Annotated in this window: 109 protein-coding genes and 1 pseudogene (1 of these 110 running past the window's edge); 39 read left to right on the top strand and 71 right to left on the bottom strand. The window is 61.4% G+C overall.

Annotation, left to right across the window (positions count from 1 at the left end; all coding sequences use genetic code 11):
• The 5 genes from RCCGE510_RS01655 to era all read left to right on the top strand — a co-directional run.
• Positions 1-486: the 3' portion of a DUF2062 domain-containing protein gene (locus tag RCCGE510_RS01655; protein WP_007626523.1), read on the top strand. The gene continues 105 nt to the left of window position 1, outside the view; 486 of the gene's 591 nt are visible here — the last part of the coding sequence; its start codon lies beyond the left edge, outside the window; the stop codon is at positions 484-486.
• Between the two features lie 38 nt (positions 487-524).
• Entirely contained in the window at positions 525-929 is a 405-nt protein-coding gene (gene acpS / locus RCCGE510_RS01650; RefSeq protein ID WP_007626522.1) for a holo-ACP synthase, read from the top strand.
• 236 nt (positions 930-1,165) lie between these two features.
• Positions 1,166-1,909 carry a signal peptidase I gene (gene lepB / locus RCCGE510_RS01645; protein WP_007626521.1) on the top strand — a complete coding sequence of 248 codons (744 nt, stop codon included), beginning with the start codon at positions 1,166-1,168 and terminating at the stop codon, positions 1,907-1,909.
• Positions 1,906-2,625: a ribonuclease III gene (rnc, locus tag RCCGE510_RS01640; protein ID WP_007626514.1), complete on the top strand. Its 720-nt coding sequence runs from the start codon at positions 1,906-1,908 to the stop codon at positions 2,623-2,625. The genes lepB and rnc overlap by 4 nt, the downstream gene beginning before the upstream one ends.
• A gap of 8 nt (positions 2,626-2,633) precedes the next feature.
• A complete protein-coding gene (gene era, locus RCCGE510_RS01635) occupies positions 2,634-3,572 on the top strand; it encodes a GTPase Era (RefSeq protein WP_007626512.1) in 939 nt (312 codons plus the stop codon).
• Between the two features lie 47 nt (positions 3,573-3,619).
• Here era and RCCGE510_RS35930 read toward each other — a convergent pair whose 3' ends face one another.
• Positions 3,620-3,754 carry a hypothetical protein gene (locus tag RCCGE510_RS35930; RefSeq protein ID WP_276310624.1) on the bottom strand — a complete coding sequence of 45 codons (135 nt, stop codon included), beginning with the start codon at positions 3,752-3,754 and terminating at the stop codon, positions 3,620-3,622.
• On the opposite strand from RCCGE510_RS35930, the gene RCCGE510_RS01630 reads away from it, so the two are divergent.
• From RCCGE510_RS01630 to RCCGE510_RS01615, 4 genes are all read left to right on the top strand, one after another.
• A complete protein-coding gene (locus tag RCCGE510_RS01630) occupies positions 3,723-4,475 on the top strand; it encodes a Crp/Fnr family transcriptional regulator (RefSeq protein ID WP_007626511.1) in 753 nt (250 codons plus the stop codon). The genes RCCGE510_RS35930 and RCCGE510_RS01630 overlap by 32 nt on opposite strands.
• Positions 4,476-4,697: 222 nt before the next feature.
• Positions 4,698-5,168: a response regulator gene (locus RCCGE510_RS01625; protein ID WP_037077484.1), complete on the top strand. Its 471-nt coding sequence runs from the start codon at positions 4,698-4,700 to the stop codon at positions 5,166-5,168.
• Between the two features lie 88 nt (positions 5,169-5,256).
• Positions 5,257-6,021 (top strand): DNA repair protein RecO, encoded by a 765-nt coding sequence (gene recO / locus RCCGE510_RS01620; protein ID WP_007626509.1) that lies wholly within the window; start codon positions 5,257-5,259, stop codon positions 6,019-6,021.
• Positions 6,022-6,130: 109 nt separating this feature from the next.
• A complete protein-coding gene (locus tag RCCGE510_RS01615; RefSeq protein WP_007626508.1) occupies positions 6,131-7,126 on the top strand; it encodes an aldo/keto reductase in 996 nt (331 codons plus the stop codon).
• A 40-nt stretch (positions 7,127-7,166) separates the two neighbouring features.
• Here the strand turns inward: RCCGE510_RS01615 and RCCGE510_RS01610 are convergent, their stop codons facing one another.
• The 3 genes from RCCGE510_RS01610 to RCCGE510_RS01600 all read right to left on the bottom strand — a co-directional run bounded on the left by RCCGE510_RS01610 (position 7,167) and on the right by RCCGE510_RS01600 (position 10,723).
• Complete coding sequence (locus RCCGE510_RS01610; protein ID WP_007626507.1) at positions 7,167-8,024, bottom strand: MOSC domain-containing protein; 858 nt, start codon at positions 8,022-8,024, stop codon at positions 7,167-7,169.
• A gap of 9 nt (positions 8,025-8,033) precedes the next feature.
• Positions 8,034-8,678, bottom strand: a complete 645-nt coding sequence (locus RCCGE510_RS01605; protein ID WP_007626506.1) for an HD domain-containing protein — start codon at positions 8,676-8,678, stop codon at positions 8,034-8,036.
• A 149-nt stretch (positions 8,679-8,827) separates the two neighbouring features.
• Positions 8,828-10,723 (bottom strand): EAL domain-containing protein, encoded by a 1,896-nt coding sequence (locus RCCGE510_RS01600; RefSeq protein WP_007626505.1) that lies wholly within the window; start codon positions 10,721-10,723, stop codon positions 8,828-8,830.
• Between the two features lie 424 nt (positions 10,724-11,147).
• On the opposite strand from RCCGE510_RS01600, the gene RCCGE510_RS01595 reads away from it, so the two are divergent.
• Positions 11,148-11,501, top strand: coding sequence for a hypothetical protein (locus tag RCCGE510_RS01595; RefSeq protein ID WP_192815264.1), 354 nt, complete (start codon positions 11,148-11,150; stop codon positions 11,499-11,501).
• Between the two features lie 317 nt (positions 11,502-11,818).
• On the top strand, positions 11,819-12,334 hold the full coding sequence (locus tag RCCGE510_RS01590) for a superoxide dismutase family protein (protein WP_037077459.1): 516 nt from the start codon (positions 11,819-11,821) through the stop codon (positions 12,332-12,334).
• A 77-nt stretch (positions 12,335-12,411) separates the two neighbouring features.
• On the opposite strand, the gene RCCGE510_RS01585 is transcribed toward RCCGE510_RS01590, so the two are convergent.
• The 8 genes from RCCGE510_RS01585 to RCCGE510_RS01550 form a co-directional block, all read right to left on the bottom strand.
• Positions 12,412-13,299: a mechanosensitive ion channel domain-containing protein gene (locus RCCGE510_RS01585; protein ID WP_007626502.1), complete on the bottom strand. Its 888-nt coding sequence runs from the start codon at positions 13,297-13,299 to the stop codon at positions 12,412-12,414.
• Positions 13,300-13,353: 54 nt separating this feature from the next.
• The gene (locus RCCGE510_RS01580; RefSeq protein ID WP_007626500.1) at positions 13,354-13,884 is read right to left on the bottom strand and encodes a tyrosine phosphatase family protein; all 531 of its coding nucleotides are present in this window, start codon (positions 13,882-13,884) and stop codon (positions 13,354-13,356) included.
• Positions 13,881-14,489, bottom strand: coding sequence for an HD family hydrolase (locus RCCGE510_RS01575; RefSeq protein ID WP_007626498.1), 609 nt, complete (start codon positions 14,487-14,489; stop codon positions 13,881-13,883). The genes RCCGE510_RS01580 and RCCGE510_RS01575 overlap by 4 nt, the downstream gene beginning before the upstream one ends.
• Complete coding sequence (locus RCCGE510_RS01570; protein ID WP_007626496.1) at positions 14,486-15,340, bottom strand: folate-binding protein YgfZ; 855 nt, start codon at positions 15,338-15,340, stop codon at positions 14,486-14,488. The genes RCCGE510_RS01575 and RCCGE510_RS01570 overlap by 4 nt, the downstream gene beginning before the upstream one ends.
• A gap of 100 nt (positions 15,341-15,440) precedes the next feature.
• Entirely contained in the window at positions 15,441-16,187 is a 747-nt protein-coding gene (locus RCCGE510_RS01565; protein WP_007626495.1) for a hypothetical protein, read from the bottom strand.
• 18 nt (positions 16,188-16,205) lie between these two features.
• Entirely contained in the window at positions 16,206-16,463 is a 258-nt protein-coding gene (locus RCCGE510_RS01560; RefSeq protein WP_003574226.1) for a hypothetical protein, read from the bottom strand.
• 103 nt (positions 16,464-16,566) lie between these two features.
• Positions 16,567-17,013 (bottom strand): TIGR02301 family protein, encoded by a 447-nt coding sequence (locus RCCGE510_RS01555; RefSeq protein ID WP_192815263.1) that lies wholly within the window; start codon positions 17,011-17,013, stop codon positions 16,567-16,569.
• Positions 17,014-17,084: 71 nt separating this feature from the next.
• A complete protein-coding gene (locus RCCGE510_RS01550) occupies positions 17,085-17,510 on the bottom strand; it encodes an NUDIX domain-containing protein (protein WP_007626493.1) in 426 nt (141 codons plus the stop codon).
• Positions 17,511-17,638: 128 nt separating this feature from the next.
• Here RCCGE510_RS01550 and RCCGE510_RS01545 point away from each other — a divergent pair, with 128 nt between their 5' ends.
• Both RCCGE510_RS01545 and RCCGE510_RS01540 read left to right on the top strand, forming a co-directional pair.
• Positions 17,639-17,959, top strand: coding sequence for a YnfA family protein (locus RCCGE510_RS01545; RefSeq protein WP_007626492.1), 321 nt, complete (start codon positions 17,639-17,641; stop codon positions 17,957-17,959).
• A gap of 41 nt (positions 17,960-18,000) precedes the next feature.
• The gene (locus tag RCCGE510_RS01540; RefSeq protein WP_007626491.1) at positions 18,001-18,765 is read left to right on the top strand and encodes an SOS response-associated peptidase; all 765 of its coding nucleotides are present in this window, start codon (positions 18,001-18,003) and stop codon (positions 18,763-18,765) included.
• 260 nt (positions 18,766-19,025) lie between these two features.
• Here RCCGE510_RS01540 and RCCGE510_RS35065 read toward each other — a convergent pair whose 3' ends face one another.
• The 5 genes and pseudogenes from RCCGE510_RS35065 to RCCGE510_RS01520 all read right to left on the bottom strand — a co-directional run bounded on the left by RCCGE510_RS35065 (position 19,026) and on the right by RCCGE510_RS01520 (position 25,305).
• A complete protein-coding gene (locus tag RCCGE510_RS35065; protein ID WP_007626489.1) occupies positions 19,026-19,172 on the bottom strand; it encodes a hypothetical protein in 147 nt (48 codons plus the stop codon).
• A gap of 282 nt (positions 19,173-19,454) precedes the next feature.
• Positions 19,455-20,300 (bottom strand): CDP-diacylglycerol--serine O-phosphatidyltransferase, encoded by an 846-nt coding sequence (gene pssA, locus RCCGE510_RS01535; RefSeq protein WP_007626486.1) that lies wholly within the window; start codon positions 20,298-20,300, stop codon positions 19,455-19,457.
• 56 nt (positions 20,301-20,356) lie between these two features.
• A pseudogene (locus RCCGE510_RS01530) lies at positions 20,357-21,070 on the bottom strand (phosphatidylserine decarboxylase); the annotation flags it as partial.
• Between the two features lie 119 nt (positions 21,071-21,189).
• Positions 21,190-23,067, bottom strand: a complete 1,878-nt coding sequence (locus RCCGE510_RS01525) for an ABC transporter ATP-binding protein/permease (RefSeq protein WP_007626482.1) — start codon at positions 23,065-23,067, stop codon at positions 21,190-21,192.
• 210 nt (positions 23,068-23,277) lie between these two features.
• Positions 23,278-25,305 (bottom strand): Ig-like domain-containing protein, encoded by a 2,028-nt coding sequence (locus RCCGE510_RS01520; protein ID WP_037077455.1) that lies wholly within the window; start codon positions 25,303-25,305, stop codon positions 23,278-23,280.
• Positions 25,306-25,459: 154 nt separating this feature from the next.
• Between RCCGE510_RS01520 and RCCGE510_RS01515 the strand changes: the two genes are divergently transcribed.
• Positions 25,460-26,083 (top strand): TIGR00730 family Rossman fold protein, encoded by a 624-nt coding sequence (locus tag RCCGE510_RS01515; protein WP_007626478.1) that lies wholly within the window; start codon positions 25,460-25,462, stop codon positions 26,081-26,083.
• Positions 26,084-26,105: 22 nt separating this feature from the next.
• On the opposite strand, the gene rarD is transcribed toward RCCGE510_RS01515, so the two are convergent.
• The 8 genes from rarD to cysS form a co-directional block, all read right to left on the bottom strand.
• Positions 26,106-27,020, bottom strand: a complete 915-nt coding sequence (rarD, locus tag RCCGE510_RS01510; RefSeq protein ID WP_007626476.1) for an EamA family transporter RarD — start codon at positions 27,018-27,020, stop codon at positions 26,106-26,108.
• Positions 27,021-27,182: 162 nt separating this feature from the next.
• Complete coding sequence (gene cimA, locus RCCGE510_RS01505) at positions 27,183-28,796, bottom strand: citramalate synthase (RefSeq protein ID WP_007626474.1); 1,614 nt, start codon at positions 28,794-28,796, stop codon at positions 27,183-27,185.
• A gap of 180 nt (positions 28,797-28,976) precedes the next feature.
• A complete protein-coding gene (pip, locus tag RCCGE510_RS01500) occupies positions 28,977-29,939 on the bottom strand; it encodes a prolyl aminopeptidase (RefSeq protein WP_007626472.1) in 963 nt (320 codons plus the stop codon).
• Entirely contained in the window at positions 29,936-30,412 is a 477-nt protein-coding gene (locus tag RCCGE510_RS01495; protein WP_007626471.1) for a GFA family protein, read from the bottom strand. Before RCCGE510_RS01495 ends, pip begins: the two co-directional genes overlap by 4 nt.
• Positions 30,409-30,897 (bottom strand): GFA family protein, encoded by a 489-nt coding sequence (locus tag RCCGE510_RS01490; protein ID WP_007626469.1) that lies wholly within the window; start codon positions 30,895-30,897, stop codon positions 30,409-30,411. Before RCCGE510_RS01490 ends, RCCGE510_RS01495 begins: the two co-directional genes overlap by 4 nt.
• Entirely contained in the window at positions 30,894-31,370 is a 477-nt protein-coding gene (locus tag RCCGE510_RS01485) for a GFA family protein (RefSeq protein ID WP_007626467.1), read from the bottom strand. The genes RCCGE510_RS01490 and RCCGE510_RS01485 overlap by 4 nt, the downstream gene beginning before the upstream one ends.
• Positions 31,367-31,735: a DUF559 domain-containing protein gene (locus RCCGE510_RS01480; protein ID WP_081525664.1), complete on the bottom strand. Its 369-nt coding sequence runs from the start codon at positions 31,733-31,735 to the stop codon at positions 31,367-31,369. Before RCCGE510_RS01480 ends, RCCGE510_RS01485 begins: the two co-directional genes overlap by 4 nt.
• A 247-nt stretch (positions 31,736-31,982) precedes the next feature.
• Entirely contained in the window at positions 31,983-33,374 is a 1,392-nt protein-coding gene (gene cysS / locus RCCGE510_RS01475) for a cysteine--tRNA ligase (protein ID WP_007626463.1), read from the bottom strand.
• Between the two features lie 287 nt (positions 33,375-33,661).
• Between cysS and RCCGE510_RS01470 the strand changes: the two genes are divergently transcribed.
• Positions 33,662-34,411: a GH25 family lysozyme gene (locus RCCGE510_RS01470; RefSeq protein ID WP_007626460.1), complete on the top strand. Its 750-nt coding sequence runs from the start codon at positions 33,662-33,664 to the stop codon at positions 34,409-34,411.
• 2 nt (positions 34,412-34,413) lie between these two features.
• Here the strand turns inward: RCCGE510_RS01470 and RCCGE510_RS01465 are convergent, their stop codons facing one another.
• The 4 genes from RCCGE510_RS01465 to radA all read right to left on the bottom strand — a co-directional run bounded on the left by RCCGE510_RS01465 (position 34,414) and on the right by radA (position 38,981).
• Positions 34,414-35,154 (bottom strand): SDR family NAD(P)-dependent oxidoreductase, encoded by a 741-nt coding sequence (locus RCCGE510_RS01465; protein WP_007626459.1) that lies wholly within the window; start codon positions 35,152-35,154, stop codon positions 34,414-34,416.
• Positions 35,155-35,231: 77 nt separating this feature from the next.
• Positions 35,232-36,722 carry an amidophosphoribosyltransferase gene (gene purF, locus RCCGE510_RS01460; protein ID WP_007626457.1) on the bottom strand — a complete coding sequence of 497 codons (1,491 nt, stop codon included), beginning with the start codon at positions 36,720-36,722 and terminating at the stop codon, positions 35,232-35,234.
• A gap of 150 nt (positions 36,723-36,872) precedes the next feature.
• Positions 36,873-37,490 carry a CvpA family protein gene (locus tag RCCGE510_RS01455; RefSeq protein ID WP_007626455.1) on the bottom strand — a complete coding sequence of 206 codons (618 nt, stop codon included), beginning with the start codon at positions 37,488-37,490 and terminating at the stop codon, positions 36,873-36,875.
• A 90-nt stretch (positions 37,491-37,580) separates the two neighbouring features.
• A complete protein-coding gene (gene radA, locus RCCGE510_RS01450) occupies positions 37,581-38,981 on the bottom strand; it encodes a DNA repair protein RadA (protein ID WP_007626454.1) in 1,401 nt (466 codons plus the stop codon).
• Positions 38,982-39,146: 165 nt separating this feature from the next.
• Here radA and RCCGE510_RS01445 point away from each other — a divergent pair, with 165 nt between their 5' ends.
• Positions 39,147-39,782 (top strand): LysE family translocator, encoded by a 636-nt coding sequence (locus RCCGE510_RS01445; RefSeq protein WP_007626448.1) that lies wholly within the window; start codon positions 39,147-39,149, stop codon positions 39,780-39,782.
• A gap of 9 nt (positions 39,783-39,791) precedes the next feature.
• On the opposite strand, the gene alr is transcribed toward RCCGE510_RS01445, so the two are convergent.
• Together alr and RCCGE510_RS01435 are read right to left on the bottom strand one after the other, a co-directional pair.
• Positions 39,792-40,955 carry an alanine racemase gene (gene alr / locus RCCGE510_RS01440; RefSeq protein WP_037077481.1) on the bottom strand — a complete coding sequence of 388 codons (1,164 nt, stop codon included), beginning with the start codon at positions 40,953-40,955 and terminating at the stop codon, positions 39,792-39,794.
• A 102-nt stretch (positions 40,956-41,057) separates the two neighbouring features.
• Positions 41,058-42,554 (bottom strand): replicative DNA helicase, encoded by a 1,497-nt coding sequence (locus RCCGE510_RS01435; protein WP_007626444.1) that lies wholly within the window; start codon positions 42,552-42,554, stop codon positions 41,058-41,060.
• A gap of 335 nt (positions 42,555-42,889) precedes the next feature.
• Between RCCGE510_RS01435 and RCCGE510_RS01430 the strand changes: the two genes are divergently transcribed.
• From RCCGE510_RS01430 to RCCGE510_RS01420, 3 genes are read left to right on the top strand one after another with little or no spacing between them, the layout of a single operon-like run.
• Positions 42,890-43,333: a MarR family winged helix-turn-helix transcriptional regulator gene (locus tag RCCGE510_RS01430; RefSeq protein ID WP_007626442.1), complete on the top strand. Its 444-nt coding sequence runs from the start codon at positions 42,890-42,892 to the stop codon at positions 43,331-43,333.
• A gap of 10 nt (positions 43,334-43,343) precedes the next feature.
• Positions 43,344-45,029 (top strand): MFS transporter, encoded by a 1,686-nt coding sequence (locus tag RCCGE510_RS01425; RefSeq protein WP_037077450.1) that lies wholly within the window; start codon positions 43,344-43,346, stop codon positions 45,027-45,029.
• Positions 45,030-45,052: 23 nt separating this feature from the next.
• The gene (locus RCCGE510_RS01420) at positions 45,053-46,117 is read left to right on the top strand and encodes an HlyD family secretion protein (RefSeq protein ID WP_007626440.1); all 1,065 of its coding nucleotides are present in this window, start codon (positions 45,053-45,055) and stop codon (positions 46,115-46,117) included.
• 49 nt (positions 46,118-46,166) lie between these two features.
• Here RCCGE510_RS01420 and rplI read toward each other — a convergent pair whose 3' ends face one another.
• The 5 genes from rplI to RCCGE510_RS01395 all read right to left on the bottom strand — a co-directional run bounded on the left by rplI (position 46,167) and on the right by RCCGE510_RS01395 (position 49,991).
• Positions 46,167-46,745, bottom strand: a complete 579-nt coding sequence (gene rplI / locus RCCGE510_RS01415; protein ID WP_007626439.1) for a 50S ribosomal protein L9 — start codon at positions 46,743-46,745, stop codon at positions 46,167-46,169.
• Between the two features lie 22 nt (positions 46,746-46,767).
• Positions 46,768-47,754, bottom strand: coding sequence for a DUF2232 domain-containing protein (locus tag RCCGE510_RS01410; RefSeq protein WP_007626438.1), 987 nt, complete (start codon positions 47,752-47,754; stop codon positions 46,768-46,770).
• A gap of 148 nt (positions 47,755-47,902) precedes the next feature.
• Positions 47,903-48,151 (bottom strand): 30S ribosomal protein S18, encoded by a 249-nt coding sequence (rpsR, locus tag RCCGE510_RS01405; protein ID WP_003547038.1) that lies wholly within the window; start codon positions 48,149-48,151, stop codon positions 47,903-47,905.
• Positions 48,152-48,165: 14 nt separating this feature from the next.
• Complete coding sequence (gene rpsF, locus RCCGE510_RS01400) at positions 48,166-48,633, bottom strand: 30S ribosomal protein S6 (RefSeq protein WP_007626433.1); 468 nt, start codon at positions 48,631-48,633, stop codon at positions 48,166-48,168.
• Between the two features lie 314 nt (positions 48,634-48,947).
• A complete protein-coding gene (locus RCCGE510_RS01395) occupies positions 48,948-49,991 on the bottom strand; it encodes an aldo/keto reductase (RefSeq protein ID WP_007626430.1) in 1,044 nt (347 codons plus the stop codon).
• Positions 49,992-50,205: 214 nt separating this feature from the next.
• On the opposite strand from RCCGE510_RS01395, the gene fabD reads away from it, so the two are divergent.
• The 7 genes from fabD to gmk all read left to right on the top strand — a co-directional run bounded on the left by fabD (position 50,206) and on the right by gmk (position 56,791).
• Positions 50,206-51,150, top strand: coding sequence for an ACP S-malonyltransferase (gene fabD / locus RCCGE510_RS01390; protein WP_007626428.1), 945 nt, complete (start codon positions 50,206-50,208; stop codon positions 51,148-51,150).
• Positions 51,151-51,188: 38 nt separating this feature from the next.
• Positions 51,189-51,926: a 3-oxoacyl-[acyl-carrier-protein] reductase gene (fabG, locus tag RCCGE510_RS01385; protein ID WP_007626426.1), complete on the top strand. Its 738-nt coding sequence runs from the start codon at positions 51,189-51,191 to the stop codon at positions 51,924-51,926.
• Between the two features lie 286 nt (positions 51,927-52,212).
• Positions 52,213-52,449 carry an acyl carrier protein gene (locus RCCGE510_RS01380; RefSeq protein ID WP_003547058.1) on the top strand — a complete coding sequence of 79 codons (237 nt, stop codon included), beginning with the start codon at positions 52,213-52,215 and terminating at the stop codon, positions 52,447-52,449.
• Positions 52,450-52,542: 93 nt separating this feature from the next.
• Positions 52,543-53,805: a beta-ketoacyl-ACP synthase II gene (fabF, locus tag RCCGE510_RS01375; RefSeq protein WP_007626418.1), complete on the top strand. Its 1,263-nt coding sequence runs from the start codon at positions 52,543-52,545 to the stop codon at positions 53,803-53,805.
• A gap of 175 nt (positions 53,806-53,980) precedes the next feature.
• Entirely contained in the window at positions 53,981-55,219 is a 1,239-nt protein-coding gene (mltG, locus tag RCCGE510_RS01370; protein ID WP_007626416.1) for an endolytic transglycosylase MltG, read from the top strand.
• An 18-nt stretch (positions 55,220-55,237) separates the two neighbouring features.
• A complete protein-coding gene (locus tag RCCGE510_RS01365) occupies positions 55,238-56,125 on the top strand; it encodes a YicC/YloC family endoribonuclease (protein ID WP_007626413.1) in 888 nt (295 codons plus the stop codon).
• A gap of 3 nt (positions 56,126-56,128) precedes the next feature.
• On the top strand, positions 56,129-56,791 hold the full coding sequence (gene gmk / locus RCCGE510_RS01360) for a guanylate kinase (RefSeq protein ID WP_007626411.1): 663 nt from the start codon (positions 56,129-56,131) through the stop codon (positions 56,789-56,791).
• A 31-nt stretch (positions 56,792-56,822) separates the two neighbouring features.
• On the opposite strand, the gene rsmA is transcribed toward gmk, so the two are convergent.
• From rsmA to RCCGE510_RS01325, 7 genes are all read right to left on the bottom strand, one after another.
• Positions 56,823-57,650, bottom strand: coding sequence for a 16S rRNA (adenine(1518)-N(6)/adenine(1519)-N(6))-dimethyltransferase RsmA (rsmA, locus tag RCCGE510_RS01355; protein WP_007626409.1), 828 nt, complete (start codon positions 57,648-57,650; stop codon positions 56,823-56,825).
• Positions 57,650-58,678, bottom strand: coding sequence for a 4-hydroxythreonine-4-phosphate dehydrogenase PdxA (gene pdxA, locus RCCGE510_RS01350; protein ID WP_007626407.1), 1,029 nt, complete (start codon positions 58,676-58,678; stop codon positions 57,650-57,652). Before pdxA ends, rsmA begins: the two co-directional genes overlap by 1 nt.
• Before the next feature lie 6 nt (positions 58,679-58,684).
• Positions 58,685-59,629: a peptidylprolyl isomerase gene (locus RCCGE510_RS01345; RefSeq protein WP_007626405.1), complete on the bottom strand. Its 945-nt coding sequence runs from the start codon at positions 59,627-59,629 to the stop codon at positions 58,685-58,687.
• A gap of 185 nt (positions 59,630-59,814) precedes the next feature.
• Complete coding sequence (locus RCCGE510_RS01340) at positions 59,815-62,142, bottom strand: LPS-assembly protein LptD (protein ID WP_007626404.1); 2,328 nt, start codon at positions 62,140-62,142, stop codon at positions 59,815-59,817.
• On the bottom strand, positions 62,142-63,230 hold the full coding sequence (gene lptG, locus RCCGE510_RS01335) for an LPS export ABC transporter permease LptG (protein WP_007626403.1): 1,089 nt from the start codon (positions 63,228-63,230) through the stop codon (positions 62,142-62,144). Before lptG ends, RCCGE510_RS01340 begins: the two co-directional genes overlap by 1 nt.
• The gene (gene lptF / locus RCCGE510_RS01330; protein WP_007626402.1) at positions 63,227-64,408 is read right to left on the bottom strand and encodes an LPS export ABC transporter permease LptF; all 1,182 of its coding nucleotides are present in this window, start codon (positions 64,406-64,408) and stop codon (positions 63,227-63,229) included. Before lptF ends, lptG begins: the two co-directional genes overlap by 4 nt.
• Positions 64,409-64,508: 100 nt before the next feature.
• Positions 64,509-65,282, bottom strand: a complete 774-nt coding sequence (locus tag RCCGE510_RS01325) for a phosphatase PAP2 family protein (RefSeq protein ID WP_007626401.1) — start codon at positions 65,280-65,282, stop codon at positions 64,509-64,511.
• A 144-nt stretch (positions 65,283-65,426) separates the two neighbouring features.
• Between RCCGE510_RS01325 and RCCGE510_RS01320 the strand changes: the two genes are divergently transcribed.
• A complete protein-coding gene (locus RCCGE510_RS01320) occupies positions 65,427-66,917 on the top strand; it encodes a leucyl aminopeptidase (RefSeq protein WP_007626400.1) in 1,491 nt (496 codons plus the stop codon).
• Entirely contained in the window at positions 66,917-67,366 is a 450-nt protein-coding gene (locus RCCGE510_RS01315) for a DNA polymerase III subunit chi (RefSeq protein WP_007626399.1), read from the top strand. Before RCCGE510_RS01320 ends, RCCGE510_RS01315 begins: the two co-directional genes overlap by 1 nt.
• Before the next feature lie 96 nt (positions 67,367-67,462).
• On the opposite strand, the gene RCCGE510_RS01310 is transcribed toward RCCGE510_RS01315, so the two are convergent.
• The 12 genes from RCCGE510_RS01310 to RCCGE510_RS01255 form a co-directional block, all read right to left on the bottom strand.
• Entirely contained in the window at positions 67,463-68,389 is a 927-nt protein-coding gene (locus tag RCCGE510_RS01310) for a Gfo/Idh/MocA family oxidoreductase (protein ID WP_007626398.1), read from the bottom strand.
• 113 nt (positions 68,390-68,502) lie between these two features.
• Entirely contained in the window at positions 68,503-70,545 is a 2,043-nt protein-coding gene (locus tag RCCGE510_RS01305; RefSeq protein WP_007626397.1) for a prolyl oligopeptidase family serine peptidase, read from the bottom strand.
• 81 nt (positions 70,546-70,626) lie between these two features.
• Positions 70,627-71,931, bottom strand: coding sequence for an LLM class flavin-dependent oxidoreductase (locus RCCGE510_RS01300; RefSeq protein ID WP_007626395.1), 1,305 nt, complete (start codon positions 71,929-71,931; stop codon positions 70,627-70,629).
• 14 nt (positions 71,932-71,945) lie between these two features.
• Positions 71,946-73,304 carry an MmgE/PrpD family protein gene (locus RCCGE510_RS01295; RefSeq protein ID WP_037077445.1) on the bottom strand — a complete coding sequence of 453 codons (1,359 nt, stop codon included), beginning with the start codon at positions 73,302-73,304 and terminating at the stop codon, positions 71,946-71,948.
• Between the two features lie 9 nt (positions 73,305-73,313).
• Positions 73,314-74,099: an amino acid ABC transporter ATP-binding protein gene (locus tag RCCGE510_RS01290; RefSeq protein WP_037077479.1), complete on the bottom strand. Its 786-nt coding sequence runs from the start codon at positions 74,097-74,099 to the stop codon at positions 73,314-73,316.
• Between the two features lie 4 nt (positions 74,100-74,103).
• A complete protein-coding gene (locus tag RCCGE510_RS01285) occupies positions 74,104-74,895 on the bottom strand; it encodes an amino acid ABC transporter permease (protein WP_007626387.1) in 792 nt (263 codons plus the stop codon).
• Positions 74,892-75,638, bottom strand: a complete 747-nt coding sequence (locus RCCGE510_RS01280) for an amino acid ABC transporter permease (protein WP_007626385.1) — start codon at positions 75,636-75,638, stop codon at positions 74,892-74,894. Before RCCGE510_RS01280 ends, RCCGE510_RS01285 begins: the two co-directional genes overlap by 4 nt.
• A 25-nt stretch (positions 75,639-75,663) precedes the next feature.
• Complete coding sequence (locus tag RCCGE510_RS01275) at positions 75,664-76,494, bottom strand: transporter substrate-binding domain-containing protein (RefSeq protein ID WP_037077443.1); 831 nt, start codon at positions 76,492-76,494, stop codon at positions 75,664-75,666.
• 336 nt (positions 76,495-76,830) lie between these two features.
• Positions 76,831-77,673, bottom strand: coding sequence for a polysaccharide deacetylase family protein (locus tag RCCGE510_RS01270; protein ID WP_007626379.1), 843 nt, complete (start codon positions 77,671-77,673; stop codon positions 76,831-76,833).
• A 178-nt stretch (positions 77,674-77,851) separates the two neighbouring features.
• Positions 77,852-79,735 carry an ABC-F family ATP-binding cassette domain-containing protein gene (locus RCCGE510_RS01265; RefSeq protein WP_007626377.1) on the bottom strand — a complete coding sequence of 628 codons (1,884 nt, stop codon included), beginning with the start codon at positions 79,733-79,735 and terminating at the stop codon, positions 77,852-77,854.
• A 108-nt stretch (positions 79,736-79,843) separates the two neighbouring features.
• Entirely contained in the window at positions 79,844-80,893 is a 1,050-nt protein-coding gene (locus tag RCCGE510_RS01260) for a GGDEF domain-containing protein (protein WP_007626375.1), read from the bottom strand.
• 202 nt (positions 80,894-81,095) lie between these two features.
• Positions 81,096-81,605: a DinB family protein gene (locus tag RCCGE510_RS01255; RefSeq protein WP_007626373.1), complete on the bottom strand. Its 510-nt coding sequence runs from the start codon at positions 81,603-81,605 to the stop codon at positions 81,096-81,098.
• 138 nt (positions 81,606-81,743) lie between these two features.
• Here RCCGE510_RS01255 and RCCGE510_RS01250 point away from each other — a divergent pair, with 138 nt between their 5' ends.
• Positions 81,744-82,433 carry a glutathione S-transferase family protein gene (locus RCCGE510_RS01250; RefSeq protein ID WP_007626371.1) on the top strand — a complete coding sequence of 230 codons (690 nt, stop codon included), beginning with the start codon at positions 81,744-81,746 and terminating at the stop codon, positions 82,431-82,433.
• Positions 82,434-82,523: 90 nt separating this feature from the next.
• On the opposite strand, the gene RCCGE510_RS01245 is transcribed toward RCCGE510_RS01250, so the two are convergent.
• Entirely contained in the window at positions 82,524-82,907 is a 384-nt protein-coding gene (locus tag RCCGE510_RS01245) for a hypothetical protein (RefSeq protein WP_007626370.1), read from the bottom strand.
• 485 nt (positions 82,908-83,392) lie between these two features.
• On the opposite strand from RCCGE510_RS01245, the gene ndk reads away from it, so the two are divergent.
• Positions 83,393-83,815: a nucleoside-diphosphate kinase gene (gene ndk / locus RCCGE510_RS01240; protein ID WP_007626369.1), complete on the top strand. Its 423-nt coding sequence runs from the start codon at positions 83,393-83,395 to the stop codon at positions 83,813-83,815.
• A 72-nt stretch (positions 83,816-83,887) separates the two neighbouring features.
• Here ndk and RCCGE510_RS01235 read toward each other — a convergent pair whose 3' ends face one another.
• Both RCCGE510_RS01235 and RCCGE510_RS01230 read right to left on the bottom strand, forming a co-directional pair.
• Entirely contained in the window at positions 83,888-84,391 is a 504-nt protein-coding gene (locus tag RCCGE510_RS01235; RefSeq protein WP_007626368.1) for a hypothetical protein, read from the bottom strand.
• A complete protein-coding gene (locus RCCGE510_RS01230; protein WP_007626367.1) occupies positions 84,370-84,936 on the bottom strand; it encodes a CGNR zinc finger domain-containing protein in 567 nt (188 codons plus the stop codon). Before RCCGE510_RS01230 ends, RCCGE510_RS01235 begins: the two co-directional genes overlap by 22 nt.
• Positions 84,937-85,001: 65 nt before the next feature.
• Here RCCGE510_RS01230 and RCCGE510_RS01225 point away from each other — a divergent pair, with 65 nt between their 5' ends.
• Positions 85,002-85,898: a branched-chain amino acid ABC transporter permease gene (locus RCCGE510_RS01225; protein ID WP_007626366.1), complete on the top strand. Its 897-nt coding sequence runs from the start codon at positions 85,002-85,004 to the stop codon at positions 85,896-85,898.
• A gap of 53 nt (positions 85,899-85,951) precedes the next feature.
• Here RCCGE510_RS01225 and RCCGE510_RS01220 read toward each other — a convergent pair whose 3' ends face one another.
• From RCCGE510_RS01220 to RCCGE510_RS01200, 5 genes are all read right to left on the bottom strand, one after another.
• Positions 85,952-86,413, bottom strand: coding sequence for a molybdenum cofactor biosynthesis protein MoaE (locus tag RCCGE510_RS01220; protein ID WP_007626364.1), 462 nt, complete (start codon positions 86,411-86,413; stop codon positions 85,952-85,954).
• Positions 86,414-86,676: 263 nt separating this feature from the next.
• A complete protein-coding gene (gene moaD, locus RCCGE510_RS01215; RefSeq protein WP_007626362.1) occupies positions 86,677-86,931 on the bottom strand; it encodes a molybdopterin converting factor subunit 1 in 255 nt (84 codons plus the stop codon).
• Complete coding sequence (gene pgsA / locus RCCGE510_RS01210) at positions 86,928-87,518, bottom strand: CDP-diacylglycerol--glycerol-3-phosphate 3-phosphatidyltransferase (RefSeq protein WP_007626357.1); 591 nt, start codon at positions 87,516-87,518, stop codon at positions 86,928-86,930. The genes moaD and pgsA overlap by 4 nt, the downstream gene beginning before the upstream one ends.
• A 209-nt stretch (positions 87,519-87,727) precedes the next feature.
• The gene (gene uvrC / locus RCCGE510_RS01205; protein ID WP_007626355.1) at positions 87,728-89,770 is read right to left on the bottom strand and encodes an excinuclease ABC subunit UvrC; all 2,043 of its coding nucleotides are present in this window, start codon (positions 89,768-89,770) and stop codon (positions 87,728-87,730) included.
• Positions 89,767-90,534 (bottom strand): SDR family oxidoreductase, encoded by a 768-nt coding sequence (locus RCCGE510_RS01200; RefSeq protein WP_007626353.1) that lies wholly within the window; start codon positions 90,532-90,534, stop codon positions 89,767-89,769. Before RCCGE510_RS01200 ends, uvrC begins: the two co-directional genes overlap by 4 nt.
• 365 nt (positions 90,535-90,899) lie before the next feature.
• On the opposite strand from RCCGE510_RS01200, the gene RCCGE510_RS01195 reads away from it, so the two are divergent.
• Positions 90,900-91,535 carry an outer membrane protein gene (locus RCCGE510_RS01195; protein ID WP_007626352.1) on the top strand — a complete coding sequence of 212 codons (636 nt, stop codon included), beginning with the start codon at positions 90,900-90,902 and terminating at the stop codon, positions 91,533-91,535.
• A gap of 102 nt (positions 91,536-91,637) precedes the next feature.
• Here the strand turns inward: RCCGE510_RS01195 and RCCGE510_RS01190 are convergent, their stop codons facing one another.
• Both RCCGE510_RS01190 and RCCGE510_RS01185 read right to left on the bottom strand, forming a co-directional pair.
• Complete coding sequence (locus RCCGE510_RS01190; protein WP_007626351.1) at positions 91,638-92,234, bottom strand: glutathione S-transferase; 597 nt, start codon at positions 92,232-92,234, stop codon at positions 91,638-91,640.
• 120 nt (positions 92,235-92,354) lie between these two features.
• Entirely contained in the window at positions 92,355-93,224 is an 870-nt protein-coding gene (locus RCCGE510_RS01185; protein ID WP_007626350.1) for a 23S rRNA (adenine(2030)-N(6))-methyltransferase RlmJ, read from the bottom strand.
• 16 nt (positions 93,225-93,240) lie between these two features.
• Here RCCGE510_RS01185 and RCCGE510_RS01180 point away from each other — a divergent pair, with 16 nt between their 5' ends.
• From RCCGE510_RS01180 to RCCGE510_RS01170, 3 genes are all read left to right on the top strand, one after another.
• Entirely contained in the window at positions 93,241-95,445 is a 2,205-nt protein-coding gene (locus RCCGE510_RS01180) for a molybdopterin oxidoreductase family protein (protein WP_037077439.1), read from the top strand.
• A complete protein-coding gene (locus tag RCCGE510_RS01175) occupies positions 95,442-96,035 on the top strand; it encodes an NUDIX domain-containing protein (RefSeq protein WP_007626347.1) in 594 nt (197 codons plus the stop codon). The genes RCCGE510_RS01180 and RCCGE510_RS01175 overlap by 4 nt, the downstream gene beginning before the upstream one ends.
• 177 nt (positions 96,036-96,212) lie before the next feature.
• A complete protein-coding gene (locus RCCGE510_RS01170; RefSeq protein ID WP_007626346.1) occupies positions 96,213-97,382 on the top strand; it encodes an alpha-D-ribose 1-methylphosphonate 5-triphosphate diphosphatase in 1,170 nt (389 codons plus the stop codon).
• A gap of 14 nt (positions 97,383-97,396) precedes the next feature.
• On the opposite strand, the gene purN is transcribed toward RCCGE510_RS01170, so the two are convergent.
• Entirely contained in the window at positions 97,397-98,068 is a 672-nt protein-coding gene (gene purN, locus RCCGE510_RS01165; protein WP_007626345.1) for a phosphoribosylglycinamide formyltransferase, read from the bottom strand.
• Positions 98,065-99,138 (bottom strand): phosphoribosylformylglycinamidine cyclo-ligase, encoded by a 1,074-nt coding sequence (gene purM, locus RCCGE510_RS01160; protein WP_007626344.1) that lies wholly within the window; start codon positions 99,136-99,138, stop codon positions 98,065-98,067. The genes purN and purM overlap by 4 nt, the downstream gene beginning before the upstream one ends.
• A gap of 245 nt (positions 99,139-99,383) precedes the next feature.
• Between purM and RCCGE510_RS01155 the strand changes: the two genes are divergently transcribed.
• The 4 genes from RCCGE510_RS01155 (at position 99,384) to ppx (ending at position 105,014) form a co-directional block, all read left to right on the top strand.
• Positions 99,384-100,508, top strand: a complete 1,125-nt coding sequence (locus RCCGE510_RS01155; RefSeq protein WP_007626343.1) for an AI-2E family transporter — start codon at positions 99,384-99,386, stop codon at positions 100,506-100,508.
• Positions 100,501-101,214, top strand: a complete 714-nt coding sequence (gene hdaA / locus RCCGE510_RS01150) for a DnaA regulatory inactivator HdaA (protein WP_007626342.1) — start codon at positions 100,501-100,503, stop codon at positions 101,212-101,214. Before RCCGE510_RS01155 ends, hdaA begins: the two co-directional genes overlap by 8 nt.
• Before the next feature lie 62 nt (positions 101,215-101,276).
• Positions 101,277-103,481, top strand: coding sequence for an RNA degradosome polyphosphate kinase (locus RCCGE510_RS01145; RefSeq protein ID WP_007626339.1), 2,205 nt, complete (start codon positions 101,277-101,279; stop codon positions 103,479-103,481).
• Between the two features lie 12 nt (positions 103,482-103,493).
• A complete protein-coding gene (gene ppx, locus RCCGE510_RS01140) occupies positions 103,494-105,014 on the top strand; it encodes an exopolyphosphatase (protein WP_007626338.1) in 1,521 nt (506 codons plus the stop codon).
• 290 nt (positions 105,015-105,304) lie between these two features.
• Here ppx and RCCGE510_RS01135 read toward each other — a convergent pair whose 3' ends face one another.
• The 4 genes from RCCGE510_RS01135 to RCCGE510_RS01120 form a co-directional block, all read right to left on the bottom strand.
• On the bottom strand, positions 105,305-106,663 hold the full coding sequence (locus tag RCCGE510_RS01135; RefSeq protein ID WP_007626337.1) for an esterase-like activity of phytase family protein: 1,359 nt from the start codon (positions 106,661-106,663) through the stop codon (positions 105,305-105,307).
• Positions 106,664-106,768: 105 nt separating this feature from the next.
• Entirely contained in the window at positions 106,769-107,830 is a 1,062-nt protein-coding gene (locus RCCGE510_RS01130) for an adenylate/guanylate cyclase domain-containing protein (protein ID WP_007626336.1), read from the bottom strand.
• A gap of 268 nt (positions 107,831-108,098) precedes the next feature.
• Positions 108,099-109,244, bottom strand: a complete 1,146-nt coding sequence (gene rnd / locus RCCGE510_RS01125) for a ribonuclease D (RefSeq protein WP_007626335.1) — start codon at positions 109,242-109,244, stop codon at positions 108,099-108,101.
• A gap of 128 nt (positions 109,245-109,372) precedes the next feature.
• Positions 109,373-110,764: a multicopper oxidase family protein gene (locus tag RCCGE510_RS01120; protein WP_007626333.1), complete on the bottom strand. Its 1,392-nt coding sequence runs from the start codon at positions 110,762-110,764 to the stop codon at positions 109,373-109,375.
• Between the last annotated feature and the right edge of the window lie 85 nt (positions 110,765-110,849).

The raw sequence follows: 110,849 nt of genomic DNA, 5'->3' as shown, positions 1-110,849 counted from the left end.
ATCCTGCGCCTGAGCGCTTCGCCGCATGCGGTTGCCGCCGGCGTCGCTGCGGGTGTCTTCGTCTCGTGGACGCCGTTCATCGGCGTGCATTTTGTCATGGCTTTTGTCATCACCTATTTCCTCTCCGGCAGTATGGTGGCCGCCGCCCTCGGCTGCGCGGCCTTCGGTAATCCGCTGACCTACCCCTTCATCTGGGGCATCACCTGGGAGATCGGGCATCTGCTGTTGAGCCGTGAGGATCATCTGGCCGGCCAGGCGGTTGATCTGGCCGCCCTCTTTCACAAGCTGAACTTCACCGAGCTGTGGAGACCGGTGCTGGAACCGATGCTGGTCGGCGCCATTCCGCCGGGGGTCGTTACCTCCGTTGCGCTCTATGCGCTGACGTTCTACACCGTGAAAGGTTTCCAGACGCGCCGCCACACACGGCTGTTGGAGCGGGCGCGTTTGCGCCTGGCCAGCCCGGCCGGCGACATGCCGAGCGTATGAGCCTGATCAAGAATGCTTAAACGACGGAAGGTTCCGGCATGATCATCGGCATTGGCAGCGATCTGATCGACATTCGTCGCGTCGAGAAATCCATCGAGCGTTTCGGCGAGCGCTTCACGCGTCGCTGCTTCACCGAGATCGAGCGCGCGCGTTCCGACCGCCGGGCAAATCGTGGCGCATCCTATGCTAAGCGTTTCGCCGCCAAGGAGGCCTGTTCCAAGGCGCTCGGCACCGGCATAGCCCAGGGGGTCTTCTGGAAAGACATGGGCGTCGTCAACTTGCCGAGCGGCAAGCCGACCATGGTTTTATCGGGTGCTGCCGCCTTGATCCTCGAATCGATGCTGCCCGCGGGCCACAGGCCCGCCATTCATTTGACAATAACGGATGATTATCCCTTGGCGCAGGCCTTCGTGATTATCGAGGCGTTGCCCGAGAGCCTCTGATCGCGACCTTGACGCGACCTCTCGTCGCTTTTGATGTTGTCGCCATTGCCGCAACCGACCGAAGTCGCTAGAACAGGATGATTTTAGGCCGATCGGCCTAGAATCTGAATCCTGTTCTAAATTAAAGAGTTAGAGCATGATGTCGTCCGAAAGCCGCGCACACTTTTCGGCATCATGCTCTAGAGAGAACGACAGAAGAATTGCGCCGCCGCGGCGTCTTGAAGGAATAAGACTGCGTGTCCGAAAAAGTCGAAACCAAGCCGAACGCCCTCTGGGAAAATATCAAAGTCATCATCCAGGCGCTGATTTTGGCGATGGTGATCCGAACGGTGCTGTTCCAGCCTTTTACCATTCCGTCCGGTTCGATGATGCCGACGCTGCTCGTCGGCGACTACATCTTCGTCAATAAGTTCGCTTACGGCTATTCGAAATATTCGCTGCCCTTCTCGCCCGACATTTTCAGCGGCCGCCTGTTCGGCACTGATCCGAAGCGTGGCGACATCGTCGTCTTCCGCTTCCCGCCTAACCCTGAGGTCGATTACATCAAGCGCTGCATCGGCCTGCCGGGCGACCATATTCAGGTGACCGACGGCGTACTCTACGTCAATGGTAAGCCGGTTCCGAAGGTGGCGGACGGTACCTTCACGTCGGATTACAAACTCGATCCGGGCGCCGATGTACCGGTCTTCCGCGAAACGCTCGACAGTGGCAAGACCTACGACACGCTCGATCAGTCTCCCGTGTCGCGTGGCGATAACACCCGTGAATTCATCGTGCCGGAAGGCCATTATTTCATGATGGGCGACAATCGCGACAACTCGCTCGACAGTCGTTTCGACGTCGGCTTCGTGCCTGCGGAAAATCTTGTCGGCCGCGCCAGCGTCATCTTCTTCTCGCTCGGCAACGACACCTCCTTCCGCGAAATCTGGAAGTGGCCGACGAACATGCGCTGGGACCGCCTCTTCAAGGTTGTTGAATGAGCAAGGCGCAGACGCTTTCTGCGGCGGACCGCGCAAAGCTTGAAGGCCTGATTGGTCACGACTTCGCCGAAAAGGAACGCCTGGATCGGGCGCTGACCCACGCCAGCGCCCGCACCGAAAAGGGCGGCAATTACGAACGGCTGGAATTCCTCGGCGACAGGGTTCTCGGGCTCTGCATCGCCGAGCTTCTGTTTCGCACTTTCGGCGCGGCGGCGGAAGGCGAGCTCTCAGTCCGCCTCAACCAGCTCGTCAGCGCCGAAACCTGCGCCGCGGTCGCCGACGAACTCAATCTTCACCTCTATATCCGCACCGGCGCCGATGTGAAGAAATTGACCGGCAAGCGGATGATGAACGTGCGCGCCGACGTCGTCGAAAGCCTGATCGCCGCGATCTATCTCGACGGCGGCCTCGAAGTTGCCCGCCGCTTCATACTGCGCTACTGGCAGGGTAGGGCGGTCAGGGCCGATGGCGCCAAGCGCGACGCCAAAACCGAGCTGCAGGAATGGTCGCACGCGAAATTCGGCGTCACGCCCAACTACCGGGTTGATGAACGCAGCGGACCGGATCATGATCCGCGTTTCAAGGTGACGGTGGAAGTTGCTGGCATAAAGTCGGAAACCGGCGTAGAGCGGTCGAAGCGTGCCGCCGAACAAGTTGCGGCGACGAAGATGCTTGAGCGCGAAGGCATTTGGCAGCAATCGCCTGCCGGAAACTGACGGGACTAATGACACAAGAAGATATCGCGGCCGAAGCTGCTGCAGAAACCAATCGTCCGACGCACTCGGGCTTCGTCGCGCTGATCGGGCCGACCAACGCCGGCAAGTCGACGCTGGTGAACCGCCTCGTCGGCGCCAAGGTATCGATCGTCAGCCATAAGGTGCAGACGACGCGCGCCATCGTCCGCGGCATCGCCATCCACGATAACGCCCAGATCGTCTTCATGGATACGCCCGGCATTTTCAAGCCGCGACGTCGGCTTGACCGCGCCATGGTGACCTCGGCCTGGGGCGGTGCGAGGGATGCCGATCTGATCGTGCTGCTGATCGACAGCGAGCGCGGCCTGCGCGGCGATGCCGAAGCCATCCTCGAAGGCCTCAAGGAAGTCCGGCAGCCCAAAATCCTGCTGCTCAACAAGATCGACCGCGTCAACCGTGAGGATCTGCTGGCACTCGCAGCCGCCGCCAACGAGAAGATCGCCTTCGAACGCACCTTCATGATATCGGCCGAAAACGGCTCCGGCTGCGACGATCTCATGGACTATCTGGCCGCCACGCTGCCGGAGGGGCCATGGTACTATCCCGAAGACCAGATCTCCGATCTGCCGATGCGTCAGCTCGCCGCCGAGATCACCCGCGAGAAGCTGTTTTTGCGGCTGCATCAGGAGCTTCCCTACGCCTCGCATGTCGAGACGGAAAAGTGGGAAGAGCGCAAGGACGGCTCGGTGCGGATCGAGCAGGTGATCTATCTCGAACGCGACAGCCAGAAGAAGATCGCGCTCGGCAAGGGTGGTGAAACCATCAAGGCGATCTCGACTGCGTCGCGCAAGGAATTGTCCGAGATCCTCGAGCAGCCGGTCCATCTTTTCCTGTTCGTCAAGGTTCGCGAGAATTGGGGTGATGATCCCGAGAGATTCCGCGAAATGGGTCTCGATTTTCCGAAATAAGCATGGCAAGGATTTCGTCGGCCGGACGCCAGCCCATTGTTTCCGCATTAAAAAATGGCCTCGCTCACGGAACAGATTTGTGGCTTGCGCATTGCTTGATGAACGGCGTGCCAACGATGGTGCGCCGGTTTTGCAACGGCAAGGGCAAACATGGTGACGTCGAGTTCGGTCAATTCTTTCAAGACCCCTTGCCAGCAATGTCCTTTGCGGCCCCTGCCGCATTTCAGGGAATTCAGCCGCGACGAGCTGGAATTTGTCTCGATCTTCAAGAGGGGTGAGCTTGCCGTCGATGCCGGCTCCACTATCCTTGTCGAGGGCGCACACAGCGCTCATCTCTTCACGGTGCTTTCCGGTTGGGGCTTTCGCTACAAGATGCTGGAGGATGGGCGCCGCCAGATTCTGAATTATATCATGCCGGGCGATCTGATTGGCCTGCAGGGAACGATCGCTGGCGAGATGCAGCATTCCGTCGAAGCGCTGTCGCCGGTTTCCCTTTGTGTCTTCGAGCGTGACAGGCTGATGACGCTCTATAACAAACACCCCTCGCTCGCCTTCGACATCACCTGGATCGCCGCGCGCGAGGAGCGTATTCTCGATGAACACCTGCTCAGCATAGGCCGCCGCACGGCGCTGGAAAGAGCAGCCTACCTGATCGCGTTCCTGTTTGAGCGTGGCCGGAAGCTTAATCTCTTCAAAGGCCGCAAATTCATCCCCATCACCCAGCAGCACATTGCCGATACGCTCGGCCTATCCATCGTCCACACCAATAAGACCTTGAAAAAGCTGGGAGAACGTCGGTTGATCCGCTGGCAGGAGCGCGGTTGCGAGCTGCTGAACGGCGATGAATTGATGGCCATTTCCGGTTGGGAAGGGCTCGGCGAGGGCAAACGCCCCTTCATCTAAAGCGTGTCGCGATCTTTCAGATTCGCTTGTCACGCTTTAGGTCTTTGTTTTTACGCATGTCTCTATCGCAAAACCGCAGCACACTTTTGCGAGACATGCTCTTAGCCCTTGGTCTTATGTCTTTTTTAAATGCGCATTAGCAGCTCGGAAAATAAGGTCGACCGTCGCCTTTCCTTCGATATTGATTCTTATCGACCGGGCACAAAAGTAGTTTATTCAGAAATGGTGGCGGAATTCACCGATAGCGTGCCATGCGGGGCACCGGAAGGCAATGATGTTGGCGAAATGGCCGGGGCGCTACGACAGGCGCCCGACGGGAGGCATGGGATCATGAGCGCAATCCGTGTTCTGGTTCTTGAAGACAGTCTGATCATCGCGATGGAGGCGGAGGATATGCTGCGCCTGGCCGGCGTCGAGAGTATCGATATCGTCGGCAGCGTGGAACAGGCGAGGGCTGCCATCGCTGCGGAGGCATATGATTTCGCCCTTCTCGACGTCAATCTCGGCGAGGGCATGAGCTTCGGATTTGCTCGTCATCTTCTCGATATCGGCATTCCCTTCGGCTTCGTCAGCGGTTATTCCGATACCGGCGATTTCCCGCCCGACTTGCAGCACATTCCGCTTTTGGTGAAGCCTTTCGACGAAACGGCGATGCGTGACTTCCTGCTGAGGCTTTTCCCGGCTGTCGCCTGACGCGGTCCATGACATGTCGCCCGAAAACCGCTCACACTTTTCGGCATCGTGCTCTAGGATGGATTTGTCAGCGTAAGGAATTCCTCCGATGCAGTGGCAGGACCATGCGATCATCCTGGGCGTCAAGCGCCACGGCGAGACGAGTGTCATCGCCGAGGTGATGACGCGTGATCGCGGCCGCCACCTGGGTCTGGTGCGCTCCGGCCGGTCGCGCGCCATGCAGCCGGTGCTGCAGGCGGGCAATGGCGTGGAGGTCCTCTGGCGCGCCCGGTTGGACGAACATCTCGGAGAATTTCGCGTCGAGCCGGTGACGTTGCGCGCCGCACGCCTGATGGAAACGGCCACCGCCGTCTACGGCGTTCAGGCCATGGGCGCGCTGCTGCGACTGCTGCCGGAGCGTGACCCGCATCCGCACCTCTTCGATGCGCTGGAGGTTATCCTCGATCACTTGCACAACCCGGCCGATGCCGGCGAACTCTTCGTGCGTTTCGAGCTTGCGGTGCTGAACGATCTCGGCTTCGGTCTCGATCTGGCCGAATGCGCCGCGACCGGCGCCCGTTCCGATCTCGCCTATGTCTCGCCGAAATCCGGCCGCGCCGTCAGCCGCAGTGCCGGTGCCCCGTGGGCGGACAAGATGCTGCTTCTGCCGCCCTTCCTCGGCATCGAAGGCAACCATGCAGCCGACTTCGACAGCCTTGCGGCGGCGTTCCGTCTCACCGGATTCTTTCTGCACCGCCACGTCTATGAACCGCGCGGCATCGAGGCCGTGGCAGCCCGCGACGGCTTCGTTCAGGCGGCACTCAAGGCGCTCAATCCTGCTTTGCGGACGACTTCTGGTCCGATCTCCGCTTGAGATCTTCCGTCAGGCATTTTTTGCGGGTGCAAAACATCCTCCGGATTTGGCGGTTTACCCGCATATGAGCCCTTCCTATGTCTTGGAGATGCCAACCAAGGAGGATTTCATGCTGACCAAGACCGCAACCCCGACGACGATCACGCTCTGGAACGGCCGCGAAATTCCGCGTCTCGGCATGGGATGCTGGGCGATCGGCGGTCCCTTCTTTGCAGGTGATACGCCACTCGGGTGGGGAGACGTCGACGATGATGAATCGGTGGAGGCGATCCATCGCGCCATCGAACTCGGCATCCGCTTCTTCGACACCGCCTCGAACTACGGCGCCGGCCATTCGGAGGAGGTGCTTGGCCGGGCGATCGGCAATCGCGACGATATTGTCGTCGCCACGAAATTCGGCTTTGCCACCGATCCGCAAACCAAGCAGGCAACCGGCGCCTTCGCCGATGAGGCCTTCATCCGCCGCTCGGTCGAGACCTCGCTGCGCCGGCTCAAGCGCGACCGCCTCGATCTCCTGCAGTTCCACCTCAATGACTTTCCACTGGCACAATCGGATGCCGTCTTCGACACGCTGGAAGCGTTGCGCACCGAAGGTAAGATCGATGGGTTCGGCTGGAGCACCGATTTTCCTGATCGTGCCGCCCGTCCTGCCGGCCGTCAGGGCTACGTCTCCGTTCAGCATACGATGAATGCCTTCGAGCCGGTGGCGGAGATGATCGCGGTGATCGAGGGGAAGGGCTTGATCTCCATCAATCGCGGTCCGCTGGCCATGGGCCTCCTGACCGGCAAGTTCACTGCCGACAAGGCGGTGGGCGCCAAGGATGTACGGGGCGCGGCTCTCGACTGGATGGTCTATTTCAAGGACGGGCGCATAGCTCCGGAATTTGCCGCAAGGCTCGACGCCGTTCGCGATCTCCTGACATCGGGCGGCCGCACGCTGACGCAAGGGGCGCTTGCCTGGCTCTGGGCGAGGTCGCCGCGCACACTGCCCATTCCGGGCTTCCGCACAGTCACCCAGGTGGAGGAAAATGCCGGTGCGCTGGAAAAGGGACCGCTATCGGCCGATGTTATGGCCGGGATCGACGCCGCGCTCGCGCGCGTCTGACGCTTCCAAAGCGGGTCGCATCAGATTCTGAGGGCGCCCATCATGCTGCGGCGCGACGCTTGAGCGCCCAGCCGTCCGGCCTCTCTTCTATAATGCTGACGGCGTCGCCGCGCGTGATCCTGCCGTTGCCGCGTGGGGTGACGTTCCAGCCGAAGAGCGGGCCGGGCACACGGCGGTCGGCCGACATGCGGATGCGGCCCATTGATGGCATCGGGTTGGGGCCTTCGCGTGAACCGGTCAACTGGTCTTGCGTCGTCATGATGCAGCGCGAGCAGGGTTTGACGAGATCGAAGCGGATGCCGGCGATCTCGATCGCCGCCCAGCGATCCTCCGGCCAGGCCTCGTCGATATCGATGACGATGTTCGGACGGAAGCGTTCCATGCCGACACTGCCTTCGCCATGGGCGGCGAGATCGGCGTTCAATGCCTTCAGTGAGCCGGTCGTCGTCACCAGGATCTGGTAGCCGTCGGTGAAGGTAACGGGCGAGCCTTCGCCGGCCCATTCGGCATTCGCTGTCCGCCGTGCCTGCCCGTCGAAGAAGACGAGCCGCACCTCGCGGCCAAGCCATTCGGAAAGCTGCCGGTTGCTCTCGGGATCGGCGACGGCGGCGCTGACGATCGATTTCCACACAGATACGTCCATGCGGGTTTCAGGCTGAGGCGGCAGCACCGATATGTCCGCTTTTCCCTGCATCAGCAGCCGGAAGGCGTTCGCCTCAGGTCGTACCTCGATGCGCGCGAGGTTCGGCAATTCGCGCTGGGTGATGAAGTGCCCGTTGGGATCAGTGATCATCGCCCGCCGGTCGCCGGGAAGCCCATAGGCGTCGATGTCGGCCGAAGGCAGGGCAATGCCGCGGGCGCTCTTGAGCGGGTAGATGAAGAGGTCGCTGATCCGCATGCCGTTCTCCTAAATCTCGTTCATGAAAGCCGAGAGGAAGTCGCGCAGGCTCTTGTCACGCGCGGCCGCCAGCCTGCGGCCGGTCTCGGTCTGGAATCCTTCCGCCAGTTTGAACAGCTTCGTCTGGAAATGGTCAATTGCATAACGCTTGTCATCGAGCGGGCGGTTCGCGGCCGCCGGGTCGAACGGATCATAGAGTCCAGATCCCAGTCGCCCGGCGATATAGAAACAGCGTGCGGCGCCGACCATGCCGATCGCGTCCAGCCGGTCGGCATCCTGCAGGATCTTTGCCTCCAGCGTCTGCGGCGCCACCCCGGCCGAGAAACTATGCGCGGTGATGGCGTGAGCCGCAGCGTCGATATCCGCCTGGCTCCAGCCGAGTTCTGCCAAGATTGCCGATGCCTTCCGCGCCGCCAAAGCCGATGCCTGTGCCCGCAGCGGCGAATTCTTCTCGACGGCGACGCAGTCGTGTAGCAGCACGGAGGCGGCAAGAATTTGCCCGTCGCCGCCTTCGCTAGCATGGATGCGCATGGCGTTCCGGAAGACGCGCAGGATATGGGCAAGGTCGTGCGAGCCGTCGTCGCCATCGGTCGCGTGTGCGATCAGCGCTGCGGCGAGCGTTTCATGAGGAGAGAAGGCTTCGGCCTCGAACATTGCGCCACCTGTTATGAAGAAGAACGTTTCCGTCGATAGAACATCGGATCGGAAGCGGATGCGGAGATCTCGGTCAAGCCCACGACAATGAAGGCTCGATGACCGCTGCCGATTTTGTAGCGGCTTGCCTTGCGAGTCGCAATCGAGGCTCAGCGCCTGGGGATCTGCGTCTCGCCGCCGTTCTCCGGGAGGGAGAGAAGATGGGGCACGTCACGCACGGGTCTCGGCGGACTGATGTGATAGCCCTGGATCTCATCGCATTCCTCGCATTCGAGCAGCGCCAGCTGCGCGGCCGTCTCGACACCTTCGACAGTGACGCGCATCCCGAGCGCATCGCCGAGCAGGATGATCGCGTGCATGATCGCATGCGCCTCCTTGTTGTTGGCGATGTCGTTGACGAAGGATTTGTCGATCTTGATCTTGTCGAACGGGAAGCTGGAGAGATAGCTCAGCGAGGAATAGCCGGTGCCGAAATCGTCCATCGAGATGCGGATGTCGCGCTCCTTGAGTGCATGCAGGATCGGCAGCACCTCGCTGAGATTTTCCATCAGCACGCTCTCGGTGATTTCGAGCTCAAGCCGCGACGGTGACAATGAGGCCGCCGCCAGAGCCTCGCCGACATCCCTGGTCAGGTCGCTGCTGCTGAACTGCATCGCCGAAACGTTCACGGCGACTTTGATGTCTTCGGGCCACTCTGCTGCATCGTTGCAGGCCCGGCGCAAAACCCAACGGCCGATATCGACGATGAGCCCGACCTCTTCGGCGAGCGGAATGAAATCCATCGGCGCAACACGACCGCGGATCGGATGGTTCCAGCGGATCAGCGCCTCGAAGCCGCAAATGCGCCGCTGCGAAAGGTCATAGAGCGGCTGGTAGTGCAGCTCGAACTCTTCCTTCTCGACGGCGGCTCTGAGGTCGGCCTCCAGCGCGTGGCGGAGCTGCATCTGCGCTTCCATCTCGCCGGCGAAAAAACGCTCGCGCTTGCGCCCGTCCGCCTTGGCGTGCGACAGCGCCACGCCGGCATGTTTCAGCAGGATATCGGTTTCTTCGCCATCTCCCGGGGCGACTGCGATCCCCATCGAGACGCTGAGCTCCACCTGTTTTTCGCCGTGCCGGAAGAGATCGGAAAGCTCGCGGCGGATCTGCTCGGCCAGCGCCGTCACATTCCACGGCTGCTGCCTGCCCGTCTGCAGGATGGCGAATTCATCCGAACCCAGGCGCGCCAGGGTGTTTTCCGAACCGGCCGAGGCCCGGATGCGCTCGGCGACCTGCTGCAGGATCTTGTCGCCGGCGGACACGCCCATCATGTTGTTGATCGATTTGAACCGGTCGAGGTTGAGATGAACGAGGGCGATCTGCTCGTCCGGTTTGCGCGCTGCGAGCGCCGCATCGACCTGCTGGCGGAAATGGATGCGGTTCGGAAGACCGGTCAGCGGGTCGTGGTGGGCCAGAAAAGTGATGCGCTCGGCCGCCTCTCGATCCTCGGAGATATCGGCATGAATGGCGATGTTGCTGCCGTCGGCAAGGATGGTCACCATGCTTTGGATGATACGGCCGTCGTCCATCAGCCATTCGCGCCGACGGATACTGCTGCTGTTTGCGGCTGCCGAGGAGTGTCGCCCGGCCCGCCGGCCGGGCCTCGCGCTGGTGCCCTCCGCGCCGCGCATCTTGTCGATGAGGTCGTCGATTGTCGCGCCGGGTGTCATATCGTCCTGTGTCAGGCCGAAGAGCTGACCGAAGCGAATGTTGGAAAGCGTCAGCCGCTGATCTGCGTCGAAGACGCTGAGACCGAGCGGCAGGTTGTTGAGGATGATTTCGAAGAGCCTCTGCTGTCCGTCGAACGCCTGGCTGAGGGCCGACATATTGCCTCTCAGCGCTTGGTTCTCCTTCAGCAGCGTTTCCGCGCTTCTCTCGATCTGGTCATAGTCGCTTTCATGGACGCGATAGGTCGCGATCACAAGCTCCATCAGACGCTGCGCGTCGACCGATCCATCGGCCGTGACGGCCTGGCTGCATTGCTGCCAGAAGAGCGCTTCAGCTTTCATGTCGAGGCCTCTGCGCGGCGGCCGCGGCGGCCACAGCCGGGCCCGTTTGATGGACGTACCTCATCAAATGGGAAACCCTGTCCAAAGTGGCCATGAAGTTGATTTTTCATAAATTAATCGCCCAGGTGGTGTCTCGTGAGCCTATTCTGAATGGGCAGGATTAATATTCGGTTGCAGTGCAGCAGCAGCCTCATGTCGTTAGGCATTTGTTTTATATGTGAAAAATTGCTGAAATACCGCAGGGCTGCTTCGTCTGATGGGGGCAGATGTTCGGCATCACGCCATCCGTTAACTGTTGTCAATCATCGTTAATGAGAAGTTAACAACTTATTGACGCACCGCGCAAATCAGTTTAACCAGCGAGACAACAGTGATTTTCCACGTTCGTATTGCGTACAAACACCACCGGCAAAAAAGGCGGTGAATGGAGGTTTGTATGACCAGCACCACATCCGTTTCGGGCACTTCATACGCATATCTGGCGACGCTCTCGCGGCTTGATGCCAATGGCGATGGTGTCCTCAGCCGGGGCGAGCGCGCCGCCGATCAGAAGCCTGGCATCATCAAGGAACTCCTGGACGAGGACAAGACCAGCGAAACGCAGCCGAAATTTTCCGGCAGCCTGATTGCGCTGATGATGGACTCGCGTGACAGCGGCATGGCAGCCAGTATCGCAGTTCCCTATCCGTTGCAGCAGACCGCGCCGACGACCGGCGATCGGTCGGATGATCTTTACCGCAACACTTACGGCCAGTTCGACTTTAACGCCGTCGCCTGAGCCACTTCAGCATAGGGCGATCTGCAAGCCGGCCGTTTGGCCGGCTTTTTTCGTCCTATGTTCCAGTGCATGATGCCGAAAAGTGTGAGCGGTTTCTTATGACATCATGCTCTAACTTTTCAATGTAGAACAGGATTCAGATTTTAGGCTAACCGGGCCTAAAATCATCCTGTTCTAGCGCATGACCCGAAAACCGGAATCGATACCAGGAAAGGATCATGCGCCAGTTCCAACGGATAAAGCGTCCTTTGCGCTTATTCAGGAACACCTTCCTGGCTGACACGTTCAGAAGGACAACCGGACGGAAGGAGACCTCCATGAAAGCCATGTGCACCATCGCCGCCCTGAGCCTGCTCGCCGTTGCATTGCCGGCAGGCGCTCAGGACAAGCAGACGGCGGTCGCCAATTTCGTCGGCAGGGACGGCAAGGAGGACGGCCGCGCGCAATTGACGGCTGCTGCCAGTGGTGGTGTCCTGATCGAAGTCGAGATATCGGGGCTGCCGGCCAACAAATGGGTGGCTTTCCATGTTCACGAAACCGGCCGCTGCGATGCCGCGACCCATCACGAGTCGGCCGGCGGCCACTTCAACCCTGAGAAGGCCGAGCACGGCCTCCTTGCCGCCAAGGGTCCGCACGCCGGCGATATGCCCAATCAATATGTCGGGGAGGACGGTATGCTGAGAGCCCAGGTCTTCGACAGCAGGGTCACGCTCGACGGCAAGACCGACGGCATTCGCGGCCGCGCATTGATGGTCCATGCCAATTCAGATGATTATCGCAGCCAGCCTTCGGGTGATGCCGGCGAAAGATTGGCGTGCGGCGTCATCCAATAGACTGCTGCGACAAAATTATACACCCATTCAACGTGTTATGCGCTATGCGTCTGAAAACGCGGCGGCGCTAAAATGTCTCATTGCCGCGTCGTCGCCGGCTTTTCGGCCGCTGCCCTGCCTTTGGCGTTCTTTGCCGGCGCGGCGTCCGGCGCCTCCTGGGCCACGGCCGGATCCCTTTCGTCGAAGGCGAGTTTTACGCGCTTTACCATGTCACGGCTGACCGCCCACCAGTCGCCGGTTTTTGCCCAGTAGCGCAGCGTCACCAAGATCGCGCCGTCACCGAGGCTGTCGATGAAGACGCTTGGTTCCGGTGACTTCAGCACCCGTGAATCGGCTTTGGCAAGGCTCATCAATGTCTCCATCGCCTGATGGATGTCGTCCCCATCGGCGACCTTGACGTTCACATCGTTCCGTCGCGTAGGCTCGCGACTGAAATTGGTAATCGGCGTGTTCCAGAGTGTCGAATTCGGCGCCAACCGGTAGAGCCCGTCGCCGGTTCTCAGTTCAGTCGCAAACAGCCCGATTTCGCGCACCGTGCCGGCCACGCTGCTGGTCTCGATGTATTCCCCGACTCGGAATGGCCTGAGGATCAGGAGCATGATGCCGGCGGCGATATTCTGCAGCGTCCCCTGTAGCGCCAGTCCGATTGCCAGCCCGGCCGCGCCGAGAGTTGCGATGATTGAGGCGGTCTGGACGCCGAACTGGCCGAGCACGGTGATGAACACCAGGATGAGCAGCGCGTAGCGCAGCACATTGGTGAAGAACCGTGCCAGCGTCTCGTCGATGCCATGGACGCGCGACAGGCCTTCATAAGCCCAGCGGCTGGTAAAACCGGCGAGCGCCCAGCCGAGAACGAGCAGGATGACGGCCCCGAGGACTGAGAAGGAATATTGCACCGCCAGCGCGCTCGCCTGGCTGAGCGCCGTTTGCGTGGCGAGAAGGACGTCGGCTGCCTGTTGTTGCATGATCTGGCCCTTTTGTACGTAGTCGGGGGCTAGATGGAGCAGATGGCAGCAGCGTCAACCGCAGGCGGCGTCGCCGATCGCAAGCACGAAGGGCGCGTTGCCGTCGGCATCCGCACCGCGGCCGATCGCCCGCACTGCCGCGACCAGCCGGCCGCCGCGGTTAAGCAGCGCGTCGCCGATCTCGATCAACCGGGCATTCGGGGTCGCGAAAGGCGAGGCCGCTCGCAGCCGGCCGGCAAGCCTTTCTTCGCTCTGATCCGGTACGAGCGACAGCGCGGCGATCAGGGCTGCCGCCGGCGATCGCGACACGCCCATCCAGCAATGGATGAGCAACGGCGTCTCCTGCCGCCACGATGCGGCAAAGTCGATAATCCCTTGCACATGCGTCTCGTCGGGCGCCACCAGACCGCCGGTGCCTTTGAAGGTGATGTCGTTCATCGAGAGCGTCAGATGACGGTCGGCGGCAATCACGCCAGGCCGGTGAAAGGCCTGCTCCTTGGCGATCAGGCTGATCATCTCGCGCGCCTTGTGGCGTACCGCCATCTCCGCGATACGCGCCAGCGGCGAGACGACGATGAAGCTCACGACACCATCTCCCGCGCGGCCTCGATCGCCGCGAAGCGCTCGCAGAACCGTCGCTGCGCTTCGATTGCCGGCAGCGGCTCGATCATCAGCATCTCCGGGCTGATGCCGCGTGGCTGGCCGAAGAATTTCTGCGCCTCGGCGGGTGTGAAGCCGGCGAGCACCGTCGCCTCGAAATAGGCGGCGATCGTATCGGCCTTCTTGATTCGGTCCTTGAGGTCGCGCGAGGGATGCGGCGGCAGACCGAAGCGCAGGTGCACGGCGGCCTCCAACCGTTTCTCCACCGTCTTGTAGCCGCCGCCGACCACCGATTTGAACGGTGAGATCATATCGCCGATCACATATTCGGGTGCATCATGCAGCAGCGCCATCAGACATTCCTGCGGCCGCGCATCGTTGAAGCGGCGGAAAATGTCTTCAACGACGAGACTATGCTGCGCCACCGAAAAAGCATGATCGCCTGATGTCTGGCCGTTCCAGCGAGCGACACGCGCCAGTCCATGGGCGATATCGATCAGTTCGACATCGAGCGGCGAGGGGTCGAGCAGGTCGAGTCTGCGCCCGGACAGCATGCGCTGCCAGGCACGCGGAGCTTTTGCCGTTGTCACGCGCTGGCCTCGTCGGCGCTGGTGGGAAAGACAAGGCCGGACCATGCCGGCAGGACGAGGGAAACGGGTGTTTCGCCGGCGAGCAGCGGCGTGCCAGCAGCGATTGCGGCACCGGCGCGGTCAATACGCACGATCGCAAGTCCATGGTCGCCTTCGACCGAACCGAGCGTCCCTACAGGCTTGCCGCCGGCGGTGATCTCCGTTCCGGTCCCCGGCAAGGCTGCAGCTGCAGAAACGGTCACGACGCGCCGGCGCGCAGTGCCCCGGTGCTGCATGCGCGAGACGACCTCCTGGCCAACATAGCAGCCCTTCCTGAAGGAAAGGCCGCCGTTCAAATCCATCAGCACGTCATGCGGGAAGGCGTCCTGCAGGGCGAAGTCCGATCCTGAGGTGACGATGCCGAGCCTGATACGCAGCGCGTCGTAGAGCGCTTCTTCACCATCGCCGCGTTTGCCGGGCCGACGGATCAACGTGACGCCTGCCTTGGCGAAGCGGCTGTCCCGGACGCCCTGGCTGTCCCGAACAGCCTCGGCACCTTCACCCCAGCAAACGGTGACGCCCTCCTCGGCGCCCAGCGCAAGCGTGGCGGCGGCACGCAGCTTGTACATCGTCAGCCGCTTCAGCAGGCCATCGCGCTGGCCGGCATCGGTTTCGATCGTATAACCGTCGCCGTCCTGCCAGATCATGAAGTCGAACAGGATCTTGCCCTGCGGCGTCAGCAGGGCTCCCGGCCGCGCCTCGTCGGGCCCAAGCGAGATGATATCGGTGGTGATCAGGTTTTGCAGGAAGGATTGGGCTTCAGCGCCGCTGACAAAGAGCAGTGCGCGGTCTTTCAGGAATACGGCTGGCATGGCGGAACCTGTCGCGTTGGTCATGGCTCAGAGGTATGTCTTCATGAGGGGGATCGCAAGCGCCTCATGCGAAACGCGAGAGGAGCAAGCGAGGTGGGCGTCAATCGCCCGCCGTGAAGAATTTCCATTTGCCCTGAGGCGTAATGCCGAGGCGGTAGAAATTATATCCGCCGAATTCCTGCATGTCGGAAAGATCGCCGGCGGTGACGATGCGCAGCAGCTCGACGCGCTCCGGCGGCGTTAGCGACTTCAGATCCTTCTCGGCAAAATACGGCCAGACATACATGTCGTCTGCCGTACCCTGGCCGACATGCACGAAGCCGGTCGAGATGATGTCGAGCATAATGGCGAGGATCTCGTCTCCGTCGGGATCGCCCGAAAGATCCTTCAGCGTACCGATCGGATCGTCGGTGGGTTCACCCACCGTCACCTGCGTCTGCTCGGTGCCGGTGCCCATCAACGGACGCAGCCGTTCGAGATCGCCGGAGGCGGCCGCCTCGACGATCTGCTCGCGCATCTTGCGAACCGGCTCGGGTACCTTGCTGATATCGTAAATCACTTCGGCGGGCTTGGAAGCATCCTGGGCGCCCGGCGTCTTGTCGACACCCTGATTATTCTGGCTGTTGACCAGCGGATCGGCCATGGGAACGCCGGGAGCGGCTCCGCTTTGCGGTTGGCTCTGTCCCTGAGCGGCCGGGGCATCGTTGTTGGGCTGGCCGGGGGCCTTGTGCAGTTCGGAAAGCGCGTAGGCTGCCGGCGCGAGGAAAACATTGCCGGCGGCGAGGCTGAACGCAAGCAGCACCGGCGCGAGCGGAATTCGCGATACTTTCTCTTTACCGGTGTGCATCAAACTCTCTGATAATAATTATTGCAGGGTGCGGTTCGCGGAAAATTCGCCGGCAAGCATGCGCTCACGCAGCGAATCCAGCAGGGCTTCGGCGCTGCTTTCCCCGTGCAATCTGATGGTCTCTCTCAGTGCATGCGCAATAGCGGCATCAGCGATGATCTCAGTCTCGATTCCATCAGCCATGCCATCGGCCCAAGCCTCGTTCTGGTATTCCAGAGCCGCCTGCATCTTTTCGTGGACGATCATGTCGTCGATCTCGTTGAGGCTTGCTTCCATTGTCTTTTCCTCAGAACTTCTCATGTCTTACTGCACCGTTAACAACACTAACAGCCTTTTCCCAAAACGACACGTCCGCATGCGAAAACAGGTTAATTAAACGTCAATTTCCAAAACGCGAGGTAATTTCTGTGGCGAGTGTTGCACCTTCGTTACGGTAGCGCTCTTCTGCCACGATGGCCGCTGCGGTGCAATCAGTATAGACGGAGGCGAACGCGCGGTAGCCGCGATTGAAGGCTGCAGTCAACTTTTCCTTGCGCTGCGGCTCGTTGCCCGTCTCCGAATCGAGTAACTGCTGCATGCCGGTTCGCCACTCGTCGCTGCCCGCCGCCTTACAGAGCGTTCTGAGATAATGCACCGAACCCAACACCTCGGCGAGCCGCGCCAGCTTGTCGTCATAAGGTACGATCACCGCAGGCGGCGGCGCAATTTCCTCCTCCTGTGGAGGCGGCGTATTCTTACCCTGCGCCATGGTTGGGCCGGCCAAAACGAGCAGGGACAGGAAAATGCATCGAATGGGAATCATACTCCTAGTTGATACGTTGAGCATGACGGCAACAAGGCAGGCCTGAGAGTTTCCACTTCTATTCGCCGCCACCAGAGCATGATGCCGAAAAAGTGTCAGCGGTTTTCGGCATCCTGTTCTAGCCGCTCGGCGCATTCGAGCACGCTCTGCGGTACGGGCAATCGCCGGATTTCCTCAACCGTGTACCAGCCGACGGCGGCCGCATCGTCGGCGGCTTCCGCCACCACATCCCTATCCGCCTCGACGCGAAAGACCGACAGCAGGAAATGGCTGTTGATGCTGCCGTCGGCCGCATGGGTCTTCAGATCATAGGTCGAAAACAGCTGCGGATTGCGTGCCGAAATGCCGGTCTCTTCACCGAATTCCCGCAACGCCGTTTGCTCCGGCGTCTCGCCAGGTTCAGCGCGCCCGCCGGGAAAGGCGTACATGTCGGCGGAAGGCGGATTGCGCCGCAGCACCAGCAGAAATCGTCCGTCGCGCTCGAGAATGGCGGATGAGGCGGCTTTGGCGGTGGAGGTCATCAGGGCTGCTCTTGGGGTGTTGGCTGGGATCGCCCATCCTATCCGATGAACCGATATTTGCATGCAGCCGCGGCTTGGCTTCCCCAGTTTTCGCTGGAATAGTGATGACGGATTCGAAAGGTGCTTTCGTGACCTACATCATCTACGTCTTTGCCGCCGTCTTCGAGATCGCCGGTTGTTTTGCCTTCTGGGCATGGCTGAAGCTCGCAAAGCCGATCTGGTGGCTGGCTCCGGGCATGGTCTCGCTGGCGCTTTTTGCCTGGCTTCTGACGCTTGTGCCAAGCGAAGCGGCCGGCCGCACCTTCGCGGCCTATGGCGGCATCTACATCGTCGCCTCGCTGCTTTGGCTTTGGCTGGTCGAAAGCCGCATGCCTGATCGTTACGATGTCGGCGGGGCGCTGATCTGCCTTGCCGGGACGAGCATCATCCTCTTTGCGCCGAGAGGCTGAAGCGGCTTGACCGGACTCAAGCCGGGTGCAAAGACAAGTCGATGTGTGGACGTTTCGCCCTGACAATCACCAGCGCCGGCCTGCGCGACTTCTTATCCGGCCTCGATTTCGACGATTTTCCGGCGCGCTACAACATTGCGCCGACGCAGCCGATTCTCGTCGTCATATCAGGCGAGGGCAGGGAGCAGGGCAGCAACTTGGCCGACCGGCGCGCCGTGCTCGTACGCTGGGGCCTCACGCCGGGCTGGGTCAAAGATCCGAAGGAATTTCCGCTGCTCATCAACGCCCGCTCCGAGACCGCAATCGGCAAGGCCTCTTTCCGTGCGGCCATGCGGCATCGCCGCGTGCTCATCCCGGCCTCCGGCTTCTATGAATGGCATCGTCCATCAAAGGATAGCGGCGAGAAACCGCAGGCCTATTGGATCAGGCCGCGTCAGGGCGGGGTCGTCGCCTTTGCCGGGTTGATGGAGACATGGTCCTCGGCCGATGGTTCCGAGGTCGATACCGGCGCCATCCTGACGACATCGGCCAACTCGGGCATATCCGCGATCCACGATCGCATGCCCGTCGTCATCAAGCCCGAAGATTTTTCGCGCTGGCTGGATTGCAAGACGCAAGAACCGCGCGAGGTGGTCGACCTGATGCGCCCCGTTCAGGACGATTTCTTCGAGGCTGTCCCGGTTTCCGACAAGGTCAACAAGGTCGCCAATATGGGTCCGGACCTGCAGGAGCCGGTCGTCATCGAAAAGCCGCTGAAGGCTCCCGAGAGGCAAAGGCCTGACGACGGTCAGCTCAGTTTCTTCTGAAACGGTATCCGCCATTTTTCACTTAGCGTCGCAACCGCTTCGTTCGGGGGAAGTCCTAGTGCGGCTTGCTGCACACCCGCCGCACGGTAGATTGGGGACGGTGCGGTCGGCATCGTTTGAGGCTTCCGGCGACAGATATCAACATCCGCTTCGTCAGTGGGGCCTAACGCATGTCACCCAAGAATACTCCTGTTTTGGGATAACGACATGCGGAGAACCGGACTTGAAGCGCACGTCAGTCCGGTTGGAAGTGTAACACCTCAAGCGGATTTCTTGACGCTGCCCGGCTTGTTCTTCGCCATCAGCGATGCTGCGACAACGGCCTTCAGGCCAACCGGGCGATAGTTGGCGCTGAGATCAGGCTTGGCCGGGTGCTGTTCGCTGTTACTACTCTTTTTCGAAGTCACGATACTCTCCTTACGTGGTTCTTCCCTGGACGTTTTGTGATTTGCTGTTTCGTCATAAATAGCGACAAAACAGAGACGCATCCCATCAGGATTTGTAAACGCGCACCATAATTCGCGAGGCTTAACTGAAGCCTACGTTGGTTAATACTTACTGAAGAGAGCGGTTCGAAATAACGTGCGCAGCGGTTTTACCGGGAGAAGCGCGTAGCGGTTATTCCGGGAAGCGTGAGAACGAAGAGGGAAGCATTTCCCTGGCGCGGAAAAATCAGCAATGCGCGGAGATCAGATGTGCCGGCCGATATCGTCGTCGCCGACGCCGGGTTCCTCGATCGTCAGCGTCCCATATTTCCGGCGCCATTTCCGTGCGCCGAAGGGAAGCGATATGAGGTAGGCGGCAACGGTAAACACCATCACCTCCCAGGTGTAGCTCATCAGCAGGGCCACATAGAGCACGACGCCGAGCATCATCGGCAGAACGAGATCGCGCCGCAAGCGGCTGCCTTCCGATTTGCCCGACCAGACCGGCAGCCGGCTGATCAGCAGGAAGGCGATGACGACGGTATAGATCGACGAGACATAGGCGAAGGTGCGGTCGGTCGCCAGGCCGAGGAAGCCGAGATAGACCGGCAGCAGCACCAACATGGCACCGGCCGGCGCCGGCACGCCGACGAAATATTCCGATTGCCAGCTCGCCTTGTTCTCGCGTTCGGCCATGACGTTGAAACGGGCAAGGCGCAGCCCGGCGGCGATCGCGTAGATCAGGGCAGCAATCCAGCCGAGCGAACGCGCCTGGTCAAGCGCGAAGACATAGACGACGAGGGCAGGGGCGACGCCAAAATTGACGATATCGGCAAGCGAATCCATTTGCGCGCCGAACTTCGAGGTCGCCTTCATCAGCCGAGCCACGCGGCCGTCAATGCCGTCGAGGAAGGCGGCGACCAGCACCATCGAGACGGCGAGCTCGTAACGATTCTCGAAGGCCAGCCGGATGCCGGTCAGCCCGGCGCAGATCGCCAGAATGGTGATGAGGTTCGGAAAGACGAGACGGAGTGGGATTTCGCGCAGACGCGGGCCGCGGGCAGAATCATCTGGCCCGTTGGGCTCGAAAGGCGGAAAGGGCGTTTCCATATCGCGTTCCAATCGTTCCTAAAGCAATTCCAGCGGAGGCGCGGCGGTTCTGCGCTTTAGCTGCGGCGGCTGATGACGGGACCCTTGGCGGAGGCGAATTCGGCGATAACAGTTTCTCCCGCAATCGCCGACTGGCCGAGCGAGACGCGTGGCGCGGCACCGGCAGGCAGGAACACGTCGAGCCGCGACCCGAAACGGATAAGCCCGAAGCGCTCGCCGGCATCTAACGGTTCGTTGGGGTTTGACCAGCAGAGGATGCGCCGTGCCACGAGACCGGCGATCTGGACGACGCCGATCTGGCCGTGCCGGGTTTCGATCACCAGCCCGTTGCGTTCATTGTCCTCGCTCGCCTTGTCGAGCTCGGCGTTGACGAAGCTGCCGGAGCGGTAGTTGATGCTGACGATGCGCCCGCGCATCGGCGCCCGGTTCACATGGCAATTGAAGACGTTCATGAACACCGAGATGCGCAGCATCGGCTCGGAGCCGAGATTGAGTTCCGCCGGTGGGGTTACCATCTGGATCGCCGAGACCTTGCCATCGGCGGGAGAAATTACCAGATCGTCGTCCTGCGGGGTCACGCGTTCGGGATCGCGGAAGAAGTAGGCGCACCAGAGCGTGAAGATCATGCCGATCCAGAAGAGCGGTTTGAAGATCCAACCCAGGATCAGCGACGCGACGAAGAAGGCGGCAACGAAGGGATAACCCTCCTTATGCACGGGGACGATCGTGTTGCGAACCGTGTTGAACAGGCTCATGCTGCCGGTCTCCTTGCGTTTGCGTTCCTCGCTGGTTAGCGAAAAACTGTCTCCGGGGCAATGCTATGGCCCCGGCCCTGGTTCCGACGCCGGGGTTCTGAACAACATAAGCCTGCCGGAGTCGGTCGCATGGCTCAGCTTGCCGGTGCAAGCCGCGCAATCACCCCGAGGTCGTCGCTTTCGCGCACCTGCTTCAGATGCTCCTCCGCCTGTGTCGCCTCGCGCTGGCGGTTCCACATCGAGGCGTAGAGACCATTCATTTCGAGCAGAGCGGCATGCGTCCCGCGCTCGGCGATCTCCCCGCTTTTCAGCACGATGATTTCGTCGGCGCCGATGACCGTCGACAGCCGGTGGGCGATGACCAGTGTCGTGCGGTTCTTCGAAACCATGTCGAGCGCGGTCTGGATTTCCCGTTCCGTCGTCGTATCGAGCGCCGATGTCGCCTCGTCGAGGATCAGGATCGGCGGTGCCTTAAGGATGGTGCGGGCGATTGCCACCCGCTGCTTCTCGCCGCCCGAAAGCTTCAGCCCGCGTTCGCCGACCTTGGTCTCGAATCCCTCGGGCAGCGTCTCGATGAAATGGGCGATCTGCGCCACCTCGGCTGCCGCAAAGACCTCGCCCTCACTGGCCGATGTGCGCCCGTAACGGATGTTGTAGGCGACCGTGTCGTTGAAGAGCACTGTATCTTGCGGCACCATGCCGATAAGAGAGCGCAGGCTTTTCTGCGTCACTGTGCGGATATCCTGGCCGTCGACGGTGATCGCGCCGCTCTGGATATCGTAGAAACGATAGAGCAGCCGCGACAGCGTCGATTTGCCTGCACCCGACGGGCCAACGACGGCAACCGTCTTGCCGGCCGGCACCTCGAAGGAAATGCCCTTCAGGATCGGACGGGCCGGGTCGTAGGAAAAGTGCACGTCCTTGAAGGCGATCGCGCCCTGGCCGATCCGAAGCTCGGTCGCATCGGGCGCGTCTTTGACCTCGGCCTTGACCTCAAGCAAGTCGAACATCTGCTCGATGTCGGTCAGCCCTTGGCGGATTTCACGGTAGACGAAGCCGATGAAGTTGAGTGGCGCGGAAAGCTGCAGCAGCATCGAATTGACGAAGACGAAATCGCCGACCGTCTGCTCGCCGCGCTGCACGGCCAGCGCCGACAGCACCAGCATGATGGTGGTGCCGACGCCGAAGATGACAGCCTGGCCGAAGTTCAGCCAGCCGAGCGAGGTCCAGACATCGGTCGCCGCCTTCTCGTAGCGTTCCATCGATTTGTCGAAGCGTTTTGCCTCCATCTCTTCGTTGCCGAAATATTTGACGGTCTCGAAATTGAGGAGGGAGTCGATCGCCTTGGTATTGGCGTCGGTATCGCTGTCGTTCATCGACCGGCGGATGGCGATGCGCCAGTCGGATGCGCGGATGGTGAACCAGATATAGGCCCAGACGGTGAAGCCGGTGACAGCGAGATAGGAGAAGCCGTAGCCCCACCAGAAGATCGCCGCCGTCAGCAGGAATTCGATGACGGTCGGCACCGAATTGAGGATCGTGAACCGCACGATCGTCTCGATGCCCTTGGTGCCGCGCTCGATGATGCGAGAGAGACCGCCGGTCTTGCGCTCCAGATGAAAGCGCAGCGACAGCTCGTGCATGTGCACGAAGGTTCTGTAGGCGAGCTGGCGAACCGCATGCTGCCCGACGCTGGCAAACAGTGCGTCGCGCAACTGGTTGAGGCCGAGCTGGATCAGCCGGGTGATATTGTAGGCGATTACCAGGGCGATGGCGCCGGCAAGCAGCGGCGGTGCCGAGCCGGCAAGATCCATCCTGCCGTTCAGCGCATCGGTCGACCACTTGAAGAAATAGGGGACGAGCAGCAGGACGAACTTGGAAATCAACAGGAAGACCGAAGCCCAGACGACCCGCATCTTGAGGTCGGGTCGGCCGGCCGGCCACATATAGGGCCAGAGGTTGAGAAGCGTCTGCAGCAGGTTGGATTCCGAGACTGTCTTGCCGTTTGCCATGCTTGTCTCCAGCCCGGATGGGCTTGCGGCGATTGCCGCGCTTCGATGCCGGCAAGAGCACGGAACCGGGACGTGCTTGAAAGCACTTGCCACAACCCGCAGCCGCCATCGCCAGATAAGGTGCCGGCCGGACGAATACAACAATTGCGGGGTTCAGGAAAAGACAGGCCGGGCGGTTAGCCCGCCCGGCCGTCATATTGTCTGAGAACCTTAGAGGTGCTGGCCGGAAAGGCGCTTGCGGTGCAGCTCTTCGGCATTCGGCAACACATCCTTCGGCAGGCCGAAAATCTGGCCTGGGCGGATGCGATCAGGATTGATGATCTTGTCCTCGTTGGCGATGTAGATCGTCGTGTAGCGAACGCCGAGGCCATAGGTGCGGCGCGAGATCTGCCACAGCGTGTCGCCACGGCGAATGATCACCGCTGCGTTGTTGGCCGTCAGCGGCGCCTGTTCGATCGTCTTCGGCTGGTTGCTCTCGACGTCGTTTGCGGAGGTCGCTGCCGACGCCGGTGTGGCGGTGAGTTCAGCGATCATGCTACCCAGCCTGTCGAGCGCTGCGCCGACGGACTTCGCGTCCCCGGGCAGGCTATGCAGCAGCTTCAGCGCATTGCCGGCGATCTGCGAGGCTGAGCCGGACGCCTGTTTGAAGGCGTCGGGCGCATCGGCCGCCGGGCGGAAATCTGCGAGCGAGCGCAACGCGAATTCGGTTGCCGAGCGCGCCGCTGCCAGCTGTTCGGCGCCCGGCAGCTTGCCATCGGCAAACAGCCCCTTCAGCAGGCCGAAGGCCTTGCCGGCCTCAGCCTTGCGCTTGCCGAGTTCGCCTTCGTCGAGCGGCACCATCGAGGAAGCGCCGTTCACCTCGGCGGGGACGGATTGTGCCGCGACCCTCACCTGATCGCCGGCCGGGCGATTGAAATTCACTGCTGCACGCACGATCACCTTGCCCGTGGAATCAACCACATCGACGCGGATCTTGTGGTCGCCGACCGAGAGCGTCACCACACCGTCGATGACGAAATGGCCGTCGGAACCGGCCGTGTCCTGGCCGATGAGGCTGTCGTCGGCATAACCGACGACCTTGGCATTGGAGCGGGTCGTGCCGGCAATGAAGATCTTGTTGCCTTCGATCTCGACGGCGTTGACCATCACATCGGGCGCATTCGTCTTGTCGGGTGCGGCGGTGCCGGGGATGGCCGGTGCCGTGACTGCGGCGCCGGCCGCGGCGTCGGTGAGGTTCGGCGTCTGCAGCGCCAGCTCGCCTGTTGGCGCAGCTGTTGCGGCAGGCGCAGCCAAGCTTTCGCCCGTTGCCGGCTTGTTGGAGGCATCGGCGACCTCGGTTCCGGCCTTTGGCGCGGTGATGATGCGGCTTGCCGTGCCGGGTTTGGAGACCATGGCGAGCAGATTGGCGCCGTTACCGTCCTTCGGCACGGAAATGGTCGCGACTTCTTCGGAAAGCGTGCTCTTGCCGTCCTTGCCGGTGAACTTGAGCACCAGCTGGTGGTCGCCCGCCGAAAGCGGATCGTCCAGGACGGCGGCGAAATCGCCGCTCGCATCGACATTGGCTGTCGTCACCACCTTTTCGCCGTCAAGCACTTCGAGCTTGCCGTTCGGTTCGGCAGAGCCTGCAATCACCGTCGAGCCGTCGGGCTCGACGCGCAAGACGTCGAAGGCGGGAAGCTTCGGGCCGGCATTCGCCGCTGCCGTATTCGGCGCAGGAGCAGTCTCGGGCGCGCCGGTCAGGGCAGTCTCGGCCTTGGCGATCGCGGCAAGCGCATCGGTGATGTTCTCCGGCAGCGACTGGATGATGGCGAGCGCCTTCGCGCCGCCGTCCTTGGCTTTGGTGGCAAGCGTCTGGGTCGCCGGATCGAGGCCCTCGGGGATTGCGAAGCTGGCAAGTGCGCTCAGTGCATCGACGGCTTTGGTCTTAGCGGCGGCGAAGACATCGTCGGCAGGGCCCTTGCCGTCGGCAAACAGCGCCTTGAGTTCGCTAAGCGACACGCTGGCGCCGGCCGAAAGACGGCCCACCTTGTCGGCGACGGCAGCCGCGTCCGCCACAGTGGAGCGTGATGTCTTTGCCGACTCGTTAACCGTGTCCTTGAGCTCCGTGCTCGCCTGGTTGATCGCGTCGCCGACCTTGGCTGCATCGCCGCCGATACGCGGCATGACGAAAAATACCATCAGTAGGATTGCGATTACGAGCACTGCAAGGGCCAGCAAGCCGGCACGGTTCTTCATCATTATGTCTCCCAAGGCGGCAATTTGCCGTAGTAACCGAAATTGCTAGCGATTCCCGTTGCTTTTCACAAGCATTCAAAGCAATTCGGCAAGCTAGGCACGCTGCTTTTCAGTCAATTTTCTTGACTGCATTGAAATGGAATAGTTGTTTGCCTCTATGACCGAACAATCTGTATCGATTCGATCCATCTGCGTTTACTGCGGCTCAAGGCCGGGACGCGATCCCTCCCACATGGCGGCCGGGCGTGCTCTCGGACGAGAGATCGCCGAATACGGCCTGCGCCTCGTCTATGGCGGGGGTACCAAAGGCATCATGGGCGCGGTCGCAAGCGGCGTGCTTTCAGGCGGCGGCCAGGTGACGGGAATTATCCCCGAATTCCTGATCGACATGGAAGCGACTCGCCACTCGCTCGGTCAGCTCAACGAACTTATTGTAACCCCTGACATGCATGCGCGCAAACACACGATGTTCGAGCGTTCCGATGCTTTCGTCGCGCTGCCCGGCGGCATCGGTACGTTGGAGGAGATCGTCGAGATCATGACCTGGGCACAGCTCGGCCGTCACGAAAAGCCGATGGTCTTTGCCAACGTTAACGGTTTCTGGGATCCGATGATGGAACTGATGCGCCATATGACCGATGAAGGCTTCCTGCACACCGCCCACCGGGTGCAGCCGCTCGTCGTCGACGAGATCTCCGGCATCATTCCCGCGATCATGGCCCAGGCCGCCCAGCTCGCCGCCGATCGCGACGGCGAGGATGAGGTGATTTCCAAGATGTAAGGCTAGAGGCGCGTGGGGGCCTTCAGCGCCCGCGGCTGCACTTCAGCATCGACCAGCTATAGAGGACAAGCCCTGCCCAGATCAGCGGGAAGGCGATCATCCGCGCCGTGCCGAGCGGCTCGTGGAAGACGAAGACCGCGATCAGGAAAATCATCGTCGGCGCGATATACTGCATGATGCCGATCGTCGAGAGTTTCAGCAGCTTGGCGCCGTTGGCATAGATCATCAGCGGTACGGCGGTGATGACGCCGCAGCCGAGCAGCAGCGTCGTATCGGCAAGGCCGGTGCGGTAGAGATGGCCCTGGCCGCTGCCGAATTCGAGATAGAGGATATAGAGCAGGGCCGGCCCGCTGAGGATGAGCACTTCGAGGAAGAAGCCCTGGTTCGGTCCGAGCGGCAGCGTCTTGCGGAGCAAAGCATAAAACCCCCACGAGATCGCCAGCGTCAGCGCCACCCACGGAATACCGCCGCTATCGAACGCGAGAATGGCGACGGCAAGTCCTGCCAGCGCGATCGCGGCGATCTGCAGCGGCTGCAGCTTCTCCTTGAGCAGCACCGAGCCGAGGAAGATGCTGAACAGCGGATTGATGAAATAACCGAGCGCCGCATCGAGCGAATGGCCGGCGCCGATCGCCCAGACATAGGTGCCCCAGTTGACAGTGATCAGCGACGCCGTCAGCGCCGCCATCGCCAGCATGCGCGGCGAGCGCAGCGCTGTGGCGATATCCTGTGTGCGCCCGAGCACGATCAGAACGATACCTGCCAGCGGCAGCGACCAGACGATGCGGTGGGCGATCACCTCGGCCGGCGAAATATGCGCCACCGCCTTCATGTAGATCGGCAGGAAGCCCCAGAGCAGATAGGCCGTCAGCGCGAAGGCGAAACCGCGCGGACTGTCTTCGTTCTTGGCCAAGGGAACGGATGCATCGGTCGACATCGGGCGTTTCCATCTTTGTTCTTCTTCTGATCCGGCCTAGCTTAAGCGCCGTGAATAGGCCAATTCATTTCGTTGAATAAAGGGTGAGAAGAATTGAAACGGAATCGAGGCAATGGGCCGATGATGGCGGCAACATGCCCGAGCCGAACCGGCGGAATAGATTTATTCCGCCGCGATCTTGCCTGCCAGCTGCCGGTTCTTCATCAGCTTGTAGATGACGGAATCCATCAGCGCCTGGAACGAGGCGTCGATGATGTTCTCCGAGACGCCGACCGTCCACCAGCGCACGCCGTCGCTGTCGGTGGATTCGATCAGCACGCGGGTGATCGCCTCGGTGCCGCCATTGAGGATACGCACCTTGAAATCGGCGAGCACCAGATCGTCGATCTCGTGCTGGTATTTGCCGAAATCCTTGCGCAGCGCCAGGTCGAGCGCGTTCACCGGGCCTTCGGCATCGGCAACCGACATCAGCGTCTGGCCGTCGATGGTGATCTTCACCACCGCCTCGGAGACGATCTTCACGCGGCCTAGACTGTCGAAGCGGCGCTCGATCATCACCCGGAAGCCTTCGATGGTGAAGAATTCCGGGATCGTGCCGAGCGTGCGGTGCGCCAGCAATTCGAAGCTCGCATCGGCGCCCTCATAGGCGTAACCGATGGATTCACGTTCCTTGACGATCGAGATCAGCAGGTCGAGCTTCGGATCGTCCTTGGCGACGGTAATGCCGCGCCGTTTCAGCGCATTGATGAAGTTTGCCTTGCCGCCCTGGTCTGAGACCATGACCTTGCGGAAGTTGCCGACAGTCTCCGGCGGCACGTGTTCATAGGTCCGCGGATCCTTGATCAGCGCCGATGCATGGATGCCGGCCTTGGTGGCGAAGGCGGAAGCGCCGACATAGGGCATCTGATGATCGGGCGAGCGGTTGAGCAGCTCGTCGAAGGCATGCGAGAGCCGGGTGAGGTTGAGCAGCCGCTCCTCGTCGATTGCCGTTTCGAAACGTGAGGTATAGGCGCTCTTCAGTGCCAGCGTCGGGATCAGCGTCACCAGATTGGCATTGCCGCAGCGCTCGCCGATGCCGTTCAGCGTGCCTTGGATCTGCCGGACGCCGGCTTCGACCGCGGCCAATGAATTGGCGACCGCCTGGCCGGTGTCGTTGTGGGCATGGATGCCAAGACAGTGGCCGGGAACGCCTGAAGCGATCACGGCCTCGACGATGGCACGCACCTCCGGCGGCTGCGTGCCGCCATTGGTGTCGCAGAGCACGACCCAGCGGGCGCCGCTGTCATAGGCCGTCTTGGCGCAGGCCAGCGCATAGGCCGGATTGGCCTTGAAGCCATCGAAGAAATGCTCGCAATCGACAATCGCCTCCTTGCCGGCGCCAACCGCCGCCTTGACGCTTTCGGCGATGCTTTCGAGGTTTTCCTCGTTGGTGCAGCCGAGCGCCACCGCAACATGATAATCCCAGCTCTTGGCGACAAAACAGATGGCGTCGCTTTTGGCCTGCAGCAACCCGGCAATACCGGGATCGTTGGAAACCGAAACGCCCGCCCGCTTCGTCATGCCGAAGGCAACGAAGCTGGCCTGGCTGGTGCGCTTCTCGCCGAAGAAGGCCGTATCCGTCGGATTGGCGCCGGGATAGCCGCCCTCGACGTAATCGATGCCGAATTCGTCCAGCATCGCGGCGATCGCAATCTTGTCCTCGACCGAGAAATCGATGCCGGGCGTCTGCTGCCCGTCCCGGAGCGTCGTGTCGAAGAGGTAGATGCGTTCTTTCATGTCGTTTCCTCCCGGCAGGCGGGTGTTGTTGTGGTGCGGATGCTGCCCCTCATCCGGCTGCCGCCACCTTCTCCGTGCTGACGGGGAGAAGGGATAGGCCGCGCCGTATCGCAGAGCTCGTCCCCTCTCCCCGCGCACGGGGAGAGGGCTAGGGTGAGGGGCTGCGCGGCCCTGAAACAATCAGTCCGCCTTCCCGGCAAACTTATCCGTCGCCCGGATCAACTGGTCGAGAATTCCCGGCTCCGAATAAGCATGGCCCGCACCCTCGATCAGGTGGAGCTCCGCCTTCGGCCAGGCCTTGTGCAGCAGCCAGGCATATTTGGCCGGGCAGGGCATGTCGTAACGGCCATGCACGATGACGCCGGGAATATCCTTGAGCTTGCCGGCGTCGCGGATCAGCTGTCCCTCATCCATCCAGCCGGCATTGACGAAGAAATGGTTCTCGATGCGGGCGAATGCATAGGCGAATTCCGGTTCCTCGAACTTGCCGCTCGTTGAAGGTTCGGGCAGCAGCGTGATCGTTTCGCCTTCCCAGATGCTCCAGGCCTGCGCGGCTGCAAGGCGCACGCTCCGGTCCTCATGCGTCAGGCGGCGATGATAGGAATGCATCATCTCATGCCGCTCTTCCGGTGGAATGGGAGCGATGAAGCGTTCCCATTTGTCCGGGAACATTTCCGAGACGCCGAACTGATAGTACCAGTCGAGCTCGGCCTTGGTCAGCGTATAGATCCCGCGCAGGATGAGCTCGGAGACGTGCTGCGGATGCGTCTCGGCATAGGCGAGCGCCAGGGTCGAACCCCAGGAGCCGCCGAACACCTGCCAGCTGTCGACGCCGGCCATTTCCCGCAGACGCTCGATATCGGCGACGAGATGCCAGGTGGTGTTGGCGTTGAGTTCGGCATGCGGCGTCGACCTGCCGCAGCCGCGCTGGTCGAAAAGCATGACGTCATAGAGGGTAGGATCGAAAAGCCGGCGATGGGCGGGCGAGATGCCGCCGCCCGGGCCGCCATGCAGGAAGACGGCGGGCTTGGCGCCCGGCGTTCCCGACCGCTCCCAATAGATAACATGGCCGTCGCCGACATCGAGATGGCCGGACGCATAGGGTTCGATCTCGGGATAGAGCGTGCGCAGGATCTCGGTCATATCTTCACGCCTTTCGCGGGCCAGACTGCGGTATCGTGATCGGGATGCTGGAAGGAGATGATCGCCTCCTGCCGCGCGTAGAAATCCTGATCCTTCAGCACCGGCGCTTCGAAGATTTCCTCGACCCAGGGCAGGCGGGCCTCGTAGTTTACCTGGACCAGCGGTGCCAGATCGCTGCGGTCGTCGAAGGTGCCGATTGCAAGCTCCAGCCCGCCCGGATGACGGTAGGTCATCGGTGTGCCGCAATCGCGGCAAAAGCCGCGCTCGATATTAACCGAGGACTGGAAATAGCTCGGTTCGCCGCGCGTCCATTCCATCCCGTCCTCCGGCGCCGTGACGAGCGCGGAGAAGAAACCGCCGAACTGCTTCTGGCACATGCGGCAATGGCAAATCGAGGGTCGCCCCAACTTGCCTGAAATGCGGAACCGCACGGCGCCGCATTGGCATCCGCCTGTTTTTATCGTGTCCGTCATGAGGTTTCTCCGAGGGGCCAGCTTTTCGTGTCGTGGTCGGGGTGCTGATGGTTGCTTGCAGCAATCGCGTCCTCGCGGTCGGGCGTTTCAGCCTCTGGTTCCAGCGGCAAGCCGGGGAGCGCGTGAAACCAGGACATTTTGCGGCCGGTGTTCGATTGCATCACCGGCCTGACCGCATCGGGATTATCCAGCGAGCCGAGCATGATGTTGATGAAATCCGTCTCCGGAATGTCGTAGAACAGCGGCGTGCCGCAATCGCCGCAGAAGCCGCGCCGCACCAGGTCCGAGGATTGAAACCATTTCGGCGCGCCGCGCGTCAGCTCGAAATCTTGACGCTTGGCCGCTGCAAGCGGCATGAAATAATTGCCGGCCGCCTTCTGGCACATGCGGCAATGGCAAAGGTGGGGATAACCGAGTTCTCCTTCAGCGCGGTAACGCACCGCACCGCACTGGCAGCCGCCGCTTTTGTCTGCGTCCACTGTCATCTTGGCTCCTTGGGCGGCCATGCCAGCGTCTCATGATCGGGATGCTGGAAGGAGACGAGTTCGAGCACGAAGGGGGCGGCTTGCGCATCCTCCTCCGTCCGGTGGCCCGGCAATTCGTGCAGGTGATCGACAAAGCCGATCTTGCCCTCGATGCCGAATTGCACCACCGGCGGAAGCGCCGAAGGATCGTCGAAGGCGCCCGCGGCAACCGCAACCCCGTCAGGCGCCTCGTAGGAGAGCGGCGTGCCGCAATCGCCGCAGAAGCCGCGCTCGACGAAATTGGAGGAGCGGAATTTCTTGCGCGCTCCTCGCGTCCATTCGAAATCGGCGCCGCGCACCGACACCAACGGCGCATAATAGGCCCCGAACGCCTTCTGGCACATGCGGCAATGACAGATCGACGAATCCTTGAGTTCGCCGCTGACGCGAAATCGCACCGCACCGCACTGGCAGCCGCCGGTATAGGTGGTCATAGCAGATCCCTTCCGATGGTGCGGATGATGTGGGTGCACACGTTGTCGATATCCCGGAGGATATCATCGTTCCAAAAGCGCAGGACAATCCAGCCGTCCGTTTGGAGACGTCGAGTCCGGATCTCATCGTAAGAGATGTTCGAGGCGAGGGCGTGCGGCGAGCCGTCTATCTCGACGATAAGGCGATGGGCGGGGCATGCGAAGTCAACGATATAACCGGCGATCGGCATTTGTCGGCGGAAGCTGAGGCCCATCAGGCGATGGGCGCGAAGCTCGTTCCAAAGTTTCAACTCCGCATCGGTCAGAGCTTTGCGCATGCGCCGGGCGTTCGTCCGCCGTTGGGGCGGAACTGGTGCATGCGGCATGGCTTGCCTCTCGCTATGACGTGACGGGGCTGCGGCGGCACCCCCCTCTGCCCTGCCGAGCATCTCCCCCACAAGGGGGGAGATCGGATAGGAGCGGTCGCTCGCCCTAATCAAACGCCTCAGATGGCCGAAGCCACTTGGTGCTCGGTCGATATCTTGGCAAGCTGGAGCGTCTTGCCGATCTCCCCCCTTGTGGGGGAGATGCCCGGCAGGGCAGAGGGGGGTATCTCTTGCCGCCCAACCCATCCTACCGCTTGACCTCCCACGTCGTCACCCGCTCGCCGGTCGATGCATCCTTGCCGTCCTTCAGCTGGATGCCCTTCGCGGTCAACTCGTCGCGGATCTTGTCGGCCTCGGCGAAGTTTTTCGCCTTCAGCATTTCAAGACGCATGGCGACCAGCGCGTCGACTGCGGCTGCAACGGCCGCGTCGATTTCTGCTTTCTTCGGCAGCAGCCCGAGGAGGGCAGCCGTTGCCGCGAAGGCGGCGCCGGCGGCGGCATCGGTGTGAGCAGCTTGCGCCAGCGCATGCAATGCCTGCACCGCCGCGACCGTATTGAGGTCGTCGGCGAGCGCGTTCAGCACGGTTTCGTCCGGTGCTGCATCCCCGGCGTCTGTCGCCGGCCATTTGGCGAGCAGACGTTCGGCCTCTTCCAGTCGCTTGATCGAAAAGTCGATCGGCTCGCGGTAATGCGTCATCAGCATGGCAAGGCGCAGCACCTGGCCCGGCCATTTGCGGCCGCCGAAGGTTTCCGTGTGCAGCAACTCGTGGATGGTGACGAAATTGCCTTCGGATTTCGACATCTTGCGACCTTCGACCTGCAGGAAGCCGTTATGCATCCAGACATTCGCCATCACCTCGGTGCCGTGGGCGCAGCGCGACTGGGCGATCTCGTTTTCATGATGCGGGAAGATCAGGTCCAGCCCGCCGCCATGAATGTCGAAGACATCGCCGAGATAGCGCTTGCTCATCGCCGAGCACTCGATGTGCCAGCCAGGCCGGCCGCGGCCCCACGGGCTCTCCCAGCCGGGCTCGTTGTGGCTCGACAGCTTCCAGAGTACGAAATCACCCGAGTTCTTCTTGTGCGCGTCGACGGCGATGCGGGCACCGGCCTGCTGCTCGTCGAGCGGGCGCTTCGAAAGCTGGCCGTAATCCGCCATGGACTTGGTGTCGAACAGCACTTCGCCTGCTGCGACATAGGCATGGCCATAGCCGATCAGCTTCTCGATGATCTCGGTCATCTCAACAATATTGTCGGTCGCACGCGGCTCGAAGTTCGGCTCCAGGCAGCCGAGTTCGGCGACATCGGCGTGAAATTGAGTCTCGGTCTTTTCGGTGACCGCCCGGATCGCTTCGTTGAGCGGCAGGCCGGGATGATCTCTCAGCGCCCGCGCATTGATCTTGTCGTCGACGTCGGTGATGTTGCGGGCATAGGTGACGTGGTCTTCGCCATAGACATGACGCAACAGCCGGAACAGCACGTCGAAGACGATGACCGGCCGGGCATTGCCGATGTGGGCGAAATCATAGACGGTCGGGCCGCAGACATACATGCGGACATTGTTGGGATCGATCGGCGAAAGAACCGATTCTTCCCGTGTCAGCGTGTTGTACAGCTTCAGTTCCGGCATGCCGCCCATTCCACTCTCCCATAAGTACAATCAGAAAAATATCGCGACCGGCGGACCGGGGCGTTTCGCATCTTGACTATTTGGGAGACGAAAACGGCCGGGCCAGCGCTTGCGCTAGCGAATAATCTTTCCGCAGATAATGCAGATAACCGTTTTCATGCCGCGTTTTATGGCGTGGGAATGACGTTTGGTCAAGAGGGGCGAGGAACGATCCCGGCGGCACGGCTCGTCCGCCATTTTCACGGCACAAATCGTTTATAGGCAATTGGGAAAGGACTGAAAATAGGGGGAAATGTGTGAGAAGCCTGGTTCGATGGACGATTGCAGCGACGGCAATTCTGGCAGTCGCATTGGCTGCATATTTCGCATACGATTTCGGAATGCTTCGCTTCAACAATCCATCCTTGAGCCGCTATCCGATCCAAGGCATCGATGTCAGCCATCACCAGGGTGACATCGATTGGATGACGGTGGCTTCGCGGCCGAACGTCCGTTTCGCGATCATGAAGGCGACCGAAGGCGGAGATCACAGGGATTCCAGGTTCGCCGACAACTGGCAGCGCGCCGGCGATGCCGGAGTGGTCAGGGGCGCCTATCATTTCTTCACCTTCTGCCGCCCGGGCAAGGATCAGGCACAGAATGTCCTGGCAACCGTGCCGAGGGAGCCGGGAACCCTGCCTATCGCCGTCGATCTGGAGTTTGTCGGCAATTGCAGCAAGGTCCCGACGCTTGAGGAAATGGCGACTGAGGTGAACGCATTCGTCACCGAGCTGAAAGGCACCTTTCCGGAGAAGCCGATTTTCTATGTCACCCAGGAGTTCTTTGATCGCTATCTGAAAGGCAATGAATCCCGCTTCCCCGACCATTACCTGTGGCTGCGAAGCGTGTTCCAGGAGCCGGCGCAGCAAGAATGCGGTCGCTGGTCGATCTGGCAGTTTGCCGATAACGGCACTGTCGACGGCATTCAGGGGGCGGTGGACCTCAACGCTCTATGCCCGTCGGAGACAGGCTTCGCACATCTGTTCCCAGCCGTTGCTGTGAACTGACGCTAATCCGGCAGGCGGTAGTCGACGAGCTTGTTTTCCCGCACAACGAACAGCTTGCCGGTCTCGGTCACGCCGGGGCCGAGCAGCGGCAGGATCGCCCTGGCGATCTCGGAGGGATGCGGCAGCGTCTGCGGATCTTCGCCGGGCACCGCCTGGGCGCGCATCGCCGTGCGGGTCGCGCCCGGATCGACACTGGTGATGCGCAGCGGCGTCGATTGGCTCTCGCCGGCCCAGGTCCGGGCCAGCGCCTCGACAGCGGCCTTGGACGCGGAATAGGCGCTCCAGAATGGCCGGCACTTGTGAGCCGCGCCTGATGACAGGATGACGGCGCGGCCTGCATCCGAGCGGGCGAGCAGCGGATCGACCGAGCGGATCAGCCGCCATGTGGCGGTGACGTTGATGGTCATCACCTTTTCGAACACCTTCGCCTCGATATGGCCGATCGGCGAAATGACGCCGAGCACGCCGGCATTGGCGACGAGGATGTCGAGTTTGCCCCAGCGCTCGAAGATCGAGCCGCCGAGCGCGTCAATCGCATTCATGTCGGCCAGGTCGAAGGGTACCAGCGTCGCCGTGCCGCCGACCGCCTTGATGGCATCGTCGAGATCCTCGAGCCCACCGACGGTGCGGGCGCAGGCGATCACATGGGCGCCGGCTTTGGCAAGCTCCAGCGCCGTGAAATAGCCGATACCGCGCGATGCACCGGTGACGAGTGCGATCTTGCCCTCAAGATTGATGTTCATCTGTTCCGGTTCCGGATTTGCGTGCGAAGGCGAGGGGCGCAAGAGCCCCTCGGAAGGGAAGGCAAAGCAGCGGCGGCTCAGCCGTTGCTGGCAAGCATCGAAAGCTTGTTGCCAATCGACTCGCCGTTCTTGTCGAGCAGGCGGGTCGGATAGTCACCGGTGAAGTAGTGGTCGGTGAACTGCGGGCGAGCCGGATTGCGGTCCTCGCCGCCGACGGCGCGGTAAAGCCCGTTGATCGACAGGAAGGCAAGCGAATCCGCGCCGATATATTTGGCCATGGCCTCGACATCGGCATACTGGTTGGCCAAGAGCTTTTCGGCATCGGGCGTGTCGATGCCGTAGAAATCCGGGAAGAAGATCATCGGGCTGGCGACGCGGAGATGGACTTCGAGCGCGCCGGCCTCACGGATCATCTGGACGATCTTGAGAGAGGTCGTGCCGCGCACGATGGAATCATCGACCAGCACCACACGCTTGCCTTCGATCATCGCCCGGTTGGCCGAATGCTTCAGCTTCACGCCGAAGGCGCGGATCTGCTGCGTCGGCTCGATGAAGGTGCGGCCGACATAGTGGTTGCGGATGATGCCGTATTCGAAGGGAATACCGCTTTCCTGTGCGAAGCCGAGAGCCGCCGGCGTGCCGCCGTCCGGCACCGGCACGACAACGTCGGCCTCGACGGGCGATTCCTTGGCGAGGTTCATGCCCATGTTCTTGCGCGTCGTATAGACGTTGCGGCCGCCGACCACCGAGTCCGGCCGGGCGAAATAGACATATTCGAACAGGCAGAGGCGCTCCGGCTGCGGTTTGCCGGGCTTGCGGGCATCGATGCTGATCGAGCCGTCGGGCTGGATTTCGCAGATGACGACCTCGCCGTTCTCCACGTCGCGGACGAACTTGGCGCCGATGATGTCGAGCGCGCAGGTTTCCGAACAGAAGATCGGTTTGCCGTCGAGTTCGCCCATCACCAGCGGGCGGATGCCGGTCGGGTCGCGCGCGGCAATCAGCTTGGTGCGCGTCATGGCAAGCATCGAATAGCCGCCCTCCATCTGGCGGATGGCGTCGATGAAGCGGTCGGAGGTGGAGGCATGGCGGGAGCGGGCGATGAGATGGAGGACGACTTCGGTATCGGAGGTCGATTGACAGATGGCGCCGGTCGCGATGATCTGGCGGCGCAGCGTCAGGCCGTTGGTGAAATTGCCGTTATGGGCAATGGCGATGCCGCCTTCCTCAAGTTCGGCAAACAGCGGCTGCACATTGCGCATCGCCACTTCGCCTGTCGTGGAATAGCGCGTATGGCCGATCGATATGCTGCCGGGCAAGCGGGCAAGCGTCATCGGATTGGTATAATGGTCGCCGACGAGGCCCATGTGGCGCTCCTGGTAGAAGCGCTTGCCATCGAAGGAGACGATGCCGGCCGCTTCCTGCCCGCGATGCTGCAGGGCATGCAGGCCGAGAGCCGTGAGTGCTGCGGCATCGGGATGTCCCAGAATTCCGAAAACCCCGCATTCTTCATGCAGCGTATCTCCGTCGAGCGGATCGTCGGTCGGGAAGGAATGGGACTGGTTCATTTCTGCGGGCCTCTGCTCTCACAAGAATGGATCGGCATTTCCAGAAATAACTGAAGCCCGGCTAAGCTGTTATGCCCGGCCGGACCCCTTATTTGACATCCCGCTCAAATGGCAATTGCCGGAGGGCGGGTCAAGCTCTTGAACACTGTGTCAATTCGCTGGCTGTTGTGCAGGCGCGGTCGGTGCGTCTTCTGCCGGCGCTTGGTCGCCCGTCGGCGGATTGGTGCCCTCAGCGCCCTGTGCCGGCGGCTGAAGCTTATCACGGATGCTCGCCGGTATCATCTGGGCAAATTGCTCGGGCAGAACCGATTTCAGCTTCACGACCATAGAATCCAGGAAGGGCTTCGATTTCGCTTGATTGACCCAGGCCGGGCGGTGGTCGGCATCGACCAGCCAGTTCCAGAAGGCGACGGCGACGACCAGCAGCAGCACGCCGCGCGCTGCCCCGAACAGGAAGCCGAGCGTGCGGTCCAGCGCGCCGACGCGGCTGTCGATGATAAAATCGGCAATCTTCATCGTGATGAAGGAGATGACGATGAGCGCAATCAGGAAGACGACCGCCGCCGAGCCAACGATCGCAATGCGGTCGTCATCGGTGTATTTCTTCGCGTAGGGCAGCAGGTAGGGATAGAGGTAATAGGCCGCCGCCGCCGATCCGCCCCAGCTCGCGATCGAGAGGATCTCGCGCGAAAAGCCGCGGACCATCGCCAGCACGGCGGAGAAGAGCACGACGCCGATGACAATACCGTCGAAAATCGTAATGGGCATGTAAATTCAACTCCAGGACTGCCGCTTGGCGGCCGTGTCGTGCCTTATCGTGTGCCTCCTATATCATCACCAATCTTGGCAATGAAAGGATCAAACCTCGTCTTCCACACGCAGCGCTCCCTTCGATCCGGCGATGCGCGCCACCAGATCCGGCAGGCTTTCGACCTCGCTCCACCGCCCGCCGGAGCCCTTCGGCAATTCGGCGGAGGCGGATGGAAGCAATGCTGCGGAAAAACCCAGCTTCTCGGCTTCCTTGAGGCGCTGGGCGGTGTGCGCAACCGGCCGGATGGCGCCCGACAGGCTGACTTCGCCGAAATAGACGCAATCGGCGGGAAGGGCAATACCGGCAAGCGAGGAAACGAGCGCCGAGGCGACGGCGAGATCGGCCGCCGGTTCGGTGATGCGGTAACCGCCGGCGACATTGAGGTAGACGTCATGCTGGCCGAGCCTGACGCCGCAATGCGCCTCCAGCACCGCGAGGATCATCGACAGCCGGGCCGAATCCCACCCGACCACCGCGCGCCTGGGCGTGCCGAGCGAGGTCGGCGCCACCAGCGCCTGCACCTCGACCAGCACCGGACGTGTGCCCTCCATGCCGGCAAAGACGGCGGCACCCGGCGATTTCTCGTTGCGCTCGCCGAGGAAGAGCTCCGAGGGGTTGGCGACCTCGCGCAGGCCCTTGTCGGACATTTCGAAGACGCCGATCTCGTCGGTCGGGCCGAAGCGGTTCTTGACCGTGCGCAGGATGCGGTAGTGATGGCCGCGATCGCCCTCGAAATAGAGCACAGCGTCGACCATGTGCTCGACGACGCGCGGGCCGGCGATCTGTCCGTCCTTGGTGACATGCCCGACCAGCACCATGGCGGCGCCGGTCTGCTTGGCGAAACGGATCATCGCCTGCACGCCGGTGCGCACCTGCGTCACCGTTCCCGGCGCGGATTCGGCAAGTTCGCTCCACAGCGTCTGGATGGAATCGATAATGACGAGGTCTGGCCGCTTGCCCTCGGCAAGGGTCGCCAGAATATCCTCGACATTGGTTTCGGCCGCCAGCATCACATCGGTATCGGCCGCCGCAAGGCGCTGTGCCCGCAACCGGACCTGCGCTACGGCTTCTTCGCCGGAGACATAGATGATCTTGTGGCCGCGCCGCGCAAGGGCGGCCGCCGCCTGCATCAGCAGCGTCGATTTGCCGATACCGGGATCGCCGCCGATCAGCACAGCCGACCCGCGTACGAAACCGCCGCCGAGCGCCCGGTCGAGCTCCGACATGGCGGTATGAATGCGCGGCGCCTCCTCGATCTCGCCTGACAGCGCCGTCAGCGCCACCGGCCGGCCCTTCTTCGGCGTTTTGCCGGGACCGGAGCCGATCCCGCCCATCGGGTCCTCTTCGACGATGGTATTCCATTCGCCGCAGTTCTCGCATTTGCCGGCCCAGCGGTTGTGGATCGTGCCGCAACTCTGGCAGATGAATTGTGTTCTGGCCTTCGCCATCAGTCACTCTTTCAGTCCGGGTTCCCGACTGAAGCAGACACGCCGCTTCATCGAATCATTGTCGTGCCTGAGATAATGGCTATCGCGACAGATCAAAACTAATGATTTCCCCATCAGCGCCTCCCGTGCCTATGCTTTGCCTCTGCTCATTCTGAACGGTGGAAGATGTTCGATTATTCAATTGCGCACTGGTTTGCATTTCTCTCGGCGGCGGTTCTGCTCAACCTGTCGCCCGGCCCCGACATCGCCTTCATCCTCGGTCACACGATGAGAAGCGGAAAACGCGCCGGTTTTTCCGCGCTGTTCGGCGTCTGGTCCGGTGCCTGCCTGCATGTTCTGATGGCAGCGCTCGGCCTTTCCGCCGTGCTCGCCGCTTCTTCAGTCGCCTTCTCCGCGGTCAAATGGATCGGCGCCGCCTATCTCGTCTGGCTGGGAATTCAGGCTTTGCGCGCCGGCGGCGGCGATGGCCTGATAAAGGTTGCCGGTGAAAAAATGCCGGCAGCAAGGATCTACCGACAGGGCATTCTGGTTTCACTGCTCAATCCGAAAGTGGCGATTTTCTTCCTGGCCTTCCTGCCGCAATTCGTCGTCGAAGGGGCAGGGCCGGCATGGGCCCAGCTCATGCTGCATGGCGGGTTGATCATCGTCGTCGCCGCCTTCATCGAGCCGCCGCTCGTCCTTCTCGGAGGGCGTCTTGCCGATGCGCTCAGGCATAATCAAAAAGTCGGGCTATGGCTCGATCGCGGCCTCGGCGCGCTTTTCCTGGCGCTCGGCGTCCGCCTTGCGCTCAGCAGCCGCTGACGGGGGAAGCTATTCCTCGTCGGCGACATAGCGCCGCTCGTGACGGAGCCCGATGCTCGTCAGGATCTCGTATCCGATCGTGCCTGCCACCCGCGCCACGTCGTCCAGGGCCATGTTCTTTCCGAACAGCTCGACATAATCCCCGGCGCGCACGGCGTTGTCGGGCAGATCCGTCACGTCGAAGATCGTCAGGTCCATGGTGATCCTCCCCGCGACCGGCACCTTATGACCGGCGATGAAGCCTTGCCCACCCTGCGGGACGACCTGGCGCAGCGGCACGCCGCCGCTCGACAGGCTGCGCATGTAGCCGTCGGCATAACCGGCCGAAGCGATCGCCAGCCGGCTTTTGCGGCTAAGCTGCAGCGCCCGTCCGTAGCTGACGGTCTCACCGGCCTCGACGCTGCGCACCTGGATGATGCGGGCTTCCGCGGTTGCCACCGGCCGCATCGGATTGGCCATGCCGCAGACCGCCTCGCCGCCATAAAGCGCGATACCGGGACGGGTCAGGTCGAAGTGATAATCCTCGCCGAGGAAAATGCCGGCCGAGGCGGCAAGGCTTGAATCGATGCCTTCATAGGCGGCGCTAACCCTGTGGAATGATTCGAGTTGCTGCCGGTTCATCGCATGGCTGGGCTCGTCGGCGCAGGCGAGATGGCTCATGACAAGCACCGGCGCGAAGCTCGCCGGCCGCGAGACGTCGTCGGCAAGCGCGATCGCATCGTCCATATGCAGTCCGAGCCGATTGAAACCGGTATCGACATGCAGCGCGCAGGGGTAGTCACCGTAATCGGCAAGCACCGCCATCCAGAAGGCGAGCTGCTCGTCGGAAGAAATCACCGGTACCAGATCGTTTTCGAAGAAGCGCCGCTCGGTGCCCGGCCATATGCCCGAGAGCACGAAGATGCGCGCCTCGGGTGCATAGAGGCGAAGCGTCACGCCCTCGTCGACGGTGGCGACGAAGAAATCGCGAGCGCCTGCCACATAGAGCGCTTCGCCGGCATCCTCGATGCCCATGCCGTAAGCATCCGCCTTGACGACCGCCGAAGCGCGCGCCGCACCGGAGCGACGCGCCATGTCGCGCCAGTTCTCCGTCAGGGCCGTCAGGTCGACGGTCAGCCGCAGGCCTGCCGAGGCAAAATTATCGTCTTCGGGGGCGTCGAGAAATTCGCTCATGATCCACATCGAAAAGAGGCCGGAGAAGGATTCTCCGGCCAGTTTAGAGGTCAATGTTGTCGGGGGGAAGTCCGGCCGCTGCATTGCAGCAGCATCGCGCGATCAGTGCTCTTCATATTGGGTGAAGGACGGATCGGCGAGATCGGCGAAGCGGGTGAATTCCGCCTGGAAGGCGAGCTTCACCGTGCCGGTCGGCCCGTGGCGCTGCTTGGCGATGATGACGTCGGCGGTGCCCTTCACCTTGTCGAACAGCGCTTCCCATTCCGGATATTTCGGATCGTGGATGTCGCGCGGTTCCGAATTTTTGACGTAGTATTCCTCGCGGAACACGAAGAGCACGACGTCGGCGTCCTGCTCGATCGAGCCGGATTCGCGAAGGTCGGAGAGCTGCGGCCGCTTGTCGTCGCGGCTTTCCACCTGACGCGACAGCTGCGACAGGGCGATGATCGGAACGTTGAGTTCCTTGCCGAGCGCCTTCAGGCCGGTGGTGATCTGGGTGATTTCCTGCACGCGGTTGTCGCTGGATTTACCCGAACCGGTCATCAGCTGGATGTAGTCGACCACCAGCACGTCGAGGCCACGCTGGCGCTTGAGACGGCGTGCGCGCGCCGAAAGCTGGGCGATCGAGATGCCGCCGGTCTGGTCGATATAGAGCGGCACCTTCTGCATCATCATCGAGCAGGCGACGAGCTTTTCGAAATCGGCATCGTTGATGTCGCCGCGGCGGATCTTCGAAGAAGAGACTTCCGTCTGCTCGGAGATGATACGGGTGGCAAGCTGTTCGGACGACATTTCGAGCGAATAGAAGCCGACGACGCCGCCATTCTTAGCCTTCATGCTGCCGTCCGGCTGGACTTCACCTTCGTAGCCGGCGGCGATATTATAGGCGATGTTGGTGGCAAGCGAGGTCTTGCCCATGCCGGGGCGTCCGGCAAGCACGATCAAGTCCGAACGCTGCAGGCCGCCCATCTTCGAATCCAGCGAATGGATGCCGGTGGAGATGCCGGAAAGCCCGCCGTCCCGTTCCTTGGCGACGGCCGCCATGTCAATCGCCAGCGCAACCGCATCGTTGAAGGCCTGGAAGCCGCCGTCGTAGCGGCCGTTTTCCGCCAGTTCGAAGAGGCGGCGTTCGGTATCCTCGATCTGCGACTGCGGCGGCATGTCGAGCGGCGCGTCATAGGCGATGTTGACGACATCCTCGCCGATGGTGATCAGCGCCCGGCGCAGCGCCAGGTCGTAGATCGCCCGGCCGTAATCCTCGGCATTGATGACGGTGACGGCATTGCTGACAAGGCTCGCCAGATATTGCGAAACCGTCATGTCGCCGACCTTTTCGTCGGCCTTCAGGAAGGTCTTGATCGTCACCGGATTGGCGATCTTGCCCATGCGGATGATATCGCCGGCAACCTCGAAGATCTTCCTGTGCAGCGGTTCATAGAGATGAATCGGCTTCAGGAAGTCCGACACCCGGTAATAGGCGTCGTTGTTCATCAGGACAGCACCCAGAAGCGCCTGTTCGGCTTCGATATTGTTGGGTGCTTCGCGATAATGCTGCTCCGACGGAGCAACAGCTGCAATCTTTCGAGCGGCGTCGTTCATCATCATCCGTTCTGTCTTTTTCCAGCTCCGGATTCGCAATTCCGGACGCGAAAATCAAGAGGCCGCGAAGGGAGCGGGGGCTCGCTTCGCTTAAATCCTGAACGCTGTGCACGTTGTTCGACTTCTCCACAGTCCTGGGGACCTAAAGGAGAAAATACCCGGAGTGTCACCCGCGCGACACGGTACCGACTCACCCTAGCCTCCGGAGGCTCTATTTTACTGCGATGACCTCCGGCACGCAGCAAAAACATCCGATGGTCCACTTGAAAAAGTGCTGTTCTTTGATAAATAAGCATCCATATAATTAGCATACTACTTAAAAATAGGCCGGACTCATGCCGAATAAATCCCTCGGGCGCGAACTCATCGAGGACATCGCTGCTTTTAGCCGCAAGCTGCGAGTTGCCTTCGATGCGCTCGTCAAGGAACGAGATATGACGCTGCCGCGCGCCCGCGTCTTCTTCGCGTTGAACACGAAGGATGGAATCAATCAGCGCGAATTGGCCGACAAATTGGAACTAGAGACGCCGACGCTGGTTCGAATTCTCGACACGATGGAAGGGCAGGGTTTCGTCGAACGCCGCGTCCCCGGTTTCGATCGTCGCGCCAAGGAAATATATCTCACCGAAAGCGGCAGGGTCTCGGCCGGCGAGGTCGAGGAAATCGCATGGAAAATGCGCGCCCGGGTCGTTGCCGGAATTCCTGAGAGCGACCTAAGGACGACGCTGAGCGTGATCCGCGCCATGCAGGCCAATCTGCAGACGATGCGCGGATCATGAGGAGAGCTCGATGAGCCTTGCGCACGCTTCCAGGGACACAGCCAACGACAATGACGTCTCGCGGCCGGAAGCCGAGTGGGACACAGCGGCACTACAGGGTGGCGCTCCGCCGGCGCCTGCGGCGATGCCGGCATGGAGAATGGCGCTCTATATGGCCGCGTCGGTACTGTTCTTCCTGACGCAGGGCCTCGGCATGAACCTCGCCACAGCCAACATTTATCAGTTGCAGGGATCTTTCTCGGCGACCACCACGGAGCTTTCTTGGCTGTCCGCCGCCTACATGGCGCCCTATGCGAGCTTTGCGATCGCGCTGTTCAAGATCAGAACGCAATACGGGCTGAGACGCTTCGCCGAATTCAGCATCGTCTGTTTCGTGGTCGCGTCACTCCTCAATCTGCAGGTCACCAGCCTGCATTCGGCGATTGTCATCCGTTTCGTGAGCGGCATGGCGGCAGCGCCGCTTTCGACGATCGGCTTCCTGTACATGTTAGAGGCCTTCCCACCGGCAAAGAAACTCTCGCTCGGCCTCAGCCTGGCGCTGATGAACACGCTCTTCTCCGCCCCGATCGCTCGGATCATCTCCCCGACGCTCCTTGACCTTGGTGGTTGGAACGCGCTTTACACATTTGAGTTGGGGCTGGCGCTGATCGCTCTTCCCGTCATCTACCTTCTGCCGCTAACGCCACCCCCGCGCGCGCATGTCATCCAGCGTCTCGATATTCTGAGCTATCTTCTGCTGGCAATCGGCTTTGGCTGTCTTGCCATCGTGCTGACGCTCGGCCGTCTCTACTGGTGGTTCGAGGTGCCGTGGCTCGGCTTCTTGCTTGCAGTCGCCATCGGGGCGATGACGCTCCTGTTCCTGATCGAATTGCCGCGCCAGAATCCGATGATCGATCTCCGATGGTTGCTCTCCGGCCCTAACCTGCGCATGGCAGGAGTGTTGCTGCTCTTCCGTTTCGTCTCCTCCGAGCAGTCGGCGACGGCGGCAGGTTTCTATCAGCAGCTTGGGCTGCTCAATGAGCAGACCGTACATCTCTATGTGGTCATTCTGCTCGCTTCCCTTGTCGGCGGCCTCTTCTGCTCATTCCTGATGATGACGCGTTACGTGGAGACTGCCCACGTGCTGGCGCTGATCCTCATCGCCGCCGGCGCGTGGATCGACAGCCAATCGACCAGCCTGACGCGCCCTGCCGATATGTACCTCAGCCAGGCGATGGTTGCTGCCGGGGCTGCAATGTTCCTGCCACCCGTAATGTCGAAGGGTTTCGGTGCCGTGTTAGCCAAAGGCCCACAATATGTCGTCAACTTCCTGGTGATCTTCCTGTTCACCCAGAGCATCGGCTCACTGTTTGCCTCCGCCATGCTCGGCACTTTCGTTACGATCCGCGAGAAGTTCCATTCCAACGCGCTGGTCGAACACATCCTGCTGACGGACCCGCTTACCGCCCAGCGTGTCGCGCAGCTTTCCGCCGCCTATAATAAGGTCGTTGCCGACAAGACGCTCCTCAATGCCGAGGGTCTCTCGCTGCTTGCCCAGCAAGTGACGCGCGAGGCCTACGTCCTCGCCTATAACGATGCTTTTCTGGTCATCTTCGTCGCCTCCGTCACAGCCCTCGTCATCCTCCTGCTCCACCTCGCGTGGGATCGGCTCCTCAAGCCCTTCGTGATGTCGTCCAATTCCGCTGTCCAGTCCTGATTGCAAAATGCAGAGAAATACCGATGTTCAAGTTTCTTCGCTCACCAACCACCATCATCATCCTGCTCGTCGGGGCCGCCGGCATCCTGCTTGTGCTCTATGCCTGGCGGCTTCCGCCCTTCGTTACATCGGTCGAGACGACCGACAATGCCTATGTTCGTGGCTATGTGACTATTATGAGCCCGCAGGTGAGCGGTTATGTCATCGACGTGCCGGTCAAGGACTACCAGCAGGTCAAGAAGGGCGATGTACTGGCAACAATCGACGACCGCATCTATGGCCAGAAGGTCGCGCAAGCGCGGGCCGCTCTTGATGTGCAGAAAGCGTCGCTTTCCAATTCTCATCAGCAGGAACGGTCCGGCGAGGCCAACGTCAATTCAGCCCGCGCTGAGATCGACGGCGCCAATGCCGCCCTGAAGCGCTCCCAGCTTGCTTGGGAGCGTGTCAGCAATCTCAGCAATCGTGGCATCGCTTCTGAAAGCGAATCCGAGCAGGCGCAGGCGACGCTGCAACAGGCGAAAGCCGCCCTCAATCAAGCACAGGCGGCTCTCGAAGTAGCAAAGCAGAACCTTTCCGCGATCATCGTCAGTCGTGCCTCGCTCGAGGCCGGTGTCGCCGGTGCGGAGGCGGCGGTTCAGCTTGCCGAGATCGACCTGGAAAATATTGCAATCAAGGCTCCACGGGATGGCCGTCTCGGCGAGGTCGGCGTTCGCGTTGGCCAATACGTGACGGCCGGCACCCAGCTGATGGCAGTCGTGCCCCAGGATGTCTGGGTTGTTGCGAACTTCAAGGAGACCCAACTAGACGGCATGCAGGTCGGTCAGCCCGTTTCCATCGCTGTGGACGCTTTGAACAGACGCAGCCTTAACGGCCATATCGAGCGCTTCTCGCCGGCGGCTGGTTCCGAATTTGCCGTCATCAAGGCCGACAACGCGACCGGCAATTTCACCAAGGTCGCCCAACGGGTGGGTGTGCGTATCGGCATCGATAAAGGGCAGACATTGGCAGTAGCGCTGACGCCTGGCCTCTCCGTCGTCGTACAGGTCGATAAGAGCGTCGAACCGCAACGCCAGACTGCCGAAAAATAAAAAAGCCCGGCGCGAACCGGGCTTTCTCTCGCGGATTGCTCCAGCGGTATTATGCTTCGTCTTCGTCGACGCCATCGGCTTCCGGATCGAAGAAATCCTCAGGACGCAGAGCGTCTTCGTCGACGCCGTAGATCGCGTCGACCGAGGTGAGTTCTTCGCCCTTGGACTGGCGCTCTGCCTCTTCGGCAGAACGGGCAACGTTCAGCTGGACGTGGATTTCGACTTCGGCATGCAGCTGCAGCTCGACCTTGTGCAGGCCGATCGCCTTGATCGGCGTGTTGAGGTGAACCTGGTTGCGGCCGATGTTGAAGCCTTCGGCGGCGAGAATATCGACGACGTCACGGGCAGCGACCGAACCGTAGAGCTGGCCGGTTTCGCCGGCCGAACGCACGACGATGAAGGACTTGCCGTCGAGAACGTCGGCGACCTTCTGGGCTTCCGACTTGCGCTCGAGGTTGCGGGCTTCGAGCGTCGAACGCTCGGCTTCGAAGCGGGTCTTGTTGGCGGCATTGGCGCGCAGCGCCTTGCCGAGCGGCAGCAGGTAGTTACGGGCAAAGCCGTCGCGAACCTTGACGGTTTCGCCCATCTGGCCGAGCTTGGAGATGCGTTCGAGAAGGATGACTTCCATTTTCTTTTGCCTTTCTTGTGTCTCAGATTTTCGTGTCGGATTGTTTGGGGGCATCAGCATCTTTCGTCGGGGTCAGCGCGATCGCCTTGCGGGTATCGCTGAGACCGAGGACGAGGATGAGGAGAGCTGGCAGCAGCATGAGCATCGAGGCCAGGTAGCTAAGGATGAGGGCCGGCATGCGCCAGTCCTTGCCGCGCGTGCGGAAATGCAGCGAGGCGAAACCGGAAAGCACGAAGCCGGCGCCGAAGGTGCCGATCACCGTCGCGCCGACCAGCGCCGGAACGCCGCCGAAGAAGCAGGCGGCAAGCCCGGCGAGGAAGATGAAGATCGAGTTGCGGTTCATGCGCAGCGACGAGGGGATGTCCTCGCGCGGGCGAAGGCCGCGGCCGGACGCTGCGACGATGCGCACGGCGAAATAATAGGCGGCAAACAGCATGCTCACCCACATGCCGCCCTGCAAAGCCGGCAGCATCAGCAAGATCAGCGACTTGGTCTGCGCGGTGGCTGTCGGATCCGGCATGAATTCCGGCTGCTGCTGCTTGACCGAGGTGATCAGCAGATCGACGATCGGATCGGTGATTTCCGGCCCGTAACCGATCATCACGCCGATGACGATGACGGCGATCGTCACCAGGCCGCAGAGATGCAGCAGGATATCGGAGAGCGGATACCAGGCAAGCAGATGGTCAGGGCCGCCGAGTTCGGAGGCGGGGCGAGCGAGATTGGCGAGGTGGCTGAGCCAGCCCGCCGGCAAGAGCGTCACCAGCGTCATGATAAGCGCAAAGGAAGGGGAGATGAAGATCGCACCGAGTGCGGCTGCGGTGGCCACGGCCGAGATCGCCGCAGCATTGCCCCAGCCGAGCCCGACGATCAGGATCGGCAGCGCCGAGGCCGTATAGAGAAGCGCGCTGAAAAACGACGGCTGCATGCTCGCGCCCAGCACCAGCAGGGCGGCGGTCAATCCGGCGAGTGCGCCGATCAGCAGTGTTTTAAGATCTGGTCGTTTCAAGGTCGCTGTCCTGCTTCATCAAGCAGTTAGAGGATGTTGCTGAATCGAATTCAGAAACGTCTCAACATGGGTTTTAAGAGTTCCGATCCGCGCCCATCGCGGAAGGGAGGCAACCCCCAGATCAGGAATCTGGGGGTCACATATTCTATTAGGCTACGACGTAGGGCAGCAGGCCGAGGAAACGGGCGCGCTTGATCGCCTGGGCGAGTTCGCGCTGCTTCTTCTGGGAAACGGCCGTGATGCGCGACGGAACGATCTTGCCGCGCTCGGAAATGTAGCGCTGCAGCAGGCGTACGTCCTTGTAGTCGATCCGCGGCGCGTTGGCGCCGGAGAACGGGCAGGTCTTGCGGCGGCGATGGAAGGGGCGGCGGACCGGAGCGGAGGAAGTTTCAGACATATCTCGGATCTCCCTTATACACGGTCTTCGCGCGGACGGCGCGGACGGTCTTCACGGTCGCCGAAGCCACCTTCACGCGGCGGACGCGGGCCGCGGTCACGATCGCCGAAGCCGCCTTCACGCGGGCCACGGCCGCCTTCGCGCGGACGGTCGTCGCGGTCGCGCTTCTGCGTCATGGCAGACGGACCTTCTTCATGCTTCTCGACGGCGATCGTCATGTAGCGAAGAACGTCTTCGCTGATGCGCATCTGACGTTCCATTTCCTGGACGGCAGCAGCCGGTGCATCGATGTCCATCAGGGCGTAGTGCGCCTTGCGGTTCTTCTTGATGCGGTATGTGAGGGACTTGAGGCCCCAGTTCTCGATACGCCCGACTTTACCGCCGTTAGCTTCGATCACACCCTTGTACTGTTCTACGAGGGCATCGACCTGCTGAGCGGAAATATCCTGCCGGGCAAGGAATACATGTTCATAAAGAGCCATGACAGCTTTGCCTTTCTTGCGTTTGGTTCAACCCGATATTCGGCGGCTAAGCCTCAACGACTGCTCCTGATTGGGCGGACCCAGGCAAGAAAGCGTTTCCGAGACGGTCGAGAGCGGAGACACGGGAGGCTGGAACGCTTCTGTTCCGAACGATTTCCGAAAGGAAACTGGCCCTCCGTTCAGCCACCAGCCAGAAGACCGGGTTAACGAACACGGCGGCTTATACGGATTTTTCGGGCAAAGGCAAGCCCAATCGGACACCCGAGCCCGACGTAGACCCATAAGGAGCGTCGGGCAGGCGTGAGAGGGCCGGATCAGAGCGTCAGCGGATACTGCCGGTGGACCTTGGCGATCTCCGCCAGCACCTCGGCCGAAAGCGTCAGGTCGGCCGCGCCGATATCGACTTTCAACTGCTCCATCGAGGTTGCGCCGATGATGGCCGAGGCCATGAAGGGTCTCGACAGGCAGAAGGCAAGCGCCATGGCCGCTGGGTCGAGACCGTAGGTTGCCGCGATCTGCAGATAGGCTTTGGTCGCCGGTTCCTGCAACGGCTGCAGCCGGCCGCCGATATCGTGATTGATCGAGCCGCGCGAACCCTTCGGCCTGAGACCATCGACATATTTGCCGGTCAGGATGCCGCCGGCGAGCGGCGAATAGGCGAGCAGCCCGACATCCTCGTGATGCGAGAGTTCGGCGAGGTCGAGGTCGAAATGGCGGTAGAGCAGATTGTATTCGTTCTGAACGCTGGCAACGCGCGGCAGGCTCCTCTGTTCTGACAGTGTCAGGTATTTCTGGATGCCCCAGGTGGTTTCGTTGGAAAGGCCGATCGCCCGGATCTTGCCTTCTTTCACCAGTGCGCCGAGGGTTTCCAGGATGTCGAGCATATTGGCGACGGCCCTGTCGCGATCCTGGTTGAAGGGATTGTAGCTCCAGTTCTGGCGGAAATGGAAATGGCCGCGGTTCGGCCAATGGATTTGATAAAGGTCGACATAGTCGGTCTTCAACCGCGTCAGGCTGGCCTCGAGCGCCAGCCGGATATTCTTTGCATCCGCACCCTCGCCGCCGCGTATATAGTCGCGGCCGCGGCCGGCGACCTTGGTGGCGAGTACGATATCCCCGCGCTTGCCTGAGTTGCCGAACCAGCTGCCGATATAGTCTTCGGTCCACCCCTGCGTTTCGGGCGAAACCGGGGTGGTCGGGTAGAGCTCGGCGGTATCGAAGAAATTGACGCCCTTTTCGACGGCGTAATCCATCTGCGCATGAGCGTCGGTTTCGCTGTTCTGCGAACCCCAGGTCATGGTGCCAAGGCAGATTTCTGAAACGGAAATGTCGGTGCGGCCGAGTGTATTGTACTTCATGAGAAAACCTTGGGAGAGAGCTGAAGCCTTGGGGAGGACCGGGCAAATCTAGGCCGGATTTGGCGGAGCGCAAGAGTAAAAACCTGGCTTTTGCGCCGGTCCGGAAGGCTTTGCGGAGAGTGGGCCGCCACTTGACTCTGCCGGAAAGAATGTCAATTGGAGGCAAAACGCCTCGCGGGGCGCGCAATCAGGGGCACGAGCCAGGGATACGAGAATGACCATTGCTTTCACTTTTCCCGGTCAGGGCAGTCAGGCCGTCGGCATGGGCAAGGATTTGGCCGAGAATTTCGCCGAAGCCCGCGCCGTTTTCGACGAGGTCGATGAGGCACTCGGTGAAAAGCTTTCCGACGTCATGTTCAACGGTCCCGAGGATACGTTGACCCTGACGGCGAATGCCCAGCCGGCGCTGATGGCCGTCTCCATTGCCGTCGTCCGCATTCTTGAGGCCAAGGGGCTGGATCTTAAGTCCAAGGTCGCCTATGTCGCCGGCCACTCGCTCGGCGAATATTCTGCCCTTTGCGCCGCCGGCACCTTTTCGCTCGCTGACACGGCGCGGCTGCTGCGCATCCGCGGCAATGCCATGCAGGCGGCCGTCCCCGTCGGCGTCGGTGCTATGGCCGCGATCATCGGCCTCGAACATGCCGATGTCATTGCCGTCTGCGAGGCAGCGGCCGTCCTCGGCGCTTGCCAGATCGCCAACGACAATGGCGGCGGCCAGATCGTCATTTCGGGTGAGAAGGCGGCTGTCGAAAAGGCCGCCGGCCTGGCGACCGACAAAGGCGCCAAGCGCGCCATTCTGCTGCCGGTCTCAGCACCCTTCCATTCCAAGCTGATGGCGCCCGCCGCCGAGGCCATGCGCGAAGCGCTGGCAACGGTCGCCAAGTCCGATCCTGTCGTGCCGGTTATAGCCAATGTCCGTGCCGCGCCCGTGACCAGCGCCGGCGAGATCGCCGGCCTCCTGGTCGAGCAGGTGACCGGTCAGGTCCGCTGGCGCGAGACGGTGGAATGGTTCGCCGGCAATGGCGTCACCACGCTTTATGAACTTGGCTCCGGCAAGGTGCTGACCGGCCTTGCGCGGCGCATCGACAAGACAGTCAACGGCATCTCCGTCAACGGTCCGGCGGATATCGACGCGACTGTTGCCGCCCTCATGGCCTGATTGGTATTTCCAGATATCCAGATATAAGGAACGTTTCCATGCTCGATCTTTCCGGCCGCAAGGCTCTCGTCACCGGCGCATCGGGCGGTATCGGCGAGGAAATCGCCCGCCTTCTGCATAAGCAGGGCGCTATCGTCGGTCTGCACGGCACTCGCGTCGAGAAGCTGGAAGCGCTGGCCGCCGAACTCGGCGAGCGCGTCAAGATCTTCCCGGCAAACCTTTCCGACCGCGATGAGGTCAAGGCGCTTGGCCAGAAGGCTGAGGCCGAACTCGAAGGCGTCGATATCCTCGTCAACAATGCTGGCATCACCAAGGACGGCCTGTTCGTGCGCATGAGCGACGAGGATTGGGACGCCGTTCTGGAAGTGAACCTGACGTCGACCTTCCGGCTGACGCGCGAATTGACGCATCCGATGATGCGCCGCCGCTATGGCCGCATCATCAACATCACCTCGATCGTCGGCGTCACCGGCAATCCGGGCCAGACCAATTACTGCGCCTCGAAGGCCGGCATGATCGGCTTCACCAAGTCGCTGGCCCAGGAGATCGCCACCCGCAACGTGACGGTCAACTGCGTGGCGCCCGGCTTCATCGAAAGCGCCATGACCGGCAAGCTGAACGACAAGCAGAAGGAAGCGATCATGGGAGCGATCCCGATGAAGCGCATGGGCACGGGCGGTGAGGTTGCTTCGGCGGTCGCTTATCTTGCGTCCTCCGAGGCTGCCTATATGACGGGCCAGACGCTGCACGTAAACGGCGGCATGGCGATGATCTGAAACGACAAACCGCTGGCATGGGGATATTTCCGCCAATAGCATGTTGAGCAATCACGAACCGTTGATTTTCTCGCTTTGCGGCAGACATAAAGCATGTTAAGCGGGCCATGACTGTCAACAGTCGTCCCGAGAAAGCAGACGGACCGGCTGGCTTTTTGCAAGCCTGGGACATCTCTGAAGCCGGGTAAACGAGTTTGCCGAGGATGTCTGAAAACATCGCAGGCTGAAACAGGGTAGGGGTGCCGCAACGGCATTCCGATCAGGACATAAGGTCGAGGAAACCGACATGAGCGATATCGCAGAACGCGTAAAGAAAATTGTTATTGATCATCTTGGCGTTGACGCCGACAAGGTCGTCGAGAGCGCCAGCTTTATCGACGATCTGGGCGCCGACTCGCTCGACACGGTCGAACTTGTCATGGCTTTCGAAGAAGAATTCGGCGTTGAAATTCCTGACGACGCTGCCGACTCGATCCTGACGGTCGGCGATGCCGTGAAGTTTATCGAGAAGGCCCAGGCCTGATCCTGTAAATTTTAGAAAAGGGCGGGCCTGGAGTCCGCCCTTTTCTTTTCGGCATATTTCTCCATAGAACATAAGAGACGGGGAAAGCACGCGATGAGACGTGTCGTCATAACGGGTACCGGCATGGTATCACCCTTAGGATGCGGAACCGAGGTGACGTGGTCCCGGCTGCTAGCCGGCCAGAACGGCGCCCGCCTGGTCACCGAATTCGAGGTCGACGACCTTCCCGCCAAGATCGCCTGCCGTATTCCCGTCGGCGACGGCACCGACGGCACCTTCAATGTCGATCAGTGGATGGAGCCGAAAGAGCAGCGCAAGGTCGATCCCTTCATCATCTACGGCATGGCTGCCGCCGACATGGCGCTTGCCGATGCCGGCTGGCATCCCGAGACCGATGAGGACCAGATCGCCACCGGTGTGCTGATCGGCTCCGGCATCGGCGGCATCGAAGGCATTGTCGAGGCAGGTTATACCCTGCGCGACAAGGGCCCACGCCGCATCTCCCCCTTCTTCATTCCCGGCCGCCTGATCAACCTCGTGTCCGGCCAGGTCTCGATCCGCCACAAGCTGCGCGGACCCAATCATTCGGTCGTCACCGCCTGCTCGACGGGCGCGCATGCGATCGGCGATGCCGCGCGGCTGATTGCGCTTGGTGATGCCGACGTCATGGTCGCCGGCGGCACGGAATCCCCGGTCAGCCGCATCTCGCTCGCCGGCTTTGCCGCCTGCAAGGCGCTGTCGACCCAGCACAACGACGATCCGCAGAAGGCCTCGCGCCCCTATGACCGCGACCGCGACGGCTTCGTCATGGGCGAGGGCGCCGGCATCGTCGTGCTCGAAGAGCTCGAACACGCCAAGGCGCGCGGCGCCAGGATCTATGCCGAAATCGTCGGCTACGGCCTGTCGGGCGACGCCTATCACATCACTGCGCCGTCCGAAGACGGCGAGGGCGCCGGCCGCTGCATGGCGATGGCGCTGAAGCGCGCCGGGCTGACGCCGGCCGATATCGATTACATCAACGCCCACGGCACCTCGACCATGGCCGACACGATCGAACTCGGCGCCGTCGAGCGACTGGTCGGCAATGCGGCGTCGAAGATCTCCATGTCTTCGACCAAGTCGGCGACTGGGCATCTTCTCGGTGCCGCCGGCGCAATCGAGGCGATCTTCACCACGCTTGCCATCCGCGACAATATTGCGCCGCCGACGCTCAATCTCGACAATCCCGAACGCGAGACGGCAATCGATCTTGTTCCGCATAAGGCTCGCGAACGGGAAATCAATGTGGCGCTGTCCAACTCGTTTGGATTTGGCGGCACGAATGCGTCGCTCGTCCTGCGCCGTTACGCGCAATAACGGTCCGTCCCGCGGTGTAATGGGTGTCCCATACGCTGCAATTGTCCTCTGCGTTGCGTCGCAGGGCGCGCGAGAGCATAACGACCGGAAGCGCCGTCGAACGGCGGCAGAACCTGCTTTTGCCGCATTGCTTCGCGAAATAGCGAAGTGAGGGTCAAGTTTTAGAGGATTGCCGGTGAGCGATACGACGAACCAGAGCAACGATACCCCGCAGGGCGAGAACGGCCGGCAGGCGCAGAAGGGACCGATCATCCCGAAGTCGCCCAGCGAAGCCCTGCGTCCGGAGCGCGTTCCGGAGCCGCCGAAACGGTCCAAGAAAGCCCGCGGCCAGGTGGTTCTTTTCCTGAACTTCATCATGACGATGGCGGTTGTGGTCTGCGTCATCGCCATTATCGCCTTCTACTACGCCACATCGACCTATCGGAACCCCGGTCCGTTGCAGACCAATACCAATTTCATTATCCGCAGTGGCGCCGGTCTGGCCGAAATTGCCTCAAACCTCGAGCGCAACGCAATCATCAGCGATGCCCGCATCTTCCGTTATCTCACCGCAACGCATCTTTCTGCCGGCGAGAGCCTGAAGGCCGGTGAATATGAGATTAAGGCCAGAGCCTCGATGAGCGATATCATGGAGCTTCTGAAGTCCGGCAAATCAATTCTCTATTCCGTTTCCTTCCCCGAGGGCCTGACGGTCCGCCAGATGTTCAATCGCATGCTGGAGGATCAGGTGCTGGAAGGCGACCTGCCGGCCGCCCTTCCGGCCGAGGGCAGCCTTCGCCCAGATACCTATAAGTTCTCGCGAGGCACCAAACGCTCGGAAATCATCCAGCAGATGGCGGCGGCACAGCAGAAAATCGTCGACCAGATCTGGGACAAGCGCGACTCCTCGCTGCCGCTGCGGTCCAAGGAGGAATTCGTGACGCTCGCCTCGATCGTCGAGAAGGAAACCGGCGTTGCCGATGAACGTGCCCATGTCGCCTCGGTTTTCCTGAACCGGCTCGGCAAGGGCATGCGCCTGCAGTCCGACCCGACGATCATCTACGGTCTCTTCGGCGGCGACGGCAAACCGGCCGACCGGCCGATCTACCAGTCGGACCTGAAGCGGGACACGCCATTCAACACCTATGTCATCAAGGGTCTGCCGCCGACGCCGATCGCCAATCCCGGTAAGGATGCGCTTGAAGCCGTCGCCAATCCCTGGAAGACGCAGGACCTCTATTTCGTTGCCGACGGCACTGGCGGCCATGTTTTCGCTGCGACGCTCGAGGAGCACAACGCCAACGTCAAGCACTGGCGCAAGCTCGAAGCCGACAAGGGCTCAGACCCGAGCATCGCCGTCGACGGCCAGCCGGAAGAACAGCCGGCGGATGACGGCGCGACCGTTGTGCCGCCGAAGAAAAAGAAGATCAACTGATAGTTTCTGGAGGCTCGGATGGCTTTGCAGTCCATGACCGGTTTTGCCCGGCGCGAGGGAACGAGCGGCCGCTGGCGCTGGGCATGGGAACTGCGCTCGGTCAACGGCAAGGGCCTTGACTTGCGGCTGCGTCTGCCACCCGGCCTCGAACGCATGGAGGCTGACGTCCGCCGCCTCGCCGGCGAAAGCTTCAGCCGCGGTAACCTGCAGGCATCGCTCTCCGTCACCGCCGACGAGAACCGCTTCGAGGCTGTGCTGAACAGGCAAGCGCTTGCCGCGGTGCTTGCCATGCGCGAGCAATTGGACGGGATCATTGATCCGGCGCCGCTGAAGCTCGACACACTGCTTCTGGTGCGCGGCATCGTCGAATTCCGCGAAAGCGAGGATGGCGAGGAGGCGCTAGCCGCCCGTGACGCCGATATCGCAGCCGGCCTGTCGGCCGCGCTTTCCGATCTGAGAGCCATGCGGGAACAGGAAGGGGCGGCGCTGACCGGCATTCTGCTCGACCATGTCACGACGATCGAAGGCCTGACGCGCGCGATCGCGGCCGATCCCTCACGCTCGCTGCAGGAAATCGCCGCACGGCTGGCCGCGCAGGTCGCCTTGCTGATGGACGGCATGGCCGCGCTCGACCGCGACAGGCTGCATGCCGAAGCTGCGTTGCTGGCGACCAAGGCGGATCTGCGCGAGGAAATCGATCGTCTGAAGGCGCACGTCGCCGCAGCGCGCGATCTCCTGGTGAAAGATGGCCCTGCCGGGCGCAGGCTCGATTTCCTTGCACAGGAATTTAACCGCGAATCGAATACCATCTGCTCGAAGTCGAATGCCTCGGCGGTCACCGCCGCCGGCATCGAGTTGAAAGTCGTGATCGACCAGTTCCGCGAGCAGGTCCAGAATTTGGAGTAGGACATGAAACCGGCGAAATCCTCGCCCGTCCAGATCGCCCGCCGCGGTCTGATGCTTGTTATCTCGTCGCCGTCGGGCGCCGGCAAGTCCACCATCGCGCGTACGCTACTGGAGCAGGACAGGCAAATCGGCCTCTCCGTCAGCGTCACCACGCGCCAGCGCCGCCCGAGCGAAGTCGAGGATGTGCATTACCACTTCAAGAGCGTGCGCGAGTTCGAGCGGTTGCGCGATAGCGACGAGCTGCTCGAATGGGCCGAGGTGCATGGCAATTTCTACGGCACGCCGCGCGAGCCGGTCGAGCAGGCCATGGCCGAGGGCCGCGACATGCTCTTCGATATCGACTGGCAGGGCGCCCAGCAACTGCAGGAGAAGATGTCGGCCGACGTCGTCTCGATCTTCGTGCTGCCGCCGACCATGACCGAGTTGCAGTCACGGCTGCATCGCCGCGCCGAGGATTCCGAGGAGGTCATCCAGACACGCCTCGCCAACAGCCGCGCCGAGATCGCCCATTGGCGCGAATACGATTACGTCATCATAAACGACGATCTCAACGCTGCCTTCGATGCCGTCCAGTCGATCGTCAAAGCCGAACGCCTGCGCCGCGACCGCCGCCATGGCATGTTCGACTTCGTCCGCGAGTTGCTGGAAGAGACGCCGTCGCTTTAATCAAGGGCGGGGTGCAATTTTCTTACAACTCCTAAAGGCTGTTTGCAAGAAGGCAGAATTCCTCGACGGACAGGGTCTCCGCCCGCCGGGCCGGATCAATCCCGGCCTTGACGAGCAGGCTCTCACCGCCGAGCGGTTTCAGGCTTTGACGCAGCATCTTGCGACGCTGGCCGAAGGCCGCATGCGTCACCCTTTCCAGATTGCTGACAGCGCAGGGGATAGGGTTTTCGCGGGGTGTCAGATGCACGACCGTCGACGTTACCTTCGGTGGCGGCGTGAAGGCTTGCGGCGGCACATCGAAGGCCATGCGCGCCTCGGTCCGCCAGCCGCAGAGCACGCCGAGGCGGCCGTAATGGTCGTCGTCTTCGCAGGCGACGATACGCTCGCCGACTTCCTTCTGAAACATCAGCGTCAGCGACTGCCAAAACGGCGGCCAGGCCTTCGGCAGCAGCCAGTTGACCAAAAGCTGCGTGCCGACATTGTAGGGTAGGTTGGCAATGATCTTGATCGGGCCTTCCGGCGCCAAGGCTTCGAAATCGGTCTTCAGCGCATCGTCTTCGATCACCTCCAGCCGGCCGGGATAATGATCGGCGATCTCGGCAAGTGCCGGCAGGCAGCGTGTATCGCGCTCGACGGCGATAACCTTCCTGGCGCCGAGCGCCAGGATCGCCCGCGTCAGCCCGCCGGGGCCCGGGCCGACCTCGAAGACGGTCGCCTCTTCGAGGGCGCCCGCCGTCCGGGCGATCTTCTGCGTCAGGTTGAGGTCGAGCAGGAAATTCTGCCCGAGCGCCTTGCGCGCGTCGAGGCCGTGACGCTGGATGACATCGCGAAGCGGCGGCAGGCCATCGAGTGCTGCCATCAGCGGCGGCTTTCCGCGCTGCGGCCAAGCTGGGCGGCAAGCTTCAGCGCCGCAACAAGGCTTTGCTCGCGCGCCAGTCCCTTGCCGGCAATGCCGAAAGCGGTGCCGTGATCCGGCGAGGTGCGCACGAAGGGAAGCCCGAGCGTCACGTTGACGCTGTCGTCGAAACCCAGCGCCTTGGCCGGGATCAGCGCCTGATCGTGATACATGCAGACGGCGACGTCATAGCGCGCCCGCGCCTCGTCATGGAACATCGTATCGGCGGGCAGGGGGCCGATCGCATCGATGCCCTCGTCGCGCAACCGCTCGATCGCCGGGCGGATGACATCCTCGTCCTCCTTGCCGATCGTCCCGCCTTCGCCCGCATGCGGGTTGAGGCCGGCAACGGCGAGCCGCGGCGCCGCGATGCCGAAGCGCTGCCTCAGGTCTTGATGGGCGATCCGGCAGGTTTCCACGATCAGTTCGCCGGTCAGCGCCTGCGGCACGTCCCGAACCGGAATGTGGATGGTGACCGGGATGGCCCGGAGTTTTGGTCCTGACAGCATCATCACAGGCGTCACCGGCCGGCCGGTCGCCCTGGCGGCGAGATCGGCGAGAAATTCGGTATGGCCGGGAAACCGGAAACCTGCCTCGTAAAGCACTGCCTTGGAGATCGGATTGGTAACGACCGCGAGCGCCTCGCCGTTGATGACAAGCGAGACGGCTTTTTCGATCGCCGCGATCGTGGCCTTCGCCGTTGCCACATGCGGCTCGCCAGCCACCACTTCGATGCCTGCTGGCACTGTCATGACGGGCAGCGCATCGGCAAACATCCCGGCGGCATCGCTGGCCTTGTCCGTCTCGCCGATCGCAACCGAAAGGTTGAGCTGGCGGGCTCGCAACGCCATTACCTCGGGATCGCCAATCAGGAAGAAAGGCGGCAGCCCGAGTTCACGCCGCCGGAGCCAAGCCATCAGGGTAATATCCGGCCCGATGCCGGCGGGGTCGCCCTGGCTCAGCGCAAGCGGTCGCGAAAACGGTATCGTCATCGTCGGTCAGCGATAGGCGATCTGCGCCTTTTTGCGCAGTTCATCCAGATATTTCTTGCTGTTGTCGTTTTCCGGGCTGGCGTCCTTGTCGCCCTTGGACTTGCCGAGATCTTCCTGGCGGAACACCATTTCGGCCGCCTGGTCGTCGGAAACCTGACGCTGGCTGCAGATTGCCAGGTATTCGACGCCCTTGTCGGTAACGCGGGTCCCTGTCGTATTGCCTTTGGCCTGCTCGACCAGCGGCTTCCAATCCGGCGGGATCTCAGGGGCGAGCATGCGGCCGAGATCGCGCACGGAAACGTCGCGCATCGTTGCGGCAAAGACCTTTGCCTGGTCGCAGCCCGGAAACTTCGAGCGCGACGCCTCGGCCTCGCCCTTGCGCTTGCCGGTGATGGCGTTGCGCTTGGCTTGCGGAATGACGAAGATGATCTGCTGCAGCATATATTCGGTCGTCACCGGCTTTTGCTTGTTGTTCTGCATCATGCGCGAGACGAGATCGTAGTTCGACATCCGTGAGGCCGAACCGTAGCGCGCGTTGACGACCCGCGGCCAGCTCATCTGCACGGCGATGAAACCCTTGAAATGGTCGACGCCAACGCCGGCGCGATCGAGGATCTGCGACATCTGCTCGACGGAAAGCTTGTTGCCGCTGGAAAAACGGGCGAAAGACGCGTCGACGTCCTGCTGCGAAACCGACATATGGACGCGGGAAACCTCCTGGCGCTTGAGCGCCTCGTCGATCAATTGCTCCTCGGCGGCCTTGGCATCGGCCTTCGAATGCTGCAGACGCATAAACGCCTGGCGCTTGGCGACATCGCCGCTGGTGATGGCGGTGCCGTTCACCACGGCCTTGACTTCACTTGCCGCAAGCGCTGGAGCGGCAACACCCGTCAGCAAGGCAAGCGCCGCCCCGGCGAGGAACGTGGTTATAGCTTTTTTCGCGTCAATCATCCGTTGACCTCCCGATAGCGTCGCGAGACGTTGTTCGCGGCGTTCTTACCACAGTGCGAGACACGCGGACATTCGCTTCCACCACGGCGCGAATCCCCTATGCCTCAGATATCGACTGGCGGCAATGTCCTGCACAGGCTTACGGCGAAAGAATGGCTTCAGGCCATGTTTGCGCCGCCCGCCCATCACTGAAGGGTATCTGAGCCGATCTTGATGTCGCCGAGCGTGCGGAAGGTCAGCCGTGCGCCGATCGTCCAGTCGCTTGCCGTCTCGTCGTCGGAATCCCTGCGGTCGGTATACGCGATCGTGAAGATCGTGCATTCGTCGTCATAGGACAGGCCGATCGTCCGGCGACTGATCACATCATTGTTCAGGTCCCAGGCGATGCCGCCAAAGATCGACCAGTAATCCTTGAACTTGACGCTGCTGTTTGTCTGGAGTTCGTCGTTATCCTCGGCAAAGCCATATTCCGGCTGGGCGCTGAGATGGGTGAAGGTCATCTGCGTGGAGAAGGTGTCGTTCTGGTAGGCCGTCGTCAGGTCGCCGCGGCGAAACTCGAAATTCTTCTCGTCGAGCCTGTACGAGCCCGTCACGGAAACGCCGAACGGTGTCTCGATGCCGCCGAGGCCGACATAGTCGGAGCGAGTGGTTTCAAGGCCCGAATCCGCACCGACATTGACGAGATCATCGGTGGCAAAGGAGTTCTGGCCGGCGATCTGATAAGACTGGCCGAAGATGCCGTGCAGCTTGTAACCGCTGTCGAACGTACCGGTGTACTGCACGCCGAGATTGGCGCGGGTGCCACCTTCGACGCGGTCGTAGCCCGAGAATTTGTCGCGGTCGAACAGTGACGTGGCGTCGAAGACGAAGCTCTGCGCATCTTCGTTCGGCAGGCGGCCTGCGAGCTGCTCGTCGGGGCGGGCATAGATCTGCGCGATCGGCTCGAGGATATGGGTGCTGTTATCCGTCGTCATCAGGATCGGATAACGCATCTCCAGCCCGGCGGTGAACATCGAGCGGGTGGCGGAGTTGCTGTCGCTGTAGTTGCCGGTGTAACCTGTGGGGTCGTCCATATTCAGCGCGAAGGCGTCGCCGCGTGCGGCCAGAAGCGGCGTGATCACCAGGCCGGTCGGCGTGACGTATGTGCGCTTCCACTGCAGCTCGGTGGTCAGTCGCGACGTCTGGCCCTTCAGGCCCCGGAAGCGATCGAATCCGTCGACGGTATAAAAGTCGTCATGGGTGCGCGAAATATTCGTCAGATTGACATCGGCCGACAGTTCGCCGCCGGCAAGCGGCTGCGGCGCTACATAGTGATAGTCGAGCGAGGGATAGACGATCGCCTGCTGCTTTTCGGCCGTGTTCGTCCGATCGGCATCCTGGACGTCGAAATAGAACGCCCGCATGTCGAAATAATTGCGTTTCCCAAGTCCCGTCAGGTAGATCTGGTTGGTGCGATCCGTGCCGCTGAAGTCCCGCAGCTTGTAGGTTTTCGAGAAATTGTTGTCGCTCTGCATCATGACGTCCCAGCCGAACGTCCAACGCGGATTGATACGGAATTCGGCCTTCGAGGCCACCATGCCACGCTGACTGGCCTCGGCATCGCTGGTGCCGGAGCTGAAATTGTCCGGCTTTGCCTGGTCTATGCCGGCGACGCGCAGGATATGCGTGCCGTTTTCGAAGCGCTGGCGGAATTCGCCTTCGATGAGGAAGCCCTGGGCGGTGTAGCCGGTGCCGGTGACCGTCGCGTCCATGCTCGGCGAGATCACGTAATAATAAGGAACGGAAAGACCAAAGCCGAGATTCTGCGACAGGCTCATCGTCGGGAAGAGGAAGCCCGATTTGCGCTTCACCGTATTGTCGGGAACTTCGATGAACGGCAGGAAGGCGATCGGATGGCCGAGCAGCTCGAAGCGCGCACTCTCCAGGCGGATCGTGTGCGTTACGCCGTTCTGGATGACGCGCTTGGCTTTGACCTGCCAGAAAGGCGCGCGCTTCGGATCTTCGGCGCAGGGAAGGCAGGCGGTGTAGACGCCCTTGTTGAGAATCATCATCGTGCCGCCGACACGCTCGCCGCTTTCGGCGACGATACGGGTATTGTCGGCGGTCTCAATGCGCAGCGAGTTCAGGAACCCGTCGGCAAAATTGTCGGTCACATCAAGGTTGTCGGCATAGATGCGGTTGCCGTCGGGGCTGACCAGCTCGACATTGCCGACTGCCATCATCCGGCCGGTCTTTTGATTGTACTCGACCTTCTGCGCGACCATTTTGTAGCCGGCATAATTGATCTGCACGCCGCCGACCGCCGACACCAGATCGGCGTCACGGTTATAGACGAGTTCATTGGCCGAAAGCAGAAGCTTGGCTTCTGCAGGAATCTTCTTTCCAATCGTTTGGTCGGGCGCGCTGACCTGGCCGTAGGAGACCGGAGCGCTGCCGAAATAGGAATATAGAGTCGCGCCGACAAGCAGGGCAACCAACTGTTTACTAAAATACTTGCGGTCGCCTGCCGCCACTAGCCGTCCTCCTGATGAAGCAGAATTGTCGCACCCAAAGCCAGCGCGACGATCACCGGTATCCACGTCGCCACGAAGGGGGGCACAACTCCACTGCTTCCGAATGCCTTTACAAGCACGGTGATGACATAAAGCATGAAGCCCGAAAGGATGCCACCCAGAATCACGGAGCGGGATTGGTTGAACCGGCTAAATTTTAGGGACACTGTTGCAGCAATGAAAGTCATCGCCACCAGCAGCAGAGGCTGGGACAACAGGGAGTTGAATTGCGTCTCCAGCGCCTTGGTCGAGATACCGAAGGATTTGGCCGCGGCAATGCGGTTGGAAAGGTCAAAGAAACCAATTGTTTCCGGCGCTGTCAGCCGCTCCTGGACGAAGTCCTGTTTCAGATTGGTGCGAAGTTGAACCGAAGCTTTACGCACGGGGATTTCGCCAGGCTTGCGCTCGACAACGTTGTTAAGTTGCCAGTAACCATCTTCCAATTTTGCCGTCGCGGCGTCCTGTCTCAGAATGACCTGACCGCTTGAATCGAAATGGATCAGCACGGCGTCGATCAGCTTGGTTCCGTTCTCCTGAACCGTCTGGGCCCCGATGATGACATCGTCCCGGCCACTGATCTGGCGCAGCCACGGAATCTGCGGCGCCTTGCGCAGTACCGCGTTCTCGCCGCGCCAGTCCGATTCGACGAGCAGCGCCTGGCGTTGTCCCCAGGCGGCAAGCGGATTGAGAGCCGTCATCGTCAGCAGGCCAAGCAGCAGCGAGCCGGCGATGAAGGGAAACATGAACTGCCAGACCGAAATACCGGCTGCGCGCGTGACGACGAGCTCATATTTGCGGTTGAGCCCGATCAGCACCGTCATGCCGACGAACAGCGCGATGAAGGGTACCGTTTGCTGCAGGATGAGCGGCAGGCGCACGGCGGTCATCAGGATGCCGCCGCCGATCGTGTAGCCGGGCAGCCCGGACATGCGGCCCGCCGTCTCGCTGAAATCGAGGAGGAAGGAAATCGCCGAGACGCCGATCACGAACCAGCCCATCGTCACCAGGTAGCGGCGAAAGAAATAACGCGACAATGTCCCGAATATCATTGGGCCGCATCCCCGCCGGTCCTGCCGGCCGCGGCAAACAGCCTTTCTTGCCCCCGTCTCCAGAAAGACGAAATCCGGTCCCGGATGAACGAAGGGATGGCCAGTCGTTTGTGCAGGCCGAGGAAGGCGATCGAGATAATGCCGCTGACGATCGGTATGGCATAGAGAACGACGATATATTCAGGGTCGGTGTCGATCTGATTGGCAGCGTAGAACGCCGCCCATCGCAGCGCGAAGGCATAGGCAAGCGCGCTCACCATCGGATGCAGCCGCGCTTCGCGGTGCGAGCGCGCATCGCCGGCAATCGCCAGCGAAAACAGGGCAAAGACGACAGGCAGAATCCAGTCCGTCAGCCGGCGATGCAGTTCGGCGCGGTAGCTCAGCGGTCGGATCGTATAATCCTTGTCGGCCGGATCCGGATTGATCAGGAACCACAGGTCACGGTCGCTGGCCCGCAGCGTCGCCTGGCCGCGGTTCTCCGTCATATCCGAGAGGTCGAAGGAATAGGAATCGAAATTGATGACCGAGACATTGCCATCGGGTGTTTTGCGGTGCACTTCACCCTCATGCATGATCAGCGTCGTGCCCGTATCGTCGACGGCGCCTTCCTTCGCATAATAGATCAGCTCGTAGGCCGGGTCGCGCTCGTCGGCGACGAAAAGGCCCTTCAGCATGCGGCCGGCCATCCGCTTCGAGATCTGCACATAGAGGCCTTCATCCAGCTTGCGGAAGGTCTTTTCTTCGATCACCGAAGACAGCAGGTCGGCATAGGTCTCGGCGATCATCTGGCGCACGACGGTTTTTGCCCGCGGCTCGACGACGTTGTCGACAAAGAAGGAAAAAACGCTGACGACGGCGGCAAGCAGCAGGATCGGGCGGATCAGCACGCTGCGCCGCGCGCCGGCCGCGTCGATGACGGTGAGCTCGGAATCGTTGTTCATCGTCGTCAGCGTCTGAGTGATCGCGATAACGAGGGCGAAGGGCAGCACGACGGGAATGATCGACGGCAGGATCATCGTGGCGAGCTTGGCGAACGAGCCGATCGACTGGCCGCTATCGGTGACCAGATTGATGCGCTGCAAAACCTGAGTCGTCCAAATGATCGCCAGAACGGGCAGGAGCGCCACGAGAAACATCTGGCCGACGCGCCGCAATATGTATGTCTCGAGTAGTTTCATGCCTGCCCTTGAAAGCACCTGCACGCCCAAACGGCTTTGCAGGAGAATCCCTCTACGCTCTTTGTCGCGCTTTTGCGACAAGCTGGTGTCAAAAATTCATTCAAATTTCAGAATTTTTTCGATGCTGTTGCGACTCAGTTAACGCCAGCAACGCGGCGAAGACGACAAGCGACGAAAGCCATCCGAGAACGACGTCGGAGAGGTAGTGCGCGCCGAAGGATAGCCGCATCGCCGGAGTGAGGATCGAGATTGCCGCCACGGGCGCTGCCAGTGCATAGCGCAGAGATTTTGGAACGAAGAGCAGAAGGCAGAAAAGCCAACCGGCGCTCGCGGCCTCGCCTGAGATGAATGAGCAGTTCGAAACGCATTTTCCGGCAAGCGAACCCGCCTCGACGAAATGCAGCGCACCGCCAAAAAAATCCGTCTGTATCGGCCGCGGCCGACCCCAGTGTTCCTTCAGGACGACATTGACGAGCAGCACTGGCCCAATCAGCAGCGTTCCGAGGCCGACGTTCAGTTTGCGCACCCGTTCGGCGTTGAAGGTTGCGCCATGTTGCTGGTGGCATTCGATGAGTTTCCACACCATCACGATCGCCACGACATAGGGCAGGCGGAAGAAGACGGTGCGCAGCAGGTCGAAGTTCCCCGAGTCGCGATACGGAAAGCCGCCGCAGATGCTGCCGGCGGCGGCAGCCGCGTCGCAATCTGCTCGGACGAAAAAAAGCTGGGAAAAATAGATGTCTATCCCGGGGAAGGCGCGGAAGACGATAAGCAGCGCCCACCACGTCCAGAACAGCAGCATGAATGCGCCGAAAGTCGTTTTCGGCAGGCGGATTGCTAGGCCCCGCCAGCGATTTTTCGAAAAAATTGTCAACGCGAATATCTACGAAACTGACGAAAACATGAAGGCCTTGATGGCCGTGGCTGACCATAACAATTGTCGCAAGCCATTGACAGACCCGCCAAACGCGAAATTATCCGCCACGGACGGATTTCAAAGAATCCCAGCGGAGAAGACATGTCAGCGAAGTTCGAAATTGCATTCTCAAAATCGGCAAAGCTCAATGGCGGCCTGGCGATCCTGTTGAAGACTGCCGAGGCCGACAGCGCCGCAGGCACCGAAACGGTCGATCCGGCAGGCGTGGTTGCCAAGGCTACCCGGATCGCCCGATTCACCGCGAAATCCATGAGCGCGCTCGATATTGTCGCCCCCGAAGGCGCACCCGTCGAGCGCATCGTCGTCATCGGGCTTGGCAAGGCCGCCGGCCTCACCGCCCATGACTGGCTGAAGGCCGGCGGTATTGCGGCGGCGAGAATCAAGAATACCGACAAGGCCGCTGTCTTCATCGACGTGCCTGGCCTCGAGACGAGCGGGCGCGCGGCGGCCGATTTCGCGCTCGGCATGCTGCTGCGCGGCTATAGCTTCGATACCTACAAGACGAAGAAGAGTGACGACGAGGAAACGGCGGCGAAATCCGTCAAGGTGACGATCGTCACCGCCGATCCGAATGGCGCCAAAAAGGCGTTTTCCGATTCCGAAGCGATTGCCGGCGGCGTTAATCTTGCCCGTGACCTCGTCAACGAACCACCGAACGTGCTTGGCCCCGTCGAGTTTGCCGCCAAGGCGAAGGAACTGGAAAAGCTCGGCGTCGAAGTGGAAATCCTGACGGAGAAGGAGATGCGCCGTCTCGGCATGGGCGCCCTTCTCGGCGTCGCCCAGGGCTCCGTACGTCCGCCGCGCCTGGCAGTCATGCAGTGGAAGGGCGGCAAGGGCAAGGATCGTCCTATCGCCTTCGTCGGCAAGGGTGTCGTCTTCGATACCGGCGGCATTTCGATCAAGCCGGCCGCCGGCATGGAAGACATGAAGGGTGATATGGGCGGTGCCGCAGCCGTCACCGGCCTCATGCATGTGCTCGCCGCCCGCAAGGCCGCCGTCAATGCCATCGGCATTATCGGCCTGGTCGAGAACATGCCTGACGGTAACGCCCAGCGTCCGGGTGATATCGTCACCTCGATGTCCGGCCAGACCATCGAGGTGATCAATACCGATGCCGAAGGCCGGCTCGTGCTCTGCGATGCCCTCTGGTACTGCAACGATCGTTTCAAGCCGCAGTTCATGATCAATCTCGCCACGCTGACCGGCGCCATCGTCGTGGCGCTCGGCAGTGTGCATGCCGGCCTGTTCTCCAATGACGACCAGCTTTCCGCCCAACTGACGGCAGCCGGCCTTTCCACAAACGAGAAGCTCTGGCGCATGCCGCTCGGCAAGGACTACGACAAGCTGATCGACAGCAAGTTCGCCGACATGAAGAACACCGGCGGCCGCCAGGCCGGCTCAATCACTGCGGCGCATTTCATCAAGCGCTTCGTCCAGGACACGCCCTGGGCGCATCTCGATATCGCCGGCACGGCGATGGGCTCACCGCAGGATGAGATCAACCAGTCCTGGGGTTCCGGATTCGGCGTGCGCCTGCTCGACGAGCTCGTTCGCGCCCATTATGAAGCCTGATGACGGACGTTCTCTTTTATCATCTGACCGAAACCAGGCTGGAAGACGCGCTTCCGCCGCTGATCGACAAAAGCGTCGAGCGCGGCTGGCATGTCGCCGTCCAGACGCGAGAGCCGGCGCGGCGCGATGCTCTCGACGCGCATCTCTGGACGTTCCGGGAGGAGAGCTTCCTGCCGCACGGCACCGACGAGGGCGATTTCGCCGAAAGCCAGCCGGTGCTTTTGACGGTGACACCTGACAATGCCAATGCTGCGACTGTGCGTTTCATCATCGACGGCGCCGAGCCGCCGCCGGTCGATGCCTATGAGCGCGTTGTCTTCATGTTCGACGGTCACGACCAGGAGCAACTGGAGGCCGCCCGAGCGCAATGGAAGAAGCTGAAAGGCGAGGGGCATAACCTCACCTATTGGCAGCAGACGCCGGAGGGGCGGTGGGAGAAGAAGGCTTGAGCGTTTCACCGCCGCAGTGGCGCGTTACCGCTTCAAGCCTTTGTCGTCATCGATTCGTGAGGATATTGAGCAGCACGATCCCCGGCCGCCAAGGACTCAGTCGTGGAACGCGTCCACGAATTTCCGCTTGCCGAGCATGAAGGCGTCGGCGACGTGGCGCAGCGGCGCGAGATCGACATCCGATTTGCCGGCTTTGATGATTTCGGCGAAGCGGCGGTAGAGCGAGGGATATTCCTGCTCCGGCTCGGCGAAGGTCAGCGCACCGTCGATAGAAAGTTTGGCGCCGCCCTCGGCGAGAACCATCTGGCCGGCTGCCGTCTCCGCCACGATGTCCCAGCTCTGCTTGCCGGTCTGGCGCCAGTCGAATTCGGCATGAACCGGCAGACCGCCGGCATCGCGGAAGCGAATGTCGGAAGCGATCGGCGCATCGCGGTTCTCGGGAAATTCGAGCACGGCCTCGGTGATGAAGATCGGCCGCGGCAGGATATGGGTGACGATCGACAAAGCGTTGATGCCGGGATCGAAAACGCCGAGGCCGCCGGCTTGCCAGATCCAATCCTGGTTCGGATGCCATTGGCGGACATCCTCCTTCCAGATCACGTGCACGCTTTTGATCGTCGTCGAAGCTAGAAACGCCTTGGCGGCCTCGACAGCCGGCGCATAGCGCGAATGCCAGCTGGCAAACAGCGACGCACCCTGCTTACTCGCAAGCGCCTCGAGGTCGGCCACTTCGCTCAGCGTTGCGCCGGGCGGCTTTTCCAGGAAGACGTGCTTGCCGGCGACAAGCGCCTTATAGGCTGCCTCATAGCGGTATTGCGGCGGCATGCAGAGCGAAACGGCATCGACCGAAGGCTCGGCGTCGAGCATCGCCTCGATGGTCGTATAGCTCTTGACGCCTTCGACGGTGCCGTGGCGGCTTGCCGTGGCGACGAGCTCGAAATCCGCGTTCTTGGCGATCGAGGGAAGGTGCTGATCGCGGACGATCTTGCCGACGCCGACGATGGCGAGGTTGATTGGGGACATGGTATTTTCCAGCCTGTATGAAAAGTATGATTTATTGCGCTTTGTAGCAGAAAGAGGCGCGCCGACAAGCTCTCCTCCTTCATTCAATTGTATCCTACCGCATGATGGCCGTCTTACCTCATGATAGTTTGGCGAAGGAAGCTGTAACCGATTGCGGCGCGGGCAGCGCGCTCTTCGGAATTGCCGTCGCCGCCGTGCCCGCCTGAGCCGAATTCATGGAAGAGCGGCCGGTGCCCTTCTTCCTCCAGCCGCGCCGCGAAGCGGCGTGCGTGCGAGGGATGCACGCGGTCGTCATTGGCCGAGCTTTCGATATAAATCGGCGGATAGGTGATCTCGGTGGCCGGCCTGACATTGTGAAGCGGCGAATAACTGAGCATGAAATCCCGGTCCGCTGAAATCTCCGGATCGCCGTATTCGTCCATCCAGGCTTGCCCTGCGCTGAACAGGTGAAAGCGTGTCATGTCGAGCACCGGCACCTGGCACCAGACGGCGCCGAAATCTTGTGGGTAGCGCGTCAGCATCACGCCGGTCAGCAGACCGCCATTGCTGCCGCCCTGGCAGGCGATCCGCGACGGCACAGTGTAGCCGCGGGCGACAAGGTCGCGGGCGATGGCGACGAAATCGCCAAACGCTTTGTCTCGCCCCTGCCGCTTGGCGCTGCGATACCAGTCAGGCCCGAATTCGCCGCCGCCGCGGATGTAGGCCTGCACATAGGCGCCGCCTTGTTCCAGCCAGCGTCCTGTCACCCCGGAATAGTTCGGCGACAGCGAAACATCGAAACCGCCATAGCCGTAAAGCAGCACCGGCAGCGCGCCCTTGGTCCACTGCTTCGGCAGGACCAGCCGGTAGGCAACCCTGGTTCCGTCCTCGGAAACGGCCTCCAGCAGTTCGGATGACATACCGGTCGCATCGAAATAGCTCGGCGCTGCGGCGACGAAAATCGGCTCGGCCTCCTTGCTGCGGTCCGACAGCTCGAGGCGGTAACAGGCCGGTGGCTGCAGGAAGCCCTGGCCGATGATGTAAAGCGTATCGTCGCCAAGATGCAGATCGGCATAGAGCGGCCTGAAATGAGCCGTCTGCATGTCCGCCGGCAGCGCGATCTCGCGCTGTTCGGCATCGGGCTTTGTCAGGTCTAGCACCAGAAGACGTGGACGCAGCCGATCGGAGATGATGAAGGCGCACCACTCGCGCATCAGCATCATCTGCGAGATCGACTGGCCCTCGCCAGGCTGAAACAGGATCCGCGCCGGCCCGAGCGGAGCCGTCTGCGAACTGGGGTCGAAGTGCTGCAGCACGAGGCTGCCGGTGGGAACGCGCTCATCGGTCTTTGCCCGCCAGAGGCAATGATCGCGATTGAACTGGAAGTCCGCCTCCTTGGGCAGATCGATCCGCCGCTGCGTGCCGTCCTCGCCGATCAGGAAAGCGCTGGCCACGCCGATCTCATGGGCGGCGACGAAAATGTCGATCAATCCGGCATCCGCCGAAGCGCCTGACAGGGCAGTGTCGATGACGAGATTGAAGCCGTAGACGTCCTCGTTTGCGGCTTCGAACATGACGCTGGCATCTTCCGGCCGCTGCCCGCGCTTCAATCGCCGCCCGACCCGTGGCCATCCGGAGCGGGTCGCCGAAAATCGGTCGATCGAACCGAAATAGCAGATTTCGTCGCGGCTCAGCCAGTTGGCGTGCGATCGCGCGGCCGGCGTATCGAAGCCGCCCTCGACGATCTGTTTGCTCTCGGCGTCGAATTCGAGCAGCCGGAGAAGGTCGGAGCCGCCGTCCGAAAGTGTGAGCAGCACCCGCGTCGGCTCCCACGGGCAGGTGACGACGCCGCGCCAGTTCCAGCGCTTGCCTTCGCTGGCACAGAAGGCATCGAGATCGAAGACCGACTCCCAGTCGGCGTCCGGCAGCGGTTCCTGGTCATCGGGAAGACGGAGCCAGACGCCGAGAGGATTGTCCTTGCTCTGCCGGAAATCGAACAGCCACGCGCCGCGGCGCATCGGCACGATCAGCCGGTCCTGCCGCTCGATCAGCGCTTTGATTGCATCGCGATCGCTCGCGAATTCAGGTGTTCTGAGCGCCGCGTCGGAAACCTGGTTATATCCGTCGATGAACTGGCGGGTGCGCGGATCGTCGTCCTTTTCGAGATGAAGGTTCATGTTCGACCTGCCGGCTCCTGTTTCGCGTCTTTTAAGACGCTGTAGCATTTTGAATTGTGCAGGAACCAATATTTCGTAGAGTTAGGGCGAAATTGGCGCAGGCCGCGCGAGGCCGAGATGTTCGCGAAGAGTTGAGCCGCGATACTCGGTGCGGAACAGGCCGCGTTCCTGCAGGATCGGCACGACCAACTGCGTGAAGTCTTCCAGGCCTCCGGGGAAAAAGGGCGGCATGACGTTGAAGCCATCGGCGGCGCGGCTGTCGAACCACTGCTGCATCCTGTCGGCGATTTCGACCGGCGTGCCAAGGACGATATGATGGCCGCGGCCGGCAGCAACGCGCAGCGCCAGCTGCCGGATGGTCAAATCCTCGCGCCTTGCCAGCGCCGTCAGCAGTTCGGCGCGGCTGCGCAACTGGTCGGAAATCGGCAGATCCGGCAGCGGGCCGTCGAGATCGTATTCGGCAAGGCTGTGGCCGATGCGTTCTTCCAGAAGCGGCATGGCGCTTTTGATGTCCGTCCACCTGTCGAGTTCTGCAAGCTTGTCCGCGGCTTCTTTGGTGGTGCGGCCGATCACCGGCAGGAAGCCCGGCATGACGGCGACGTCGTCCGGCTGGCGTCCGAAACGAGCGACACGCTCCTTGAGGCTTCTGTAAAAAGCCTGCGCCTCTTCGAGGCTCTGCTGCGCGGTGAACACCACGTCTGCCGTGCGGGCGGCAAGATCCTGGCCCGGCCCGGACGAGCCGGCCTGGATCAGGATCGGGTGGCCCTGTGGTGGACGGGGAATATTCAGCGGCCCCTTGACGGAGAAATACTTGCCTTTGTGATCGAGGACACGGAGCTTGGTCGGGTCGGCGTAGACGCCGCTCTGCTTGTCCTTGATGAAGGCATCGTCGTCCCAGCTGTCCCAGAGGCCGCGCACGACGTCGACAAATTCCTCGGCCACGGCGTAGCGCTCGTCATGCTCGGGATGGGCCTTGGAGAAATTGTTCGCCGTGCGGGCATAGGAGGTCGTGACGATATTCCAGGCGGCGCGGCCGTGGCTCAGATGGTCGATCGAGGCGAAGGCGCGGGCGGTGTGGTAGGGCTCGCCGTAGGTCGTGGACGCCGTTGCCGCCAGCCCGATCTTGTCGGTCACCACGGCCAGCGCGGAAAGCAGCGTCAGCGGTTCGAAACGGGCGATCGTCGAGGGATGCGCATCGACGCCGCTGGTCAATCCATCGGCCAGGAAGACCATATCGAATTTCGCCGCTTCAGCGATCTCGGACACGCGCCTCAATAGGTCGAAATTCTCGCTTCCCGCCTCGGCGTGAGGATGACGCCATCCGGATACGTGGTGGCCGGCCCCTTGCAGGAACAGGCCCAGATGGATTTCTCTCTTGCGGGTCATGGCAAAATCTTTCGTCAAACGAGGTTTTGGGCGGCGTCTTGGTTGAGCAGCGCTAGGAGTTGGCGAAGGTCGGCGGTGCTTTGCATTGTCCGGACGAGTGATGGGATGTCGGCGAAGGCCGGATGGCGACCGGTTGCGTCGCGAAATTTTTCCGTTGGATCGGTCAGCCCCGGCAGGCCGTCGAAACGGCGCTGTATCGTGCTGCCGTCGGCAAGGGCGATATCGACGATCACGAAGCGGGTCTGCGGATCGCTCGACATGCGCGGCGCGGCCTCGTCATGGCGGCGGCCGGCGCGTCCGGCGAGCGTCATCAGCCGTGGCTCGACCGGCTGCCCGTCAAAATGATCGAGCCGCAAGGCGCCGTCGATGAGGGCTGCCGCGAATACGTATTCCGGGCTAAAGCGCGCCTCGATCCCATTTGTGGGCTCGCTCACCACCAAGGCTGCATCGGCGCCCGGCGGATAGGTGAAGGTGATGCGCTCGATTGCGTCTGCGCGCAGGCCTTGCCCGTGGAGATCGATGCCGAGAGAAGCGACCGGATGGCTGGCGGTGCAGCAGGGATAGGCCTTCAGCGTCAGCCCGGGCGCCGCGATCTGCCAGGGCGAGCCCCAGTTCTCGGTCAAGGCAGACAAGTGTTCGGCGCCAAAGGCAAAGACCGAATGGAAGCCGACCGGACTGTCGAGGAAATCGGACGCGCCACCAAAACCAGCAGCCGCCAATCGCGCCGACAGGAGACCGGATCGCGCCGCCATGCCGGCATGAAACGGTTTGGCGTCGGTGCCGAACTGCAGCCGCAGGCCAGACGACTGCGTTGCTGCGAGGCCCAGTGCAATGGCGGTCTCGTCCGCAGAGGCGCGCATCAGATGGGCAATTGCGGCTGCCGCGCCCACTGTGCCGAGCGTTGCCGTGGCATGGAAACCTGTCTCGTAGTGCTTCGATCCGAGCGATAAGCCCAGCCGCGCCATGGCTTCGAGCCCGACGATATAGGAGGCGACCAGCGCCTCAGCCGAAAACGCGCGCTCGGCGGCCAGCGCCAGCAGCGCCGGGACGATCACCGTAGTCGGATGGCCACGTACGCTTGCATGCACGTCGTCATAGTCGAGCACATGGCCGGTATAGCCGTTGACGACCGCCGCTGCCAGCGGATCGGTTCGGCGCCCGCTTCCAATCAGGATCGCCTCACCCGGCAGATTGGCCCCGACGGCATCGGCCAGAAGGCCGGTCGTGTCGTCTCGGGCGCCGGCAATCGCGCAGGCGAGAAAATCGATGATCGCCAGGCGGGCCGCGTCCATCGCCGCGGAATCCTTCAACGGGTCCGAGGAGATGATCGCCTCGGCGAATGCCGAAGTCAGAGGTGCGAATGTTCTCGTCATGACAATATCCTAAATGCCTTCGCCGCGCTCCATTCCGCGCCCGCCGGCAAGGCCCCCGACGAACTGGCGGATACGGGGATTGTCGAACGTATGGAATATTTCTTCAGGGGAACCGTGGTCGACGATGCGTCCGTTCTCGGTGAAGACGACGGTGTCGCTGATCTCCTCGGCGAAGCGCATTTCATGGGTCACCAGGATGCTGGTCATGCCGTCGCGGATGAGGTCGCGGATCACCCACAGCACTTCGCCCACCGTCTCGGGGTCGAGCGCCGAGGTCACCTCGTCGAACAGCACCAGTTCCGGCTTCATCGCCAGCGCGCGGGCAATCGCCACGCGCTGTTGCTGGCCGCCGGAAAGCTGGCCGGGGTAGGCGCCTGCTTTTTCGGAGAGCCGCACCTTTTCGAGCAGTTCGCGCGCAAGTTTTTCTGCTTCGCCCCGCGCGACGCCGAGGATGCGGGTCGGGGCCAGCACGATATTGTCCAGCACAGTCAGGTGAGGAAAGAGATTATATTGCTGGAAGACGATGCCGACGCGCTTGCGCAGCGCAATGCGCTCGCTTTCCGTGGTCAGTCGGTCGACGCGGGTGCCGCCGACCGTGATGCGGCCGCGTTGCGGCGCTACCAAGGCGTTGATGCAGCGCAGGATCGTCGACTTTCCCGAGCCGGAGGGGCCGATGATGGAAACCGCATTGCCCCTGTTGACGGTCAGGTCGATGCCCTTCAGCACCTCGGTCTGGCCGAAGGAAAGGTGTACGTCTTCCAGTCGTACGATCGCGTCGTCGCTTTTTGTGTTCATCATCTCAAATCCTGGAGGCCGCGTTGAAACGCCGCTCGAGGCGTCGGGTCAGGCGGGCGATCGGGTAGCAAAGCATGAAGAAGGCGGCCATCACCACGATATAGGCGATGATCGTGAAATCGAGCCGGCGCACCGCGGTGCTGGCATCGGTCGCCGCATGCAAGAGTTCATGCACGCCGACCAGCGAGGCAAGCGAGGTGCCCATGGTAATGGACGCCAATATGTTCATCCATGGCGGCAGCGAGCGCCGCAGGCATTGCGGCAGGATGATCCAGCGCAGCGCCTGGCTGCGGGAAAACCCCAGTCCCTTTGCCGCTTCCCATTGCGTGGTCGGAATGGAAAGGATGGCGCCACGGGTGATCTCGGCCACGTAAGCGCTAGCCGGAATGGCAAGCCCGATCACCGCCTTCAGCCAGTCGGGGAAGGGCAGGTAGTTGCCGAACACGACGATCTCGAAGGGAAAGATGTAAGTCGTGGCGAAAATCAGCACGAGATGCGGGGCATTGCGGAAGGCCTGTACATAGGCAACGACCGGGTAGCGCACCGGTCTGTAGGGCACCAGTTGAAGAATGCCGAACATGGTTCCGACCACCGTTCCCAGTGTCATGGCGCTGAGGCTGATGACGACGTTCATCAGGAAGCCGGAGGCGAGGTAGGGGAGCCACTGCGCCAGCTCACGTCCAAGAGTGAGATCGGCCAGCGACCAGAGCAGAATGACGGCAGGGAGTGCTGCGAAGCCGATGTTGCGCAGCAGGTGGCCGCTCTTGCGCGGTTCGGGAAGCGCCACTGTCGTCATAGGCCATATCCCGGAACGGCGAGCTTGCGCTCCACCCACAGGCCGACGCGGGCGACGACCAGATTGATGATGCTGAAGAACAGCAGGATGACGATCATCAGAGACACCACATTGTCGCGCTGCGTCCACACCATGATCGAGGCATAGGTGATCTCGCTGACTGCAATCGCATTGCCCACCGTCGTCAGTTTTACGAGGTTGATCAGGTTGTTGACGATCGCCGGCAGCGATGCCCGAAACGCCAGGGGAATTTCGACGTAACGAAGGATCTGCAGCTTGCTGAAGCCGATGCCGCGCGCCGCCTCCACGGTCGAGGCCGGAACCGCTTCGATACCCGCTCGGATCGCCTCGGCGTGTAAGGCGGCGATATGCAGCCCGACCACCGCTACCACCCAGAAAAACGGCGTCAGCGGATTGTTCTGCGCGCCGCCGACCAGGTTCGAGACGAATGTATTGAGAACGAGGAAGCTGAACATCAGTTGCACCAGCGTCGGCGTGTTTCGGGTGATTTCCACGAAGGCGCGCACCGGCGCCGATAGCCAGAGCCTGCCCGAAGTCAGGCAGGCGGCAAACAGCAATCCGGCGATCAGGCTGACGGGGATCAGCAAGGCGATCAGATAGAGCGTGGTTATGAAACCGTCACGCCATATCTGCGCCTCGTAGCCCGTTGCGAGAAACTCGTAGTTCAGGCCGAGCCTGTTCGTCAGATTGACGAACAGGCTGGTTATGCCGCTATCCTGCATGTCGATCTACCATGCGTCCCCCGTCTTATTTGCTGGCTGACAGGGTCTTGCGCTCCTGCTCGAGGTATTCGGTGTTGCTGAGCCTGTTTGCCTTGGCAAACTCGAGCAGCTTTCCGGAGGTATGAAGCTGCCGGATCGTCGTATCGAGTGCCTCGGCCGTTTCCTTTTCACCTTTTCGAACCCAGATGACGGAATCGGAAGGGATCAGTTCCGTCGGGAAGAGAATGGCGTAGTCCTTCCAATCCTCAGGGCGATCCTGCAGCAGCAGGCCGAGGGTTGCGCCGACATGCACCGCCACGACGCAATTGCCACCCTGCAGCGCCAGCAGCGACTCCGGCTGGCTCGGCAAGCCTTTTACCTCGGCACCATATTTTTCGATAAGCGGCTGCGTGTAGTTCGACCCTTGCGAAACGCAGACCGGCTTTCCCTTGAGATCTGCCCAGTCCTTCAGGCCGCTGTCCTTGCGTCCGACGGCGGCGCCGCCGCTGCGGTCGTATGGCGTCGGCACCCAGTCGAGGACTTTGGCGCGATCTTCGGTGTATTGCATGTTGGCAATCAGAATATCGACTTTGCCCTGCTGGAGAAATTGCACCCGGTTCGGCGGCGTCACGGTGACCGTTTCGAGTTTGACGCCAAGATCGTCGGCCAGCGCTTTTGCGATATCGAGATTGTATCCCTTCTGCGTTTGCGATGTCGGATCGATATAGCCAAACGGCGCGCCGGACAGGATGACGCCGACGGTGAGGGCGCCGCGGGCCTTAATGCGATCGAGCGTGGCATCAGCGAATGCATGCGTTGCCGCCAGCAGCGAAATCGACATGGCGAAAAGCGCCTTTGGTAGAACCTTACGTGACATGTTTCAGCTCCATTTGTGAAAACAAGGAAAGAAAAAAGGACGGAACGACAATTCATGCCCCGAGCAATTGCAGCGCTCTTTTGGTCGGGGCCGGACTGTCGACATCCGCGACTGCCCGAAGGGCGAGAAAGGCATCGGTGACCGGGGAGAGAGAGAAGGACCGCTCTTTCTCGCAAAAGATCATTATTACAATGGGGTTTATAGATTTTATTTTTTTAAATCTGCGCGCACCTTGAAAAATCCTCCGCGCAGGAGGCTGTCGATTGGTAATCAGATCTTGACGCCCACCGGAGCATGATGCCGAAAGTGTGAGCGGTTTTTAGACGACATGCTGTTCTAGCGGGTCGTCACCAAATCGGCCGAGGCGACGAGGTTGTTCGGTGCCTGCGTCTTCTTGAATTTCAGCATCACGACCTTGTAGCCTTCTGTTTCGAGTTCCGAAAGCAGGGTCGGAAGCATCGTTGCCGTGCGCTTGTGGATGTCATGCATCAGGATGATGCCGCGGCCACGCTTGTGCAGCAGGTCCATCGTCCGCTGCGTCACGGAGGCCGGCGTTACGGCAAAATAGTCCTTGCTGTCGATATCGACATCCATGACCACCATATCGCGCATGGCGATTGCGGCACGCAGTCTGTGGCTCTCGGCAAGATAGGGGAATCGGAAGAAGGAGACGTCGGTTCCCGTCGCCTTGGTCACCGCCAATTCGCCCTTGATCACCTCGGCCATCGCTGCGTCGAAATCAAGCGAACTCAGGTCGGCGTGATCATAGGTGTGGCTGCCGATCGTGTTGCCATCCTCGGCGACCTTACGGGCCAGCGCCGGGTGCAATTCGGCCATTTCGCCGACCATCATGAAAGCGCCCTTGACGCCGAACTGGTCGAGGATCGCCAGCACCTTGTCGGTCCGGCCCGGGATCGGACCGTCGTCGAAGCTCAGGATCACTTCCTTGTCCTGCAGCTTGAGATCGGCGAGCGAGGAAACCTCGAGCGTTCGTCCAGCCAGATGGTGCCAGCCGCTCATGCGCGGCGCCGCATCGTCGCCGGCATAGCCAAGCTTCCGGCCCTCGGGCGCAATCACCGAAGAGGTTTTGATCGACGTATCCGGTGCCTGTTTGGTGGTGCTGCAAGCAGACAGGGCGGCCGTAAGGGCCATGCAGGTCAGTATGAAAAAACGATACATCGAAAGGGCTCAACAAATCAGTAACGAATGTTGAGACAACCTTTCGAATTATGGTTAACGATTGGTTGATGGTGGCCGGAATTGTGCCGATCCGCGGCACTTCGCCACGCTTTCGCTGGAGCATGATGCCGAAAAGTGTGAGCGGTTTTCGGGCGACATCATGCTCTGAGGAATGTGGCTATCCCGCCATCGCCTCTTCGTATTCGGCCGAAAGCATCAGCCAGTCTTCCTCTGCGGCAACCAGTTTTGCCGCGGCCTCGCCGCGCTGCTTTACCTTATCGGCGGCCTTGGCCGGCGTTTTCTCGTAAAGGGCGGGATTTGCAAGTTCCGCGTCAAGCGCCTGAATCTGTTTCTCCAGCTTCGCCGTCAAGGATTCGATTTCGTTGATCTTTTTCCTGAGCGGCGTCAGCGAGGCGCGACGTTCGGCATTGAGCTTGCGCTGGTCGGCCTTCGACGTCGCATCTTCAGTTAGCTGCGGCTTTTCTTCTTTTTTTTTACCTGAACTGACGATGAGGTCGCGATATTCGTCCATATCGCCTTCGAAGGTCGTGACCGTGCCGCCATTGACCAGCCACAGCCGGTCGACCGTCGCTTCGATCAGATGACGATCGTGCGAGATCAGGATGACGGCGCCTTCATAGTCGTTCAGCGCCTCGATCAGCGCTCGGCGGCTGTCGATATCGAGATGGTTTGTGGGTTCGTCGAGGATCAGCAGATTGGGCGCATTGAAGGCGGCAAGCCCCATCAGCAGGCGAGCCTTTTCGCCGCCGGAAAGATCCTTGGCGGCGGTCGCCATCTTCTCTGTGGCAAGCCCCATCTGGGCGACGCGGGCGCGCACCTTGGGCTCCGGCGCGCCGGGCATCAGCCGGCGTACATGCTCCACCGGCGATTGCTCGGGAATGAGGTCGTCGAGCTGATGCTGTGCGAAAAAGCCGATCTTCAGGCTCGGCGCCAGCTTCACTTCGCCGCTCTCGGGTGCAAGTCTCCCTGAGATGAATTTGGCGAAGGTCGATTTGCCGTTACCGTTCGAACCGAGCAGGGCAATGCGGTCGTCATTGTCGATGCGCAGGTTGAGGTTCTTCAGGATCGGATTGCCGGGCTCGTAGCCGACGGCGCCGCTCTGGATCGCGACGATCGGCGAGGCCGGCTGCTTTTCCGGCTCGGGAAAAGTGATCGGCTGCACGTGATCCTCGATCACCGCGGCGACCGTACCCATGCGCTCGAGCGCCTTGACGCGCGATTGCGCCTGTCGGGCCTTGGAAGCCTTGGCCTTGAAGCGATCGATGAAGCCCTGCAGATGTTTGCGGGCTGCGTCGTTCTTGGCCTTGGCCTTGGTCTGCAGCTCGTCGGCTTCCGCCTTCTGCCGCTCGAACTGGTCGTAACCGCCGCGATAGAAGGTCAGCTTCTTCTGGTCGAGATGGACGATCGCATTGACCGCATTGTTCAACAGGTCGCGGTCGTGGCTGATGATGATGACGGTGTGCGGATAGCGCCGGACATAGTCTTCCAGCCACAGCGTGCCTTCGAGGTCGAGATAGTTTGTGGGTTCGTCGAGCAGCAGCAGATCCGGCTCCGAAAACAGCACGGCGGCAAGGGCGACGCGCATGCGCCAGCCGCCGGAGAAAGAGGAGGCGGGGCGGGCTTGCGCCTCTTGGTCGAAGCCGAGGCCGGCAAGAATGCTCGCCGCGCGCGCTTCAGCCGAATGCGCGTCGATATCGACGAGGCGCATCTGGATTTCGGCAATGCGGTGCGGATCGGTCGCCGTCTCCGCCTCGGCAACGAGGGCCGCGCGTTCCTTGTCGGCTGAAAGCACGATCTCGATCAGGGCGTCCTCGGTCGCCGGCGCTTCCTGCGCCACCTGGCCGATACGTGCGGCCTTCGGGATCGACACCGATCCAGTCTCCGAGCCGAGATCGCCGGTGATGACGCGAAACAGCGTCGACTTGCCGGCGCCGTTGCGCCCGACAAGCCCCGCCTTCGTGCCCGAAGGCAGCGAAATGCTGGCATTGTCGAGAAGCAGGCGCCCTGCGATGCGGGCGGAAATATCGGTGAGCGTGATCATGGCCGGCGTTTTGGCCGAAAGCGCCCGCCAAGGCAAGAGCACTTGTTGCGCGGCCGTCCCGTCCGGCAGCAAGAATGCCTGCCCTGCGGCCGCGTGTCGTCCGCGGTTTCAGTGTCCGAAAGCCTGCACCGGCCGTCGCGGGTTGGATTGCGCAGCGAGAAGCGCCACCCGGGCATTGGCCTGCAACTGGCCGGGCGTTGTCGCATCGGCGCTGAGTGCCAAGCCGATCGAGATGGTCAACCTGCCGCGATCGGCGTTGTCTGATGTCGCGAAAACCAGATTGTCCTCGACGGAGGCGCGCAACCGCTCGGCGATCGTCATGGCATCCTGCATGCCGACATTGGAAAACAGCAGCGCGAATTCGTCAGCCTCAATGCGGGCGACGAAGTCGTTCTTCTTGACCGATTTGCGGAAAAGCCCGGCGAGCTTCTTCAGCAGCTTGTTGCCTGCCTGGGCGCCGTATCTTTCATTGAGATCGGAAAAATTGTCGATATCGACCATAACAAGCGCGCTGCCGGCGAAACCCTCTTCACGCTCATAGAGATCGGCTATCTCCCGGTTCAGCGCGATGCGGTTCGGAAGCCCGGTGATCCTGTCGGCGATGGCCGCCGATTGCATCGCCGAAATGCCGCGTTCCAGCGTTTCCAGCCTCTTGATGTCATCCTGCAGCTTAGCCGCGATCTCCGTCTCCGCCGACAGCACCGTCGCAAGTGAGGCGGTGAGGTAGTCGACTTCGCTGAGAAAGGCGGCAAGGCTCTGGTCGTTGTGGCCGGAAACCGATTTCAGGATCGTGCCGCTGGCGCGTGCAAAGGCGTCCTTGTGCCGCAATCCTTCGGCAAGCCTGTCCGCTACCTCGCGCAGCATCCGGCTCGCCTCGTTGCGCGACGTCTCGCCGGCCAGCCCGCAATGGCCGACGAGGCGGTATTTCAATCCGAGTGCGTCGAGCATCGCCTGTTGTGGCTGCGGTCCGAGTGCTGCGATATCCTGCGCAAGACCGGCATTGAGCCCGATAATCGCCTCGTGGAAGAGTTCGTAGTTGCGCGGCAAGGCGGCGACATTCAGGCGCGCGAGGTGCTGGGCGATCTTCTGAATGTCGGCCATCGGCGCCGGGCGCACCGCCTCGCGCGGCACCAATGCGTTTGCGCTTGCATTCTGCATGACAATCCCTCGCGGCCGGGCGTTTTCCCTTCATTCCGCTATGCGCGCAAGCTTTTAAGAGAGACTGAATTTTTGCGCGAAGAGCGCCGGGTTTGTGATGGAACCGGCAAAGGCGGTTAATGCTGTCTTGAGAACATGATGCCGAAAGCGCGAGCGGGTTCAGATGGCATCCTGTTCTAATTTTTCAATTTGGAAGGTTGCCTCACATCCACTCGCGGCCTTCGCCGCGCAGGAAGTAGATGAGATCGAGACTGAGGCTCGGCTTGCCGAGCGCCGTCAGCGTCATGTGGCACTGGCCGCGATGATGGGTCTGGTGGTTGAAGAGATGCGTGAGCGCCGGCGACAATGGCTGGGTCATCTCGATCGGCTGCGTCACCGGCACATAGGTGAAGTCGGCGGCAAGGGCTTTCTCATCCAACATGCCGGTCCAGGCAATGATACGCTCGTCCTCCGCCGTGCGTGCCGTTGCAAGCGCATCGAATTCCTCGAAGAGCACGGCATCAAGTGTCGCCGGCGCGTCGCCGGTGCCGGTGAAGCGCTTCATCCATATCCGGTCGGCGACGAGCAGATGATTGAGCGTGCGGTGCAGCGACCCAAAGAAGGCGCCGCGGTCGCTGCGGAATTCCGCGTCGCTGAGTTCAGCCGCCGCCTTATAAACTTGGGCGTTTGCCCAGCGGTTATAAGCAGCAAACATCCTGAAATGTCGGAGCATTCGGTCCTCCCCGTGTCCTGTCGGCAATTTAGCCCGTTTCCCCAGAAATCGCAGTGATGGCGCCATGAAATTTCCTGATTTGATCGCCGGTGTTTTCTGTCGTGGAATGGTCAGAGTTGAGACCTCGAAAGGACCGTCATGACCCGAGCCCTCTATTCCCTATGCGGCGCCGACGAACGACGCTTCTTCTCGCCCCATTGCTGGAAGGCGGTGATGGCGCTGGCGCATAAAGGGCTGGATTTCGAGGAGATCCCGACGACCTATGCCCGCATCTGCGCAATCGGCGGCGGCGTCTCGCAGACCGTGCCCGTCCTCGACGACAACGGCCGGCTGGTCTCCGACAGTTTCGATATCGCCCTCTATCTGGAGGAGGCCTATCCTGAGCGGCCGTCGCTATTTGGCGGCGAGGGTGGCAAAGCGCTGTCGCGCATGGTCGAAGGCTATTCGCAGATGATCGTCCATCCGGCGATCATGCGGATCGCCCTTCTCGACATTCATGCGAACCTCGACGACGGAGATAAGACCTATTTCCGCGAGAGCCGTGAGGTCAGGCTCGGCAAGCCGCTGGAGGTGATTGCCGCCGACAGCGAAGCCGAGAAGGCCGCCTTCGGCGCCAAGCTGGAGCCGCTCCGGCACATGCTGAAATTCCAGCCCTTCATCGGCGGGCAGACGCCGCTCTTTGCCGATTACATCGTCTTCGGCGCGCTGCAATGGCTGCGCGTCTCCGCCGGCCTCGCCATGCTGGCCGCCGACGATCCCGTCATGACCTGGTTCGAGCGCTGCCTCGATCTCCATGAAAGCCGCGGCCGGACTGTGACAGCGGCGTGAGATTGCGGTGGCGGGCATCAAATGATGCGGGGGCTAAAGCTTCATTGGCGTTCAGGCTGGCGCCGCATCATCAACGCGGATCTGGGGGCGTTAGCGCAGCGGGCTAGGCCTTCCGAAGGCACGGCCTACCATCGATAGGATGGCGTTTGCTGCCGAAGCGACAATGGAAGGTTTTCGAACGATGGGAGGCAGCCTCATTTCCAACCGCTGCTGAGGTGTGAGCGATACGGTATCGACGAGGGTCCACGCATCGCCGGTGGCAACATCTATCAATCCGAGATCTGCTGCCGCTTTGACGACGTCCTCATCTGCAAGGCCTACACCAGTAACGCGGCCTCCTTCTGCAGCCATAGTGGTCAAAAGCTTATCGATTTCCTGCGAATATGACACCTTGCTTCCCCCAGCACCCCACAACCCCAGCGCACCAAGTAACAGCTTGTGAAATGCTCGTAAATCGCAGGTAGCGTTGGTCATTAGAAAGAGACCAAAAATGGTCTGCCAGTTGCGACAAGATTGATGCTCTGGCTTATTTGCTCGATGAGAGGATTCAATACTTAACGACTAAGAGAATAACTTTTTTGGCTCGTTTCGAACGAAAGTAGAATTTCCATAAGTACGCTCGTAGCGGTGCAGTTAGTCTCCCGTCGCCAAGTTTCCCGAGGGTTGCGTGCGACGCTGTGGGGCCGCTAGGGTCGCGGCTGTCCCTTGGTTGCACTCGCACGTGGCGGAAGCTCGTTGCCGCGCCTACATAGCCTTCAGGGCGCGGCGGTTTCCGTTGCCATTCGATCTTGGGCGAAGTGCCATTCGAATTTGCGCGCTGCAGCTACGCATGCCGCGATCGTCACCAAACCCGCAACAGCACTGTGACAGCGGCGTGAAATTGCCGTCGACCTCTTGTTTTCGGGCGGTGGGGCGGGTAAAGACCGCCCACTTTTCCCGAGAAAACAAAGGATTTGACTATGGCGATTGAACGCACCTTCTCGATGATCAAGCCGGATGCAACCAAGCGCAACCTGACGGGCGCCATCACCAAGATGCTCGAAGATGCCGGCCTGCGCGTCGTCGCCTCCAAGCGCGTCTGGATGAGCCGCCGCGAAGCCGAAGGCTTCTACGCCGTTCACAAGGAGCGTCCTTTCTTCGGCGAACTCGTCGAAGGCATGATCTCCGGCCCGACCGTCGTTCAGGTTCTGGAAGGCGAAGGCGCCATCCTCAAGAACCGCGAAATCATGGGCGCGACCAACCCGGCAAACGCTGATGAAGGCACGATCCGCAAGGTTCACGCCCTGTCGATCGGCGAAAACTCGGTTCACGGCTCGGATGCTCCGGAAACGGCTGCCCAGGAAATCAAGTATTGGTTCTCTGATACCGAAGTCGTCGGCTGAGGCCACGCTTCGGCATTGCGCAGCAATGCCTTGAATTGACTCTTGAAAGCCGGGGCCTCGCTCCGGCTTTTTCTATGCCGGGCACTTGTCGGTATTCGAAAAATCAACGCTGCCGTCCGGCTTGAAGACCTCCGGGTTCTTGTCATAAAGCGCGCCGAGGACGAGCGGCTTGCTCGGCAGCACGGTCTGGTCGAGGTCGGAGCGGAATTGCGTCTTCAACTCCTGCAGCAGCTTGCCGTCCTTGTCGACCAGCCGGACACTGACGGAATAGGGACGGTCCTTGCGCACGCAGTGCAGTTTTTCGCTCTGCAGCGCGATCTTGTCGTCGATCGGATAGATCTTCTGGTTCAGCACCAGCGGATCGCCTCCTTGAGGATTTTCGAATTCGGCGATGATGACCGAGCCGTCGGGAATGGGACCCGTCTTCTTCAGCGTCAGCAGATAGGTGGCGCTCGCCACCCGATAGTTGAAGACGAAAAGATGGCCGGTGACTTCGACCAGGTTTTCCGCCTGGCGCTGGCAGGCAGACAGCAGAAGGCCAATTGTTGCTGCTGTCAGGATGAGATGTTTCCCCATGGCGTCTCCTCCTCCTTCTTGCGGCGATAGTGCCGGTTCGCCTTGGCGCGGTTGCCGCAGATCGCCATGTCGCACCAGGCGCGGCTCCTGTTCTTGCTGCGGTCGACGAACAGCCAGCCGCAATTGCCGCAGATTTTCATCCGCTCCGGATCCGGCATGGCGATCAGCCGCAGCACCGAATGCGCGGTCGCCGCAGCCAGACTGCCGGGGCTTGTCTCGCGCAGCACCTTCGCCAGCGCGTTTAGTAGCCCGGCCAGCAATTGGTCGTTGCCGCCATCCAGTATACGCTTGCGGAAATAGCGGTCGATTGCTTCCCGCAACGCGATGAAATCCGTTTCGTTTTCCGCCGCCACCGGGACGATATCGCCGAAGAGGGCGCGTTCGGCGCAGAATTCGGCCGCGGCGCGCGGAAAGTCCCGCATCTGGTCGCGGACTGCGAAGCGGTCGGTTCGCCGCGCTGCATCGTGGCGCAGAATGACGCTGTTGGCGACATCGAGCGCCAGTGCGCCGCCGGCAAAGCGGTGAGGGGTCCAGGAAAAGCTCATGGTGAAATTATAACTGACGAAATGGGTTTTACCAGTTATAATTTCGGCGACGCGGAGTGTCCGGAATGGCCTATCTTCTGCAGCAGCTGGCGAATGCGGTTCCGCTCGCTGCTCTTTATGCCGCGCTCGCCTTCGGCTACGCCGTCGCTTTCGGCGTGACGAAGCGGGCCGATATCACCTATGGGGCGATATTCGCCTTCGCAGGCCAGATCCTGCTGCTCTTCACCGAGTTCGCCTATGTCAAGTTTTGGCTGGTGCTGCCGGCGGCGCTTGCCGTCGGCGCCGGCGCCTCCATCGTCTATTCGCTGGGGGCGGGTCTGTGGATCGGCAGATCGATCATGTTGCCGCTGGTCAGCAAATCGCCGAATACGGTGATTGTCGCCGCCCTCGGCGTCATGATCGTGCTGATGGAAACGGCCAGGCTTGCCGCCAATACCCGCGCTATCTGGCTGCCGCCGTTCCTGAACGACACGGTGATCTTCTGGAGCGACGGCTCATTCAAGGTGACGCTCACCTATATCCAGTTGATCGATACGGCGCTGATGGCAGCCATCGTCGCTGTCGGGACGCTGATCCTCAGGCGCACCGCCTGGGGCCGTGTCTGGCGCGCCGTCACCGACGATCCGTTGGCCGCCGAGCTTTGCGGCACCAGCGCCAACCGCGTCTTCCTCGTCGCTTATGCGGCAGCCAGCCTCGTCGCCGCGAGCTGCGGTATCCTCGCCACCTTCTATTACGGTACCATGGATTTCGGCGCCGGCCTGATGTTCGGTCTGAAGGTGCTGCTGATTGCAGCTGCCGGCGGCTATTCCGATCCGCTGCGCTCGGCGGGCGGCGCCGCCGGGCTCGCGGTCGTCGAAACCATGTGGGGCGCGTACGGCCCGTTGGTCTGGCGGGATCTGGTCGTCTTCTCGCTGCTCGTCCTAATGCTGGTCATGAGCCGCAGAGAGCGCGTGGTGCTTTAAAGGCGCATGATGTTTTCCGAAAACCGCTCACACTTTTCGGCACCATGCTCTGATCACTTCCACTTGTCGCGTGCCGCGTCGTCGGCGTCTCTCGCCGCGACCCAGTCGCCACTGGCGCCATTCCTACCGTGTTCCTTCTTCCAGAAGGGGGCTGCGGTCTTCAGGAAATCCATCACGAAATTGGCGCCGTCGAACGCCGCCTGCCGGTGCGGCGCGGCTGCAATGACGAGCACGATATTCTCGCCCACGGCGATCTTGCCGTAACGGTGGATGGCGGTGAGGCCGAGAAGTCCGAAACGGGCAATGGCGAGATCGCCGATGCGGGCCATCTCGGCTTCGGCCATGCCGGGATAATGCTCGAGTTCGAGCGCCGAGAGCGACCCGCCGTCATCGCGGCAGAGGCCGGAGAAGGTCACGACTGCGCCGATGCCGGGTTTGCCCTTGGAGAGGCGGTCGACTTCGGTCTGAAGGTCGAAGTCTTCGCGTTGGACGCGGATGGTAGGGGTGATGATCACCACAGGGACCTCCGCTGCTTTGATGCGACTGCAAAGAATACGGAAAGGGCGTGCCGCGGAAGCCCCCCTCTGGCCTGCCGGCCATCTCCCCCACAGGTGGGGAGATCACAAGTGGCGCGCTCTTCCTGCCTATATCGCGTTTCGTCGGACTGAACCGCGGATTGTTTTGAGGAGCCGGTCGCCCCCAGCCAATCTCCCTCCTTGGTGGGGGAGATGTCCGGCAGGACAGAGGGGGGTAGCGACACGGCACCACCATCACTGTCTCACCCCCCCGTCATCGGCGGAAATATCCCGATCTCCCGCGCGCCCGAAATCGGCTCGTCATGCTCGACATGTTCCATGTCGAGCGCCACGCGGATCACCTCGGGGTATTGAAGTGCGGTCTCATATTCTTCGCCCAGCGTCTTCAAATGATTCAAGAGATCGGTAACGGTGACGACGGAGGAGGGGAGGTCTATCTCCTCTTCGTCTTTGCCGATGCGCTCGCGCACCCATGCGAAATAGACAAGCCGCGTCATTCCTCGTTATCCACGATATGTTTCACCCCGGCGCGGAAGTAGTCGTAGCCGGTATAGATGGTCAGCAGCGCGGCGACCCATAACAGCGCAATGCCGGTCTGGGTCGTATAGGGGAAAACCTCGTCGCCGGCCGGGCCGGCGAGCAGGAAGGCGATGGCGACGAGCTGCAGCGTCGTCTTCCACTTGGCGATCCGCGTCACCGGTACGCTGACCTTCAACGCCGCCAGATATTCGCGCAAACCGGAAACCAGGATCTCGCGGCAGAGAATGGTGATCGCCGCCCAGATCGACCAGCCGGCAATCGTCTGGTCGGCGGCGACCAGCAGCAGGATCGAGGCGACCAGCAGTTTGTCGGCGATCGGATCGAGCATGCGGCCGATATTCGACGTCTGGTTCCAGATGCGTGCAAGATAGCCGTCGAGGAAATCGGTGATCGAGGCGATGACGAAGATCCACAGCGCCACCCAGCGCGCCGTGTTGCTGATCGACAGCTTACCCTCGATGAAGAAGCAGAGAACGATCAGCGGTACGGCGAGGATACGGCCGTAGGTCAGAAGATTGGGAATGCTGTACGCACGCGATGCCATGGGATCGTTTCTCTGAATTGATGCGCTGCTACAGCACTGCGCGTCTTCTCGCGCAAGAACGCTGTAACACTTTGAATAGACGCATCCTGCTTTCCTGATATCGAGTCCGATTTTCGAGCCGACACGGTAGATGACGGCTTTGGCCGCGGACCGTCAACATTCTTTCTGTCTTTCCACCGCCTTTGCGTGGAATTTGCGACGGACGCCGGTTATTTCGCGGCGTCGTCGTGGAAATGGTTATAGACCTGCTTGGCGACGGCTTCCGATATGCCTTCGACCGCCATCAGGTCGGAAAGGGCGGCGCGCGAAACCGCCTTCGCCGTGCCGAAATGCTGAAGCAGCGCGCGTTTGCGCGATGGGCCGATGCCGCCGATCTCGTCGAGCGGGTTCTTGATCATTTCCTTTTTGCGCCGTGCCCGGTGCGAGCCGATCGCGAAACGATGCGCCTCGTCGCGCATGCGCTGGACGAAATAGAGCACCGGATCGCGCGGCGGCAGCGTAAAACTCTCGCGTCCCGGCGGGAAGAAGCGCTCGCGCCCGGCATCCCGGTCGACACCCTTGGCGATGCCGATCGCCGTCACGCTGTCGGTGATGCCGAGCTCGGTAAGGATGGCGCGTACCGCGGTCATCTGCCCCTGGCCGCCGTCGATCAGGATCACATCGGGCCAGGCCGGGAAGGGCATGTCGGCGGCGTCGGAAACCGCGGTCTGCGCCGTCCGGTCGGGAATGCCTTCATCCTTGATCAGCCGCGAGAAGCGCCGCGTCATCACCTCTTTCATCATGCCGAAGTCGTCGCCGGGGGTGATGTCGGTCGATTTGATGTTGAACTTGCGGTACTGGTTCTTGACGAAACCTTCCGGCCCCGCGACCACCATGCCGCCGACGGCATTGGTGCCCATGATATGCGAGTTGTCGTAGATCTCGATGCGCTGCGGTGTGTAGGCAAGCCCGAACGTGTCCTTGAAACCTTCGAGCAGCCGCGATTGCGACGCCGTCTCGGCGAGCTTTCGCCCATGCGCCTCGCGCGCATTGCCGACGACATGATCGACCAGATCGCGCTTCTCGCCGCGCTGCGGCACCAGGATCGAAACCTTGTGAGCCGCCTTCTGGCTGAGGGCTGCCGCGAGCAGCTCCATCTCCTCGATCGTTTCCGACAGCATGATCTGCTTCGGCACCGGCTTGTCGTCGTAGAACTGGGCGAGGAAGGCATTCAGCACCTCGGCGCCGGAAAGCTGCGGATCGGCCTTGGGGAAATAGGCGCGGTTGCCCCAGTTTTGACCGGTGCGGAAGAAGAACACCTGGATGCAGGAAATGCCGCCCTCGTGGTGGATGGCGAAAACATCCGCCTCCTCGACCCCGGCTGGATTGATGCCTTGGTGGCTCTGCACATGCGAAAGTGCTGCCAGGCGATCGCGATAGATCGCCGCCCGCTCGAAGTCGAGGTCTTCAGCCGCCTGGTTCATGGCCTCGGCCATATGCGACTTCACCTTCTGGCTCTTGCCGGAGAGGAAGTCTTTCGCCTCCTGCACCAGTTCGCCGTAACCACCGTCGCTGACCTCGTGGGTGCACGGCCCGGAACAGCGCTTGATCTGGTAGAGCAGGCAGGGGCGGGTTCGCGTTTCGAAGACGCTGTCGGTGCAGGTGCGGATCAGGAAGGCGCGCTGCAGCGAATTGATCGTCCGCCCGACCGCGCCGGCCGAAGCGAAAGGTCCGAAATAGTCACCCTTTCGCGCTCTCGCACCACGATGCTTGAAAATGGCAGGCGCCCGATGGTCGCCGGTGATGAGGATATAGGGGAAGGACTTGTCGTCCCGCAGCAGCACGTTAAAGCGCGGCCGCAAGCGCTTGATCAGATTCGCTTCCAGGAGCAGCGCTTCGGTTTCCGTGCGCGTCGTCACGAATTCCATATTCGCTGTCTGCCGCACCATCTGGGCGATGCGGTTGGAATGCACGCGGCCGACGGCGTAATTGCCGACGCGCTTCTTCAGGCTGCGCGCCTTGCCGACATAAAGCACGTCGCCCTCGGCATTGAACATGCGGTAGACGCCGGGGCTGTTCGGCAGCCGCTTGACGAATTCGCCGATCAGTTCCGCGCCGATGAGCCCGGTCTCGTTGACGCTGCCCGCGTTCCAGTCGACCGCAGTGGCAAGCGGGGCGGCGGCGGAAACGTCGCCTTCCACCTCGATATCGTCTTCGCTCTCATCCGCATCGTCGTAGAGAACGCCGCCATCCGGCAGCTTTCGTCCGTTCATTCCGTAATCTCCGCCACATCGGGCGTCTGCCAGGCGAGGTGCTGGCCGCCGTCGAGGGCAATCATCTGGCCGGTGATCGAGGGCGTCTCGAAGAGAAAGCGAATCGTCTGTCCGAACTCGCCGAATCCCGGCCCCGCTTTCATGATAAGCCCGTCGATCTGAGCCTGGAAGTCCTCTTCCGACTGTCGGGCACTGCGCACCGTCGGACCGGGGCCGATGGCGTTGACGCGCAGCTTCGGCGCAAAGGTCTGCGCCATCGTCTGCGTCGCCGTCCAGAGTGCGGCCTTCGAAAGCGTGTAGGAATAGAAGCCGGGATTGAGCGCCCAGACCCGCTGGTCGATGATATTGACGATCAGTCCGTTCGCATCGTCCGGCAGCTGTTCGGCAAAGGCCGCAACGAGAATCGAAGGCGCCCGCACGTGGATGTCGAAATGCTGCGCCCATGCCGTCGCATCGAAACTGCGGGCCGAATCCTGGCGGAAAACCGATGCGTTGTTGACGAGCAGATCGAGGTGGCCGATCGCCTCGGACGCCTTTCTGACAAGCGCGCTTGTTTCGCCGATATCGGTAAGGTCGGCCTCGAGCGCGATCGCCCGATATCCCTTCTGCCGCAATTCCGCCGCCAGATCTTCGGCTTCACCGATGGAGCCGTTCGCGTGGATCGCGACGGAAAAGCCATTTGCAGCAAGGTCTTCGGCGATTGCCCGGCCTATTCTTTTGGCGGCCCCAGTTACAAGGGCCGAGCGAAGTCTTTTGTGGTTCAAAATCCTGCCTTCTGATCCCGCGAGTCTGTCTGCTGACTATATAGGCGCGGGCGGAGATTATATAAATAGGCCGTTGCGGTTGCGTCTGTGGGCGGGATATTCTATGTATTATTTAAGAATACGATTTATTAAAATAGGTATTTTAAGATTAACTCTTCGGTATGGTTAATGAAGTGTATGTTGCGTCAAAGCAACATCGAATTTCGGCCATGCGGCAGCCACAATGATATCACAATTTGGCTCTTTCAAATCCGCATTTGAGTTCCAATTTCAGTCTCGATCCGGAAGGGACATCTGGCAATATCCCGCCAATGCTTCACTGATAGACAGATGGCAAGCGAAGCGGGACTGAAAGGAGACTAAGTATGCGTGTACTCATTGCTGGCCTCATGGCCTCCATTTTTGCAATTGCGGGCGTCTCGGCAGCTCAGGCGGCCGATGCCGTCGACCAGATTCCGGAAGCACCGGTCGCCCAGGACGCTCCGGTCAAGCAGGCCGGTAGCTGGGAAGGCTTTTACCTCGGCGGTGCCGGCACCTACAACATGGGTGACTTCGGTTCCGACCGCCACACCTATGGTTTCGGCGGCCAGGTGTTCACCGGCTACAACTGGCAGCAGGGCCAGATCGTTTACGGCGTTGAATCCGATCTCGGCTACAGCGGCGACGACGTTTCCTCTGGCGGCGTCAAGAACAAGTATGGCTGGAACGGCTCCGTCCGTGGCCGCGTCGGCTACGACATGAACCCCTTCCTGCTCTACGGTACGGCCGGTCTTGCCCTCGGCAACGTCAAGGTTTCCGACGGCACCTCGGACGAAAGCAAGACGAACTACGGCTATACGGTCGGTGCCGGCGTCGAAGCCTTCGTGACCAACAACATCACGACGCGCTTGGAATATCGCTACACCGACTACCAGAGCAAGGATTACAACCTCGACTCCGGCAGCTTCTCGCGCGGTTACGACGAAAACAGCGTCAAGCTCGGTATCGGCGTCAAGTTCTAAGCCGAACAGAACCATCCAAGCATGGAGAAGCCGGGCACATCGCCCGGCTTTTTACTGCTCGCTTGTTGTGCCAGGCGCCCAAGCCTTACGATCCGACTGCTCTCAGCCCTGGGCCTTGAGTTCGTTATGGGCGGGGAATTTCTTGTCGAACTGCCGCAGCCAGTCGATCAGCGGCGCATGATCGGCTTCCCACTGGTCCTTGAAGCGCAGGTCGAGATAATCGAGCGTCGCGGCCAGGGCAAAATGCCCACCATTCAGCTTCTTGCCGGGTTTCGGCGGATTGGCGCTGAGGTGAGCGAGCCCGCTCGTCGCCTTCCTCCATTGCCGATCGATCCAGGGCTGGTGGATCTTTTCCGCGTCGCGGAAGCGCCGCTCGTAGATGATGGCGAGCAGGCAGTCGCAGATGCCGTCGCAGAGCGCCTCGAGGACTTCCGCATCCGTGCGTTTGCTCTTCTTGGAGGGGTAGAGCTTGCCCTTCGTCAGCCGGTCGAAATAATGCATGATCGCCACGCTGTCGTATACCGACACTCCGTCATCGGTCAGCAGAGTCGGGATCTTGCCGAGCGGATTGTTGTCCACCAGGATCGCCGGTCCGGTATTGGTGTCGACCCGGATGGCGCTCACCTTCAGGCCGAGAAAATGCGCGGCCATCCGCACCTTGTTGGAATAGGGCGAGGCGGGGGAACAAAGCAGCTTCATGGGGTACCTGATCAGATTGTGGCCTACGGGCGGATTATTCCCGAAGCTAGCGCATAACCCCGAAAATCGGAATCGATTTCCAGAAAGGATTATGCGCAAATTTAAGATTCTGGTGCCTGGTCAATCGTCCTTGACCGCCTTGGTCTCGCCGCGCAGCCAGAAGGCCCGGTGCGAGGCGAAACGGTCTTGCGCCAGATGGTCCTTCAATGCCGGCAGCAATTGGTGCAGCTCGTCCTTCAGCGTGAAGGGCGGGTTGACGATGACGAGGCCGGAGCCGGTCAATCCGGTGATGCCGCGGTCGCTGCGGACAATGAGTTCGGCGCAGAGCATTTTCGGGATGTCGAGCGCCTGCAGCGCCTCGTGGAATTCCTTGATCGGCGCCCCCTTCTTCAGCGGATACCATAGGCAATAGGTGCCGCCGGGAAAACGGCGATAGGCCCTTTCCAGTCCCTCGGCCAGGCGCTGATATTCGTCCTCTTCCTCGAAGGGCGGATCGACGAGCACGATGCCGCGTTTCTCCTTCGGCGGCAGATGCGCGCCGAGCGCCAGCCAGCCGTCGAGCTCGGTGATGCGGGCGTGGTGATCGCCCTCGAACAGCCGATGCAGCCTGACGAAATCCTCGGGATGCAGTTCCATTGCCGACAACCGGTCCTGCGACCGGAACAGCAGGCGCGCCAGTTTCGGCGATCCGGGATAGAAACGGATGCCGCCCTCGGGGTTGAGTTCGCGGACGGCTGTGAGGTAGGGCTCCAGCAGTTCGGAAACCTGAGGTCCGAGATCGGCCTCCATCAGCTTGCCGATGCCATCGAGCCATTCGCCGGTTTTCTGCGCTTCTTCCAAGGAGAGGTCGTAGAGGCCGATGCCGGCATGCGTGTCGAGCACGCGGAACCCGCCATCCTTTTTCTGCATGTAACGGATCAGCCGCGTCAGCACGACATGTTTCAGCACATCGGCAAAGTTGCCCGCGTGATAGATGTGGCGGTAGTTCATTTTCGCTGATGTCCGTATGAATTCGCGTCATGGGAAATTTTTGTGGCTTTTGGCCGTGCAAGCCTTGGAATATACAAATGCCATGAACATTGCGACCCCCATCCACGCCAAATCCCCGAAGCCGGACAACAGGGTGGGCCACACGGCCTGTCCGCATGACTGTCCCTCCACCTGCGCGCTGGAGGTCGAGATATCGGAGGATGGCCGCATCGGCCGTGTGCGCGGCGCGAATGACCATTCCTACACCTCGGGCGTCATCTGCGCCAAGGTCGCCCGTTATGCCGAGCGGCTCTACCATCCCGACCGCCTGATGCATCCCTTGCGCCGCGCCGGCGCCAAGGGGGCAGGGCAGTGGCAGCAGATTTCCTGGGATGATGCGCTCGATGAGATCGCCGAAGCCTTCGTGAAGGCTGAGGCAAGGAACGGCAGCGAGGCGATCTGGCCCTATTTCTACGCCGGCACCATGGGCTGGGTGCAGCGCGATTCGATCGATCGCCTGCGCCATGCCAAGCGCTATTCCGGCTTCTTCTCTTCGATCTGCACCAACCCGGCCTGGACCGGCTTCACCATGGCGACCGGCACGCTGCGCGGTCCCGACCCGCGCGAGATGGGCCGCACCGATTGCGTCGTCATCTGGGGCACCAACGCGGTCTCGACGCAGGTCAACGTGATGACCCACGCGATCAGGTCGCGCAAGGAGCGCGGCGCCAAGATCGTCGTCATCGACATTTACGACAATCCGACGATGAAGCAGGCCGACATGGCCTTGATCGTCAGGCCGGGCACCGATGCGGCACTGGCCTGCGCCGTCATGCACATAGCCTTCCGCGACGGCCATGCCGACCGTGGCTATATGGCGCGATATGCCGATGATCCCGCAGGTCTCGAAGCGCATCTGAAAACCCGGACGCCGCAATGGGCAGCAGACATCACCGGCCTGTCGGTCGAGGAGATCGAAGCCTTCGGCCGCCTCGTCGGCACGACGAAAAAGACCTTCTTTCGCCTCGGCTACGGCTTCACCCGCCAACGCAACGGCGCGGTCGCCATGCATGCGGCCGCCTCGATCGCCACCGTTCTCGGCTCCTGGCAATATGAGGGCGGCGGCGCCTTCCATTCGAATAGCGATATCTTCCGCATGAACAATGCGGAGTTGACTGGCCGGTCGATGAAGGATGCCGATATCCGCATGCTCGATCAGTCGCAGATCGGCCGCGTGCTGACCGGCGATGCTGTGGCGCTGCGCCATCGCGGCCCGGTGACGGCAATGCTGATCCAGAACACCAACCCGGCAAACATCGCCCCCGAGCAGCGCCTCGTCAGGCGCGGCTTTGCCCGCGATGATCTCTTCGTCGCCGTGCACGAGCAGTTCATGACCGAGACGGCTGATATCGCCGACATCGTCATCCCGGCGACGATGTTCGTCGAGCATGACGATATCTACCGGGCCGGTGGCCAGAACCACATCCTGCTCGGGCCGAAGCTGGTCGAACCACCGCCAACCGTGCGCACCAATCTCTTCGTCATCGAGGAACTGGCCAAACGTCTCGGCGTCGCCGATCGACCCGGCTTCGGCTTCACTGCCCGCGAAATGGTGGATCGGGTTCTCGAATCGAGCGGCCTGCCGGATTACGACCATTTCCTCGAACACAAATGGTTCGACCGCCAGCCGGCTTTCGAGGAGGCGCATTATCTGAATGGCTTTGCGCATGCGGATGGCAAGTTTCATTTCCGCCCGGACTGGATCGATCAGCCAGCGCCGAACAAGCCGCCGGCGGCGATCGGCGCGCTCGGGCCGCATGCCGAGCTTCCGGCTTTCCCCGATCAGGTCGATGTCATCGAAGTCGCCGATCGCGAACACCCCTTTCGTCTCGCCACCTCGCCCGCCCGCAATTTTCTGAATTCGAGCTTCTCCGAGACCAAGACCTCGCGTCAGAAGGAAGGCCGCCCCGAGGTGATGATCAATCCCGCCGACGCCGAAGCCAGTAGCATCGCCCATGGCGATCTCGTCCGCATCGGCAACAGCCGCGGCGATCTGCGCATCCATGCCCGCGTCACCACCGAGGTGAAGCCTGGCGTGTTGATCGCCGAGGGCCTCTGGCCGAACAAGGCGCATGTCGATGGCGAGGGTATCAACGTGCTCACAGGCGCCGACCCGGTCGCGCCCTATGGCGGGGCGGCCGTGCATGATAACAAGGTCTGGCTTCGCAGGGACGCAGCATGATGCAGCCGAAATCACGGGTGAAGATCGTCAGCGAGGAAACGCTGTCGAATGGGTGGACAAAGCTGAGCAGCTATCTGCTCGATTATATCGACCGCAGGGGCGCGACCCAGCGCTTGAAGCGGGAGGTCTATCACCGCACGCCCGCCGCCTGCATTCTGCTTTATGATCCGAAACGCGATCTCGTCGTTCTCGTCCGCCAGTTCCGCCTTGCCGTGCATATGAACGGCGACCCCGCCTGGGTGATCGAGGTGCCGGCTGGCCTTCTCGACGACGACCATCCCGAAACAGCGATCCGTCGCGAGGCAATGGAGGAAACCGGCTATCGCCTGCGCGATGCGCGGTTCCTCTTCAAATCCTATACCTCACCGGGTGCCGTCACCGAAGTCGTCCACTTCTTCGCAGCCTTGGTCGACACCGCCGACCGCGTGGCGGAAGGCGGAGGCCTGGATGAAGAACACGAGGATATCGAGGTCCTCGAAATCCCGCTCGACGCAGCTGCGGCGATGATCGAAACCGGCGAGATCTTCGACGTCAAGACGATCGTGCTGCTGCAATGGGCCATCTTGAACAGGGCAGGGCTGACGGCCTGATTGCCGTCTTTGCTCGGGTGCACGGAGAGTGTTATCTGCGGGGCGCGCGCCGCGGATGGTTTTCAAAGTGCAAGTTTCCGCTTTAAGGTGAGCGCGCTCGAAATTTCATACGGCTGTCACGAAGCGGTTCTATCCGCTGCGGTCTGTCAATCATCGGATGCGGTCAGGAGAAAGCCCATGTGGCTCTGCAATTTCACCCTCGTTCTCCCAAACGAGGTAGTGAGTGAAGGTTCCGTGCGTGTTGAGGACGGCGTCATTGCCGAGATCAGGCCGGAGCCGGTTGCCGGGGCGGCCATCGATGGCGGCGGGCGGCTGCTGATGCCGGGATTCGTCGACCTGCACGGCGACATGATCGAACGCGAGATCGCGCCGCGGCCGAACGCGACGATGCCGATCGATTTCGGCATCCACGAGCTCGACAAGAAGCTTGCCGCCGCCGGTGTCACCACGGCCTTTGCCGCCGTCTCCTTTGCCACCGAAAGCGTCTACGGCCACGTCCGCTCGTTGGAGACCACTTCGGCGGTGATCGAAGGCATCAACCGCCTGCGCGACAATCTGCTGATCGACCACCGCGTCCACGCCCGCTACGAAATCACCAATGTCGGCGCCGCTGCCGCACTCGAGCGCCTGCTGAATGCCGATCAGATCGACATGGTTTCGCTCACCGACCACACGCCGGGCCAGGGTCAGTACAACAACCTGCAAAGCTACATCCTCAGCATTTCCGAGCGCCGCGCCGTCTCCGAGGAAATGGCCGCCGAGATCGTCGCCAAGCGCATCGCCATGCGCAATAACCCTGAAATCGAGGCCAAGCTGAAGGAGATCGTCGCGCTGTCGCTGAAGCACAAGCTGTCGCTTGCCTCGCATGACGATGACAGCGTCGAAAAAGTCGCCGAAATGCACGATCTCGGCGTCACCATCAGCGAGTTTCCGGTGACAGCGCCCGCCGCGGAAGAGGCGCGCCGCCGCGGTCTCTGGACCCTGATGGGTGCCCCGAATGCGCTGCGCGGCCAGTCGATGTCGGGCAACCTCAGCGCCCTCGATGCCGCAAAGGCAGGCCTGCTCAGCGTCATCGCCGCCGATTATCATCCGGCCGCCTTCGTGCCCGGCGTCTTCAAGCTCGCCGACATGGTGGAGGGCGGCCTGCCTTCAGCCGTCGCCATGGCGACCGGCAATGCCGCCCGCTCCGCCGGCCTCTCGGACCGAGGCGAAATCGCCCTCGGCCAGCGCGCCGATCTGGTCGTGGTCGAGCCCGGCGACATCAACCGCATCCGCGCCACCTTCCGCGCCGGCCGCTTCGTCTACAGCGACGGCACGCTGCATCCGTTGCGGGTGTTGGCGGCTTAATACACCGGCGCGCTCTAAGCGCGGTCGCCGATCAGCGAGATGAGTTGGGCGTTGGGCGCGATGGCCGAAGCCTCGGCGCCGACGGCCTTGCCGCCTTCCATTGTCACTCGGCCTTCGGCAAAAAGCCGCAGCCCTTGCGGATAGATCTGGTGCTCGACGGTGAGCACGCGCGAGGCGAGGCTTTCGGCCGTATCGCCTGTGAGAACAGGGACGGCCGCCTGGCCGATCACCGGTCCTTCGTCCATGCCTTCGGTGACGAAATGCACGGTGCAGCCAGCGATCCGCATGCCGGCGTCGATGGTGCGCTGATGTGTATGCAGGCCTGGAAACAGCGGCAGCAGGGAAGGGTGGATGTTGAGCATCCGGCCTTGATAACGCTGGATGAAGGTGGGCGTCAGCAGCCGCATGTAACCTGCTAGGCAGAGGATGTCGGGAGAAAGCGTGTCGAGTGCGGCAAAGATCGCCGCCTCATGCGCTTCCTTGCTGCCATAATCCTTGCGCGGAAAGGCGAAGGTGGCGATGCCTTCCGCGGCGGCCTTGGAAAGTCCACCGGCATCCGCCTTGTCTGAAATCACCCCGACGATCTCGGCCGGATAGTCAGCGGCCTTTGCCGCCGCAACCAGCGCCATCATGTTCGAGCCGCCGCCGGATATGAAGACGACGACGCGTTTGCGCTTCGCGCTCATATGGCAAGCGTGCCCTTGTAGACCGTGCCGGCAGCACCCTCGTTGCGGGCGATCATGCGGCCGAGCGTGACCACAGTCTCGCCCTCGGCTTCGAGGGCGGCGGAAACGGCAGCGACATTCTCGCCGGCGACGACGGCGATCATGCCGACGCCGCAGTTGAAGGTGCGCAGCATTTCATTCGCTTCGACGCCGCCCGTCTTGGCGAGCCAGGAAAACACCTTGGGAACCTTGACGGCGGCAAGATCGATCTCAGCCGCCAGATGCTTCGGCAGCACGCGCGGAATATTTTCCGGGAAGCCGCCGCCGGTGATGTGCGCCAGCGCCTTGATGGCGCCGGTTTCGCGGATCACCGTCAGAAGCGGCTTCACATAGATGCGGGTCGGCTCCAGCAGGGCCTCGCCGAGCTTCTTGCCGTCGGCGAATGGCGCCGGCGCATCCCAGTCGAGACCGGAGAGTTCGACGATCTTGCGCACCAGCGAAAAACCGTTGGAATGCACGCCGGAGGAGGCAAGGCCGAGGATCACGTCGCCCTCGGCGATATCGCCGGAGGGAAGCAGCTTGCCGCGTTCGGCAGCACCGACGGCGAAACCGGCGAGATCGTAATCGCCGGAGGAATACATGCCGGGCATCTCGGCCGTCTCGCCGCCGATCAGCGCGCAGCCCGCCTGCCGGCAGCCGGCGGCGATGCCGCCGACGATGGCCGCGCCCTGGTCTGGGTCGAGCTTGCCGGTGGCGAAATAATCGAGGAAGAACAGCGGCTCGGCGCCCTGCACGACGAGATCGTTGACGCACATGGCGACGAGGTCGATGCCGACAGTGTCGTGGTAATCGGCATCGATGGCGATCTTCAGCTTGGTGCCGACGCCGTCATTGGCGGCAACCAGAACCGGATCGGTAAAACCTGCAGCCTTGAGATCGAACAGCCCGCCGAAGCCGCCGATCTCGCCGTCGGCGCCAGGGCGGCGCGTCGAGCGCACCGCCGGCTTGATCTTCTCGACGAGGAGGTTGCCGGCATCGATATCGACGCCCGCATCGCTGTATGTCAGGCCGTTTTTCCCAGACTGGCTCATGCTGGTCTCCGATGGCTATTTCTGGCGGCAGACGCGCCGCGTCATCTGCCGGTCGCAATTGCATGACAGGGGGCTTTATGCAAGCGCCGCATGGCAAAAGCCCCCAATTTCCCGCGTCTTCCCCGAGGCTTTCCGGGATTTGGCGCGGCAGGGTTGACCATCTTTGCGCCTGCATCCTATGTGCTGAATGGCCGCTTCGGTTCGGATGCGGCGTTTGGCGGCGGAAAGCGAACAGCGGGGAAGCGATGCCACAGCAAGTTAGCGGCAACAGTCTCAAGCGTCAGATCTTCTTCTGGCTGGCAGTGCTCGTCTTCTTCATCGTTTTTCTCTATGTCTTCAGCTCGATCCTGCTGCCCTTTATCGCCGGCATGGCGATCGCCTATTTCCTCGATCCGGTGGCCGACCGGCTGGAGCGGCTGGGTCTGAGCCGCATGATGGCGACGGTCGGCATCCTCATCTCTTTCGTCATCGTCTTTGCGCTGGCGCTGATGATCCTCATTCCCGTGCTCGTCAGCCAGTTCAACGATTTCGCCGAGCGTCTGCCGACTTACATCAGCCAGTTGCAGCAATTCATCAGCCAATCGCAGAATTCCCTGCTGCCGGATTGGGTCAAGAGCCAGGCCGGCACGATCAAGGACAATTTCTCCGGCATCCTCTCCGAAGGCATGGGCTTCTTGACCGGGCTCTTCGCGCAGATCTGGAATTCCGGCAAGGCGATCGTCGACGTCATATCGCTGCTTGTCGTCACCCCCGTCGTCGCCTTCTATATCCTGCTTGATTGGGATCGTATGGTCGCCAAGGTCGATCAGTGGATCCCGCGCGATTATATCAGCGATGTTCGCCAGATCGCCAAGGAGATCGACCAGGCGATTGCCGGCTTCATCCGCGGCCAGGGCTCGCTTTGCCTCATCCTCGGCATTTATTATGCCGCGGGCCTCTCTCTCGTCGGCCTGAACTTCGGCCTGCTGATCGGGCTCTTTGCCGGCATGATCAGTTTCATTCCCTATGTCGGCTCGATGGTCGGCCTCGTTCTCGCTATCGGCGTCGCGATCGTCCAGTTCTGGCCGGATTATCCGTGGATCGGCCTGGTCCTCGCCGTCTTCTTCAGCGGCCAGTTCCTGGAAGGTAATATCCTGCAGCCGAAGCTCGTCGGCTCCAGCGTCGGCCTGCATCCGGTCTGGCTGATGTTTGCGCTGTTTGCCTTCGGCGCGCTCTTCGGTTTCGTCGGTCTTCTGGTCGCCGTGCCGGCCGCTGCCGCCGTCGGCGTCCTTGTTCGTTTCGCGCTTTCGCGTTACCTTCAGAGTGATCTTTATTTTGGCGTGTCGCCGACTGGCCGCGCCCGGAAGACGAAAACAGTTCCCCATGAATGACGTGAACAACGCTGATCCGAAGCGTAAGGCCGGAGAGCAGCTGCCGCTGGCCTTTTTGCACGATGCCGCAAGCGGGCGCGACGACCTCCTGATCTCGGAGCGTCTCGCTGCCGCCGTTTCGATCGTCGATGCCTGGCCGGCATGGCCATCGCCGGTCGTCGTGCTCGCCGGCCCGGTCGGTTCGGGAAAATCGCATCTCGCCCGCATCTGGCGGGAATTGAGCGGCGCCGTCGACATCCATCCCGAGCTTGGCTCGGACGCCGCGGTTGCTGCAGCGGCCGGTCCGGTGCTGTTCGAGGATGCCGACCGTCTTGGCTTCGACGACAATGCGCTGTTCCACGTCATTAACAGCGTCCGCGAAAACGGCACCAGCCTGTTGATAACAAGTCGTCTCTGGCCGATGTCCTGGCCGGTTTTGCTGCCCGATCTGCGCTCGCGCCTGAAAGCTGCAACCGTCGTCGAGATCGGCGAACCCGACGAGGCGTTGTTGTCGCAGGTGATCGTCAAGCTCTTTGCCGACCGGCAGCTTTATATAGATGACAAACTCGTGCTCTATATCGTTAACCGGATGGAGCGATCGCTGAATGCCGCTCAGACGATCGTCGAAAGGCTTGACCGGCTGGCCCTGTCGCGGGGCACGAAAATCACCCGGTCTCTGGCCGCCGAGGTATTGAATGAATTGGGAAATTCGGAGCCGGCCGATTGACTGTCACAGTTCCGTCGTGAAACTGATATAATTGCCTTCGGCGATTGAGAACGGGGTAGACCATGGATAGTGCAGTCGCAGAGCATCAGGAACTTACTCCGCAATCCAACGACAACACTCCCCCGCTGGAAGAACTGCTCAAGAGCCCCGAGCGCTTCATCAACCGAGAATTTTCCTGGCTGCAGTTCAACCGCCGTGTCCTGGAAGAAACGCTGAATACCGAGCATCCTTTGCTTGAGCGCGTTCGCTTCCTGTCGATCTCGGCCGCCAACCTCGATGAATTCTTCATGGTGCGTGTCGCCGGCCTAGAGGGCCAGGTGCGCCAGAACATCGTCATCCGCAGCCCCGACGGCAAGACGCCGGCCGAGCAGCTCGAGTCGATCCTGCAGGAAATCGACCATCTGCAGATGGAGCAGCAGGCCTCGCTCGCCGTGCTGCAGCAGTATCTCGCCAAGGAAGACATCCTGATCGTCCGCCCCGGCGCCTTGAGCGATGCCGATCGCCAGTGGCTGGCCGCCGAATTCGAACAAGCGATCTTTCCGGTTCTGACGCCGCTGTCGATTGATCCGGCCCATCCGTTCCCGTTCATTCCAAATCTCGGCTTCTCGATCGGCCTGCAGCTCGTCAGCAAGAACGGCCGCGACCCGATGACGGCGCTGCTGCGCCTGCCGCCGGCGCTCGACCGCTTCGTCCGTCTGCCGGATGATGGAAGCACGATCCGCTACATCACCCTGGAAGATGTCGCCAACATCTTCATCCACCGGCTCTACCCGGGTTACGAGGTGCAGGGCTCCGGTACGTTCCGCGTCATCCGCGACAGCGATATCGAAGTCGAGGAAGAGGCTGAGGATCTTGTCCGCTTCTTCGAAACGGCGCTGAAGCGGCGCCGCCGCGGCAAGGTCATCCGTATCGAGACCGACTCGGAAATGCCGGCCTCGCTGCGCCAGTTCGTCGTTCAGGCGCTCAATATCCCTGACAATCGCGTCGCCGTTCTGCCGGGCCTTCTGGCGCTGAACACTCTGTCCGAGATCACCAAGGCGCCGCGCGAGGATCTCAGGTTTCCGTCCTACAATGCGCGATTTCCCGAGCGCGTCCGCGAACATGCCGGCGACTGCTTCGCCGCCATCCGCGAAAAGGACATGGTCGTCCATCACCCCTACGAATCTTTCGACGTGGTGGTCCAGTTTCTTCTCCAGGCTGCGCGCGATCCTGACGTCCTGGCGATAAAGCAGACGCTCTACCGCACTTCCAACGACAGCCCGATCGTCCGCGCGCTGATCGACGCCGCCGAAGCCGGCAAGTCGGTGACGGCGCTGGTCGAGCTGAAGGCCCGCTTCGATGAAGAGGCGAACATCCGCTGGGCGCGCGATCTCGAGCGCGCCGGCGTGCAGGTCGTCTTCGGCTTCATCGAGCTCAAGACCCACGCCAAGATGTCGATGGTCGTCCGCCGCGAGGAAGGCAAGCTCAGGACCTATTGCCACCTCGGAACCGGCAACTACCACCCGATCACCGCGAAGATCTACACCGACCTGTCCTATTTCACCTGCAATCCGGTCATCGCCCACGACATGGCGAACATCTTCAACTTCATCACCGGCTATGGCGAGCCGGAACAGAGCATGCAGCTCGCCATCTCACCCTATACGATGCGCCCGCGCATCCTGCGCCACATCGAGGAAGAGATACAGCACGCCAGGAACGGCGCCCCGGCGGCGATATGGATGAAGATGAATTCGCTTGTCGACCCCGATATTATCGACGCGCTCTATCGCGCCAGCCATGCCGGCGTCGAGATCGATCTCGTCGTGCGCGGCATCTGCTGCCTGCGTCCGCAGGTGCCCGGCCTTTCCGAAAAGATCCGCGTCAAGTCGATCATCGGCCGCTTCCTCGAGCACAGCCGTATCTTCTGTTTCGGCAACGGCCACGGCCTGCCGTCCGACAAGGCGCTGGTTTACATCGGTTCGGCGGACATGATGCCGAGAAATCTCGATCGCCGCGTCGAAACCATGGTTCCGCTGACGAACCCGACCGTTCACGAGCAGGTCTTGTCACAGATTATGCTCGGCAACGTGATTGACAATCAACAAAGCTACGAGATATTGCCCGACGGTACGTCGCGGCGCATGGAAGTGCGCAGGGGCGAGGAACCGTTCAACGCGCAGCAGTATTTCATGACCAATCCGAGCCTGTCGGGCCGTGGTGAAGCTCTGAAGTCCAGTGCGCCGAAGCTGATCGCCGGCTTGCTCGAAGGCCGCAACAACAAGTAAAACTGGACCTAGATGGTTGAATCTGAAGCCCAGGGGCGCCTTCCGGGGATCGCCCCGGTCTCCGTCGTCGATATTGGATCGAATTCCATTCGTCTTGTCGTCTATGAAGGCATGTCCCGTTCGCCAACCGTCCTGTTCAACGAAAAGGTTCTCTGCGGCCTCGGCAGGGGCATAGCCCTGACCGGCAAGATGGATGAAGCCAGCGTCATAAGGGCTTTGGCGTCGCTGCACCGTTTCAAGGCCCTGTCCGACCAGGCGCGCGCCGCCACCATGTATGTATTGGCGACGGCCGCCGCGCGCGAGGCAAGCAACGGCCCTGATTTCATCCATCAGGCGGAAACCATCCTCGGCCGCAAGGTCCGCGTCCTCTCGGGCGAGGAGGAGGCGAAATTCGCCTCGCTCGGCATCATCAGCGGCTTCTTCAATCCCGATGGCATTGCCGGCGACCTCGGCGGCGGCTCGCTTGAACTGATCGATATCAAGGGCAAGGAGTTCGGCAAGGGCATCACGCTGCCGCTCGGCGGCCTGCGCCTGTCGGAATATGCCGGCGGCTCGCTCTCCAAGGCCCGCACCTTTGCCCGCAAGCAGGTGAAGACGGCAAAGCTGCTGTCGAAAGGCGAGGGGCGCACCTTCTACGCCGTCGGCGGCACCTGGCGAAACATCGCCAAGCTGCATATGGAGATGACTCACTATCCGCTGCATATGATGCAGGGTTATGAGGTCTCGCTCGAAGCGATGATGCTGTTCCTCGAACAGGTGGTGACCGCGCGCGATTCGAAGGAGCCGGCGCTGCAGGCCGTGTCCAAGCATCGCCGTTCGCTGCTGCCCTTCGGCGCCGTTGCCATGACGGAAGTGCTGAGCGCGATGAAGCCGTCGAAGATTTCCTTCTCGGCGCAGGGTGTGCGCGAGGGATATCTCTATTCGCTGCTGTCGGAGGGCGAACGCCGCCTCGATCCGCTGCTTGCTGCTGCCGGCGAACTGGCTATCCTGCGTGCGCGTTCGCCGGAGCATGCCCGCGAACTGGCGGAATGGACCGGCCGCATGATGCCACTCTTCGGCGTCCAGGAAACAGAAGAGGAAAGCCGCTACCGTCAGGCGGCCTGTCTGCTTGCCGATATCAGCTGGCGTGCCCATCCCGATTATCGCGGTCTACAGGCGCTGAACGTCATCGCCCACTCTTCCTTCGTCGGCATCAGTCATCCCGGCCGCGCCTTTATTGCGCTCAGCAACTACTACCGTTTCGAGGGCCTGCACGACGACGGCGCGACCGGCCCGCTGGCGCAGATCGCCACTCCCCAGTTCATCGAGCGCGCTAAGCTGCTCGGCGGCATGCTGCGTGTCGTCTACCTCTTCTCGGCCTCGATGCCCGGAATCGTCAAGAACCTGACCTTCCGCAAATCGTCGAGCCCGGACATCGACCTCGAATTCGTCGTGCCCCCCGAATACCGCGATTTCGCCGGCGAACGCCTGGACGGCCGCCTGCAGCAGCTGTCGAAGCTGACAAACAAAAAGCTGGCGTTTCTGTTCGAGTAGGTCTGATTTGCGGCCGTTGTGCCGAGGAGGCCCCCTCTGGCCTGCCGGCCATCTCCCCCACGGGTGGGGAGATTACAAGTGGCATGACCTTCCCGCATCTTGAACGTCAACCCGAGTTGAATCGCTGATTGTTTGGGGAAGCCCCTGCGCCCAGCCAATCTCCCCACCTGTGGGGGAGATGCCCGGCAGGGCAGAGGGGGGCACACACGGCACAACGCCAAAATTTCGAAATCACCACCAACCAAAGGCGGCACTTCCGCACCGCCCTCTCCATCTCAAACCAAACCGAATTACTTCGCGCTCAGAAACTCGCCAACCTCAAGCAGGCTGAACTCGTTATCATCAGCCTTGTCGACGGCGCGGCCGGCGGAGAAGGGCAGGTTGTTGTCGTTGCCGATGATGATGTGGGTGGCGTCGACGCGGTCGACGTTTTCAATCGTCACGAAGGGCATGTCGTAGACGCCGTCCTTGGCTCCGGCCTTCTTCTTGCTGTCTGGGTCCTGGATATTCAGAAGGTCGATATAGCCGATCTTGCGGACGGCCTTGCCGACATTGGCATCGTTGAACTCGATCTTGTAGACGCGCTTCAGCTCGGCCGGCGCCTCGAAGCAATCCGGCTTCGGCTGCTTCGGGTCGGCGCAGGCCTTGTCCTTGGTGCCGGCGCCGCTGTCACGCTCGATGACGAGAGCGGTGGTGTCGTCAAGCATGTTGAAGTCGCCGATCGACACACCCTTGTCTTCGAACGGATAGAGCCAGCTGCGGCCGGTCCACTTCTTGGAGGCGACGTCGAATTCGATGACGCGGACGGCGGTGTGGCCATCGACCGATTCCATCTGGCCGTCATCCTTGTAGATGGCGCCTTCGAGCAGGCCGTAGAGCTTGGAGCCATCCCTGGACATGGCGAGGCCTTCGAAGCCGCCGGAGCGCTTCAGGTTGAAGACCGGCATCTTCGCAGCCGGGTTGCCCGGAAGCTGGATCAGCGGATTGTCGGGCGAAAGCACCGGCTTGCCGTCGAGCGTCGTCGCGATGACGTTGGTGAGGCGGCCTGCTGTGTCGAACTTCAGGATATAGGGACCGAATTCGTCGCCGAGCCAGAAGCCGTCGGCAACCGGCTGGATCGATTCGATGTCGAAGTCGGCGCCGGTGAGATAACGTGTATCGGTGCCTTCAAGCACGATCGGGAACGGCGCGATCTTGTTTGGATCGGAGAGGAAGAGGTTCTTGACGACATCAGCCTTGTTGGTCGCCCAGTCGAATTTCATCTGGTGCAGGAAGAGCATGGCGTCGGAGGAATTGGCCTTCGAGCCGAAGCCGTTGTCCGTGAGCGTCCAGAAGCTGCCGTCGGCCATCGTCTTGATGCCCGAGAAGCCTTGGATCGCTTGACCCTCGAAGGAAAGCTTCAGGTCGGTCACGCGGGCGCCATCCTTACCGGGAACCGTGCCGAGCGCTTCGGTGCGCTTGCGGTCCGCCGTCGTGAACTTGCCGGAATGCTTGAGGAACTCAGGAGCATCGGCCGGAGCCGGAGCCATGGTGTTGGCAGGCAGGATCGCCTGGCCGGCGAGCTTGGCCGGGAACTGCTGCTGGTCGGCGGAAGCGGAGGCCGCGACCAGGATGAAAAGCGACACGGAAGCAAAAAGAATGGTCTTCATAATATCCCCATGAAACGGATGCGAATGGCTTCCGCTTAGCAGGGCTTCCGTGTCAGCGAATTGACGGTTGGGTGAAGCTTTGGTGATGCGCAGCAGAACGGTCGCTCAGCCGTGCAGAATGACCGCCGGCGTGTTCAGCACGGTAACCGCGCGCGAGGAAAGCGCCATGACGCCAAGCGCCTGGCCGCGCCCCTTGACGGCATGGGTGCCGAGATCCTCGCAAGCGATGTCGTCGGGAAACTCCATGCGCCGGGCAAGCTCGGAGGAGATGAGCACCGGCCGGTTCAGGCTGCGGCAGAGGGTCTCCAGCCGAGCGGTGGTGTTCACCGTGTCGCCGAAATAGCTGATCTTGTGATGGTCGACGCCGATTTCGGCGGTGATGATCTCGCCGCCGTGAAGGGCGGCACGAAGCTTCGGCACCTGTCCGTAGCTTTTCCGCCAGCCGGCGGCATTGGCTTCGATATCGGCGAGGATATCGAACATACAGCGCACGCAACGCGCATTCTTAACGCCGCGGGCAAGCGGCCAGGTGATGATCGCCGCATCGCCGACATAGTCGTTGATCATGCCCTTGTGGCGCCGGACCGGCTCGGCGAAGGTCGCAAACAGCGAGCTCAGCAGCTGCTGCGCGCGGAGGTCGCCGTGCTTTTCGGCAAAGGCAGTCGAATCGACCAGATCGATGAACAGGAAGACACGCTCTTCCCTGACCGGATTGCGATAGCGGCTGACCAGCATGCTGAGGAATACCTCGCGGCCGAGCAGTTCCCGCACGCGCAGGATGAAGATCAGCGCCGAGCAGACGGCAAGCGCATAGAGGAAGACCTCGTAGGGCATGATGACGAGATCGAGAAACGACGTTGGCTTCACCATTCCGATTGACGAGAGCAGCAGAGCGCCGCAGGCAAAACCGATGCTCATCAGGATCTCGTAGATCACCAATTCGCTGATGATGAAGGCGAAGGTCGGCAGCCTCTGGATATGTCTGTACAGCCCGCGGAACAACGCTTTGCGCTCGAAGGCAATGATCGGCATGCCGATAAACAGCGCGAAGATTGCGCCGACAACGGGCGTCTGATTGGAGTAGAACATCAGATCGTAGACAACGCCGCTGGCGGCCAGAACGATCGTGATCAGGATCCAGTTCTGCGTCGGAGAGATTTCCCGCATGCTGTCCTTCACCAAATAATGGTTCTTCCAGCCATTGTTTCAGCTGGGAAAAAAGCGTCAAGCGAATTCGATGCGGTCTTACAACCCCGCGCGTCACACAGACGCGTGGGTTGTAAGACCTTGAAGCCAGCTCGAACAGGATGATTTTAGGCCCGGTTGGCCTAAAATCTGAATCCTGCGCTCGGCCTAAAATCTGAATCCTGTTCTACATTAAAGAGTTAGAGCATGATGTCATAAGAAAACCGCTCATACTTTTCGGCATCGTGCTCTAGAGGCTGATGGTCTCGACCTTCCGGTCGACGAAGCGCAGAGCGATCTGACCTTGGATCAGCTGCAGCGCCGGCTCGCCGAATAGATCGCGCCGCCAGCCGTGCAGGGCCCCGACTTCGGCCTTCTCGCCCTCGGCAGCGATCCTGTCGAGATCCTCGCTGTTGGCGATCACCTTCGGCGCCACGCCGTGTTTTTCCGAAATCAGCTTCAAGAGAACCTTCAGCAGTTCGACAGCAGCAGCAGCTCCTTCGGGCGCCTGCGCCTGGCGCGGCACATGTGGCATATCGGCCTTCGGAAGAGCGAGCGCCGTATTGACAGCCTCGATGACGGCGGCGCCGGAGGTCGAGCGCTCCCAGCCTTTCGGAATAGTGCGTAGGCGACCGAGCGCCTCGGTATCCTTGGGCTGTTGCTGGGCGATCTCGTAAATCGCATCATCCTTCAGCACCCGCGAACGCGGCACGTTGCGCGCCCGCGCCTCGCGTTCGCGCCAGGCGGCAACATATTTCAGGACCGCCAGCTCCTGCGGCTTGCGCAACCGCATCTTCAGCCGCTGCCAGGCATCGTCGGGATGCATGTCGTAGGTTTCGCGCGCCTCGAGGACGTCCATCTCCTCGGAGAGCCAGGAGGTACGGCCTTCGCGATCGAGTTGCGCCTTCAGCGACAGGTAGACATCGCGCAGATGGGTGACGTCCGCCAGCGCATATTCCAGCTGCTTGTCGGACAGCGGCCGGCGGCTCCAGTCGGTGAAGCGCGACGACTTGTCAATATGGACATTCTTGATGCGGCTGACCAGCTGGTCATAGGAGACGCTGTCTCCGAAGCCACAAACCATCGCGGCGACCTGCGTGTCGAAGATCGGATGCGGAATGAGATTGCCGCGATTGAAGATGATTTCGATGTCCTGACGCGCCGCGTGAAAGACCTTCAGCACCTTCGAATCGGCCATCAACTCGAAGAAGGGGGAGAGGTCGATCCCCTTGGCCAACGGATCGACGAGAACTTCGGTTGTCGGGCTTGCCATCTGGATCAGGCAAAGCTCCGGCCAGAAGGTCGTCTCGCGCAGGAATTCGGTGTCGATGGTGATGAAGTCGGACTTGGCCAGCTCTTTGCAGGCGGCCGCCAAATCGGCGGTGGTTTCGATCATATCATTTCATTCGCAAGGAAAAGGTCGGTTGAACCTTCCTTCTCCTTTCGCTTCGATATGTCAATACAAGAGCATAGGCTTCGAGCATTGCTGGATAAGAATTACGTCCAAACTGCGGCAAGGCCGCCTCAGGTCACTCTGACGTAACTGGTCATCCCGGTTTTCTGGTGCTCGATGATATGACAATGCAGCAGCCAGTCGCCAGGATTGTCGGCGACGAAGGCGAGCTGCACTTTTTCGTCGGGCTGGATGAGATAGGTATCGGAGATGAGCGGCATCACCTCCCTGGTCGAAGAGGAGATCACCGTGAAGCTCATCCCGTGAAGATGGATCGGATGCGCATGCGGTGTGGTATTTTCCAGATTGAAGACATAGCTCTTGCCGAGCTTCAGTTCAGCCAGCGGCGCCGTCGGATCCGGCGTGTCGCCTGGCCACGGCACCTTGTTGATTGCCCAGAAACTGTAGCCGAGCGTGCCGCAGATGCTTTCGACAGCGGTGTTCTCGGCGGTGGCGCTCAGCACCAGCGGGATCTGTTCGGCGGCGGAAAGGTCGGCTTTCGCCACCGGATTTTCGACAAGCGGCCCGAGATCGCCGATATCGCGCTTCAACGATGATCCGACCGCGCGCAGGCTGGCGATGGTCTTCGGCGTGGTGCCGCGGATATCTTCGAGCGTCGCTACGGCGCCTTCGCTGTCCGGCATGCGCACGGCAAGATCGAGCCGTTGACCCGGACCGATCTGCAGCAGGTCGAGGGGGAAACGCTTCGGCACCGGATTGCCGTCGATCGCGATGACGGTCGTATCGGCGCCTTCCACCTTCAGCGAGAAGATCCGCGTCACGTCGGTGACGGCGATGCGCAGCCGCACCAGCCCGCCGGCCGGGGCGTCATATTGCGGCTCCTGGTGCCAGTTGGCGGTGCGCACGGTGCCGTAGGTGCCGGACTTGGCGGCGTCGCGCGGCTTGAAAGCGGCGATGAACTGCCCGTCGCCGCCAAGCCGCCAGTCGCGCAGGTTCAGCACCACTTCCGCATCGAATTCTGGATCGGCCGGATCTTCGACGACGATGACGCCGGTCATGCCATGCCCCATCTGCGTCAGCGTGTTGCAATGCGGATGGTACCAGAAAGTGCCGGCATCGGGAGGCGTGAAGACGTAGTCGAAGCTGTCGCCGGTATAGATATAGGGCTGCGTCATGAACGGCACGCCGTCCATGCGGTTGTCGATGCGAAGCCCATGCCAGTGGATCGTCGTCGGCTCGTCGAGCCCGTTTTTCAACCGCGCCGCATAGGGTCGCCCCTTTTTCATCCGCAGAACCGGCGGCATGCCGTCCTGGCCCCAGCTCATGATATCCCGGGTCGGCCCGGCCTCGGTCAGCATGGCCTCGGTCTTCACCGCCGTCAGCAACTGCGGCTCGGGGGCTGCCTCGGCAAGCCCGAATTTGCCGGCAACGCCGATGCCGACGCCATAGGCGCCCGCGACAGCGGATGCCTTGAGAAGGTTGCGGCGGGTCAGGAGAGACATGCGGAGGCTCCACAGTGATAATGCCGATCCTTTTAAAGTTGACCCGCTCCTTCATCAATATGGGAAGTGCGGCCAAACTGCCCAG

Origin of the sequence: Rhizobium sp. CCGE 510 (assembly GCF_000292525.1) — a bacterium.
GTDB lineage: Bacteria > Pseudomonadota > Alphaproteobacteria > Rhizobiales > Rhizobiaceae > Rhizobium.
This window is presented reverse-complemented; position numbering and strand designations above follow the sequence as displayed.

What these genes read in the sequence shown, in the direction of transcription:
- acpS (WP_007626522.1), top strand. Translation starts at nt 525, where the DNA reads ATGATCATCGGCATTGGCAGCGATCTGATCGACATTCGTCGCGTCGAG.
- rnc (WP_007626514.1), top strand. Translation starts at nt 1,906, where the DNA reads ATGAGCAAGGCGCAGACGCTTTCTGCGGCGGACCGCGCAAAGCTTGAA.
- era (WP_007626512.1), top strand. Translation starts at nt 2,634, where the DNA reads ATGACACAAGAAGATATCGCGGCCGAAGCTGCTGCAGAAACCAATCGT.
- RCCGE510_RS01630 (WP_007626511.1), top strand. Translation starts at nt 3,723, where the DNA reads ATGGTGACGTCGAGTTCGGTCAATTCTTTCAAGACCCCTTGCCAGCAA.
- RCCGE510_RS01625 (WP_037077484.1), top strand. Translation starts at nt 4,698, where the DNA reads ATGGTGGCGGAATTCACCGATAGCGTGCCATGCGGGGCACCGGAAGGC.
- recO (WP_007626509.1), top strand. Translation starts at nt 5,257, where the DNA reads ATGCAGTGGCAGGACCATGCGATCATCCTGGGCGTCAAGCGCCACGGC.
- RCCGE510_RS01615 (WP_007626508.1), top strand. Translation starts at nt 6,131, where the DNA reads ATGCTGACCAAGACCGCAACCCCGACGACGATCACGCTCTGGAACGGC.
- RCCGE510_RS01610 (WP_007626507.1), bottom strand. Translation starts at nt 8,024, where the DNA reads ATGCGGATCAGCGACCTCTTCATCTACCCGCTCAAGAGCGCCCGCGGC.
- RCCGE510_RS01605 (WP_007626506.1), bottom strand. Translation starts at nt 8,678, where the DNA reads ATGTTCGAGGCCGAAGCCTTCTCTCCTCATGAAACGCTCGCCGCAGCG.
- RCCGE510_RS01600 (WP_007626505.1), bottom strand. Translation starts at nt 10,723, where the DNA reads ATGAAAGCTGAAGCGCTCTTCTGGCAGCAATGCAGCCAGGCCGTCACG.
- RCCGE510_RS01595 (WP_192815264.1), top strand. Translation starts at nt 11,148, where the DNA reads ATGGAGGTTTGTATGACCAGCACCACATCCGTTTCGGGCACTTCATAC.
- RCCGE510_RS01590 (WP_037077459.1), top strand. Translation starts at nt 11,819, where the DNA reads ATGAAAGCCATGTGCACCATCGCCGCCCTGAGCCTGCTCGCCGTTGCA.
- RCCGE510_RS01585 (WP_007626502.1), bottom strand. Translation starts at nt 13,299, where the DNA reads ATGCAACAACAGGCAGCCGACGTCCTTCTCGCCACGCAAACGGCGCTC.
- RCCGE510_RS01570 (WP_007626496.1), bottom strand. Translation starts at nt 15,340, where the DNA reads ATGCCAGCCGTATTCCTGAAAGACCGCGCACTGCTCTTTGTCAGCGGC.
- RCCGE510_RS01565 (WP_007626495.1), bottom strand. Translation starts at nt 16,187, where the DNA reads ATGCACACCGGTAAAGAGAAAGTATCGCGAATTCCGCTCGCGCCGGTG.
- RCCGE510_RS01560 (WP_003574226.1), bottom strand. Translation starts at nt 16,463, where the DNA reads ATGGAAGCAAGCCTCAACGAGATCGACGACATGATCGTCCACGAAAAG.
- RCCGE510_RS01555 (WP_192815263.1), bottom strand. Translation starts at nt 17,013, where the DNA reads ATGCTCAACGTATCAACTAGGAGTATGATTCCCATTCGATGCATTTTC.
- RCCGE510_RS01550 (WP_007626493.1), bottom strand. Translation starts at nt 17,510, where the DNA reads ATGACCTCCACCGCCAAAGCCGCCTCATCCGCCATTCTCGAGCGCGAC.
- RCCGE510_RS01540 (WP_007626491.1), top strand. Translation starts at nt 18,001, where the DNA reads ATGTGTGGACGTTTCGCCCTGACAATCACCAGCGCCGGCCTGCGCGAC.
- pssA (WP_007626486.1), bottom strand. Translation starts at nt 20,300, where the DNA reads ATGGAAACGCCCTTTCCGCCTTTCGAGCCCAACGGGCCAGATGATTCT.
- RCCGE510_RS01525 (WP_007626482.1), bottom strand. Translation starts at nt 23,067, where the DNA reads ATGGCAAACGGCAAGACAGTCTCGGAATCCAACCTGCTGCAGACGCTT.
- RCCGE510_RS01520 (WP_037077455.1), bottom strand. Translation starts at nt 25,305, where the DNA reads ATGATGAAGAACCGTGCCGGCTTGCTGGCCCTTGCAGTGCTCGTAATC.
- RCCGE510_RS01515 (WP_007626478.1), top strand. Translation starts at nt 25,460, where the DNA reads ATGACCGAACAATCTGTATCGATTCGATCCATCTGCGTTTACTGCGGC.
- rarD (WP_007626476.1), bottom strand. Translation starts at nt 27,020, where the DNA reads ATGTCGACCGATGCATCCGTTCCCTTGGCCAAGAACGAAGACAGTCCG.
- cimA (WP_007626474.1), bottom strand. Translation starts at nt 28,796, where the DNA reads ATGAAAGAACGCATCTACCTCTTCGACACGACGCTCCGGGACGGGCAG.
- pip (WP_007626472.1), bottom strand. Translation starts at nt 29,939, where the DNA reads ATGACCGAGATCCTGCGCACGCTCTATCCCGAGATCGAACCCTATGCG.
- RCCGE510_RS01495 (WP_007626471.1), bottom strand. Translation starts at nt 30,412, where the DNA reads ATGACGGACACGATAAAAACAGGCGGATGCCAATGCGGCGCCGTGCGG.
- RCCGE510_RS01490 (WP_007626469.1), bottom strand. Translation starts at nt 30,897, where the DNA reads ATGACAGTGGACGCAGACAAAAGCGGCGGCTGCCAGTGCGGTGCGGTG.
- RCCGE510_RS01485 (WP_007626467.1), bottom strand. Translation starts at nt 31,370, where the DNA reads ATGACCACCTATACCGGCGGCTGCCAGTGCGGTGCGGTGCGATTTCGC.
- RCCGE510_RS01480 (WP_081525664.1), bottom strand. Translation starts at nt 31,735, where the DNA reads ATGCCGCATGCACCAGTTCCGCCCCAACGGCGGACGAACGCCCGGCGC.
- cysS (WP_007626463.1), bottom strand. Translation starts at nt 33,374, where the DNA reads ATGGGCGGCATGCCGGAACTGAAGCTGTACAACACGCTGACACGGGAA.
- RCCGE510_RS01465 (WP_007626459.1), bottom strand. Translation starts at nt 35,154, where the DNA reads ATGAACATCAATCTTGAGGGCAAGATCGCACTCGTCACCGGTGCATCG.
- purF (WP_007626457.1), bottom strand. Translation starts at nt 36,722, where the DNA reads ATGAACCAGTCCCATTCCTTCCCGACCGACGATCCGCTCGACGGAGAT.
- RCCGE510_RS01455 (WP_007626455.1), bottom strand. Translation starts at nt 37,490, where the DNA reads ATGCCCATTACGATTTTCGACGGTATTGTCATCGGCGTCGTGCTCTTC.
- radA (WP_007626454.1), bottom strand. Translation starts at nt 38,981, where the DNA reads ATGGCGAAGGCCAGAACACAATTCATCTGCCAGAGTTGCGGCACGATC.
- RCCGE510_RS01445 (WP_007626448.1), top strand. Translation starts at nt 39,147, where the DNA reads ATGTTCGATTATTCAATTGCGCACTGGTTTGCATTTCTCTCGGCGGCG.
- alr (WP_037077481.1), bottom strand. Translation starts at nt 40,955, where the DNA reads ATGAGCGAATTTCTCGACGCCCCCGAAGACGATAATTTTGCCTCGGCA.
- RCCGE510_RS01435 (WP_007626444.1), bottom strand. Translation starts at nt 42,554, where the DNA reads ATGAACGACGCCGCTCGAAAGATTGCAGCTGTTGCTCCGTCGGAGCAG.
- RCCGE510_RS01430 (WP_007626442.1), top strand. Translation starts at nt 42,890, where the DNA reads ATGCCGAATAAATCCCTCGGGCGCGAACTCATCGAGGACATCGCTGCT.
- RCCGE510_RS01425 (WP_037077450.1), top strand. Translation starts at nt 43,344, where the DNA reads ATGAGCCTTGCGCACGCTTCCAGGGACACAGCCAACGACAATGACGTC.
- RCCGE510_RS01420 (WP_007626440.1), top strand. Translation starts at nt 45,053, where the DNA reads ATGTTCAAGTTTCTTCGCTCACCAACCACCATCATCATCCTGCTCGTC.
- rplI (WP_007626439.1), bottom strand. Translation starts at nt 46,745, where the DNA reads ATGGAAGTCATCCTTCTCGAACGCATCTCCAAGCTCGGCCAGATGGGC.
- rpsR (WP_003547038.1), bottom strand. Translation starts at nt 48,151, where the DNA reads ATGTCTGAAACTTCCTCCGCTCCGGTCCGCCGCCCCTTCCATCGCCGC.
- rpsF (WP_007626433.1), bottom strand. Translation starts at nt 48,633, where the DNA reads ATGGCTCTTTATGAACATGTATTCCTTGCCCGGCAGGATATTTCCGCT.
- RCCGE510_RS01395 (WP_007626430.1), bottom strand. Translation starts at nt 49,991, where the DNA reads ATGAAGTACAATACACTCGGCCGCACCGACATTTCCGTTTCAGAAATC.
- fabD (WP_007626428.1), top strand. Translation starts at nt 50,206, where the DNA reads ATGACCATTGCTTTCACTTTTCCCGGTCAGGGCAGTCAGGCCGTCGGC.
- fabG (WP_007626426.1), top strand. Translation starts at nt 51,189, where the DNA reads ATGCTCGATCTTTCCGGCCGCAAGGCTCTCGTCACCGGCGCATCGGGC.
- RCCGE510_RS01380 (WP_003547058.1), top strand. Translation starts at nt 52,213, where the DNA reads ATGAGCGATATCGCAGAACGCGTAAAGAAAATTGTTATTGATCATCTT.
- fabF (WP_007626418.1), top strand. Translation starts at nt 52,543, where the DNA reads ATGAGACGTGTCGTCATAACGGGTACCGGCATGGTATCACCCTTAGGA.
- RCCGE510_RS01365 (WP_007626413.1), top strand. Translation starts at nt 55,238, where the DNA reads ATGGCTTTGCAGTCCATGACCGGTTTTGCCCGGCGCGAGGGAACGAGC.
- gmk (WP_007626411.1), top strand. Translation starts at nt 56,129, where the DNA reads ATGAAACCGGCGAAATCCTCGCCCGTCCAGATCGCCCGCCGCGGTCTG.
- rsmA (WP_007626409.1), bottom strand. Translation starts at nt 57,650, where the DNA reads ATGGCAGCACTCGATGGCCTGCCGCCGCTTCGCGATGTCATCCAGCGT.
- pdxA (WP_007626407.1), bottom strand. Translation starts at nt 58,678, where the DNA reads ATGACGATACCGTTTTCGCGACCGCTTGCGCTGAGCCAGGGCGACCCC.
- RCCGE510_RS01345 (WP_007626405.1), bottom strand. Translation starts at nt 59,629, where the DNA reads ATGATTGACGCGAAAAAAGCTATAACCACGTTCCTCGCCGGGGCGGCG.
- lptG (WP_007626403.1), bottom strand. Translation starts at nt 63,230, where the DNA reads ATGATATTCGGGACATTGTCGCGTTATTTCTTTCGCCGCTACCTGGTG.
- lptF (WP_007626402.1), bottom strand. Translation starts at nt 64,408, where the DNA reads ATGAAACTACTCGAGACATACATATTGCGGCGCGTCGGCCAGATGTTT.
- RCCGE510_RS01320 (WP_007626400.1), top strand. Translation starts at nt 65,427, where the DNA reads ATGTCAGCGAAGTTCGAAATTGCATTCTCAAAATCGGCAAAGCTCAAT.
- RCCGE510_RS01315 (WP_007626399.1), top strand. Translation starts at nt 66,917, where the DNA reads ATGACGGACGTTCTCTTTTATCATCTGACCGAAACCAGGCTGGAAGAC.
- RCCGE510_RS01310 (WP_007626398.1), bottom strand. Translation starts at nt 68,389, where the DNA reads ATGTCCCCAATCAACCTCGCCATCGTCGGCGTCGGCAAGATCGTCCGC.
- RCCGE510_RS01305 (WP_007626397.1), bottom strand. Translation starts at nt 70,545, where the DNA reads ATGAACCTTCATCTCGAAAAGGACGACGATCCGCGCACCCGCCAGTTC.
- RCCGE510_RS01300 (WP_007626395.1), bottom strand. Translation starts at nt 71,931, where the DNA reads ATGACCCGCAAGAGAGAAATCCATCTGGGCCTGTTCCTGCAAGGGGCC.
- RCCGE510_RS01295 (WP_037077445.1), bottom strand. Translation starts at nt 73,304, where the DNA reads ATGACGAGAACATTCGCACCTCTGACTTCGGCATTCGCCGAGGCGATC.
- RCCGE510_RS01290 (WP_037077479.1), bottom strand. Translation starts at nt 74,099, where the DNA reads ATGAACACAAAAAGCGACGACGCGATCGTACGACTGGAAGACGTACAC.
- RCCGE510_RS01285 (WP_007626387.1), bottom strand. Translation starts at nt 74,895, where the DNA reads ATGACGACAGTGGCGCTTCCCGAACCGCGCAAGAGCGGCCACCTGCTG.
- RCCGE510_RS01280 (WP_007626385.1), bottom strand. Translation starts at nt 75,638, where the DNA reads ATGCAGGATAGCGGCATAACCAGCCTGTTCGTCAATCTGACGAACAGG.
- RCCGE510_RS01275 (WP_037077443.1), bottom strand. Translation starts at nt 76,494, where the DNA reads ATGTCACGTAAGGTTCTACCAAAGGCGCTTTTCGCCATGTCGATTTCG.
- RCCGE510_RS01270 (WP_007626379.1), bottom strand. Translation starts at nt 77,673, where the DNA reads ATGTATCGTTTTTTCATACTGACCTGCATGGCCCTTACGGCCGCCCTG.
- RCCGE510_RS01265 (WP_007626377.1), bottom strand. Translation starts at nt 79,735, where the DNA reads ATGATCACGCTCACCGATATTTCCGCCCGCATCGCAGGGCGCCTGCTT.
- RCCGE510_RS01260 (WP_007626375.1), bottom strand. Translation starts at nt 80,893, where the DNA reads ATGCAGAATGCAAGCGCAAACGCATTGGTGCCGCGCGAGGCGGTGCGC.
- RCCGE510_RS01255 (WP_007626373.1), bottom strand. Translation starts at nt 81,605, where the DNA reads ATGCTCCGACATTTCAGGATGTTTGCTGCTTATAACCGCTGGGCAAAC.
- RCCGE510_RS01250 (WP_007626371.1), top strand. Translation starts at nt 81,744, where the DNA reads ATGACCCGAGCCCTCTATTCCCTATGCGGCGCCGACGAACGACGCTTC.
- RCCGE510_RS01245 (WP_007626370.1), bottom strand. Translation starts at nt 82,907, where the DNA reads ATGACCAACGCTACCTGCGATTTACGAGCATTTCACAAGCTGTTACTT.
- ndk (WP_007626369.1), top strand. Translation starts at nt 83,393, where the DNA reads ATGGCGATTGAACGCACCTTCTCGATGATCAAGCCGGATGCAACCAAG.
- RCCGE510_RS01235 (WP_007626368.1), bottom strand. Translation starts at nt 84,391, where the DNA reads ATGGGGAAACATCTCATCCTGACAGCAGCAACAATTGGCCTTCTGCTG.
- RCCGE510_RS01230 (WP_007626367.1), bottom strand. Translation starts at nt 84,936, where the DNA reads ATGAGCTTTTCCTGGACCCCTCACCGCTTTGCCGGCGGCGCACTGGCG.
- RCCGE510_RS01225 (WP_007626366.1), top strand. Translation starts at nt 85,002, where the DNA reads ATGGCCTATCTTCTGCAGCAGCTGGCGAATGCGGTTCCGCTCGCTGCT.
- moaD (WP_007626362.1), bottom strand. Translation starts at nt 86,931, where the DNA reads ATGACGCGGCTTGTCTATTTCGCATGGGTGCGCGAGCGCATCGGCAAA.
- pgsA (WP_007626357.1), bottom strand. Translation starts at nt 87,518, where the DNA reads ATGGCATCGCGTGCGTACAGCATTCCCAATCTTCTGACCTACGGCCGT.
- uvrC (WP_007626355.1), bottom strand. Translation starts at nt 89,770, where the DNA reads ATGAACGGACGAAAGCTGCCGGATGGCGGCGTTCTCTACGACGATGCG.
- RCCGE510_RS01195 (WP_007626352.1), top strand. Translation starts at nt 90,900, where the DNA reads ATGCGTGTACTCATTGCTGGCCTCATGGCCTCCATTTTTGCAATTGCG.
- RCCGE510_RS01190 (WP_007626351.1), bottom strand. Translation starts at nt 92,234, where the DNA reads ATGAAGCTGCTTTGTTCCCCCGCCTCGCCCTATTCCAACAAGGTGCGG.
- RCCGE510_RS01185 (WP_007626350.1), bottom strand. Translation starts at nt 93,224, where the DNA reads ATGAACTACCGCCACATCTATCACGCGGGCAACTTTGCCGATGTGCTG.
- RCCGE510_RS01180 (WP_037077439.1), top strand. Translation starts at nt 93,241, where the DNA reads ATGAATTCGCGTCATGGGAAATTTTTGTGGCTTTTGGCCGTGCAAGCC.
- RCCGE510_RS01175 (WP_007626347.1), top strand. Translation starts at nt 95,442, where the DNA reads ATGATGCAGCCGAAATCACGGGTGAAGATCGTCAGCGAGGAAACGCTG.
- RCCGE510_RS01170 (WP_007626346.1), top strand. Translation starts at nt 96,213, where the DNA reads ATGTGGCTCTGCAATTTCACCCTCGTTCTCCCAAACGAGGTAGTGAGT.
- purN (WP_007626345.1), bottom strand. Translation starts at nt 98,068, where the DNA reads ATGAGCGCGAAGCGCAAACGCGTCGTCGTCTTCATATCCGGCGGCGGC.
- purM (WP_007626344.1), bottom strand. Translation starts at nt 99,138, where the DNA reads ATGAGCCAGTCTGGGAAAAACGGCCTGACATACAGCGATGCGGGCGTC.
- RCCGE510_RS01155 (WP_007626343.1), top strand. Translation starts at nt 99,384, where the DNA reads ATGCCACAGCAAGTTAGCGGCAACAGTCTCAAGCGTCAGATCTTCTTC.
- hdaA (WP_007626342.1), top strand. Translation starts at nt 100,501, where the DNA reads ATGAATGACGTGAACAACGCTGATCCGAAGCGTAAGGCCGGAGAGCAG.
- RCCGE510_RS01145 (WP_007626339.1), top strand. Translation starts at nt 101,277, where the DNA reads ATGGATAGTGCAGTCGCAGAGCATCAGGAACTTACTCCGCAATCCAAC.
- ppx (WP_007626338.1), top strand. Translation starts at nt 103,494, where the DNA reads ATGGTTGAATCTGAAGCCCAGGGGCGCCTTCCGGGGATCGCCCCGGTC.
- RCCGE510_RS01135 (WP_007626337.1), bottom strand. Translation starts at nt 106,663, where the DNA reads ATGAAGACCATTCTTTTTGCTTCCGTGTCGCTTTTCATCCTGGTCGCG.
- RCCGE510_RS01130 (WP_007626336.1), bottom strand. Translation starts at nt 107,830, where the DNA reads ATGCGGGAAATCTCTCCGACGCAGAACTGGATCCTGATCACGATCGTT.
- rnd (WP_007626335.1), bottom strand. Translation starts at nt 109,244, where the DNA reads ATGATCGAAACCACCGCCGATTTGGCGGCCGCCTGCAAAGAGCTGGCC.
- RCCGE510_RS01120 (WP_007626333.1), bottom strand. Translation starts at nt 110,764, where the DNA reads ATGTCTCTCCTGACCCGCCGCAACCTTCTCAAGGCATCCGCTGTCGCG.